This is a genomic window from Psychrobacter vallis, assembly GCF_904846715.1.
Lineage (GTDB): Bacteria > Pseudomonadota > Gammaproteobacteria > Pseudomonadales > Moraxellaceae > Psychrobacter > Psychrobacter vallis.
Genome location: NZ_CAJHBU010000012.1, coordinates 1 through 90,189 on the forward strand (window position 1 = coordinate 1; position 90,189 = coordinate 90,189).

General features: G+C 43.1%; 78 protein-coding genes and 1 pseudogene. 49 read left to right on the plus strand and 30 right to left on the minus strand.

Going from position 1 to position 90,189, the window contains the following annotated elements; genetic code table 11:
• The first annotated feature begins 436 nt into the window (after window positions 1–436).
• The 5 genes from JMY02_RS08715 to JMY02_RS08735 all read left to right on the plus strand — a co-directional run bounded on the left by JMY02_RS08715 (window position 437) and on the right by JMY02_RS08735 (window position 5,287).
• The gene (locus JMY02_RS08715; protein WP_201597232.1) at window positions 437–1,498 is read left to right on the plus strand and encodes a TRAP transporter substrate-binding protein; all 1,062 of its coding nucleotides are present in this window, start codon (window positions 437–439) and stop codon (window positions 1,496–1,498) included.
• 17 nt (window positions 1,499–1,515) lie between these two features.
• The gene (locus tag JMY02_RS08720; protein WP_201597234.1) at window positions 1,516–2,043 is read left to right on the plus strand and encodes a TRAP transporter small permease; all 528 of its coding nucleotides are present in this window, start codon (window positions 1,516–1,518) and stop codon (window positions 2,041–2,043) included.
• A complete protein-coding gene (locus tag JMY02_RS08725) occupies window positions 2,040–3,329 on the plus strand; it encodes a TRAP transporter large permease (RefSeq protein WP_201597250.1) in 1,290 nt (429 codons plus the stop codon). The genes JMY02_RS08720 and JMY02_RS08725 overlap by 4 nt, the downstream gene beginning before the upstream one ends.
• A gap of 259 nt (window positions 3,330–3,588) precedes the next feature.
• A complete protein-coding gene (locus JMY02_RS08730) occupies window positions 3,589–4,641 on the plus strand; it encodes a 5'-nucleotidase (RefSeq protein WP_201597252.1) in 1,053 nt (350 codons plus the stop codon).
• Window positions 4,642–4,681: 40 nt separating this feature from the next.
• Window positions 4,682–5,287, plus strand: coding sequence for a rhomboid family intramembrane serine protease (locus JMY02_RS08735; protein ID WP_201597257.1), 606 nt, complete (start codon window positions 4,682–4,684; stop codon window positions 5,285–5,287).
• Window positions 5,288–5,373: 86 nt separating this feature from the next.
• Here the strand turns inward: JMY02_RS08735 and JMY02_RS08740 are convergent, their stop codons facing one another.
• The 3 genes from JMY02_RS08740 to JMY02_RS08750 form a co-directional block, all read right to left on the minus strand.
• A complete protein-coding gene (locus JMY02_RS08740) occupies window positions 5,374–5,916 on the minus strand; it encodes a hypothetical protein (RefSeq protein ID WP_201597258.1) in 543 nt (180 codons plus the stop codon).
• A 143-nt stretch (window positions 5,917–6,059) separates the two neighbouring features.
• Window positions 6,060–7,928: a sodium:solute symporter family protein gene (locus tag JMY02_RS08745; protein ID WP_021814234.1), complete on the minus strand. Its 1,869-nt coding sequence runs from the start codon at window positions 7,926–7,928 to the stop codon at window positions 6,060–6,062.
• Window positions 7,929–7,932: 4 nt separating this feature from the next.
• A complete protein-coding gene (locus JMY02_RS08750) occupies window positions 7,933–8,193 on the minus strand; it encodes a DUF4212 domain-containing protein (protein WP_021814233.1) in 261 nt (86 codons plus the stop codon).
• A gap of 1,182 nt (window positions 8,194–9,375) precedes the next feature.
• Here JMY02_RS08750 and JMY02_RS08755 point away from each other — a divergent pair.
• A pseudogene (locus tag JMY02_RS08755) lies at window positions 9,376–10,171 on the plus strand (alanine/glycine:cation symporter family protein).
• Between the two features lie 107 nt (window positions 10,172–10,278).
• On the opposite strand, the gene JMY02_RS08760 reads toward JMY02_RS08755, so the two are convergent.
• Window positions 10,279–12,138, minus strand: coding sequence for an electron transfer flavoprotein-ubiquinone oxidoreductase (locus JMY02_RS08760; protein WP_406947751.1), 1,860 nt, complete (start codon window positions 12,136–12,138; stop codon window positions 10,279–10,281).
• A gap of 405 nt (window positions 12,139–12,543) precedes the next feature.
• On the opposite strand from JMY02_RS08760, the gene JMY02_RS08765 reads away from it, so the two are divergent.
• From JMY02_RS08765 to JMY02_RS08780, 4 genes are all read left to right on the plus strand, one after another.
• The gene (locus JMY02_RS08765) at window positions 12,544–13,266 is read left to right on the plus strand and encodes a DUF1285 domain-containing protein (RefSeq protein ID WP_201597383.1); all 723 of its coding nucleotides are present in this window, start codon (window positions 12,544–12,546) and stop codon (window positions 13,264–13,266) included.
• Window positions 13,267–13,540: 274 nt separating this feature from the next.
• On the plus strand, window positions 13,541–14,554 hold the full coding sequence (gene murI, locus JMY02_RS08770) for a glutamate racemase (protein WP_201597259.1): 1,014 nt from the start codon (window positions 13,541–13,543) through the stop codon (window positions 14,552–14,554).
• Window positions 14,555–14,719: 165 nt separating this feature from the next.
• Window positions 14,720–15,730, plus strand: coding sequence for a DUF4062 domain-containing protein (locus JMY02_RS08775; RefSeq protein WP_201597260.1), 1,011 nt, complete (start codon window positions 14,720–14,722; stop codon window positions 15,728–15,730).
• A gap of 222 nt (window positions 15,731–15,952) precedes the next feature.
• Window positions 15,953–16,252 carry a hypothetical protein gene (locus JMY02_RS08780; protein WP_201597261.1) on the plus strand — a complete coding sequence of 100 codons (300 nt, stop codon included), beginning with the start codon at window positions 15,953–15,955 and terminating at the stop codon, window positions 16,250–16,252.
• 236 nt (window positions 16,253–16,488) lie between these two features.
• On the opposite strand, the gene JMY02_RS08785 is transcribed toward JMY02_RS08780, so the two are convergent.
• The 3 genes from JMY02_RS08785 to msrA all read right to left on the minus strand — a co-directional run bounded on the left by JMY02_RS08785 (window position 16,489) and on the right by msrA (window position 19,656).
• A complete protein-coding gene (locus JMY02_RS08785; RefSeq protein WP_265087964.1) occupies window positions 16,489–17,910 on the minus strand; it encodes a lytic murein transglycosylase in 1,422 nt (473 codons plus the stop codon).
• 256 nt (window positions 17,911–18,166) lie between these two features.
• On the minus strand, window positions 18,167–18,826 hold the full coding sequence (gene tmpT, locus JMY02_RS08790; protein WP_201597265.1) for a thiopurine S-methyltransferase: 660 nt from the start codon (window positions 18,824–18,826) through the stop codon (window positions 18,167–18,169).
• Window positions 18,827–19,134: 308 nt separating this feature from the next.
• The gene (gene msrA, locus JMY02_RS08795) at window positions 19,135–19,656 is read right to left on the minus strand and encodes a peptide-methionine (S)-S-oxide reductase MsrA (RefSeq protein WP_201597267.1); all 522 of its coding nucleotides are present in this window, start codon (window positions 19,654–19,656) and stop codon (window positions 19,135–19,137) included.
• Window positions 19,657–19,846: 190 nt separating this feature from the next.
• On the opposite strand from msrA, the gene cmoA reads away from it, so the two are divergent.
• The 3 genes from cmoA to JMY02_RS08810 all read left to right on the plus strand — a co-directional run bounded on the left by cmoA (window position 19,847) and on the right by JMY02_RS08810 (window position 22,948).
• The gene (cmoA, locus tag JMY02_RS08800; RefSeq protein WP_201597275.1) at window positions 19,847–20,644 is read left to right on the plus strand and encodes a carboxy-S-adenosyl-L-methionine synthase CmoA; all 798 of its coding nucleotides are present in this window, start codon (window positions 19,847–19,849) and stop codon (window positions 20,642–20,644) included.
• A 62-nt stretch (window positions 20,645–20,706) separates the two neighbouring features.
• A complete protein-coding gene (gene cmoB / locus JMY02_RS08805) occupies window positions 20,707–21,771 on the plus strand; it encodes a tRNA 5-methoxyuridine(34)/uridine 5-oxyacetic acid(34) synthase CmoB (RefSeq protein WP_201597277.1) in 1,065 nt (354 codons plus the stop codon).
• A gap of 37 nt (window positions 21,772–21,808) precedes the next feature.
• Window positions 21,809–22,948: a DUF1176 domain-containing protein gene (locus tag JMY02_RS08810; protein ID WP_201597279.1), complete on the plus strand. Its 1,140-nt coding sequence runs from the start codon at window positions 21,809–21,811 to the stop codon at window positions 22,946–22,948.
• A gap of 164 nt (window positions 22,949–23,112) precedes the next feature.
• Here JMY02_RS08810 and JMY02_RS08815 read toward each other — a convergent pair whose 3' ends face one another.
• Window positions 23,113–23,331 (minus strand): DUF2788 domain-containing protein, encoded by a 219-nt coding sequence (locus JMY02_RS08815; protein ID WP_021814220.1) that lies wholly within the window; start codon window positions 23,329–23,331, stop codon window positions 23,113–23,115.
• A gap of 358 nt (window positions 23,332–23,689) precedes the next feature.
• On the opposite strand from JMY02_RS08815, the gene argS reads away from it, so the two are divergent.
• The 3 genes from argS to JMY02_RS08830 all read left to right on the plus strand — a co-directional run bounded on the left by argS (window position 23,690) and on the right by JMY02_RS08830 (window position 27,834).
• On the plus strand, window positions 23,690–25,519 hold the full coding sequence (argS, locus tag JMY02_RS08820; protein WP_201597280.1) for an arginine--tRNA ligase: 1,830 nt from the start codon (window positions 23,690–23,692) through the stop codon (window positions 25,517–25,519).
• An 84-nt stretch (window positions 25,520–25,603) separates the two neighbouring features.
• Complete coding sequence (locus JMY02_RS08825; protein WP_201597282.1) at window positions 25,604–26,419, plus strand: SPOR domain-containing protein; 816 nt, start codon at window positions 25,604–25,606, stop codon at window positions 26,417–26,419.
• 320 nt (window positions 26,420–26,739) lie between these two features.
• Window positions 26,740–27,834 (plus strand): PTS transporter subunit IIC, encoded by a 1,095-nt coding sequence (locus JMY02_RS08830; protein ID WP_227678457.1) that lies wholly within the window; start codon window positions 26,740–26,742, stop codon window positions 27,832–27,834.
• Window positions 27,835–27,979: 145 nt separating this feature from the next.
• Here JMY02_RS08830 and JMY02_RS08835 read toward each other — a convergent pair whose 3' ends face one another.
• The 5 genes from JMY02_RS08835 to rdgB form a co-directional block, all read right to left on the minus strand.
• Complete coding sequence (locus JMY02_RS08835; protein WP_227678458.1) at window positions 27,980–29,005, minus strand: SDR family NAD(P)-dependent oxidoreductase; 1,026 nt, start codon at window positions 29,003–29,005, stop codon at window positions 27,980–27,982.
• A gap of 262 nt (window positions 29,006–29,267) precedes the next feature.
• Window positions 29,268–30,542, minus strand: a complete 1,275-nt coding sequence (gene clpX / locus JMY02_RS08840) for an ATP-dependent protease ATP-binding subunit ClpX (RefSeq protein ID WP_131657657.1) — start codon at window positions 30,540–30,542, stop codon at window positions 29,268–29,270.
• Window positions 30,543–30,651: 109 nt separating this feature from the next.
• Entirely contained in the window at window positions 30,652–31,284 is a 633-nt protein-coding gene (clpP, locus tag JMY02_RS08845) for an ATP-dependent Clp endopeptidase proteolytic subunit ClpP (RefSeq protein ID WP_455233770.1), read from the minus strand.
• 461 nt (window positions 31,285–31,745) lie between these two features.
• Window positions 31,746–33,089 carry a trigger factor gene (gene tig, locus JMY02_RS08850; protein ID WP_201597286.1) on the minus strand — a complete coding sequence of 448 codons (1,344 nt, stop codon included), beginning with the start codon at window positions 33,087–33,089 and terminating at the stop codon, window positions 31,746–31,748.
• A 604-nt stretch (window positions 33,090–33,693) separates the two neighbouring features.
• Window positions 33,694–34,338 carry an RdgB/HAM1 family non-canonical purine NTP pyrophosphatase gene (gene rdgB, locus JMY02_RS08855; protein ID WP_201597296.1) on the minus strand — a complete coding sequence of 215 codons (645 nt, stop codon included), beginning with the start codon at window positions 34,336–34,338 and terminating at the stop codon, window positions 33,694–33,696.
• A 507-nt stretch (window positions 34,339–34,845) separates the two neighbouring features.
• Between rdgB and JMY02_RS08860 the strand changes: the two genes are divergently transcribed.
• Together JMY02_RS08860 and JMY02_RS08865 are read left to right on the plus strand one after the other, a co-directional pair.
• Entirely contained in the window at window positions 34,846–35,475 is a 630-nt protein-coding gene (locus JMY02_RS08860) for a superoxide dismutase (protein ID WP_201597298.1), read from the plus strand.
• Window positions 35,476–35,743: 268 nt separating this feature from the next.
• Complete coding sequence (locus JMY02_RS08865) at window positions 35,744–36,148, plus strand: hypothetical protein (RefSeq protein WP_201597300.1); 405 nt, start codon at window positions 35,744–35,746, stop codon at window positions 36,146–36,148.
• Window positions 36,149–36,371: 223 nt separating this feature from the next.
• On the opposite strand, the gene JMY02_RS08870 is transcribed toward JMY02_RS08865, so the two are convergent.
• The 3 genes from JMY02_RS08870 to JMY02_RS08880 all read right to left on the minus strand — a co-directional run bounded on the left by JMY02_RS08870 (window position 36,372) and on the right by JMY02_RS08880 (window position 39,539).
• Window positions 36,372–37,391 (minus strand): hypothetical protein, encoded by a 1,020-nt coding sequence (locus JMY02_RS08870; protein WP_201597302.1) that lies wholly within the window; start codon window positions 37,389–37,391, stop codon window positions 36,372–36,374.
• 135 nt (window positions 37,392–37,526) lie between these two features.
• Window positions 37,527–38,702, minus strand: coding sequence for a metal-dependent hydrolase (locus JMY02_RS08875; protein ID WP_201597304.1), 1,176 nt, complete (start codon window positions 38,700–38,702; stop codon window positions 37,527–37,529).
• Window positions 38,703–38,852: 150 nt separating this feature from the next.
• Entirely contained in the window at window positions 38,853–39,539 is a 687-nt protein-coding gene (locus JMY02_RS08880) for a TetR/AcrR family transcriptional regulator (RefSeq protein WP_201597306.1), read from the minus strand.
• Window positions 39,540–39,597: 58 nt separating this feature from the next.
• Between JMY02_RS08880 and JMY02_RS08885 the strand changes: the two genes are divergently transcribed.
• Together JMY02_RS08885 and JMY02_RS08890 are read left to right on the plus strand one after the other, a co-directional pair.
• Window positions 39,598–40,077 (plus strand): nuclear transport factor 2 family protein, encoded by a 480-nt coding sequence (locus tag JMY02_RS08885; RefSeq protein WP_201597308.1) that lies wholly within the window; start codon window positions 39,598–39,600, stop codon window positions 40,075–40,077.
• On the plus strand, window positions 40,070–40,900 hold the full coding sequence (locus JMY02_RS08890; protein ID WP_201597310.1) for an NmrA family NAD(P)-binding protein: 831 nt from the start codon (window positions 40,070–40,072) through the stop codon (window positions 40,898–40,900). The genes JMY02_RS08885 and JMY02_RS08890 overlap by 8 nt, the downstream gene beginning before the upstream one ends.
• Before the next feature lie 259 nt (window positions 40,901–41,159).
• Here the strand turns inward: JMY02_RS08890 and JMY02_RS08895 are convergent, their stop codons facing one another.
• Window positions 41,160–41,978, minus strand: coding sequence for a DUF72 domain-containing protein (locus JMY02_RS08895; RefSeq protein WP_201597311.1), 819 nt, complete (start codon window positions 41,976–41,978; stop codon window positions 41,160–41,162).
• A gap of 69 nt (window positions 41,979–42,047) precedes the next feature.
• Window positions 42,048–43,121 carry a polyprenyl synthetase family protein gene (locus JMY02_RS08900; protein ID WP_201597312.1) on the minus strand — a complete coding sequence of 358 codons (1,074 nt, stop codon included), beginning with the start codon at window positions 43,119–43,121 and terminating at the stop codon, window positions 42,048–42,050.
• 766 nt (window positions 43,122–43,887) lie between these two features.
• On the opposite strand from JMY02_RS08900, the gene fadB reads away from it, so the two are divergent.
• The 9 genes from fadB to JMY02_RS08945 all read left to right on the plus strand — a co-directional run bounded on the left by fadB (window position 43,888) and on the right by JMY02_RS08945 (window position 52,523).
• Window positions 43,888–46,047, plus strand: a complete 2,160-nt coding sequence (gene fadB / locus JMY02_RS08905) for a fatty acid oxidation complex subunit alpha FadB (RefSeq protein WP_201597315.1) — start codon at window positions 43,888–43,890, stop codon at window positions 46,045–46,047.
• A 231-nt stretch (window positions 46,048–46,278) separates the two neighbouring features.
• Entirely contained in the window at window positions 46,279–47,451 is a 1,173-nt protein-coding gene (gene fadA, locus JMY02_RS08910; protein WP_201597317.1) for an acetyl-CoA C-acyltransferase FadA, read from the plus strand.
• A 187-nt stretch (window positions 47,452–47,638) separates the two neighbouring features.
• Window positions 47,639–48,517 carry a hypothetical protein gene (locus tag JMY02_RS08915; protein WP_201597319.1) on the plus strand — a complete coding sequence of 293 codons (879 nt, stop codon included), beginning with the start codon at window positions 47,639–47,641 and terminating at the stop codon, window positions 48,515–48,517.
• Between the two features lie 75 nt (window positions 48,518–48,592).
• Window positions 48,593–49,600 (plus strand): hypothetical protein, encoded by a 1,008-nt coding sequence (locus JMY02_RS08920; protein ID WP_201597321.1) that lies wholly within the window; start codon window positions 48,593–48,595, stop codon window positions 49,598–49,600.
• Window positions 49,601–49,746: 146 nt separating this feature from the next.
• Window positions 49,747–50,007, plus strand: a complete 261-nt coding sequence (locus tag JMY02_RS13790) for a rhomboid family intramembrane serine protease (RefSeq protein WP_227678460.1) — start codon at window positions 49,747–49,749, stop codon at window positions 50,005–50,007.
• Between the two features lie 2 nt (window positions 50,008–50,009).
• Complete coding sequence (locus tag JMY02_RS08930) at window positions 50,010–50,288, plus strand: hypothetical protein (RefSeq protein WP_201597327.1); 279 nt, start codon at window positions 50,010–50,012, stop codon at window positions 50,286–50,288.
• A gap of 203 nt (window positions 50,289–50,491) precedes the next feature.
• The gene (locus JMY02_RS08935; protein ID WP_201597332.1) at window positions 50,492–51,067 is read left to right on the plus strand and encodes an isochorismatase family protein; all 576 of its coding nucleotides are present in this window, start codon (window positions 50,492–50,494) and stop codon (window positions 51,065–51,067) included.
• 114 nt (window positions 51,068–51,181) lie between these two features.
• Window positions 51,182–51,811, plus strand: coding sequence for an HD domain-containing protein (locus JMY02_RS08940; RefSeq protein ID WP_201597335.1), 630 nt, complete (start codon window positions 51,182–51,184; stop codon window positions 51,809–51,811).
• Window positions 51,812–51,917: 106 nt separating this feature from the next.
• Complete coding sequence (locus JMY02_RS08945; RefSeq protein ID WP_201597337.1) at window positions 51,918–52,523, plus strand: DUF1287 domain-containing protein; 606 nt, start codon at window positions 51,918–51,920, stop codon at window positions 52,521–52,523.
• A gap of 99 nt (window positions 52,524–52,622) precedes the next feature.
• On the opposite strand, the gene asd is transcribed toward JMY02_RS08945, so the two are convergent.
• The gene (asd, locus tag JMY02_RS08950; RefSeq protein ID WP_201597338.1) at window positions 52,623–53,459 is read right to left on the minus strand and encodes an archaetidylserine decarboxylase; all 837 of its coding nucleotides are present in this window, start codon (window positions 53,457–53,459) and stop codon (window positions 52,623–52,625) included.
• Between the two features lie 139 nt (window positions 53,460–53,598).
• Here asd and dtd point away from each other — a divergent pair, with 139 nt between their 5' ends.
• The 3 genes from dtd (at window position 53,599) to phoR (ending at window position 56,297) form a co-directional block, all read left to right on the plus strand.
• Entirely contained in the window at window positions 53,599–54,054 is a 456-nt protein-coding gene (dtd, locus tag JMY02_RS08955) for a D-aminoacyl-tRNA deacylase (RefSeq protein ID WP_201597339.1), read from the plus strand.
• A gap of 223 nt (window positions 54,055–54,277) precedes the next feature.
• Window positions 54,278–54,982: a phosphate regulon transcriptional regulator PhoB gene (gene phoB, locus JMY02_RS08960; protein ID WP_021814191.1), complete on the plus strand. Its 705-nt coding sequence runs from the start codon at window positions 54,278–54,280 to the stop codon at window positions 54,980–54,982.
• Between the two features lie 223 nt (window positions 54,983–55,205).
• On the plus strand, window positions 55,206–56,297 hold the full coding sequence (phoR, locus tag JMY02_RS08965; protein WP_227678459.1) for a phosphate regulon sensor histidine kinase PhoR: 1,092 nt from the start codon (window positions 55,206–55,208) through the stop codon (window positions 56,295–56,297).
• Window positions 56,298–56,450: 153 nt separating this feature from the next.
• Here phoR and JMY02_RS08970 read toward each other — a convergent pair whose 3' ends face one another.
• Window positions 56,451–57,041 (minus strand): M23 family metallopeptidase, encoded by a 591-nt coding sequence (locus JMY02_RS08970; protein ID WP_201597340.1) that lies wholly within the window; start codon window positions 57,039–57,041, stop codon window positions 56,451–56,453.
• Window positions 57,042–57,342: 301 nt separating this feature from the next.
• Here JMY02_RS08970 and JMY02_RS08975 point away from each other — a divergent pair, with 301 nt between their 5' ends.
• On the plus strand, window positions 57,343–58,038 hold the full coding sequence (locus JMY02_RS08975; protein WP_201597341.1) for a putative quorum-sensing-regulated virulence factor: 696 nt from the start codon (window positions 57,343–57,345) through the stop codon (window positions 58,036–58,038).
• Window positions 58,039–58,074: 36 nt separating this feature from the next.
• Here JMY02_RS08975 and JMY02_RS08980 read toward each other — a convergent pair whose 3' ends face one another.
• On the minus strand, window positions 58,075–58,917 hold the full coding sequence (locus JMY02_RS08980) for an alpha/beta hydrolase family protein (RefSeq protein ID WP_227678461.1): 843 nt from the start codon (window positions 58,915–58,917) through the stop codon (window positions 58,075–58,077).
• Window positions 58,918–59,509: 592 nt separating this feature from the next.
• Here JMY02_RS08980 and JMY02_RS08985 point away from each other — a divergent pair.
• Window positions 59,510–60,193 carry an LOG family protein gene (locus JMY02_RS08985; protein ID WP_201597343.1) on the plus strand — a complete coding sequence of 228 codons (684 nt, stop codon included), beginning with the start codon at window positions 59,510–59,512 and terminating at the stop codon, window positions 60,191–60,193.
• A 152-nt stretch (window positions 60,194–60,345) separates the two neighbouring features.
• Here JMY02_RS08985 and JMY02_RS08990 read toward each other — a convergent pair whose 3' ends face one another.
• Window positions 60,346–61,911: an FAD-dependent oxidoreductase gene (locus JMY02_RS08990; RefSeq protein WP_201597344.1), complete on the minus strand. Its 1,566-nt coding sequence runs from the start codon at window positions 61,909–61,911 to the stop codon at window positions 60,346–60,348.
• A gap of 343 nt (window positions 61,912–62,254) precedes the next feature.
• A complete protein-coding gene (locus tag JMY02_RS08995; protein WP_201597346.1) occupies window positions 62,255–62,860 on the minus strand; it encodes a YceI family protein in 606 nt (201 codons plus the stop codon).
• Window positions 62,861–63,405: 545 nt separating this feature from the next.
• Here JMY02_RS08995 and JMY02_RS09000 point away from each other — a divergent pair.
• Complete coding sequence (locus JMY02_RS09000; protein ID WP_021814183.1) at window positions 63,406–63,684, plus strand: type B 50S ribosomal protein L31; 279 nt, start codon at window positions 63,406–63,408, stop codon at window positions 63,682–63,684.
• Between the two features lie 272 nt (window positions 63,685–63,956).
• Here JMY02_RS09000 and JMY02_RS09005 read toward each other — a convergent pair whose 3' ends face one another.
• The 3 genes from JMY02_RS09005 to JMY02_RS09015 form a co-directional block, all read right to left on the minus strand.
• On the minus strand, window positions 63,957–64,790 hold the full coding sequence (locus JMY02_RS09005; protein WP_201597348.1) for an SGNH/GDSL hydrolase family protein: 834 nt from the start codon (window positions 64,788–64,790) through the stop codon (window positions 63,957–63,959).
• Between the two features lie 4 nt (window positions 64,791–64,794).
• On the minus strand, window positions 64,795–66,192 hold the full coding sequence (locus tag JMY02_RS09010) for a nicotinate phosphoribosyltransferase (protein ID WP_201597349.1): 1,398 nt from the start codon (window positions 66,190–66,192) through the stop codon (window positions 64,795–64,797).
• 174 nt (window positions 66,193–66,366) lie between these two features.
• Window positions 66,367–67,434 carry a bifunctional nicotinamide-nucleotide adenylyltransferase/Nudix hydroxylase gene (locus tag JMY02_RS09015; RefSeq protein WP_201597350.1) on the minus strand — a complete coding sequence of 356 codons (1,068 nt, stop codon included), beginning with the start codon at window positions 67,432–67,434 and terminating at the stop codon, window positions 66,367–66,369.
• A 577-nt stretch (window positions 67,435–68,011) separates the two neighbouring features.
• Between JMY02_RS09015 and nfuA the strand changes: the two genes are divergently transcribed.
• Entirely contained in the window at window positions 68,012–68,695 is a 684-nt protein-coding gene (gene nfuA / locus JMY02_RS09020; protein ID WP_201597353.1) for a Fe-S biogenesis protein NfuA, read from the plus strand.
• 177 nt (window positions 68,696–68,872) lie between these two features.
• The gene (locus JMY02_RS09025; protein ID WP_201597354.1) at window positions 68,873–70,183 is read left to right on the plus strand and encodes an O-acetylhomoserine aminocarboxypropyltransferase/cysteine synthase family protein; all 1,311 of its coding nucleotides are present in this window, start codon (window positions 68,873–68,875) and stop codon (window positions 70,181–70,183) included.
• Window positions 70,184–70,327: 144 nt separating this feature from the next.
• Here the strand turns inward: JMY02_RS09025 and JMY02_RS09030 are convergent, their stop codons facing one another.
• The gene (locus JMY02_RS09030; protein ID WP_201597356.1) at window positions 70,328–71,347 is read right to left on the minus strand and encodes an adenosine kinase; all 1,020 of its coding nucleotides are present in this window, start codon (window positions 71,345–71,347) and stop codon (window positions 70,328–70,330) included.
• A gap of 50 nt (window positions 71,348–71,397) precedes the next feature.
• Entirely contained in the window at window positions 71,398–72,345 is a 948-nt protein-coding gene (gene rsmI, locus JMY02_RS09035; protein ID WP_201597358.1) for a 16S rRNA (cytidine(1402)-2'-O)-methyltransferase, read from the minus strand.
• A 124-nt stretch (window positions 72,346–72,469) separates the two neighbouring features.
• On the opposite strand from rsmI, the gene JMY02_RS09040 reads away from it, so the two are divergent.
• The 8 genes from JMY02_RS09040 (at window position 72,470) to hisC (ending at window position 81,086) form a co-directional block, all read left to right on the plus strand.
• Complete coding sequence (locus tag JMY02_RS09040; protein WP_201597359.1) at window positions 72,470–72,967, plus strand: YraN family protein; 498 nt, start codon at window positions 72,470–72,472, stop codon at window positions 72,965–72,967.
• Window positions 72,968–73,260: 293 nt separating this feature from the next.
• Complete coding sequence (locus JMY02_RS09045; RefSeq protein WP_201597360.1) at window positions 73,261–74,073, plus strand: BON domain-containing protein; 813 nt, start codon at window positions 73,261–73,263, stop codon at window positions 74,071–74,073.
• Between the two features lie 464 nt (window positions 74,074–74,537).
• Window positions 74,538–75,482 (plus strand): alpha/beta hydrolase, encoded by a 945-nt coding sequence (locus tag JMY02_RS09050; RefSeq protein ID WP_201597361.1) that lies wholly within the window; start codon window positions 74,538–74,540, stop codon window positions 75,480–75,482.
• 198 nt (window positions 75,483–75,680) lie between these two features.
• Window positions 75,681–75,926 (plus strand): BolA/IbaG family iron-sulfur metabolism protein, encoded by a 246-nt coding sequence (locus tag JMY02_RS09055; protein WP_025652491.1) that lies wholly within the window; start codon window positions 75,681–75,683, stop codon window positions 75,924–75,926.
• Between the two features lie 106 nt (window positions 75,927–76,032).
• Window positions 76,033–77,301, plus strand: coding sequence for a UDP-N-acetylglucosamine 1-carboxyvinyltransferase (gene murA / locus JMY02_RS09060; RefSeq protein WP_201597363.1), 1,269 nt, complete (start codon window positions 76,033–76,035; stop codon window positions 77,299–77,301).
• Window positions 77,302–77,444: 143 nt separating this feature from the next.
• On the plus strand, window positions 77,445–78,140 hold the full coding sequence (hisG, locus tag JMY02_RS09065; RefSeq protein ID WP_201597370.1) for an ATP phosphoribosyltransferase: 696 nt from the start codon (window positions 77,445–77,447) through the stop codon (window positions 78,138–78,140).
• A gap of 429 nt (window positions 78,141–78,569) precedes the next feature.
• Window positions 78,570–79,865, plus strand: a complete 1,296-nt coding sequence (gene hisD / locus JMY02_RS09070; RefSeq protein ID WP_201597372.1) for a histidinol dehydrogenase — start codon at window positions 78,570–78,572, stop codon at window positions 79,863–79,865.
• 87 nt (window positions 79,866–79,952) lie between these two features.
• Entirely contained in the window at window positions 79,953–81,086 is a 1,134-nt protein-coding gene (hisC, locus tag JMY02_RS09075; RefSeq protein ID WP_201597374.1) for a histidinol-phosphate transaminase, read from the plus strand.
• A gap of 117 nt (window positions 81,087–81,203) precedes the next feature.
• Here the strand turns inward: hisC and JMY02_RS09080 are convergent, their stop codons facing one another.
• Both JMY02_RS09080 and JMY02_RS09085 read right to left on the minus strand, forming a co-directional pair.
• A complete protein-coding gene (locus tag JMY02_RS09080) occupies window positions 81,204–82,949 on the minus strand; it encodes an anthranilate synthase component I family protein (RefSeq protein ID WP_201597375.1) in 1,746 nt (581 codons plus the stop codon).
• 3 nt (window positions 82,950–82,952) lie between these two features.
• Window positions 82,953–84,188 (minus strand): beta-ketoacyl-ACP synthase II, encoded by a 1,236-nt coding sequence (locus JMY02_RS09085; protein WP_201597377.1) that lies wholly within the window; start codon window positions 84,186–84,188, stop codon window positions 82,953–82,955.
• Between the two features lie 533 nt (window positions 84,189–84,721).
• Between JMY02_RS09085 and JMY02_RS09090 the strand changes: the two genes are divergently transcribed.
• From JMY02_RS09090 to fusA, 4 genes are all read left to right on the plus strand, one after another.
• Window positions 84,722–85,918, plus strand: coding sequence for an EcsC family protein (locus JMY02_RS09090; protein ID WP_201597379.1), 1,197 nt, complete (start codon window positions 84,722–84,724; stop codon window positions 85,916–85,918).
• Between the two features lie 453 nt (window positions 85,919–86,371).
• The gene (gene rpsL, locus JMY02_RS09095) at window positions 86,372–86,746 is read left to right on the plus strand and encodes a 30S ribosomal protein S12 (RefSeq protein WP_011281154.1); all 375 of its coding nucleotides are present in this window, start codon (window positions 86,372–86,374) and stop codon (window positions 86,744–86,746) included.
• Between the two features lie 221 nt (window positions 86,747–86,967).
• A complete protein-coding gene (gene rpsG / locus JMY02_RS09100; protein ID WP_021814163.1) occupies window positions 86,968–87,441 on the plus strand; it encodes a 30S ribosomal protein S7 in 474 nt (157 codons plus the stop codon).
• A gap of 342 nt (window positions 87,442–87,783) precedes the next feature.
• The gene (fusA, locus tag JMY02_RS09105; RefSeq protein WP_201597381.1) at window positions 87,784–89,910 is read left to right on the plus strand and encodes an elongation factor G; all 2,127 of its coding nucleotides are present in this window, start codon (window positions 87,784–87,786) and stop codon (window positions 89,908–89,910) included.
• The last annotated feature ends 279 nt before the right edge of the window (window positions 89,911–90,189 follow it).

Sequence of the window (90,189 nt, forward strand, 5' to 3'; positions counted from 1 at the left end):
AGTGAAACATCGTAGCGCCAATGGTAGTGTGGATTCGTCCATGTGAGAGTAGGTCATCGTCAGCTCTCTATTCTAAAAAGAGTCACCCTTAATTGGGTGGCTCTTTTTTTTATCTTTTATTCCTACTGATCTACGCAGCAAATCCTTTCGATAGGAGTTCGTTTTTTGAAACAACCCTCCTCTCTATCAGTTTTAAAATGGTGTATGAGTCTTAAGATATCAGAGACCTTTTTTCAATCCAATCGATAAATTGCCAATTCTATCTATTAAAATGATTTGACTTATATCATTATAAGTGATAATTTTGAACAGTATTTTCATTATAAGGATATAAAAAATACAGCCAATCTGAGTACATCACTTAGTTTGTATCAGGATCAAACTCCCATTTATAAAGTTTTACTCTTACTCTCATAATTATCAAAAGGAATTGATAATGAAGCTAGCTCCTATTTTTTCAATTGGTGCCTTAGCAGCTGTCAGTCTATTCGGCTGCTCTAACCAATCTGATAACACTACAGATGGCTCTTCAGCCACTTCACAAGAAACGACTGTCTTGCGTTTTTCTCATTTTTGGCCAGCCACTTCATCTATTAGCACAGAGGTTTTTGAGCCTTGGGCCAAGCAAATAGAAACCGATTCTAATGGTCGTCTAAAAGTAGAGTTGTATCCATCAGCGGGTCTTGCCAAAGCTGACGTTACATATGAATCTGCTGCGAAAGGGACGATAGATATTGGCTCACAAGCTCATGGCTATACCAATGGCCGTTTTCCTTTAACTCAAATTACTGAGCTGCCAGGCTTATCCAACTCAGCCACTCAAATGGGCTGTATGCTACAAACTCTTTATAATGATGGCACTCTTGCTAGCGAATATGAAGACTCACATTTACTGTTTATGTATGGCGCAGGACCTGGCTCACTTCATACTACTGATAAATTGATACGCACACCTGAAGATATGAAAGGTATGCGTATCCGTCGTCCTTCTGCGGTTGCTGGTGATATCATTGAAAGTGCTGGCGCATCACCTGTTGGATTACCTGCTAATGATATGTATACCTCTTTACAGCGTGGTGTCGTTGATGGGCTAAGCTTCCCTTGGGAAGCGGTAACTGCCTTTAAAATTGACGAGATTACTAAGTATCACACCAATATTCCTTTTTATAGTTCAGCCTTGATGGTCACTATGAATAAAGACAAATACGAAAACTTACCTGATGATTTAAAGCAAGTTTTAGATAAGAATTCAGGGATGACGCTTGCCAACAAGGTCGGTGAAGTATTTGACAAACATGACCAAATGGCCATACAAGCAGCCAAAGATAAAGGTGATGAAATTATCGAAATTCCTGACCCGCTTAATGATCCTGATTGGAAAGGTCCACTGGAGAAGGGCACGCAAAAATATCTAAGTGACGTTAACGCTTTGGGTTTAGATGCTAATGGTGTCTATGAAAAAGCGAAAGCTGCTAGTGCCGCCTGCAAAGTGGTATAACTCATTGGAGGTGTTACGTGGCATTTTTAATCAAAATTAGTACTTTCATTTCTAGATTATGCCAGTTTTTTGGTGGTATCAGTCTTATTATTATTGTGCTGACGACCATGTTGGATGTCACTGCTCGTTATGTTTTTAAGCTTAGCGGTGGGGAGTTTGGGTTTACCGTCAAAGGCAGTGTAGAGATAGTTTCTTATTTTATGCTATTTGCTTTGCTTGCCGCCTTTGCCGCCTTCGTCGAACGCTCACAAATCATCGTAGACGTCTTCACTCAGAAAATGCCCCAGTCTATCAAAGGCTACTTAATGGGCATTTTTATGATGGGCTTCTTCTTTATTGGCATCGTCTTTGCTTGGGGTCTCTATGAGAGTGCCATTGATGCCATAGAGTACGGTAAGGTCACTCAAGACCTAAGAGTTTCGATGATGCCTATCTATGCGTTTAGTGCATTTCTAAGCCTCCTACTCGCCATTCGCTCACTGATCGAATCTATCAATATCTTTAAAACGGGCGAGTTTTTTGACGCCGAGGAGACAGGCGCATGAGTCCAGAAATTATTGGAGCCATTGGTTTAATCGTCATGATTCTGCTTGTTGTCCTGCGAGTGCCAGTAGCACTGGCAATGCTAGGTGTGGGTCTTGTCGGTTTTGGGGCAGTGACTGCACCAAGTGGTGCACTGCAAATGCTTAAAGACATTCCGGTGGATGTTTTAGCCAAATATGATTTTAGTGCGATTCCTTTATTTATTTTGATGGGAGTCTTTGCGACCCATTCAGGCATGGCAGGCAAATTGTTTGAAGCCACTCGTACCATTTTTGGTGGGGTAAGGGGCAGCCTCGGTATAGCCGGTATTGGATCATCTGGTATTTTTGCTTCTATCTCTGGATCTTCATTAGCCACTGCTTCTACTATGACGAAAGTTGCACTGCCGCAAATGGAAAAGTACGGTTATCAGCCAGGTTTTGCTTGCGGCATCTTAGCAGCGGGCGGTACTTTGGGTATTATGATTCCGCCCAGTATTGCTTTGCTGGTCTATGCCATTTTAACTCAGCAGTCCGTCGGTGATATGTTTATCGCTGGTTTCTTACCGGGTATCTTAGGCATGGTGATGTATTCCATCACGGTCATGATTATGGTGCGCTGGAAGCCGCATTTAGCGCGCCGTGGTGAGCCTACTTCTTGGAAAGAAAAGATATTATCATTAACTGGACTGATACCTTTTAGCTTTATTTTCATCATTATTATTGCCGGTATTTTCTTTGGATTATTTACGCCAACAGAAGGCGCAGCAGTGGGGGCGTTTGTCTCTTGGGCGTATGCATTTGCCAAAGGTATGCGATTAAAAGGTCTTAAGCAGTCATTGATTGAAACGCTTGCCTTATCAGCGGTGGTATTCTTTATGCTGCTGGGCGCAGAGGCGCTGGGTTACTTTATCTCGGTATCGCGCTTGTCTTATTCGCTCGCGTCTTGGATCGGTGGATTGGCCGTGAGTCCGATGATTGTACTCATTTGTATTCTGATCATGTACTTTTTGCTAGGGCTGTTTATGGATGCTTTGGCAATGTTGGTCATTACCATCCCAGTGGTTTATCCTATTATTGTTGCTTTAGGGTTTGACCCTGTTTGGTTTGGTATCATTGCGGTGTTGACGGTGGAGCTTGGTTTGATCACACCGCCGATGGGTATGAATATCTTTGTGATTAAAGCGATGGCACCACATATAAAGCTTAGCGATATGTTTCGTGGGGTTGCGCCTTTTATCGTCTCTGATGTCATTCGCTTGGTGATTTTGGTGGCATTTCCAGCGATATCATTAGTATTATTGACCTAGGCATTGTCGATAAAAAATAGTCTGAAGGTTAGCCCTATCACAGTTTTATAATGTATTCACATTTAGAAGCCATATTGTGGTCACTGCAATATGGCTTTTTTGTGTTTCTTGGGCGGGTATTTTGAGTAGGCTATTTACAAGTCTATTTTGCACTTATCGCACACTGCCCAGCGATAACTTTTCTTAGCATTATAAAGGCTTATGAATGTAGTAAACTGGTTGATATTTCCGTATAGATTATTTTATAAGTAGAGAGAGTATGGCAGTCGATTTTAGTAACACGCTAATAGTCGCGATTTCTGCAACGGCGCTTTTTGATTTAACAGAGTCAGAAAATTACTTATTGCAGCTATTAGAGGAGCGACCTACAAGCGCTATCAAAGAATTCCGTGACTATATGACCGAGCGTGAAAACGACCCTTTAAATATTGGTGCAGGCTACCCTTTGATAAAAGCGCTGCTCAATCTAAACGATTACTGTCATAGAGATGGCACGCCAAACTTAGATATTGAAGCACCATTGGTGGAAGTCGTTATCGTCTCAAAAAGCAGTCCAGATACAGGTATCCAAGTACTTAACGCGATTCTTGAACACAAGCTTAATATTTCACGATCAGCATTTATTTCAGGTAGTCTTGTTGCTCCTTACATTAAAGATTTCAATGTTGATTTGTTTTTAACCACTAACCGTGATGACGCGCAGCAAGTTGCCGATGCTAATATTTGTGCTTGTGCCATACTCGATGCGACGCCTGTAAACACGTATGAGTTAGATACCAATCAGCTACGCATTGCTTTTGATGGAGATGCGGTATTATTTGATGATTCAGGCGAGCTACTTTATAAGCAAAAAGGTCTGCGCGCCTTTCACGATCGTGAAATACAGATGCGAGACTTACCAATTGAAAAAGGTCCTTATGCGGAATTGTTGATTAAGCTATCAAATTTACAAGAGCGTTTGCCAGCGGGTCTTAAATACTCTCCAATAAAAATTGCATTGGTCACGGCTCGCAATGCGCCTGCTGATTTGCGTGCTATCAAGACGCTACGAGAGTGGGGTGTCAATGTCGATATGGCGTTTTTCTTAGGCGGTCTAGAAAAAACAGCGGTGCTTAGAACGTTTGCGCCTCATATCTTTTTTGATGATTCAATCAAACATATTGATGCGGCACGACGTTTTATTCCTACAGCTTTAGTACCTTATCACTCGACGTCGTTACTACATGGCGACAGTTATTTAACGACTGATAAAGACGCGACCTTGTTGGCTTTTACACCGGTAGAGCGCCCGCTTTTTGCTGTGAATCATTAGGGCATACCTAAAGAAATTAATCAAAAGGACAAAATGCTATATGAATTGGCAGCAGTTGCTTAGCTTGATTGTGATGCGAATAAAACAGGTTATCGGCTTATATGCTTTTGTATTGATACCGATGTGGGGCATGTTTTTTTTGAATAAAGTCGCCTTATTTGGACTGTGGAATATTTTTGGGATTGTTCCGCGTGCCTTAGATGTGGGCAGTATGATAGGAGTGTTTGCTTCATGGACGATGCATGGCAACTTTTCACATTTGCTTGGCAACACTGTGACGTTGTTACAAATTTTATTTTTGTTTGGCTTGTTTGAAAAAAATGCTTATCGTACGGTATTGAAACTGGTTGTCGCCTCTGGATTGGTCACTTGGATCATTGGTTCGCCACTTTCTATTCATATTGGTGCATCAGGACTGTGTTTTGCGATGTTCGGTTATATGATAGGTGGTGCAATATTTGCGCGGCGTTGGGGGTATCTTGTGGCCTGTATTGTGATGGGTACTGGCTATTGGCTGACTATCAAGCAAGGATTGATGCCGCAACAAGGTATCTCATTTGCGGCGCATTTTGGTGGTTTATGCGCCGGACTGTTGTTAGGGGCTAACTCAAAGCACACTTATTCGGCAGTTTCTCAGCGCTATTAAATGTCTAAAGAGTTTTGAATATCATTGAAACTTTTCTTATGGTTATTTCTCAAGATCAGGTCACTGTCATAGTGACAGTACCGCTATTATTTATCAGTACAAATGCTGATAAATAATGGATCATCCGTTGCCAAATCTCGCCATGCTGTTGTCTGCTGGACATGTTCGTCGATTGTAATATTGCTGTCTTTTTCTGGTATCACGTAATCTGCACGTGCAGGGGTATTACAGTCTATGACTTGTGGTATTTTCTGTATACTTCTGCGTCTCTCAAATAAGTACAGATTGACCAAGTGTATATTTGGATTGTCCACTTGTACGCTAGCATTGCCAATATCGGCAGCTATAAAGCGTAATATTTGTGGTTTGACATACGACCATGGACGAAACCATTCGGTACTCTCTGCTGTTTTGACCACTTGCACGCCTTTAGGTAGCTTACTCACTTGCTGGTCATACCAGTTGTATTCTTGATGTATTTGAAAAGCAAAAATGCCAATAGCAGCAAAGAGAGGAATCAGCCATTTTGGCGCACGTTTTCCAGCCAGCTTACTGAGGTGAGTTATGACCAGTGCCAATCCAGCCATGCCAAATGCGGCAGCGATGGTAGCGATAAACTCAAAAAGCATAAAATTTTCCTTAATGCGTTAAATATATTTATTACAAAAATTTAAAAACTTTTGTAATAAATAGGCGATAAAAAAATCACTCACAAGCAGCTACTGCCTGTGAGTGATATATGGTAACTGAAGATATATCATCATGCGTGAGCTTAGTGGTCGACTGCACCGCCCGCGCCACGTGGAGAGCGGACGCTTTCCACCAATTCTTGAATGTGTAATGGTGGTGGCGCAGTAGCATAAGATACAGCAAACGCTACGATAAAGTTAAGTAAAGCACCAACCGCACCAAATGATAAAGGTGAAATACCAAACAACCAGTACTCTTCAGTATCAGGGAAGTTAGCAGTACCGCTAATGAAGAACCAGCCTTTGAAGATAAAGATATAAACTAAGATACTAATCAAGCCTGTCAACATACCTGCAATCGCGCCAAGGTTGTTAATACGCTTAGAGAAAATACCCATCATCAGTGCAGGGAAGAGCGACGCACCAGCAATACCGAAAGCCAATGCCACCACCTGTGCGGCAAATCCTGGTGGATTAATACCTAAGTAGGTAGCTACCACAATCGCCACACCCATAGTGATACGTGCGTATTTTAACTCATCCTTATCACTGATGTTTGGATTCAAGTTTCTTTTGATCAAGTCATGACTGATTGCTGATGAAATAGCCAGTAATAGACCAGCTGCCGTTGATAGTGCAGCCGCCAAACCACCTGCGGCAATTAGACCAATGACCCATGGTGGAAGATTGGCAATTTCTGGGTTAGCCAATACTAAGATATCAGCATTCACGTCAAGCTCATTACCTGCCCAGCCTGCAGCAGCAAAACGACCATCAACTTCTGTATCATGTTTGATTCGAGCTGCTTCAACAGCCGCGGTTGCTGCAGCAACATCGCCACCGTCAGTTTGTGCGGTATTAAGTGCTAGCTGAGCGGTACCAAGTCCACTATCGTTATATAACTGAATACGACCATCATTATTCAGATCGTTATACTTGATAAGACCTGTATCTTCCCATGTTCTCATCCAGTCTGGACGTTGATCGTATTCTAAAGGCGCTTCTGCAACACCTTGTGGATAGACGGTATCGATTAGGTTTAGACGTGCCATCGCACCTACTGCTGGAGCAGTAAAGTATAGTAGCGAGATAAACACTAACGTCCAACCCGCTGTCCAGCGAGCATCAGCTACTTTAGGTACGGTGAAGAAGCGAATGATAACGTGTGGTAGGCCTGCTGTACCGATCATGAGTGATAAGGTAAATAGCACCATGTTCAGTTTGTTAGGGACATCAGCAGTATAAGAAGCAAAGCCTAAGTCGGTCACGACTTGGTTAAGCTTAGTCAAGATGGGCACACCTGATTCTATATGATTTGAAAACAAGCCCAAACCTGGAATTGGATTGCCTGTTAATTCAAGTGAAATAAATACAGCAGGGATCGTGTAGGCAATCATTAGAACCACATACTGTGCAACCTGTGTGTAAGTGATCCCTTTCATACCACCAAGTACGGCGTAGAAGAATACAACGATAGCCGCAATAATCAGACCAGTCGTATTTTCAACTTCTAAGAAGCGTGAGAAAGCAACGCCAGCACCCGTCATCTGTCCAATAACATACGTCGTTGAGGCGATAATCAAACAGACGACTGCGATCATAGCAGCGGTCTTAGAATAAAAGCGATCGCCAATAAAGTCAGGAACGGTAAACTTACCAAACTTACGTAAGTAAGGGGCGAGCAGCATTGCCAATAGAACATAACCACCGGTCCAGCCCATCAGATAAGTCGATGCACCATAACCACTAGCAGCAATCAGACCTGCCATTGAGATAAAAGAAGCTGCACTCATCCAGTCAGCAGCAGTGGCCATGCCGTTTACGACAGGGTGTACACCGCCGCCTGCAACATAAAACTCACTAGTCGTACCAGCGCGTGCCCAAATCGCAATACCGAAGTATAATGCGAAAGATAGACCCACAAAAATAATATTAATCGCAAATTGACTCATAGGGCTATTCCTCGTCTACGCCATATTGTTTATCTAACTTATTCATACGCCAAGCGTAAAAGAAAATTAAGATGATAAATATCCCAATAGACCCCTGTTGAGCGAACCAGAAGCCTAAGTCGGTACCGCCGATTTTGATACCAGCGATGAGTGGCCGTAATAAGATGGCAAAGCCATATGAACACAGTGCCCAGATAACTAGGCTACCGATAATAAGACGGATATTGGCACGCCAATAGCCGGATGGATCGTTGTGGTTTTCCATAGGACAACTCCTTTTGTCTTACCTAAAATCTTATTGTTGATTTAATCCTATCACATCATAAATAGTCTAGCATTTACCGATTGCAAAAATACGGTATCTAGTGCAAAAACGTTGCTTCATAGACTGCTAATGTAATTGATTCAAACGCACTAATACCAACAATAACATGAGAGAGGCTTTGGCTATTTTTTATCACTTATATACGGTCATAAAAAATAGATATGTACTGCTTTATAAATTGACAGAGATAAACAGCGAGATCATTCATGTGTAACAATATATGACATTATCAAGAGCATAAAATCACCAAAAATATAGAGTTACTAAAAATATAAGATCACTAAGCGCATTGATCTAAAAGTAACAACGAAATTATTCAGTATTGTATGGGTCGCTTTGATTAAGAGTATCGCAAAGGATAGGATTTTTTGAGGAAGAAAGAAGGTGGGGTGAGACGGTCCGCTGTCTTTTTTGCAATCTTGTCTTCCTGACAAGCTTCTTAAAGTTTCTAATAAGCTAACTATTCATGCGAATTATTAAGTATCGACTCTATATAAAATTTTCTATACTAAATAGAAGCTATTAATACTAACCAAAGGCAACTATAGATAGTATCTATATTTTCCAGAAAATGCCATCAGTAATATTATGGCAAACATCATATTGGTGGTTAACGTTACTGAAACAGTACGATAACGGTGTAATTTATGCTGCTAAATTGTTACTCACACACATAGTATAGGATATTAACTGCCATTAACATTTATTTTATAAATAATCGTTATAAACTAATAGGTAAATGTGATATAGCAAACGGCTGAATATCTATAGAATGCACATGATATTTTGATGTCGCGACTTTAAAACAAGGCTGCTTAAGGGTCATGTTGGTTGCAAACGATATCAATACGATATGCAAGTGAGAGATATAAAGTATGAATGAGAAATCTTTATGAGCGAAGGGATAGCAGGTTGGTTTAATAACATCGTAAACTACGGTGTAAGTATTATTTAGGGCAATAATGATTGGTTGATTGCTAGTAACCCTTGGTATGGACTCCTAATGTTCGTATTGATAGGTGCTGGTATTTATTTTACGGTAGCCACACGTTTTATTCAGTTTCGCCATTTCGGCCATATGTGGAAATTGTTGCGCGTATTGCGGGTAAGATCGTACCCGTTATGGCGATTCTCTATATCCTATTGGCATTGTTTATTATCGTCACTAACTTTAGCCAATTCCCAGCAGCGACTGTCTTAATTGTTAAGTCAGCGTTTGGCTTTGAGCAAGCAGCAGGCGGGGTCATTGGTTATGGTATTGCGCAAGCGATGATAAAAGGTATCAAGCATGGTTTGTTTTCAAACTAAGCAGGTATGGGTTCAGCGCCTAATACGGCGGCAACGGCGAAGAGTCAGCCCGACCATCCAGCGGTGCAAGGGTTTATGCAAATGCTGGGTGTATTTTTAGATACTTTGGTTATCTGTACGGCAACCGCCTCAATCATTATATTATCGGGTGTGGTTGACCCGAATGTTGAGCAAGAAGGAATTCAGCTGACTCAGTTGGCACTGTCGCAGTATGTGGGTGACTTGGGTGTTATCTTCGTAGCGATTGCTATTTTCTTCTTTTCTTTCACCTCTATTATTGCTAACTACAGTTATGGCGAGTCAAATCTTGAATTTATCTCTGGTGCGAAAAACGCCAAAGTCATGATCATGATATTCCGCTTTATGGTGCTTGGCATGGTTTTTGTTGGTGCGGTTGCCAGCAATATGGAACTTCGCTGACTTATCAATGGGTCTAATGGCCTTGGTCAACTTATTCGCTATCTTATTGCTCTCGCCAGTGGCATTGAGAATATTGCGTGACTATGAACGTCAAGTCAAAGAAGGCAAAACGGGCGAACAAATCAAATTTGATCCCGATAATTTTGTGAAGCTGCGAGATGAAGCCAATCGTGATGCGTGGACGGATTGATTCTATAGTCGTTAAATATATGAAACAAAAAACCGCCCTTATTTAAAGGGCGGTTTTTTATTGGTGTGTTGATAATTTATTAGAACCAACATCATCACAAGGATGGTTTACATATTTGGATAGTTTGGACCACCGCCGCCTTCTGGCGTCACCCAAGTGATATTTTGAGAAGGATCTTTGATATCACAAGTTTTGCAATGCACACAGTTTTGTGCATTAATGACAAATTTGGCACCTTGAGCATCTTTTACGACTTCGTATACTCCAGCTGGGCAGTATAAGCGTGCAGGCTCAGCATACAAGGGCAAATTGATCGAAACAGGAACGGTTGGGTCGGTCAATTTCAAATGTACCGGCTGATCTTCCGCATGGTTGGTATTAGAGACAAATACCGATGAGAGCTTGTCAAATATCAGTTTGCCATCAGGCTTTGGATAAGTGGGCTGATAAGCATGATTGGCACGCTCTAGCTGATCATAGTCCGGAAGATTGTCATGCAACGTAAATGGCATCTTACCTTTCAATAAGTTATGCTCGATAAAGGTAAATGCACCGCCCATAAACAGACCCATACGGTGTATCGCTGGTGAGAAGTTGCGCGACTCGTAATTGTCTTGATAGAGCCATGATTCTTTATACATAGTGCTATAAGCAACGACTTCGTCGTGCTGACGATTGGCTTGTAAGGCCTCAAAGATAGCTTCGGCGGCTAGCATACCTGACTTCATCGAGGTATGTGTGCCTTTGATTTTGGCAGGGTTTAAGAATCCAGCATCATCACCGACCAATACGCCACCTGGGAAGGTGAATTTCGGTAGTGAATTCAAACCACCTTTAGTCAAGGCCCGCGCGCCGTAAGAAATACGCTTACCGCCCTCTAAGACATTTTTAATAACGGGATGGGTTTTTAGGCGCTGCATCTCATCAAATGGTGACATATATGGGTTGTGGTAAGACAAGTCAGCCACCAAACCAAAGCTTACTTGGTTGTTTTCATCAAAGTATAACCACCAGCCGCCAGTAGAGCCAGTTTCAGTCAAAGGCCAGCCAAGACCATGCATCACCACGCCTTGCTCGTGTTTTTCTGGATTGACTTCCCACAGCTCTTTTAAGCCAATACCGTAATGCTGAGGATCAGAGTCTTTATCCAGACCAAAGCGGCTGATTAAGCGTTTGCCTAAATGACCACGGCTGCCCTCGGCAAAAATGGTGTATTTGGCAAGTAGCTCGTAACCTGGCTCAAAGCTTGATTTGGCCTCGCCATTAGCAGCCACACCCATATCGCCAGTCAAAATACCTCTCACAGAACCGTCATCGTTGTATAAGATGTCAGCCGCAGGGAAGCCTGGGAACATCATGACTTCTAGCTCTTCTGCCTGTACTGCCAACCAACGAACCACATTCCCCAATGAGACAATATAATTACCATTATTATGCATGGGCGCTGGAATCAAAGGGTCAGGTACTTTAGTAGAGCGGGTGGCAGAGTTTAAGTAGTAAAAGCGGTCTTCGATTGCTGGCACGTTGAGCGGTGCGCCTTTGTCTTTCCAGTCCGGTATCAGCTCGTTCAAAGCACGCGGCTCGATGACTGCACCAGATAAAGTATGGGCGCCAAATTCAGAACCTTTTTCGACCACACAAACCATAAACTCATCGTTGCCTGCTTCGAGAGCAAGCTGACGCAAACGGATAGCCGCAGACAGTCCTGCAGGGCCACCGCCGACGATGATAACATCAAATTCCATTGATTCACGTTCGATTTCAGGCTCTGCCGCGATAGGCTCAGGTTCTGGGTCAGCGACGGTATCAGTCGTTGATATCTCTTCAGTCACCGCTTCAGCTGACTCTGCTTTATTTAGGGCAGCTGACTCTGCTTTATTTAGGGCAGCTGTCTCTGTCGCTACTGATGTGTCAGTGTGCACAGTGTCACCATCGATAACTGGCGTTTGATTGTCTTGCTCTTGCATACCTACTCCTAAACTTTTAGTGGCTTATCTCAGGGCATCATTAGCTTAACAATTGAATAATAGATTTGCGGCGCTAACTTTACTCAGACATATGGCTGCCCGATAGAAACTGTCTTTGCGGCATCAATGGGCCATGTTATTGTTGAAACCCATTCTCTAAAGGCATCAACACATCACGTAAAATGTGTTGTTAATACAACACCCACTTGACCAATTCAATAAAAAATCGTTACTCATTATAAAAGAAAAGCCCTATAAACACGATACGCATTTATGGGTATCAGTGTTAAGGTAAGTTCAAGGTAATGAGGGGATTGACATGATATGACCTTATCATACCCGAAACTAAAATTTATAGTAATAATAGATTTTCCAAACTTTGAATACTAGGTGAAGGATTACATGATGAACAACAATACCAGTAACGTGACTGAAAATGTCGAAAATGCTGCCAAACCCTCAAACGACATGCCGTCCAACCTAAACAATATGGATGCTCTTAGCCAATATCTAAAGGCTGCTGCGGGGACGCGTGAAGGTCGCGCTATACCGCCACTAGAAAAATGGCACCCTGAAGATGTTGCAGATATGGATCTAATCATAAAGGCCAATGGTGAGTGGTGGCACGAAGGCGGACAAATGACTAGGCAGTCACTGGTTGATTTATTTGCCACTGTTTTATGGAAAGAAGAAAATCTAGGTGTTACTGAGTATTTTTTGAAAACCCCTGTCCAAAAAATTCGTATCCAAGTTGAAGACGTTCCTTTATTAATCAATGATGTCGGTATTGTGCATGAAGACAATATGAGCTGGTTAGAATTTACAACGACGACTGGCGATGTGGTACGTTTAGATAATGAGCATCCTATTACCTTAAAGGCGTACAAGCCTAAAGTTGATAGTAGTGACTCTGATAGTAGCGAAGATAATAAAGGTCATCAAGGAGTCGGCATCGAGGGTCAGGTACGTCCTTATATGCCAGTGAGAAATGGTTTGACGGCGCTTATCGGGCGCAATACTTTTTATCATTTGACCGAGATTGGGCAATTGACAGAGCAAAATGGCGAGACAATATTGACGTTACAGAGTGGCGAACAGTCTTATCGGTTATCGATGCCAGCCAGTTAGATATTAGCGATGACAATTTACTCATTGCAATTCATTTGTTAGTTATTATAATTTTCATCAATCAAATAATTTGATAGCTATTGTCAACGCATTGGTAAATGGGTACGGCGTTACTCTCGCTTAATGTACTGAGTGGACTATTTGCGGACGCCTATCTTGCAGCTATTTTAAACTGCTTCGACTGTTATAGGCTCCATCAGATTCAATTTTATATGTGATTTAATAAAAAGTATGAAGATGACGATATGTATACAACAATGACGGTAGAACATTAATGGGTATTGCCACAGGTAATCTCATCAACGGGGTCAAAGTCCGAACAGATGCTTCTCATATCGGCGCTTTTGACAATACAGCTATTATCAAAAGTGATGTCAATAAAAAAGCGGACAATACCGTTATTAGTCATAAAGACCGTCGCGCTCCAATAGGGTTGTTTGACTCGGGTATTGGTGGCTTATCTGTGTATTTACATTTGGCGCAGCAGCTCCCTGCTGAGCGTTATGTCTATTATGCCGATACGTTAAATGTACCCTATGGCAGCCGTGACAGTGCCGATATCGAAACCCTAACCTTAACAGCTGTAGAATGGCTGTGTGAGCAGGGCTGTAAGCTTATCGTCATTGCTTGCAATAGTGCTTCAGCTTATGCGCTTGAGGCCGCAAGGCGTCGTTATCCGCAAGTACCTATTGTTGGTTTAGTCCCAGCTTTGAAGCCCGCCATATTAGCCAGCAAAAGTGGTCGCGTGGCAGTATTGGCAACCAAGGCAACCTTGAATGGTACATTGCTAAATAATGTTATTAATAACTTTGCGAAACCTAACAGTACGATAGTCACTAAATATTTTGACCCACAATTAGTGACTTGGGTTGAAGCAGGTATGCCAGAACAAGACACTACCGCTCTGTACTTGCGCCAGCAGCTACAATCCTTTGCCAATGATGGTATTGACCAGTTGGTGCTAGGTTGTACACACTATCCATTTTTCAAAGCATTTTTATTAGATGAGATTGCCCAGCAGCAGCTATCTATGCAAGTGGTGGATTCTGGACAAGCCATTGCTGAGCGAGTCAAACAGCTATTGGTGACAAACCAGCTGTCGGCATTTTTTGATGATGGCAAAGGCAATAGTGGTGCAGATAATAGACGTTCAGAGATCGCTAGTGAAACCAATGTTGGCATTCGACCACCGTTGACTTTTTATGCCACTAAATATGATGAAAAATTGGGCATTTTGATAGAGCGCTTGCTTGGCAAAGAGACTATATTAAAATATTACACCAAGTAGCCGCAAAAAATGTTGTTGATATTAAATGCCACAATTATAGTATGGAATTTTTTAAATAAATTGAGCGTATTTTTGTGAGATTGTGCTAGGCTGTGCCAAACAAAATATTTGTGCTATGTCTCATATTACATTTTTTTATGTTATGCCTGAAAATTAGAGGTAATTGTGCCAAACTGCCGTTATCATATTCATGTCATATGCGCCGACAACGATCAATTGCTGGTTTTAGATAGCCTAGCAATGTTTTTTCAGAGCCGTGCTTTCTTGACTTATGATGTATCAAGTAAATTGCCTAAAGCGTCCTTATATGGTCGCCAATGCATTGACTCCTGTGATTATGCATTGATGATCATCGGCGACAGTTACGGTGCGGTACAAAAAACAGGCGTGAGTCAAATGCACTTAAGTTATTTGAACGCCAAAGCCAAGCTCAAACCTTTAGTGATTTTAGTCAAAAATCATCGCAAAGATACGGATACCAGTCGGCAATTACAAGATTTTATCAAGTCAGTCATTAGACAAGACAACCAAATATATTATTACGATACAGAAGATGATATTGAGCAGCTGCTGGTGCAAGCTTACTATAAAATTTCGAATGATCATGAAGTGGCTGGTGGTTGGATAAGAGCCAGCGAAGAAATGATTAAATTCAGTAAGCAAACAGTGGCAGAAAGATTTACGGATCTTTTATCCAACCATAACATGGTGGAAAAAGACAGCGATGAGGCCACGGAAGCAGGTTCTGTGGCTGATGGTGTCAGTAGCACCATAGTGTTACCAGAAACCTTTAATATTCAATACAGCGCCCAAGCTTATGAAGGTGGCAACTTAACAGATGTTACTAGAGTCATGACATTGACATGGCGAGAGATATTGGTCGCATTAGTAAAAATTCCGACGACCTTTTCCAGTTATGGGTTGCAAAACACCATCAATCGTTTGATAGCAGTAAAAGCTGATAAAGACATCAAACAAGACATGCCAAATGTTCATGCTGTCTCACGCTGCCAAATTTTTCAAGATGACTTAAATAATCTGCAACGTCAGCTGGTGGCCGCAAAATGGATACAGTTAACAACCTATGGTGCTTATGGTACGCGAGTGTCACAAGAGCTATGGAAATTGACTCTCTATGCAAAAAGCCTAGTAGATAGTGAGGATGCCGAAACCTAATAGTCAGTACGCTAATTAGTCCCACATAAAATAAATATAGGGATTATTCTACGCTTTATGACTACGTTTTGTAATACAAAGCATACGCGTCAATGGTTGCGAATGGGCTTTGGACTGGTGATAATAAGATTAATCAGCTATTGATATCGAATACCTTATTTATATTAAGATTAAAAACATACAGAACGCATAACGATGTTGAGCAATTAAGGAGAGTATATAATGAGTAACGCAAAAAGTGATGCCTTGAAAAAAGAACTTGATGGCTTAGAGAAGTCTATGCATGATGCCGATCAGTTCCATACCTTGGAAGAGCAGGTAGCAGACATGAAGCGCCGCGGTATCGATCCTAGCCAAGCATATAAAGAGCTGGATAGAAAAGCAGAAGATGCGGACTGGGGTGATGCCACTTGGAAAGAGAATGGTAAGTGGGAACCAAAAACTTCTGCGGATTTAGACGACAAAGCACGTGAAAACTGGGATGGCGACAATGGTAAACCAAATCCACCGCCTATCGTTTAAGTTTTTCTTAAGATATAAAGTATAAAAAAGCCACGCTATGATTAGCGTGGCTTTTTGCTTAAGTGAGCATAATTTAATTTATCAATATCATACAGTCAATATTAGATAAAGTGGATACACGGTATTATGATGCGCGACTGGTACAAATTTTTCTTGCTTGCTGTGCCTTCGCAGCTCGATGCTACAAAAAATTCATCCCAGTCTCACTGATCCTTTCCTATATCGACCTGACTATATTACGAACCTTCATCAATACGAACAAGCTTCACAACGCCATCAGCACCTGTGATACGGCGATAGCGCGTATTGCCAGCGCTTGATGGTTGAGCCGATGGTTGTGTTGAGTAAGTATTAGGATTGCTCGTTTGTTGTTGAATCAGTTGTCCCATACGATCTGCAGAAGCAGGATTCAAAGGTTGGCCGTTTGAAGGTTGGCCAAATTGTGGGTTGCTTGGAGCTGTGTTACCAACGATGGCGCGGTGGAACTTCTGTCCTGCGCGGCCATCAGCTGGGAAAATACCACGACTAGACTGATATTGCTGAATCGCTGTGCGCGTATTGTCGCCGATGATTCCATCAACGCCGCCGATATCATAGCCTGCATTTAATAGTGCTTGCTGTATGTCTTTGGCTTGCTGACGGCTGATACCAGGATCATCTGTTGGCCATGCAGTGACAAAGTCAGTTTTGCTGCTGTCTTCGCGGGTTATCAAATCGGATAGGTGCGCGATTGCCAAGGCATAGTTTTCTGAAGCGTTGTACGAATAAAACGTGTCAAAGTTTTTACCGACCAAAAATGCAGGGCCTTCCATACCAGCGGGTAGCAATAGACCTGCGCTACTCAAGTCGCTAGGTAGCGTACTACCGTTGGCAAGCGTCAGACCTTGATTGCGCCAATGACTGATAGACTTTTTGTCTTTACGATTAGATGCTGCCCAAAACCCATTGGGTAACTTGACCTCATAACCCCAAGGCTCGCCCGTACGATAGCCACGTTTGTCTAAAAAGTTCGCTGTAGATGCCAGTGCATCGGGGACGTTATTGACCAGATCACGACGACCATCGCCATCAAAATCAACGGCCAATTCTAAAAAAGTGCTCGGCATAAATTGTGTTTGCCCAAAAGCACCTGCCCATGAACCCGTCATGTCATTTGGCGCAATATCACCATTTTGCACGATTTTTAGCGCATTGGCGTACTCACCTTGGAAGTAGCTTTGACGACGATCAAAGCATGATAGCGTCGCTAAAGACTCAAATAAGGGTTTTTTGCCCAAAGTTTGCCCGAAGTTAGATTCGACGCCCCATACACCCAAGACATGCTCGGCTTTTACCCCATAACGCGATTCGATTTGGCGTAGCGTGTCGCGCCATTGGCGTTTGGCTTGAATACCATCTTCGACACGCTCTTTGTCTACGAGTACTGATAAATAATCCCAAACATCTTTTTGAAACTCTGGCTGATAATTGAGTGACTGAATGACGCTAGGGTCAGGCTGGCTAGGACGATAGTTGTTGAAGGTAGAATTGTTGACCCCGCTGAATTTACTTGAGTTTTGCAGTCTATCCAAACATTGCTGAAACTCGCTATTTGATAAATTGGGTGCTTCGGGACGAGCAGCTTGGGCAGTGCTGGCAAAGCTTAGGCCAACTGCCATACTAAGAAGCGACAAAGTAGAAAGGGGAGTCAAACGCATGAAAATATCCTATAAGCATCGAAATTGTGAGTAAAAGTAAAAAGCAATTAAAAGCAGTATCGACTTAGAGTAACCAATCTCAATAATAAAGAAAAGGTGTCGAAGCACTCAGTTACTATAAGCTGACGTTAGCGTGAGATTAGGAGAGGGTTTTGGAAAAGATGACAGTGTCACAAGCCCCAAATTCTTAAAAATCCTCTAGCAGTAAACCATCTACCTATGACTTATTCAACAACCAAACCTGCTCCGTGACTTTTATGTCAGGTGCTGACCCGATAGAGGCGGGTTCATTTGCTAGCTCGGTGATTTGATAATGGTTGCCATAATATTGCTGTATTTGTTCACCGTTGACAGAGAATGGTGGCCCCTCTTTTTTGCTTTGGTCATAACGTAATGTGATTAAGAGTTGTGGTACATTGCCGCTGATTTTACGTATCTGTGCGCTATAGTCGCAACGCATGTCAGCTGGCAGGGCAATTAACGCGGCTTTATCATAGATGGCGTCAACATGGCCGATATCTGTAGAGGTTAACGCAAAAATATCCGCAACCCATATCTTTAATTTTTTATCCAAAAGCTGTCCTTGATAGCAGGTAATAGCTGGTTTTTTTGTATGTTGAGACACGGTAGGCTGAATATTTTGTTCAGCAAAGAATGCTTGCGCGGCAGATTCGACCAATTCAATTCCCACCACCTCATAGCCTTGTGCTGCCAGCCAAACCATGTCAATCGATTTACCGCATAACGGTACAAAAATGCGACTGCCAGCTAGTAAGTTTAGTTCTGTCCAATACTTTATTAATAATGGATTGACCTCGGATTGATTGAAGCCGATGCGCTTTTCTTGCCAGCGTTTTTGCCAAAATTCAGGATTCATAACAGAGACCTCTATTTGTAGGCATTAAAATTGTGGGTGATTGTTTTATTTTAAATTCACGTTCATATAGTTGATACCAAATAAAATGGATACACGACATTATAATGTGAGACTGAGATAAGTTTTTTGTAGCCTCTGTCGGCGTAGGCACAGCAAGCAAAAAAATTTATCTCAGTCTCGTTGATTCTTTTTTATATTAACCTGCCTATAACGTCTTATTTGATAATGTTTAACACAATAAAAAGCCAAACGCCTATTGTATAAGCGTTTGGCTAATATCGAGTATGATTTTTTACTCAATCAATTGCTTAGCTCACCATGTACTTACTAAACTCTTTACGCAATTTAGCCAGTTTTGGCGGTATGGCAAAGTTGCAATATGCCTGTCCTGGGTTTCTATTAAAGAAGTCTTGATGCGTGTCTTCAGCTTGATAAAACTCAACCGCTGGATGCACTTCTGTGACGACACCGACGCCCATATCACGCAATTTATTGATCGTACGATCGACCGTTGGCTTCTGATCTTCGTCCGTATAAAACACGACGCTACGATATTGGCTACCAACGTCATTACCTTGACGATCCATCGTGGTGGGATCATGCGTTGCAAAGAAGACATCGAGTATCACTTCTAATGGTACGACCGATTCATCAAATGTCACTTTAATCACTTCAACGTGTCCTGTGTCACCACCGCATACTGCCTGATAATTGGCAGATACCGCATCGCCGCCCATATAGCCGGATACGACAGATTGAACGCCTTTCACTGACAAAAATACCGATTCGGTGCACCAAAAACAGCCACCGCCTAATATAATGGTTTGCATAATTTTTCCTATTATTATAAATATGAGCTAAGGTCTTTATTTGGTTACAATGTTGTCGTTTTTCAATACGTCATTACGCTTAGCTCTACCCATTCAGCTTAGCAGGGCATCTACTAGCGCTAAGTAACAAACAGTAATGTTATAATGGGCTTTTGCTACCTACTTCTGAATCTGTATTTTACCATCAAAAATGAGTCGCACCATGAGCCAGTCCCATCAGTCTACAGACGCTGCTATCAAGCATGACACCCTATTTACCACACCGCTCGATAAAGCGGCGCGTTTTTCCTTTGATGAGCAAGTGGTGGCGTGTTTTCCTGATATGATTCGCCGCAGCGTCCCCGGTTATGGTCAAGTATTGGCCATGCTGCCTATCTTTGCCCGTCGTCACTGTAAGTATCGCCAGCAGGATGATAATGGTCAGCGCGTCAGTCGCATTTATGATTTGGGCTGCTCGCTTGGTGCCGCCAGTATGACGCTGGCGGGCGAGTTCGACCCGCAAGACTTACAGATTAAAGCCATCGATATCTCACCCGCAATGACCACCGAAGCGACGACTTTATTGAGTGATCATTATCCTGAGCACGATATCGAAGTGATTACTGCTGATATTCGTGATGTTGAGCTTGAACCGTGCGATATGGTGATTTTAAACTTAACGTTACAGTTTTTGCCAGCAGCCGATAGAGTTGCAGTATTAGAGAAAATTTATGCCGCATTAAGTGAAGGTGGCATACTAGTATTAACTGAAAAGACGCACGCTTTTGATGAACAATACGATGCGTGGTTGGTCGAACGTTATTATGACTTCAAACGCGCCAACGGCTATACCGAAATGGAAATCAGTGGCAAACGCAATGCTCTAGAAAACGTCCTTATTACCGATACTCTAGATGAGCACCATGCGCGGCTAGATCACGTAGGATTTGAACGTCATCTGACGTGGTTTCAGTTTTTAAACTTTGTTTCTATTGTGGCGTTTAAATAGCGCTGAAAATTTTTTAAGGTTACATTTCCTTCTATTTTTTATCGACAGGGTAATCTGCTTTTATGCTTAACGACACAATCACTCACGCCGAACGCGAACTGTATTTAACTCTACTAGAACTGGCTCAGCAGTATCCAAGCGCTTACGAATGGCTCACGCAACTACCCACGTGGCTAAATGATATCAAGGATAAAGCCAATTATGCACATGCGCCTGCTTACCAAGCATCGGTAGCACGTTTACCAACATTAGCCGTCGATAATGTTGATTTGGACAGTGATATATTGACGATTAACGCGAGACTTAATCAGTCTCAGCATAAACAAACTACAGCGTTATTAAAGCAAATGATGCCGTGGCGCAAAGGGCCTTTTCAGATTGGTGGTCAAGTCGATAGTGGTCAGGATGAAGGGCAACAAGCTGCGCCAATTTTCATCGATACTGAATGGCACAGTGATTGGAAGTGGCAACGAGTCGCGCCGCATTTAGGGAATTTAAAAGGTCGACGTGTATTGGATGTCGGTGGCGGCTCTGGTTATCATGGTTGGCGGATGGCTGGCGCTGGAGCGGATACAGTGATTATCATTGATCCGTCTTGCTTGTTTTATCATCAGTTTATGGCGATTCGTCATTTTGTTGGTAGCGCCGATGCTCATGAGACAGGTCGTTATCGTACCCATTATATTCCCGTACCACTTGAAGCGTTGCCAGAGCATAGCCAGTTGTTTGATACCGTATTTAGCATGGGCGTGCTCTATCATCGTCTGTCGCCTTTTGAGCACTTACAACAGCTCAAAGGGCAATTGGTCAAAGGCGGTGAGTTGGTACTTGAGACGTTGGTCATTGAAGGCGATGCCAATACGGTACTGGTGCCACATGACCGTTATGCCCAAATGAATAACGTGTATTTCTTACCCTCAGTCGCCACATTAATCGGCTGGCTAGAAAAAATTGGTTTTACTGAAGTACGCTGTGTCGATGTTGCGGTGACATCGACAGATGAGCAGCGTAAAACGGAATGGATGACGTATCATTCGTTAACAGATTTTTTAGATCCCAATGATTCAACAAAGACCATTGAAGGCTATCCTGCACCGATGCGTGCGACCTTGATTGCCAAAAAGTAGCGCACACTTACTGTATCTACTATAAGGAAAATGGACCGTGAAAAAACTAACGATTTTACTCAGTGCTATGATGGGTATTCTGCCATTGACGTCCATATCAGCTCATGCTGCTTATGGTACGCCATTTGAAGGGTGGGGTTTTGTGCAGGATGACTGGCAACTGGTCTGTGATAACACATTGACTTGCCGAGCAGCGGGTTATGCAGAGGAGAGTATGTTGGATACGCCTGCCTCAATTTTACTCACAGTATTGCCAAAAGTAGCCCTGCCAACGGCACAGGTTCAATTTATGTCACAATTTTCAGAGGATAGCGTTGATAATGCTCAGCTTTGGTTAAATGACAAAAACTATGGGACTTTGCAGCTAGTTGGAAAAGATTCTCAAATATATGATCTATCCGCCAAGCAAACCCAGCAGCTTCTCAGTCATTCGCGTCAAAATACTAAAATAGAGATCAGAGCGGACGGTGATCGGTGGACAATCAGTGATAAAGGCATGAGTGCCGTGCTGCTCAAGCTTGATGACGTGCAAGGAAGAGTAGGGACACCAATAGCGCTGGTGAGTAAAACCAATCCCAATCGGCAGACTCCTAAAGCCGCCAAAGCAAAACCTGTCATTAAAAAAGCGCTCTCATATTCTGACGATAATAAACAGCAGCTAGACCCTGCAAAGCTAGTGTATTTTCAAAAAAATATAAATAAGTGGATTGATATTAATGCTAAGCAATTGGTAGGATCTGGAAATGAGATGGGGGATTGTGAGCTGGTTAGTCCAAAAACCGAAGCGTATCAACAAATACAAGAATATGGCGCTGATAGGTTGGATTGGACGTTTACACCTGTAGACGCCAAGCATACGCTGGCTAGCCATGTGTGCTGGCAAGGAGCGTACAACGAGGGCTACGGTTATTGGCTTATCAATCATGACAAACCCAGTAAACCAAAACTGATCACTACCTCAGGCAATGAATATTCTGATGGCGAGATTTGGGCCACTCATAAAGATAGAGGGATAGGTGATTGCTGGAATAGACAGGTATGGGTTTGGAATGGCAAAACCTTCGCTCAATCTGAAGATTCTAGTACTGGTATGTGCCGAGGCTTTGCAGGTGGTGCATGGGATTTGCCAACTTACGTCAGTGAAGTAATAGAAAATAATAGCAAAGCTAATAAATAATGTTTTGATAAAAAATTGCACAGATAACGACAATCTAGAGATATCATCAATAGCGTCATCATTATCAGTAAGGTTATTAGGGGTGTCATCAATTAGCACATTGATACATTTTAAGCCTCATAATCTAATCTATGACACGCCATAGTGATGAGATCTAATATGCCTCAAATAAACCATCTTTGAAAGGCTACTTCTAGCAGTAGCTTGAGTAAAAAACCGACAAAGCCTGCGCCCAACGCTAAAAAAATCCAAAACGTACCAGCGCGCCCAGCTTCGGACTTTTTAGAAATATCCCAAACAATAAAAAATAAGAACGCGATGAATATGGGTAATAAAACGTATAGTCCCCAGCTGGTGACCGTACTGGCAGCAATAGCAAACATGGCATAATCCTATGAAGTAGTAACGCCTTTGATGACTTAGACGAGTCATACAAACTGCCATTATAACGCGGAATTAGGCGCGTAGAAACGACTGTCCAGTATCAGCCAACAGTAACACTACAATCATCACGGCTGACTTGTAGTTGTTGACTAAGCCATAACCGTAAGATTTTAGTGCTAATTTTGGTGCAAATGGTGCAATAAAGCGCAAAGATTGTTATATTTACAGGTTACTTAACTTTTTATATTATTTATCCCCTGCAATGTCGGTCGCTATTATAATAGGCAGTTATCGACTGCTCGCATTTGCCACATTTTGCGCCGTTCTTGTTGTTTATTTAACAGAGTTCAAAACCCTATGTCACAAGCCCAAATTGATACCCTTACCTCACTATTTAACGATGCCATTCAGGCCCTACAAGCCGATGGTACTTTACCAAGTGATTGGCAAAATAACAGCCAAATCACCCGTACCAAAGACATCAGTCATGGTGATTTCGCCTGCAATATCGCGCTTACTGCGGCAAAAGCGGCCAAAGTCAATCCACGCCAGCTTGCCGAACAAATCGTCAATGCGCTTCCTGAGAATCAAGATATTCGTCAAGTAGAAATCGCAGGCCCAGGTTTTATTAATGTGTTTTTAAATGCCGAAGCCAAGTTTGCGGTATTAGACGATATCTTTACCTTACAAGATCGCTTTGGTTTGAGCGATCAGTTTGACGGTCAAAAGGTACAAGTTGAGTTTGTTTCGGCTAACCCAACGTCTAGCCTCCACGTCGGTCATGGACGCGGTGCCGCATTCGGTATGAGTGTCTCAAACCTGCTAGAAGCGATTGGCTATGATGTTACGCGTGAGTATTACGTCAACGACGCGGGTCGTCAAATGGATATCCTAGCGACCAGCACCTATTTGCGTTATTTAGAATTAAATGGCGAGCAAATAATTTTTCCGGTCAACGGTTATCAGGGCGACTATGTCAGTGATATCGCTCAAACGCTAAAAGCACAACATGGGGACAGCTATGTACACAATTTTGCAGAGATTGCCAAAAGTGTACCAGCAGACGCTCAGTTTGAGATCAATGCTGATGGCGAAAAAGTACTGCTATCAGGTGATAAAGAAGCGCATATCGATGGTCTGATTGCCAACAGTAAAGCGTTACTGGGTGATGGTTATGCGCTGTTTTTGAATGCAGCATTGACTAGTATTTTGGCCGATATCAAAGATGACTTAAATGACTTTGGTGTTAGCTACGAGTGTTGGTTTAGCGAAAGGTCTATCGATAGCGAGATTGAGCCTGTTCTGCAAATACTGGATGACAAAGGCTATTTGTACGAAAAAGATGGCAATATTTGGTTTAAGTCGACCGATTTTGGTGATGAAAAAGACCGTGTGGTACGCCGTGCCAATGGTCAATCGACGTATTTTGCCTCTGACATTGCTTATCACAAAAACAAGTTCGATCGCGGCTTTGATAAAGTCATTAACGTTTGGGGTGCTGACCACCATGGTTATGTGCCACGAGTAAAAGCCGCACTATTAGCCCTTGGTATTGATGCTGAACGTCTGGATGTGGTACTTGTACAGTTTGTGGCATTATGGCGCGGTAGTGAAAAGGTGCAAATGTCATCACGTTCTGGTCAGTTTGTCACGTTACGCGAGCTGCGTGCTGAAGTCGGCAACGATGCGGCACGTTTTTACTACGTGGCGCGTAAGCCTGAAGTACATATTGATTTTGATTTGGAGCTTGCCAAGTCACAGAGCAAAGACAACCAAGTGTACTATATTCAGTATGCCCATGCGCGTGTATGCCGAGTGTTAGAAAAACTGGCAACTTACGATTTGACAGTAGATGATACCGTTGGTTTGGCACATCAAGATTTGTTAAGTGCGCCGAATGAAGATGAGCTGATTAAGCTGTTGGCAGGGTATCCTGCAACATTGTTACGGTCAGCGACAGGCTATGAGCCGCATGTACTAACCAACTATCTAAAAGAATTGGCGGCGCTATTTCATGGTTGGTATGATAGCAATCGTATTTTGCCAGTGAGCTTGACCTCAGGCGAGACAACGAGTCAAGCAGAGATGGATTTGATGCAAGCACGTCTGCGCTTATCCAAAGCCGTAAGACAGGTATTGGCCAATGGCCTCAGTTTATTAGGGTTGTCTGCACCGTCTAGCATGTAGTATCTTTCTAACATGTAGAATAAGCATAGACGACCGATAGTAATAATTTGATGATAGTTAGATTCAGTAGGGAGAACCAGATCCATGTTAGCCAAAAAACCTAAAGGCGCGACCGAAAAGCGCAAAACAAGTAGCGTATCAGGCTTATTATGGATGTTTGTCGGGGCAGTATTGACCCTTATGATAGGCGTGTTTCTATACCTGTCTCCATTATTTGATTTCAGTCCTGCCGAGAGAACGGCTGGCAATGATCCTGATCGTCAAGTGCAACCTCGGGTTGATACTGATACCGACAATAATGATTATGAGTTCTATGATATTTTGCCCAATCAAGAGATGGCAACCATTCCTGAAGAAGATACTGCTGAGACAGATAGTAATCGCATAGAAGATATTGCAGCTTTTGAGCCAGATATTATTGTGACTCAACCTGATGGCACTTCAGACAGTCGTAACGATGATACTGGTAATTTTGGCATCGCTGAAAGTACAACGATTGAGCCTAGCCGTGGCAACAATGCGGCAACCAGCAACAGTGGCGATGATATCGTTATCGTTGAGGAAGAGGCAACCTATGATGGGTCATCACCTGCTAGTAATAATTCTGCGAACCGTACAAATAATGGGGGAGCAGGGACTGCGAGCATTCAAGCAGCCAAACCTGCTACCTATATCTTGCAGATTAATAGTTTCGGTGATGCTGATGAAGCAGATCGCCGCCGTGCGCAAGTGCTGATGGCTGGTGTTGATGCCAGAGTGGTCAAAAATACGACGGGTAATGGCTTGCCGATCTATCAAGTGATCTCACGTCCGATGAATAACCGTCAAGCAGTAACCACTGCACAGCAGCGTCTACAAAACAATGGTATCGATTCTATTATCGTTGAACAGCGTCGTTAGATTTGACCTTCGTGCTAGCTTACTTAGTTATTTATTAATGATAAAAAAAGCGTCGCAATGACGTTTTTTTTATCTTTGAGTTTTCGGGCGTGTCCTCAATCTGAGCGATAGCGACTAAATGGGTTAAAAATGGCTAAATATTCGCCAAACTGCGTCAAATAGCTGGTTAATATCCCGATATTATCAGCGCTATTTTCCTTGTTTGGCTTCAATTTATCTTATTTTTATAACCATTTTCAAAATGAGGACACGCCCTAGTAAAACTGTGTTATCCCATTGGTTTGTTATATCTTATTAAAACCTTCACAAAGAGTATGGCTATGGCAGTATCTGACTCAGCAACACCGCCTACTAGCTACATGAAAGCATTTTTTCAAAAGTATTTTATCGATGCGTTTACTGGCATGGCTTTAGGGCTATTTGTCACGTTGATTGCTGGTCTGATTATCTCGCAGATCGGTGGTTGGTTAGGCCTGCCAGCATTGGTGGCAGTTGGCAAGCTGGCCTCAGTAATGATGGGTGCGGGTATCGGAGTGGGTATTGCTTATTACCTAAAAGCACCGACGCTGGTCATGCTCAGTTGCCTCGTGGCAGGTATGCTTGGTGCGCATTCTGAAGCATTGATGGCAGGGACGCTGTTTATGCCGCAAGAGGGTGGGCCTGCGACATTTGTTGCGTTGCCTGGTAATCCGATCGGAGCATATTTGACCGCTGTGTTTGCTTATCGCGCAGGTACTTGGATCGCTGGCAAGACGAAACTTGATATTTTATTAGTGCCCTTATTGGTTTGTGCGGTTGCACTATTGGTCTGTGCGCTGCTCAATCCACCTATCGTCGCTGCGGTCGCTGCTATTGGCCAAGGTATTCAGGCAGCCACTGAGTTACAGCCCTTATTGATGGGAATCGTGATTGCGGTTGTGGTTGGGATTTTGTTGACGCTACCGACATCGAGTGCCGCTATTTGTATCGCTATTGGGCTTGGCGGTGTGGCGGGCGGAGCGGCAGTCGTCGGTTGTGCGGCACACATGATTGGCTTTGCGGTTGCCAGTTTTAAGGACAATGGCGTGAGTGGTGTGATATCACAAGGTCTCGGCACCAGCATGCTACAAATTCCTAATGTGCTCAAAAAGCCTTTAGTCATGTTACCGGCAGTTATTGCCAGTGCCATCGTTGGGCCTATTGCGACGGTAGGGTTTGGTTTGGCTTGTACGGCGACAGGTGCTGGTATGGGTACCGCTGGATTGGTTGGTGTCTTTGGCGTCATTGAAGCGTCGCAAGGAATCATGAGCACGACAGAACTGTGGGTTGCTATCGTTTTATTGATGTTTGTATTGCCCGCAATAATCGCGGGTTTGGTTGCTTATATAATGCGCCGCATGGGCTGGCTGGTCGCTGGTGATATGAAGCTGCCTTGATGGTTTGATATCAGTTTTAAACGTACTATCGACGGCCTTATAAATATTATTTGTTAAAAAAGCCCAGCTACAATCATAGCTGGGCTTTTTATATGTGAATTATCTAGTCTTGACGGCAATAGAAAGTAGTCATAAAACTAATAAGTTATGCAGCTGACTTTGATTTTTTATGACGACGTGGTTTTAGTTTGCGTGATAATTGATTGATGCCATTCAGCACCTGACTATAATTCGATGGAAAGACACGCTGAATCGCATCAACCATTTTGGCATCATTACCAATCAAACAACGTTGCTGATCGTTCGCCGCGGCATGTAAAATAACCCAAGCGGCTTCGCTGGCATCGAATTTCAACAGCTTGTTAAAGCTTCTAATTGCTTTGTCACCAGTATGCATACCAACATCACTGACGCTGTCATTACCACGAGCACTATTGGCAATATTGGTTTTGATACCACCTGGATGAATGCAGGTGGCTGACACACCGCAGTTTTGAATGTTGAGCTCTTGACGCAAGCTTTCTGTGAAGCCACGTACGGCAAATTTACTGGCATTGTAAGCAGAGTATGAAGGCTGAGCGGTCAAACCAAATAAGCTTGAAATATTCACAATGTGACCATGCTCTACAAACTGGCGCGTTTGGTTGTCGCTTCTACCTTCCTTATTATGAGCCATTTCGCTTTGTTTAACACTATTTTTGATCAAGGGTAAAAATGCCTTTGTACCATAAACCACGCCCCAAAAATTGATATCCATTACCCATTCAAGCTCCTCAATACTCGCGCCCTCTATCGTCGAAGAAAATGCCACACCAGCGTTGTTAAAGATAAAGTTCACTTTACCGTGATCGCTCATCACATTATCGGCCCACGCTTGCATGGCTGTATTGTCAGAGACATTCAGTACGGTCGTTTTGACTTTAACATCGTAACCGACCAGCATCTCTTTGGTTTGTGCCAGCTGCTCCGCATTGATATCTGATAAGGCGACATGGCAGCCCATTTTTGCTAAATGAAGCGCTAGCTCGCGTCCCATACCAGAACCTGCACCAGTGATGGCAGCAACATGGTCCCGATAATAAGGCGCGATATCATTATCCTGACTATTTAGTATGGTAAAGGGCAGACATTGACGTAATGAGGACGCCATAGCGGCGAGATTATTGAGCATAATAAACAGTCCTTTGTTTAATAAATGACAGGTGATAGAGAGATTAGTAATACGGACATGCAAATAAAAATGAGGTAATTAAAATAGGTACATCTACCTTATCATGATTCATATGACTGACAGATGGCAATTAATAAACGCAGCTGTCATTTAAATCGCTGATTAGAAGCGACTAAACAGACAAAAAAAGCGTCTGAGCATAATTTGCCAGACGCTTTTTTAATTAATAGCCAATAACTGACTAATTTATCTCAATGATAAATTAAGCAATTTTTGGGATTTTGCCTTCATTAATCACTTCTACATCAACTAAGACGGTTTTGGCATCTTTCATAGAAGGCAACTCGTACATGGTTTCAAGTAAGGCGTTCTCAACGATAGAGCGCAAACCACGCGCACCTGTTTTGCGTTCCATGGCTTTTTTAGCAATCGCATCAAGTGCTTCTTGGGTGAAGCTGATTTCAGCACCTTCCATGTCAAACAAGTATTTGTACTGTTTAACCAGTGCGTTTTTAGGCTCAGTAAGAATCTGTACTAAGGCTTCTTCATCAAGCTCTTGTAGCGCAGCCAGCACAGGCAAACGACCGATCAATTCAGGAATTAGACCAAATTTGATTAAATCTTCTGGCTCAACTTGTTGTAGCAAATCTGAGCTACGACGGCTGTCATCTTTTGAGCTGACATCAGCATTAAAGCCAATACCGCCTTTTTCCGTACGTTGCTGAATCACTTTATCCAGACCCGCAAACGCGCCGCCCACGATGATTAGGATGTTGCTGGTATCAACTTGGATCAGCTCTTGCTGTGGATGCTTACGACCACCATGCGGTGGAATAGCCGCAACCGTACCTTCGATAAGTTTTAGCAACGCTTGCTGTACGCCTTCGCCTGATACGTCACGCGTGATAGAAGGATTGTCGCCTTTTTTGCTGATTTTATCGATTTCATCGATATAAATGATGCCTTGCTCAGCTTTGCTAACATCATAATCGGAGGCTTGTAATAGCTTTTGTACAATGTTTTCAACGTCTTCGCCAACATAACCTGCTTCGGTTAAAGTGGTAGCATCTGCCATGGCAAACGGTACATCGAGTAGGCGTGCTAAAGTTTGCGCAAGTAATGTCTTACCAGAACCAGTTGGGCCAATCAGCAAGATATTACTTTTGGCCAGCTCTACCATCGCATCATCAGCGCCAATTTTGGCTTTTTTGCTGTCACGAGCTAACGTTTGGCTCACTTTAAGACGTTTATAATGGTTATAAACGGCAACAGCGAGGGCTTTTTTGGCAGCGTCTTGACCGATGACGTATTCATCAAGCTTGGCACGCAATTCTTTTGGCGTTGGTAGCTTTTTATTGACCCATGAAGTATCAATCTCGCTATCGTCATCACCGTCTTCTGCACTGTCTGCGATTAGGTCTGTACATAGCTCAATACATTCATTACAGATATTGGCATCGTCAGCGGCGATCAGTTGTTGTACATCGCTTTTGGCTTTGCCGCAAAACGAACAATGCGGGGTGTTATCTTCTGCCATAAAAGGCGCTCCTAAAATTTAAAACGTATCAATATTTTGATTGTGTGCATCAATGCCAAAGCAAATAGAGCTAAGGCATTTCATGCTTATCAAAGCTGCTATGTCGTAATTATAATGAGTCAGGGCGACGCTTTAATACTTCATCAACCAGACCGTATTCTTTTGCTTCGTCGGCATCCAACCAATAATCACGCTCGACATCTTTTTCGATTTTTTCTACTGGCTGACCAGTACGCTCAGCTAAGATCTGATTTAAGCGCGCACGGGTTTTTAGAATTTCGCGAGCATTGATTTCGATGTCTGTCGCTTGACCTTGTGCACCGCCTGATGGCTGGTGAATCATCACACGAGCGTTGGCTAGCGCATAACGCTTGCCTTTTTGACCAGCAGCCAACAAGAATGAACCCATGCTATACGCACCGCCCATACAGATGGTCGACACTTCAGGCTTGATGAAGTTCATGGTATCAAAAATAGCCAAACCAGCGCTCACAGAACCGCCTGGCGAGTTGATATATAAATGAATGTCTTTATCAGGGTTTTCAGCTTCCAAGAATAGCAGCTGGGCGACGATTAAGTTGGCCATGTGGTCTTCGACTTGACCGGTCAAAAAGATAACGCGCTCACGCAATAGGCGTGAAAAAATATCAAACGAGCGTTCACCGCGTGCTGATTGTTCGACAACCATAGGCACTAGTGCTGCTTGTGTGCTTTGCACTTCGTTATGTGCACTCATCAGCATATCAAAATGTGGGTTGGCAGTGATGCGATCATAATCTGTCATAAAAATGTCCTGTTTATAAGTACATAAAATAAAGGGGTAAAGGGTAGCGAACGCTTGAGCTTTTATGGATGTTTATCATTATAGCTATTGCCGCTTGTTGATAACACGAACTAGAATCAATAGTATGATCTAGATGCCGCTAAAAATAATTGAGCTAATGGTAACTTTTTTATTGGGGAAATAGTAACTTTTTCATATGAAAAATGACTTTCTATTAATACTCTAAGTGACTTCCTATTAATAAGGTGTCTGTCTACGTTTATCAAGGGTATTGCCCATAAACTATTTATAAAGGTATATAAACCCCCAATAAAAATGCCCTAACGACATGTTAGGGCATTTTGACAGTCATATTAGCAATGAACCCCAATTACAGGCACATTACCAATTTACATCTTGCTAAGCTACTTTTTGCTTAATTACATTGCTTGCTGCTGTTGTTGCTGAGCAGCTAGCAAGTCTTGGTAGCTCACTTCTTTGTCAGTGACTTTACCTTGCTCGATCAGATAATCAACTACTTGATCTTCTAGTACCACAGACTCAATGTTAGCGCGCTGCTGCTTGTCAGTCGTGTAGTACTCGATCACTTCCGCTGGATCTTCGTAGTTTTCTGCCGCTTCTTTGATGAAAGTCTCAACACGTTCTTGATCTACTTCTAAGCCTTTGGTATCGATAACACGAGCAACGATGATGCCAAGACGGGCCGCACGTAGCGCTTGCTCTTCAAATAGCTCATTTGGCAGCATGTCTTTGTCGAAGCTATCAGCGTTAGCGCCGAACTGCTGAGAAAAACGTTGCATCATCATGTTGCGCTGACGCTCGATTTCTTGCTCTAGCATAGCGTTTGGTACGTCAAACTCGTTCTTTTCTAGCAACGCATCAAAAGTCGCTTGCTTCACTTGGCTACGCGCAGCGTTTTTGATTTCGCGTTCCATGTTTTTACGTACGTCGTCTTTCAACTTCTCAACGCCGCCTTCTTTTACGCCAAACAGCTCAAGGAACGCATCGTCGATTTCAGGTAGCTTAGACTTTTCAACCAATTTTACGTTGATTTTGAACTGAGCTTCTTTACCCGCTAAGTTTTCAGCTTGGTAATCTTCTGGGAAAGTCACGTCGATGGTTTTTTCTTCGCCAGCTTTCATGCCTTTGATACCAGCTTCAAAGCCAGGAATCATTTGGTTGCTACCGATAACCAATTTGAAGTCTTCAGCAGAGCCGCCTTCAAATTTTTCGCCGTCGATTGAGCCTTCAAAGTCAAAGGTCACTTGGTTGTCTTTGGCTGCCATGCCTTTTTTCTCAACGAACTCTTCACGTTGCTTTTGAAGGTTTTCGATCATGGTGTCAACGTCTTCTTCGCTCACTTTAGCAGTGTGACGCTCAACTTCGATTTCATCGATACCTTGTACGTCTACTTCTGGGAAGATTTCGACAGTGGCTTGATAGACCAAGAAATCATCTTCAAGTTTTACATCATCGATGTTAGGCATACCAACGGCGCGGATGTCTTCAGATTTGATCGCTTCAAAAACGGTATCACGGATCACATCGTTGATCACTTCTTGCTGAATGCCAGCACCATACTGTGAACGGATATGTGACATAGGGACGTTACCTTTACGGAAACCGTCAATCTTGGCAGTTTTCGCAACTTGGCGAATACGACCTTCGACTTTGTTTTGAATTTTTTCAACGGGTACTTTAACCGTTAGCTGGGTTTCTTTATTAGATAGCTTGTTGGTTGTGACTTGTAAATCTGTAGCCATGTTAATTACACCTTTAGGATTAAGTAGTACGTTTGATTAATGAAATAGTACTTAGGGTTAAATGGTAATAGACAAACCGTGCCTCGACATATGGGCGTGTACGACGGGTTGCCGTTGGAATAAATAGGGGATAGTGATAGTCCGCAATGCTAACGTCAGTACTAAGACGACAATGTCAAAATGCTGATATTATAAAAGACCATCAAATATCAATAATAAACCGTAAATGGCCTGCATACTAACGTCTTTTGGTGACTTATACAGACAAATCACGGCTTCCAGCAAAATTTTAAAAGTAGAACAGTATAATCTATCTGTTTATTAAAGTAAAAATTATCTGTTTTTTGGCAGACTTTTTGGCTTTTATAGTATGTTCTGACGGACACAGCGTACCGCTTGTGTGTAAAACACCTGTATGTGGGACAGCTATAGTTGATACTAAATAAAACGGATATCGGACGTTATAATGCGAGACTGGTACAAATTTTTCTGGCTGGCTGTTCGCAAGCGTGACAGATGCTGCAAAAAATTCATACCAGTCTCGCTGTACCTCTTTTATGTACATCTGATTATAAGCTTTAGGGGTCATTTACAAAGGTAACTACTATAAAGGTAGCTGTGCCAATAATTGCTGAATCGCCTGCCCACGATGGCTGATACGATTTTTGTCAGTAGCGCTCAAGCTGGCTGCCGTGGCTTGTAGATCTGGTAACCAAAACAGCGGGTCGTAACCGAAACCGCCCTCACCGCGCGGTGCTTCTAAAATCTCACCATGCCACAGACCTTGAGCGATAATCGGTAGCGGATCATCCGCATGACGAACCATGGCTAGGACACAAACGAACAACCCTTGAATAGGTTGCTCACCGCGAATCGCCTGCAAGTCAGTGACAAGCTTGGCGTTGTTCTTGCCATCGTTGCCGTGTTCGCCTGCATAGCGAGCAGAGTAGATACCGGGTGCATTACCTAATACTGGTACACACAATCCTGAGTCATCAGCAATGGCAGGCAATCCGCTGATACGGCTGGCATGTCGTGCTTTGATAATGGCGTTTTCGACAAAGCTTAATCCGTCCTCAACCGCATCGTCGATACTCAGCTGACCTTGCGGGATGATGGTTACATTCAAATCCGCCTCAGCAAACAACCTGTTGAACTCAGCCAGCTTGCCTTTATTATTGCTGGCGAGTACCCACTGGTTATCGGATGTCGATTGAGTAGAGGGCGAAGAGGTACTGGTAGCGCTCATAATATCATTCCGTCATACGAGTGGTGATGGTTTGGGTAGTTTGTTGCTAGCTTTTGATAGTGGTAGTGGTGTTTATAGGGATCAATTTCAATATCCCTACAGCAATGACTGTTTATAGCTTTAAGATCACTGTCGCTATCAATAGATAAACCACCAGTTGCTATACAGATAGTATGGGTTATAACATTTGGTAACTGATATTTCTGGTTGCTTTTGCTATAATAGGCGACAAGCTACAGTGAATTATATCTTATGGCTTGTGAATATTAAGTTAATAAAAACACATAAAGTCAAACACTTGGCTTTTGGGCAAAAAATAATAGCTCAGTCAATTTTGGATTCATAATAATACGTGATATTGTGTTAAGCAATAAAGTGTATGAAGCGATAACATTCAGTTCGAACAATAAACTCAGCCAATTTAGGTTGCTATTTTGTAGAATAAAAACAGTGTAAAATTTCAGTTTCTACAACTCAACGGCCAAAAACAGCAAGGATAAAATAATTATGTCACATATTACTTTACCAGACCTACCATATGCAAAAGACGCACTAGAGCCACATATCAGTGCCGAGACACTAGAGTATCATCATGACAAGCATCACAATGCATACGTGACTAAGCTCAACGAATTGCTACCAGGTTCTGGTCTAGAAGATAAAACGTTACCAGAAATCATCAAAGCAACCGCTAAAGATGATAGCAAGCAAGGCATGTTTAACCAAGCAGCCCAAGTATGGAACCATACGTTCTATTGGAACTGTATGACCCCAACCAATGGCGGCGGCGAACCTACTGGTGATTTAAAAGCGAAAATTGAAGAAGATTTCGGTAGCTATGACAAATTCCGTGAAGAGTTCAAAAACGCAGCATTGACTCAGTTTGGTTCAGGTTGGGCATGGCTAGTCGCTGACAAAATTGGTGGCAAACTGTCTATCGCTAAAACAGCAAACGCTGATACACCATTGGCACATGACCAAGTAGCGGTATTGACTTGTGACGTATGGGAACATGCGTACTATGTTGATTATCGTAACCGTCGTCCTGATTATGTTGATACGTTCCTAGACAAGCTTGTGAACTGGGACTACGCAAATGCAAAGTATAAAGGTCAAGACGCTGGCGTTGAAGAGTAATCTTTAACTAAGCATTTGATTTGAAAAAAGGACACCGCGAGGTGTCCTTTTTTTGGTGTGCGTTTTAATAATAAAAAATGAATGGGGTATGAAAATACCACGGTAAGATAGCCTTGCTTCATAACTACTCTGTGGGCTGGAACTTTAATGAGCATTTTCATGGCAAAGGTTACGCCAGTGAGAGCACTAATGATTTTATAGATAAAAACGGTCTTGATGTCGCTATAATACAGGCGACGCAAATATAAAATGCAGACAGGGGAATAGAGTGAATAAAGCACGCATTGCAGTACTGACCACATTGACATTATCGGTGCTGAACCTGTGCTTTATGATACTTAGTGTATTGACTAGGACGCGATTATTTCTGGATTATCCATCGATGGTCATCACTTTATTCACGGTGTTTTTGATTACTCTTGGGGTACTCAGCATCTGGCATCTGTTCGCTGGGCTAGACGGTCAGGTGATGAGCGGAAAAGTACTCTTACTGCTCGCGGTGGAGTATTTTGTGGTGTATGTGGCGGGCATTGCCAATATCTTTCCGCGCTCGGTCGCGCCAATGGGGCAGACACTGTTTGCCATGGAGATGCTTGGCGCTGGGCTGGCGGTATTGCTGTTTGTTAGCGCAAGTAGGTATATCAAGACTGCGCCCACGCACACTTCTACGTAAGTAGTTATACAGTAATTGCGGTGGCAAGGTAACGGTGTACTGTTGATTCATATCCTGACTATGTTGATACGTTCATAGAGAGGTTAGTGAGTTGGAACTAGGCAAACGCAAAATATAAAGGTCAAGATGTTGGCGTTGAAGTGTAATTTTTAATTAGGTATTTGATTGATAAAAAAGGATGCCGCGAGGTGTCCTTTTTTTGTTTAGTAAAGTGGTTTTTACACTATCTATCTAAAGCCTTTTCATCTAACTTTCTCAATACAAATCGACCTTGTTCTGCTACGTTAGCGGATTTATCGGCTGCAAATTTTTCTGCAAGATTTCTAGCGGGGATACCTAAGCTTTCAATATTTCTAATAAGAAATTCGGCAGAAACTTGTCTGACAATAGCAGATCGGTCAACAGCTGATCTATTTAATAATTCAAGAAAAGGTATTTGCACGTCAATTTTTCTTTCAGCAATAATTGGTATTAATTTTTTTTCACCATAGTATTTATCAATCCATTGCCACTCCCTACCTTTAACCCACGTCATACGACCTTCAAATAAGCTGCGATACGCTTTGGCTCTCACATAAGGTTGGACAGCATTACTAGCAATCTCATTAAGATAATTATCGAGAATACCAGTACGACCAATTTGTGAAAGCAATGAAGGCATTGGTCCTGATGTAGAGGATATCAGGCGAGATTTAAGTAATAAGGCCATTTCTTCAGAAATAACCATATCTAAAAATAAGTGCTTATCTATTTCTTCCATTTTCCCCCACGAATGCCAATTAATCAGAAGCATACACAAGACTTCAGTCACGTATTCAGGTTCCGTACTTTTAAGCAGCGAAGGAAGTACTTCTCTTGCAGCTGTGCGAACTTGCGGTACCCAATCATTCAATCTGCGGACAGCTAGAGCAAGGGAAAAAGCATTTGGTGCACCATCTTTTGATAGCGCGCGTAGACTCTTTTCTCGTTTATATCCATCCGCATTGACAATATCTAGCCAAGTCAATTTTGGAGCAGGTTTAAACCAACGCGCCCATTTTGACTGTGCAGTAAGGTACAGATTACTATCAAGTTCACTACGAATGAGGCGCTCCCAATAGCCTAATTTTACCAACTTAAGATTTGAGGTAACTTGGACAAGCGAGGGCATGTCTCCTCTATAATCATTACTAGAATCTATTGAGCGAGTAAATGCTTCGATAGCTAATACAATGTCATTCTTTGTTTTTCGATAATCTTTCATAGTGAATTACTCTTTTAGCTACAATACTTCAAACCCAAACTTACCCAACGCCTCTCTCAACATCGCAATATTATAATAAGCATGCGCATCAACAGTGTTTTAAATATTGAATGTATGGCGTTACCGATTATAGCTTTATTTAATAACTTTCCAGCCATTATCTCCATCCACCATCGTCTCATCAAATACCCGTTTAAAACCTTGCTGAATCAGCTCAAAACGTGATGGCATAGGCTCGTTGTCTGCTTCAACGACAGGTGCTTCTATCGGTGTGATGGCTTGCCATTGCGTACTTTGACTGGCTTTATCAGCTAATACAAAACTAAAAAATGCGGTATCGCCCGCCATCATTCGTAAGTCATCAACAACGAGTTGCGTGGTTTGCTCGTTATTTCGAGCAGAGTCTTGATTAGCGTCGCCATTAGGCTTTTGCGTTCTATATCCTGTCCAATCACCGGAGAACCAATCGAGTCTTGAAGCATAAGGCTGGCTAGATTGTGGCAAACTTGCGTTAAGTGCCTTTGAATCGTTATATTGAGTTAAGTAGCGATATTCGGGAAGGCGCTTATCTAACGTGCTACCTCTTAGCTCAATAAGCTGATGCTGATTATCTTCTGCGAGCGTCCGCCACATCAGAATAGTAGGAAGCACCGGCATGGTTTTGATACGGACGATATTGTCTATACCAGCAGCTGCTAAAGTTTGCTCGGCTTGACTTTGCGCGTAGTATTTCAATCCTACTGACAGTAATAGATAGCTACTACTAACGATGAGCATCCATATGGCAAAGCGTTGGCAGTTGGCAAAGAGTCCTCGTTTAAATAGGGATAAATTGCGACCTTTTATTAGTCCCACAATCATAGCGATAAGCAAGGGTATAGTATAAAGCGGGTCGATGATAAACCTTGAGGCGATGCTGATAGGCGTAATTTGTAATGACTCTTGTAATGGCCAAAATAGCTGCGTACCGTATACGGTAAAGCTGTCTAATATCGGATGCGTCGTCAGTGCCAATGTCATGGCAAATGCTAAGCGCCTAAAAGAATAAGGCAGCGGCATATTACGCCATTGATGATAGCGACTTATTAGCCATGCACCGCCTAAGCCTAATGCAGTTAATACAAACAGTGAATGGCTAAAGCCCCGATGATAGGTCATGTTGCTGACTGGATCACCATAATGTAAAAGCACATCTAAATCAGGGATAGTGCCAAGTATTGCCCCATACAGATAAGCTTTGCGGCCTTGATATTTACCAAGTATTGCCCCTTGGACGCTAGCACCTAAGACGATTTGACTGAGTGAATCCATAGCGCTCTTATTAATTTAAGGGATTAGGTTTAGATTGATTATAGTATGTTGAAGTTATGGGTAATTAATGCTGCTCGCAGTATCGAAATATTATAAAAGGCATGCGCATTGGGGGTATTCTAAATAAATTTAACCATTAAAAAAATCAAATTAACAACGAGCCATCGCTTCAATGGCTTTTGCCACATCATTCAAGTAATCTTCGTTGACACGTTGCCCTGTCACTAACATACGCCAGTAAATTAAACCTGCTACGGCGTCACTCAACAGCTCAATATTGGCATCTGCTGGTATCTCTCCTCTTGCGATGGCACGAGTAAAAATTTTCTCAGCATGCCCGCGACGTTGCTGTTGTAAACGTCCGCGGATGGCATCAGTCAAATCGCTTGAGCGCCGCATCTCAGCATGCAAATCTGGTAAAATTCGACCGATAAGAGGATGACGTAATAACCGTCTTAATGTCAATAATGTCTCGTAGATATCACCATATAGTGAGCCGGTATCAGGCTCCACGATAAGCTCGATACCGATAGTCTCCATTCGCTCAACGACCATTGCAAACTTAGAAGGCCAGCGCCGATATAGCGCCGCTTTTCCGACCCCAGCACGTTTGGCAACCTTTTCAAGGCGCAATGAACCATATCCGTTAATAGCCCATTCAGTAAACAGCGCCTGAGTGAGCGCCTCAGTAACGGCAGGTTGCATCACTGCCGCTCCTGACGGCGCACGTTTTTTTGTACGGCTTTCTGTCAGACTATTTGATTTAACATTATTGCTATCAGAGGATTCATTCGAATCTTTTACAGAATCAGCTTGAAAATGCTTGTAATTTGTCAAAAGAAGGTTATCCTATATGGATGGAACGATATAGTTCCGTCCTAAATGAGGTGAGATCATGAAAACAGGTAATGAACAAAATAACAATCTAGTTCCTGCATTCTCAACTATGATTGCTCAAGCGCTAGGTTCATCCTTAACCATTACTACCGACAGTTTTGTAGAGATGTTCGCAGAAGACGGTGTCATGGAGTTTCCCTTTGCTCCACCAAGTATACCTGATGTTTTAGAAGGCAGAAGTGCGATTGCCAATCATCTTAAATGGCTACCTGGGTTACTCACTATTGATTCATTCAGCGAGCCGCAGGTACATCGAAGTGAAGATGGCAAAACGGTTGTTCTTGAATTTGATTGTATTGGTAAAGCCACAGCAACAGGCAAGCCTTATAACCAAAGCTATGTATCAATTATCACCATGCACAATGGCAGAATACAACGCTACCGTGACTATTGGAATCCGCTAGTCACACTATCCATTATGGATAATGATACAGCGACTGCTGCTTCTGATACAAAACGGGAGCGTACTCATGCGTGATACTATTTTAGTCACTGGTGGTACTGGAAAGACGGGTCGCCGCATTGTTCAGCAACTCGAAGCTCGTGGCATCCCTGTCAAAGCGGCATCACGCACCGCTAATGCTTCTAACCGTGTAAGATTTGATTGGTACGATACGACCAGTTTTGCAGCAGCACTAGAGGATGTCAGAAGTGTGTATTTGGTTGCGCCTGCTGATACGGCCGAGTCTCTAGATGCCATGCGTCCATTTCTTGAACAGGCTGTTACCGCAGGCGTAGAGCGCTTTGTATTACTTAGCTCATCTTCACTTGAGCAGGGCGGCGCGTTGATGGGGAAGGTACATGAATGGCTCGCGCAGCAATCGGTGCCCTATACTGTACTGCGTCCTAGTTGGTTTATGCAGAACTTCTCTGAATCTCAGCACCTTATGGGTATTTGTCGTGCGGATATGATTCGTTCGGCGACAGGTGATGGAAAGGCTGGATTTATAGATGCCGAAGATATCGCCGCCGTCGCAGTAGAGGCACTAATTGATCCGACCTTTTCACACACTGAGTTGATACTCACAGGCTCTGCAGCTATTAGTTATGATGAAGTCGCTCAGATTATCGGTGGTGCCGTTGGTCGTCCTATCTCACACAATCGATTAGATGCTAATGAGTTGGGTAAAATGTTCCGTGAAATGGGCGTAGCTGCTGACTTTGCTGACGTCCTTGTTCAGATGGATATTGCGATTAGCGAAGGCGTAGAAAACCGTACTACTGATAACGTGCATATGGTGGCGGGTAGCTTTGAGGCGTTTGCTCAACGCGAAGCACTGGTATGGAAAGTTGCTTCTTAACACAGTCAATCTATTTCAAAAAAATTAGCGTTCTGCTGGAACAAATTTTTCAAAACCTCTATTACACGTGCGAAACTTCAATGAGAAAAATTCATACCAGTAGGACAGCATGTCCGTGTGTCTCACTTTTATTTAGGATTGATTATGACCAATAAGATCAGCCATTTTAGTTAAAACTAATAAGTGCTTTCTAGTGCTCTGAAAATAAGGGAGTTGAATATAATGAATAATAAGCTGTATGAAAAACCATTATCCAGAGCTACAACACTTCAAACCCAAACTTACTCAACGCTTCTCGCAGCATCGCAATATTATAATACGCATGCGCATTGACGGTGTTTTGAAAAAAGACATAGAGCGTATCAAAATGCTGACGCTGATTGGCAATCGCTTGTGCCCAGTCCTGCATCTCCGCTTCGCTATAGCGATAATCATGACGGTCAGCCGCACTCATCGCATCCCACCAGTTTAGATTATTACCATGCATGCGTAGATAACCTATACGTTCGGTAAATATCAATCTTGACGGTGGCAGTCCGCTGACTTTGGGGTAATCAACGCTACACCAAATCAAACCTTGCTTGACAAAGCTATCGACGACTTGCGGTGTATGCCAGCCGTTATGGCGAAACTCAACGGCGAGTGGATAGTCTGTAAACCAGCTGACCAGATTGGCAAGGTAGAGACGATGCTCACGAGTACGATCGAAGCCATGCGGGAATTGTAGTAATAATGGCGCTAAAGCATTCGCTTCGATAAGTGGCGTGAGAGCAGTAAGAAAAGCCTGTGCATGTTCGGCAGTGCCTTTTCGCGCATGAGTGAAGTCTTGATGGAGTTTGACGGCAAATTTTAACTGACTATCAGTTTGCACATAGGCTTTATCAACCATACCCGCAAAGGCTTTTTGCCCGATGGGCGCATAGAAAGTACTATTGATTTCGACTGCGCCATATTGCTTGGCATACTCACGCAAAAAGTCCGTTTTTTTGGTACCAGTGGGATACAGCGTACCGAGCAAATCGGTATCGCTATAGCCGCCAGTGCCAAGATAAATACGCGGGGTAGGGTTACTGTCCATCTTCACCACTCATTGCCTTTTGGGGTAATAAAATTTGCTGAGTTTTTCATTCAGATACTATTCGCTAAACTATTTTTTACGCGACCAAAGCCACTCAATTAAAGCCAATAGCGCATCATTATTTTTGCCGATGTTGTCTTGATTGTCGCTGAGCTCTCGACTGATGGCTGCACGTCCATCATCAAACAGCGATTGCGCATAGCTGGTTGCATCATCGACACCCATCAATTTTACATAAGTGGATTTGTCGAGTTTTTCATCGCTACCTGCAGGTTTGCCAAGCATATCGGTGCTGGTGGTCACATCCAAGATATCATCTTGTACTTGAAAGGCGAGACCAATATGCTGCGCGCATTCTTGCAACGCCATGCGCTGCGGGGCAGTCGCGCCCGCACAAATACCGCCCATGAGCATGGCCGCCTCAATCAACGCGCCCGTTTTATCACGGTGGATGGCTTCTAAATTCTCTTGAGAGATGTCCGTACTGGCTTCTGCATTGAGATCAAGCATTTGACCAGCCACCATACGCCGTGCACGCGGGGCAAATATCGCTAATAGCTGGCTTGCGATATTCGCATCGAAGTGCGCAAATGTGGGCATCTCTGCGGTCAACACCTCAAACGCTAACGTCTGCAACACATCTCCTGCCAGCAGCGCTGCCGCTTCATCAAAGGCGATATGACACGTTGGCTGACCACGGCGTAGCTCGTCGTCATCCATACACGGCAGGTCATCATGGACCAACGAATAAGTATGCAGCAGCTCCACCGCCAACGCCGCCCGTCGCGACATATCATAATCGGAGTCATTTTCTAACAGCGTTTCCAAATCTTTATCTTGCTTGGTCTCTTTATCAGGGCTTTTATAGGCATCGTTAGCGGTTTCATTAGTATTACTATGATTGACACTGGCAAAGGTACTAGCAACCAATAGTGGGCGTACCAATTTGCCGTGACCCGTCATCACATAAAGACAGGCATCGACCAGTGGGCTTGGTAGCTCGGCATAAGCAAATAGTACCTCGATATCGTGAGCCAATTGCGTACGCACAGCACCATGAAATTGCTCAGTGTTTTGAAAAGAGACAGAGTTAAAAGGTATAAAGCCAAAAGAGGTCGCGCTAGGAGTAGGGGAAACAGTCATAATCCAACCATTTATCAGGGACACAGTAAAGTTATCAGGGATACGGTAAAGTTATCAGGGATACGGTAAAAACGGTATTAGTGTAGCATGATAGGTCATATCGCTTGTGTGAGACACCGTATCAATTGATTGTTTTTTGCATATTGCTGGCACGCCTTACCTAAAAATAGCTAAGTACCACTGAAATAAGACCATAAGTTCTCGTTACGTATTGGCGGTTTTACTCACTGGTTGAATATGTTGTGATAAAGGCGCAAGCTAAGTGAGCGGCATGAATGGAATGACATCAACTGTTTAGCCTCTTTTATATGGCAGGCATCGAAGACAAATAAGATAAATGCCTATCAGTGATTTAAGAGTGACTTGCGAGTATGGCATTAGCTTGTGACAGCTAGGGGTATAATCCCCTACACTAATTGACGTGATAACGGTCTGATGGTGACCTTGCTGGGTTTTACTCAGGATGATGAATCATTCATGTTCAGTGTTGGGCCATGTCTTAGTCGTTATTTTTAACATCAGTATTTTTAGCAGTAGCATATAAATAAAGCGCCGTATGATTTTGTGGGAAAACTTTAAAATAAGTACATAGCAGTGTGTACAAGATCATGAGCGCTGGATAATAAAGACATCTTCACTCGTGTGCTGGCTAGTTGGTCTTTACAACGAAGCGGGCACACAAGTGCTATTACCCATTTTACTAACAGTAACTGGCTATTTATTTTACTCTAAAACGTAGCTTTCGTTATATAGAAAGGAGTTTCAAATGGTATACCAAGGAAATCGCATCACGGTGACAATGCTAGAGGATGGCATCGCCAACATGCAGTACAACGCCGAAAATGAGAGCGTGAATAAGTTTGATGCCGAAACCAACAAACAGTTTGGTGAAGCCGTCAGCGCGTTGGAAAAAGCTGACGACGTAAAAGGTCTTATCGTCACCTCAGCCAAAAGCGTGTTTATCGCTGGTGCTGATATCACAGAGTTTGTGGGTTCTTTCAAAAAATCAGAAAGCGAGATCAAAGATTGGGTCATTCATGTCAATGACGCTTTCAATCGTTTTGAAGACCTGCCATTCCCAAAAGTTGCTGCCATTAATGGTGCGGCAATGGGCGGCGGCTGTGAGATGACATTGGTGTGTGAATACCGTGTCATGAGTGACAAAGCGATTATCGGTCTGCCAGAAACTCAGCTAGGTATCTTCCCAGGGTTTGGTGGTACGGTGCGTAGTACTCGTATCATTGGTATCGATAACGCGCTTGAGCTTATCGCTACTGGCACACCAAAAAAACCGCTTGATGCACTAAAGCTTGGTTTGGTTGATGCAACCGTACCTGCTGATGACTTGCAAGATGCGGCGATTGATTTGGTCAAAAAATGTATCTCAGGTGAGCTTGATTGGAAAGCGAAACGCGAAGAAAAATTGGTTCCAGTGAAGCTAAACCAGCTTGAGCAAGCCATGGCATTCAACAGTGCCAAAGGTATGATCTTTGCCAAAGCCAACCCTAAGCAGTACCCAGCACCAGCACTCGCTATCGAAGCCATCGAAAAACACGTCAATTTACCACGTGACAAAGCGATTGAAGTCGAAGCCGCAGGTTTTGCTAAAGCCGCTAAAACCCCGCAAGCAGAAAGCTTGGTTGGTCTGTTCTTAAACGATCAGCTGGTCAAAAAACTGGCCAAAAAACACAGCAAGCTTGCACATGACATCAATGAAGCGGCAGTACTAGGCGCGGGTATCATGGGCGGCGGTATCGCTTATCAGGCAGCCAGCAAAGGCTTGCCAATTATCATGAAAGACATTAAGTCTGAGCAATTAGATCTTGGTATGGGCGAAGCCAGTAAATTGCTTGGCAAAATGGTGGATCGTGGCAAGATGACCCCAACGCAAATGGGTGAAACATTAAGCCGTATCCGTCCTACTTTGAATTATGGTGACTTTAGCGAGACTGATATTGTTATCGAAGCCGTCGTAGAAAATCCAAACGTAAAGCGTGCGGTATTAAAAGAAGTAGAAGGCTTGGTAAAAGACGATTGTATCCTAGCGTCAAACACCTCAACCATCTCTATCACCTTCTTAGCAGAAGCGCTTGAGCGTCCAGAAAACTTCGTTGGTATGCATTTCTTTAACCCAGTACACCGCATGCCATTGGTAGAAGTGATCCGTGGTGAGAAATCCTCTGAAGAAGCCATCGCGACGACTGTTGCGCTCGCCTCTAAAATGGGTAAAGTGCCTGTTGTAGTTAACGACTGCCCAGGTTTCTTGGTCAACCGTGTGTTGTTCCCATACTTTGGTGCTTTTGACTTGTTACTTAAGCAAGGCGCTGACTTTGCTCATGTCGACAAAGTCATGGAAAAATTCGGCTGGCCAATGGGTCCTGCTTACTTAATCGACGTCGTCGGTCTAGATACCGGCGTCCATGGCGCAGAAGTCATGGCGGATGGTTTCCCTGATCGCATGAAGCCTGACTACAAAGGTGCCATTCAGCATCTGTATGAAAACAATCGCCTAGGTCAAAAGAACGGCGTTGGTTTCTATAAGTATGAAATGGACAAGCGTGGTAAGCCAAAGAAAGTGGCCGATGAAGCCACTTATGAGCTGCTAAAAACCACCACAGACAGCGATACACAAACCTTTGATGAACAAGCCATCATCGACCGTACCATGCTGGCTTTCTGTAATGAAACTGTACGCTGCCTAGAAGACAACATCGTGAGCACGCCAAGCGAGGCCGACATGGCAATGATTATGGGCGTAGGTTTCCCGCCATTCCGCGGTGGTCCTTGCCGTTATATCGACCAAATGGGTCTAGATAACTATTTGGCATTGTGTGAAAAATACGCACATCTTGGCAAAGCCTATGAAGCGCCACAAAAAATTCGCGATATGGCAGCCGCAGGCGAGACTTTTTACTCAGTCGCTTAATGAACATACCGTATTAGGATAAGTGTGGTACGTCTGCCAAAAGAGAGATAGCAATGGATTTATGAATACTCTTTAATGACAGACGTACTGTTTTAGCTGGTTCACCGTAGCTCTGATAAATGATATTAAGCATCAATTCGTATTGCGCATTATGCCTTACGTAAGATAAATAAATCATAGAGATGAAGTGAACTGCCTACACTGACAATAAAAATTGAAAAGGAAGATAGTATGACAACTTTAAGTCCAAATGATGTGGTCATCGTAGATGGCGTGCGCTCGGCAATGGGCAAAACCAAAAATGGTATGTTCCGTCATGTACGTGCTGACAATATATCTGCTGAACTGGTACGTGCATTGGTAGAACGTAACGACTTTGATACCAATGACGTTGAAGATATTATCTGGGGCTGTGTCAACCAGACGCTAGAGCAAGGCTTGAACATCGGTCGCAACATCGGTTTGCTTGCTGGTATTCCAAAAACCGCTGGTGGCCAAACGGTCAACCGTCTGTGTGGTTCTTCTATGCAGGCGCTACACACCGCTGCTGCCCAAATCATGACCAACCAAGGTGATGTCTTCATCATCGGCGGTGTCGAGCACATGGGTCACGTCGGCATGATGCACGGTGTTGATTTGAACCCTGCGGCTTCTAAGCATTATGCAAAAGCCTCAAACATGATGGGTTTGACTGCTGAGATGCTAGGCCGTATGAATAACATCACGCGCGAAGAGCAAGATGCTTTTGGTCTTGAGTCACATCGCCGTGCATGGGCTGCGACTACCGAAGGTCGTTTTGACAATGAAATCATCGGTATCGAAGGTCATGATGCGGCTGGTCGCTTGCAACTGTGCACCGTTGATGAAGTGATTCGTCCAGATGCGACGATGGAGCAAATGCGCAATCTACGTCCAGCGTTTGATCCAAAAGGCGGTACGGTGACTGCGGCAACCTCATCTGCACTATCTGATGGTGCGGCAGCCATGCTAGTCATGAGCGCGCAAAAAGCCAAAGACTTAGGTCTAAAGCCACGTGCTCGTATCCGTAGTATGGCTGTTGCTGGTTGTGACGCCGCTATCATGGGCTACGGTCCTGTACCTGCCACACAAAAAGCCCTAAAACGTGCTGGCATGAGCATCACTGATATGCAAACCATCGAGCTAAACGAAGCGTTTGCCGCTCAAGGATTATCAGTACTAAAAGCTCTGAACTTGACTGATAAGCAAGACATCGTAAACATCAACGGTGGCGCGATTGCACTAGGCCATCCACTAGGATGTTCAGGTGCTCGTATCACAGTGACCTTGCTAAATGCAATGGAGCAGTCAGATACTGAAATCGGTCTAGCGACGATGTGTATCGGTCTTGGCCAAGGTATCGCGACTATTATTGAGCGTGTGTAATTTTTAAAAAGCTGATATTTGTTTATTAATTTAACTTTTATCTTGTACAATGGACGCCTCTAACGCTATGTTAGGGGCGTTTTTTTGTGCTTATAAAGAATGAAACCTTACCAGTAGTAAGTGCCAACGGAAGAAAGGCATTCTTAGGCAATGAGATTAATAAGGGTTAGGTTGATGATGGTAAATTATGTTAGATAAAGCGCTCATTACCATAAAGCTCAAGCTAATATTTTTACCATTTTTAGGGTTGAGCCTTTTAACAGCCGTAGTTTATGCTGTCGTACGTTGGACTTTTGACATTCATTTAGATATATGGCCGTTTAACGACACTATTTGGGACCTCATTATTCCAACAATATTGAGTGTCATGGTGGTATTGATTGGTATGCGTAAAAGGGTTAGGTTATTACGTTTTAAGCTGTTTGAAGAAAAAAGTTTTAATGTATGTTCCTTCGTAATGATAATGTCTTTATTTCCAGCTTTATCTGTCAGTCAAGCTTATCTGTCTAAAGCCTCGTATCATGTGATCGATATAAACAACGTTGACGAGGTTCGGCAGTATCCAAAACAAAAATACTTTCGAATAGCTGATTTTGATATCAATAAACCAGCGGCTGAAGTACATATGACTACTGAGCTGAGTGGAAAATATCAGAGTCATATTTTGGCTTATTTATATGTTGCTACACCTTTTGTGAATGCTAAAAATATTTGGTTAGCAAAAAGCTTTCGCATAGAGATTGACAATAATATTACTGAAGCAGCTAAAAGGCGGCAGCTCAACAGATTTATTGAAGAGTCAGAACATGAATACAAAGTTTTTGATGCCTCATCTATCGCTTACTTTGAATATATAAAAAATTCAGACGTAAAGAGGGGTTATTTACAAGCTACTAAGTTATTACCACAACCACACGAGAGCGAAGCTTATATGCTTCTTGGCAAACAAGGTACGCTTTCAGAAGATGCCAACGCCGAGTTGCTGAAATTCATTAGGTTTTTTTTAATTGGTATGGCTATTTGTTTAGCAATGATTTTGCGGGTTGAAGTTGATAAAAAGCCTTGAAGAGCATGAAGAAAAAATCATATTGAGCATTACATATTTAGGGCGTTATTTAATCTAAACGAGTGGTAATGGTACATGCGAGATAACGATAAGCCAAGTCAGTATAGATATAAGAATAAAAACAGAAATAGAAACAGAATAAGTAAAAAAGATAGGCATAAGGGAGCACAAAATTTAAGTGTACAAGATGCAATCAAAATAAAACTCAAGCAGGTGTTTTTTCCTTATTTAGGTTTGAGCATTCAGACTATTCTGCTTTTTGGTGCTTTCCGCTGGGTATTTGATATTTATTTAGACGTTCTACCTTTAAAGGAAGGCTACTGGGATTTTGGTATTCCTTGTTTTTTATCAATCTTGGTCGTTAGTATTTGGATGTGGCCGAGGTACGAGCTTTTGACCTTAAAGTGGGTTAAGCGTAGTAGTTCAGGCTATTTTTTTATAACTATGGTTTTAGCATTAGTGATACCGCTTGTTCTAAGCCAAAAATATTTGTCTAAAGCTGCTTACGAGGTTATTGAAATAAACAACCTGAATGATATTCGTCACTATCCAAAGCAAAAGTATTTCAGAGTAGATGATTTTGAACCACTAAAATTAGAGCAGGTTTCTTATATAGAAACACAAGTAGTCAGTGGACGATATTTTGACTCAACATTGCATATTGATTATTACATTGCCACGCCATTTATAGCCGCTGAGAATATTTGGCTAGGTTCTTTATACCGTACAAGCTACGATAATCGTGTAGACCAAAGTATTAAAGACAGTCAATATGCAGCGTTTATCAATGACTCGCGCCATAAGTACGAAGCCAAAGACTTCTCTAATATCAGATACTTTAAGAAACTTAAATTATCAAATAGCAGAAATGCTTACTTACACACGATTTCTACGGCTAATAGGCAATCTAATTTGCCACCTTTGATATTAAAACCTGAAACAGGATTGCTTGCTGACAGCTTAGATCGTGATTTCGTCTGGGGGTTTGGTTCATTTATGATTGGTATGGGAGTGTGCTTATTGCTTATTCTTGCAGCAGATATTGATAACCAAGAAAAGAAGGGCACACGAAAACACATATAAATACAAAAGCATGTAAAAAAACGAGATCCAGTGAAGGATGGGTCAAAAAGTATAGGGGCTCTTTTTAGAAGTAATAAAAACAACCTGCAACGTTAGTATTGATGCTGACTTGTATAGGTGCCTTTATACTAACCATATTCATGGATATGGATATCATAACTCTTTTATCCAGGCAGATAGATAAGGTAGGTGGGTTGACTACGGACGCGCTGCAAGCTGGTAAGTATTTACGTGTAGCCACATCGATTTTTGTACACGCAGGGATTATGCATTTAGCAATGAGTCTGGGAATGCTGTTTGCGGTAGGTTCTATTTTGGAAAAAGTCTTAGGTCCTATACGTTTTACGATTGCCTTTTTATGTGTGGAATCTTTTCTAATATTTCAGGTATTTTCTATTATGATATGAACATGTCGGGTGCTTGGGGCGCTATATTTAGCTTGTTTGGTATTGCGATGATGTTGACTATGTATAAGATCTTTAATAAAAAATATAGAGAAATATATGGTGCTACCGTGGGTGTAATACTGACTATTGTGTTATCTAGTATGTTTGTTGAGTTCATAAACACGCTCAGTTACATGGAGTATTATCTTTCAACTTTATGTTTTGGTGTTGTTTCTGGTGTGGTAATGGTTATGACTCAAAAACAGTCTTTATTACAAAATGCTAGGCGCCATAATATATAGTTATTGGCTATCCTTCATTAAGAACCTATATCAAGTAGTATTAATCAAGCGTGGATAATAGTTATTAATCATTATTAAAAATTATCTCCATTGACGCATCCAGCAAACTATGACTAAATAAGAGTAAGCTGAGCCAAGACACTATTGATGATAACTCTAAAGTAGTTTTTAATAATAAATATCAGCCGTACAAGGAGTGTACTATGTCTACTATGATTACCGATCGCACCTATCGAATCGCTCGCGAAAACACGCAAGCGATGATTATCGATGTACAAGAGCGCCTAACGCCGCACATCTATGACCACGAAAATATCATCAAAAAAACCGTGATGCTTATTAAAGGTTTACAAGCGCTTGATATCCCCATCATGCTCAATGAGCAGTATAAAAAAGGATTGGGCGATACGTTGCCCGAGATACGTGATGTACTAACAGGTGATAATGCAAAAAGCTTTGAAAAAGTCACGTTTAGTGCCTGCGATAATAATGATACATGGCACCATTTAGCACAGCAAAATCGTAGCACTATTTTATTATTGGGGGTCGAAGCACACGTTTGCGTGCTACAAACGGCGCTTGATTTGCTTGATAATGGGATGCAGCCCGTCATTATTGGTGATGCGGTTGGTTCGCGTTTTCCCTATGATAAAAAACAAGCCATTCGCCGTATTCGCCGTGCAGGCGGAGTCATTACGACCGTAGAAACCATTTTGTTTGAATTGTGCCGCAGCAGCGAAGACCCAGCTTTTAAAACCATTAGTAATTTAATAAAATAGCGGGTTTAGCCCATTTCAGTAGATTTAAATGAGATAGCGCTTGGTAAGATAAGCGCTATTTTGCGTTTGGCCACAAAAGTAAGAGTTAAAACTATCAAAGAATCAGAGAGAAATATGTCTTTAAACACGCCTATGTCATTAACGAATCCAAAAGCCGCTTCAACTATCGACATAGATGATGTCACTCATTTCTTACTGGAATTAGATGCCCTAAAACGTGTGAATCGCCGTAGTTACGTGACAAATACCACTCGACAAGAAAACTCTGCCGAACATTCTTGGCATTTAGCGATGGCGTGCTGGTCAATCGCTGAGTTGTTTGATCTGGACGTCAATCACGAAAAATTGCTTAAGATGGCGCTGGTACATGATTTGGGCGAAATTGATGCGGGTGATACTTTTTTATATGCCAATACACGCCGTGATGCACACGTTGAAGAGCGCGCTGGCATCACTAGATTGCAACGCGAGCGGGGCAATGGCATTGGTGATTTGAGTGAGATTTGGGAGGCACAGGAGACAGGTATCAGCAAAGAGGCTCAGCTTCTTAGGGTCGTTGATCGCTTGTTGCCATTTTTGCTAAATCTAAATACCCATGGAAAAACGTGGATTGAGCTTGGTGTCACACGTACGCAAGTCGCGGGTGCTCATACCTTTATTAAAGACAGCTTTCCTCCTATTCATGATTGGTTATCGAAAAATATTGAATATGCCACCGAGCGAGGGTGGTTGGTTGATGCTTAAATACAGCCATCATTTTGCTGTTTAAATATTTATATTTTTCAACTAGTAGAGCATTCATACCCTAGCTAAATGCACGGTTAAGTATATTACATAGAGAGGTCGTCAAATGAGAGTCATTGGCATTTATAAGGTTTTCGCTAAATCGCTCGTCTTTATTAGCATCCTAAGTTTGGCGCAACTAACGCAGGCTGCCGAGCCTATTAGCAATGGTGATAAATTGGCAGGCGATGCCAAAAAACAAATCGGTATTACCACCAGCTATGACCCTGCTTACCGCAAGTTGGATTTTCCGCGTGGCGATGTACCGATAGAAACAGGCGTCTGTACCGATGTCATTATTCGCGCTTATCGCTTGCAAAATATAGATCTACAGCAATTAGTTAACCATGATATGAAGTCAAATTGGTCGGCTTATCCAAAGAATTGGGGGCTGAAATCAACCGATGAGAATATCGATCATCGCCGAGTGCCCAATCTTGAAGTGTTTTTTGCGCGTCACGGAAAGACATTATCGACGACTGATAAAGACAGTTTTCAAGCAGGAGATGTGGTGACGTGGCGATTACCGAATGGCAATCTGCCGCACACGGGCATCGTCTCCGATAAAGTCTCTGCGGATGGTACACCGCTGATCATTCACAATATCGGACGCGGCACGCAAGAAGAAAATATCTTATTTGCTTATCCTATTCTCAAGCACTTCCGTTATTAACTACTATGTTGCGATAAAACAGTTACCCACACTAAAAAGCTCAGTTAAGCATAAATTAGGATGCTGAACTGAGCTTTTTTGAGTTGTTAAATCGCTCGTCTATTGAGTGTTAGCAACACCCAATAGTTGTCCCATCTGTACCACACTATTGGCTTTCATGCTGTCTTGCCAATCCGCTTTTGCTGCTTTTGGCAGCACGATGATGGCGGTCGAACCTAAATAAAAACGTCCAAGCTCATCACCTGCTGCAAAGTCCATATCATGATCGGCTTCTTGTATGTCATCGGTACGAGTGATCTTACCAGTCGCTACGGTTTCGATGCCAGCGACAATCATAGCGCCAACCATCACCACGGCAGCTTTACCATATTTGGTATCAAACATACACACCAAACGCTCGTTACGGGCAAATAGGTCAGGTACATTGGCAGCAGTGGTATTATTGACCGAAAACAGCGTACCCGGTACGTAGCGTGTCTTGGTCAACGTACCCGCAAATGGCATGTGGACGCGATGATAATTGCTTGGTGCCAGATAAACAGTGGCAAAACTGCCATCGGCAAAATAGCTACCATCTTCGCTATCGGCGAGCAGTTGCCCGACATCATAGTGACGACCTTTGGCCTGTAGCAATTTATGATCTTCGATTTGTCCGAGCTGAGAGATGATACCGTCAGCAGGACTAACGATGCCGTTGACGGTGGCATCGATCGGGCGAGCGTCTTCTTTTAGCTCACGTGTAAAAAAGTCATTGAAACTCTCATACGCATTCAGACTCTGGCGCTCATACTCATCGAGACTGACGTTGTAGGCTTTGGCAAAGCCACGGATAAATGCCCGTTTGACATATGGATGACGGCTGGCAGCCAAACGCCCAGCGACTTTACTCAGTTGCTGCTGCGGGACAAGCTGTTGTAAGGTGGTGAATAAATTCATAGTAAGGCGACCAAAATAGAGTGTGAGGTAATAATTAATGGGCAAGTAAATGGCGGTATTTTATCATGGACAGCGTATCATTGTATGAGCATAATCTGTAAGCCATTCCATTTATAAATAAAAATAAAGAGGGCCGTAAATGAAAGCACTTGTACAACGGGTAGACCACGCTAAGGTCATTGTCGATGATCATTGTGTTGGTGCAATCGAACAGGGTTTGTTGGCTTATATTGGCTTGGGACATGAGGACAGCTTGCAGAGTGCACAGCGGATGATCGATAAAATTCTCACTTATCGTATCTTTAACAATGATGATGATCCTGCCAAATACGGTAAACTGGATAAAAATGTGCAACAAGTCGGTGGTGGGTTATTATTGGTATCACAGTTTACCTTAATGGCAAAAACGGACAAAGGGCGTCGTCCTGATTTTGGTGGAGCGATGGCACCTGACGCGGCAAAAACATTGTTTGCGCAATTGGTTGCTTATGCTCAGACGCAATATCCTAATGTTGCCACTGGTCAATTTGGTGCTGATATGCAAGTTGAGAGTATCAATGATGGACCACTGAACTTTTTATTAGAAGTGGATTAAACGATTGAGTAAGTTGTCAGCTACAGTCGATTCAATCTAAAAATCATACCAGTAGTACGTTACTATAAGTGTGTCTTTCTTATCTTGAGCTGACTATATTCATCGCTTAAAAGCCCAATGTCATCGAGTTGTCATAATTAATTTGTTTAATAGAGAGAAGTTGGCGAGCATTTATCGCCTTTTTTACATGCTAAACTTTGTCCTCTAACACTGAGAATGCCGTATGTACAATGAGCAAATTTTGATTGTTGAAGATGAACCCGCCATTCGTGAAATGATCGTAATGACCCTAGAGATGGCAGGGTTTGATAGCTTGCAGGCAGCTGATGTGTCAGAAGCGCATCAACAAGTAGTCGATCACAGGCCAGCACTGATTTTGTTGGATTGGATGCTACCGGGGGATAAAAGCGGCATTGATTTTTGTCGTATGCTAAAAAACGATGATTTGCTCTCTGAGATACCAGTCATTATGCTGACCGCCAAAAGCGAAGAAGACAGCAAGGTTCACGGTCTCGATGCTGGGGCGGATGATTATATGACCAAGCCATTTTCGACGCGTGAGTTGATTTCAAGAATCAAAGCGGTGCTGCGCCGTAGTAGTGCGCTCAGTAACGATAAATCGATCGAAATAGGCAATTTAAGTTTAGATCCAAAAAGCCAACGCGTGATGGCTGCTGGTAAAGTTATTGAGGTTGGGCCTACTGAGTATCGCTTATTGGCATTTTTTATGAGCCATCCAGAGCGTGCTTATACACGGACACAATTGCTGGATCAAGTATGGGGTGGCAATGTGTATATTGAAGACAGAACCATTGATGTCCATATCAAACGTTTACGTACATTACTGCGCCCACATAACTGTGATACGTTGATACAAACGGTACGCGGTACTGGTTATCGATTTTCTAGCCTCATTGAACCCATGTAGTTTATGATACAGTCGATATCAAATAAAATGGATACTCAATATTATGACGTGAGACTGGGATAATTTTTTGTGCTTGCTGTGCCTACGCCGACAGAGGCTAAAAAAATTTATCCCAGTCTCTTTTTTTTATTGAACCGACTATAGTAACTTATTATAAGTAATTCACAATCAGAAGTGTCATCGTAATCTAACGTAACACAGCGAGTAGTGGTAAGGAGGATAGATGAGCAGCATCACGTCGATGGAAAATGAGCCGCAGAATCAGTTAGAGCCAATCGCCCAACAAAATACAACGGATCAACTCAAAAAAATCAGAAGCGCCTTAGGGGCATTACGAGATGCAGTGATTTTGCTTAACGAACATGACAGTTTGGAATGGTGGAATCAATCTGCTCAAGAGTTATTGTCATTACAATCAGACGATAAAGGCAAAAGTATTTTTGATTTTATTCGTGTGCCTGAGTTTCGTCAATATTATCAAGCGACTACAGCATCTAATGAGAGTGTGCATATAGAGTCATGGCAAGACCCTAAGCGTTATCTGAAATGCGAACTCACACCTTTCGGCGATGAGAAGCTGCTGATTATTTATGATGTGACGCGCTTGCAGCATTTAGAGGAGATGCGTCGTGACTTTGTAGCGAATGTCTCGCATGAATTGCGTACACCATTGACCGTAATGATGGGTTATCTCGAAAATTTCTCAGATCAACCAGATATGCCACCGCATTGGCGACGCGGTTTTGAGCTGATGACTCAGCAAACTGCCCGTATGAATAGGATTGTGAATGACTTATTGCTGTTGTCTCGCATTGAAATCGAAGAGACTCATGAACTTAATTATATCGATATGACCCGCTTGCTTACCAATGTTTATGACGATGCGCAGGCTTACAATCAAGCATATGGTCATACCATTCATTTGCAGATAGATACCTATGATGGGCTGTATGGTTCAGAGATGTATCTAAATAGTGCGTTGTCCAATCTGGTCATTAATGCCATTAAATACACACCAAAAGGTGGCAATATTGCTATCAGCTGGACAAAGACTGCTGATGGCTGTCGCTTTGCCGTCGAGGACAATGGTATTGGGATTGCGCCGGAGCATATCACACGTTTGACTGAACGTTTTTATCGCGTTGATAAAGGTCGTAGCCGTGCCACCGGTGGAACTGGGCTGGGACTAGCAATTGTAAAGCACGTCTTATATCAACATGACGCCAATTTGCAAATTGAGTCAGTAGAAGGAGTCGGATCGACTTTTAGTATGGTGTTTCCAGCAGCTTACGTTCGCTCTGCGTCCACCGATTAATATTAAAATTTCTTGCTAATTTTTATAAACTATAGTTGATAATAAATAGAATTGATACAAGATATCATGATGCTAGACTGGGATAAATTTTTCTGGCTTGCTGTGCCTTCGCAGCTCGATGCTACAAAAAATTTATCCTAGTCTCTACCAACTTCAGTCTTTTTGCAAAAGCGGATATGGGTTAACGGCGCTGCCATTGATATAAATGCCATAATGGACATGAGGCGGTGTGCCTTTGGCGTTGCCGCTATCACCAACATAACCAATGATGTCACCAGCATTTACCCAGTCATTGGGCGCGATGTCAGCATAGTCTTCTAAATGGGCATAGTAATGCCCTGCACCCCCTGGTCCTACTACCACGACCACGCGACCACCCAAATTATTTTCCCCAACTTTACTGACGATGCCTTGCGTTGTTGCTTGAATCGGTGTGCCTCGCGGGGCAAAGATATCAATCCCTTCATGTGAGCGTCCTTGACTACGCGCGGCGCCCCAAGTATCGGTCAGTCGCTGTTCGGGCAGCGGATTGGGTAAGCTGTTTTCTGTGGGTAGTTCTTGTTGCATTAGGCTGAGCTGTTGCCATTTCGCTACCACAAATGACTGTGTCTGGTGACTAATGCTTGGGAGTAGTTTATCGAGTACAAACAATAATGCTAACAGCACAGTAGCCCTAATCAACACCTTTAGCACGCGGCTTAAAAGCGCAGGTTTTTGTTGCTTGTTTTCATCGTTTGGTAGCATTAAAATCTCTTATCTTTTTTAGATCGTTTCAACTGCTAGTATATTGGTTTTATTGGTTTACGTTTGTATAGCATTGTTATATAACAAGTTTGTCCCCATCAATGGCGTGCTTGCTCTATAGTCCATACTAAATAAAATGGATACACGATATCATGACGCAGGATTGGTATAAATTTTTATGGCTTGCTGTGCGGTTGCTGCCAGAGGCTACAAAAAATTTATACCAGTCTGGCTGCATTTTTTTATATCAACTTGACTATAAGATACCACGACTGTTATCTAGACTTATGGATCATGCCTTATGACTGATTTTGATACTGCCCTGATTATCGACACCGAAACCGATCAAGGTCATGATCCACGGCCTATCCAAGTCGCGACTATCAATGTCGCTACGGGCTATGAGTGGATGAAGTACTTTAATAGTGGTCGTCCAATATCACCAGTTGTCATCAAGGTGCATGGCATTACTGATGAAGATGTCGCTGGTCTTGAGCGTTTTGAGTTGGAACAATTTGAATTACCCGAGTATTTAATTGGTCATAATGTCCGCTTCGATTGGCGTGTGATTGGCAGTCCTTCTACCAAGCTAATTTGTACGGTGAGGCTGGCGCGCGCCGCCTTTCCAGAGTGGCGTGCTTATGGTCAGTCCAAGTGTATCGAGCAGCTATTGGGCAACGGTGAGGCGAGCAAGATGACGGTTGCGGCTCATGACGCGTTGGGTGATGCTCGTATGTGTTATTTACTGTATCGGGCGTGCTGTGAGCGTTTAGAGATTGCACCGACCGATTTTGTGGCGGCACATGCCATCTCTAATACTGCCAATCCTGTGAGTAAGATGCCTTTTGGCAAGCATAAGGGTAAGGCAATCAAAGACGTACCTATCAGCTATGTGAAATGGATGCTTGGTAACATCCATAACATGCAGCCGTCGCTTTATTCTGCATTGACCAAACGGGTTAAGGCAGAAGAGGCGACAGAGCATATCAAGGAATAACTCGACTCATCGAGGTTTGATATAAGTTTAAAATTATTATTGCTTATTTAACCAATCCACCGCCATTTGCCATAACTGGGGCGCTTTGGCATGGGTTCTGCTACTAAAGTAACGCATGTGACCGATATGGTGCAGTCCGAAATCCTTGGGTTCTAAAAAGCGCTTTTCGACTGGCATTTTTGTAAATACGCGTATCATATCGTCCATGTTTTTACTATTGGCGATATCATCATCGCTAAAGCCGAGCCACAATGCGGGCATGTTTATCTCATCATAAAAATGCGTGTGTATACTTTTTCCAAAGGCTGTCTTGATATAGCCTGCGCCATTGCACCACTCACGCCACTGCTTCGCAACACCGCGCGGCAGCGGTTCACCCATACCAATTTTATCCGAAGGCGTGTAACCTAATGCTAAGTTAGTGACAGGAATAAAGGCATCCATAAAGCTCATCGCTTTGAGCTTATAAGGCAATTCCATGTTTTTGATACGGCCTGAGGAACAAGCCACATTAAATACAGAGGCAATGACCTTGTGATTCGGCATCAAACCAATCAGTTGACCGCCTGCGCTATGACCGATTAGGTGGTAAGTGGCATCGGCAAACTCATCTTGCAACGCATCGAGCACAGCTGGCATATCATGACGACCCCAGCTGATTAAAGACGCGTCACATTTCGCCAAATGGGTCGACAGTGATTCGCCAATCCCTTCATTGTCAAAGGTCAGCACACCAAAGCCATGACTGGCTAAGTGCGTCGCAAAATTATGGTAAAACTGTCGTTTGATGCCCGTTGCTGGGGCTATCATGATGGCTTTTTTTACCGCTTCTTTAGGTCGATGCACAGTCGCGGCTAATGGCTGGTTACGGTCGGTCATTATACTCAGTAAGTAGGTGTCGATATCCGTCTGGGGCTTGATGGTAGCGTCAATAATATCGCTGCGTTGCGCTACAGAAGAAGGCGTTTTATGATTATCCATGGTTTTACCTTAATAGTTTTTATCGTTTTTAATAGAAAAAATACTGGTTTATTTGACATTATTTATCAAGGCTGAACGTTAAAAGAGCCGTTATTGCGTAGTGGTAAATCGTTGCTACCACGTGATGCCATTGCTTATGTTAAGATAAATGCTGCTAAGCGCGGCGAACAAGAATGACTTCCAAGTTCTATCTAGAGCGTGTCCTCAATCTGAACGAGGATGCCTAAATGGCTTAAAAATGGCTAAATATTCGCCAAACTGTGTCAAATAGCTGGTTAATATCCCGATATTATCAGCACTATTTTCCTTGTTTGGCTTCAATTTATCTCATTTTTATAACCATTTTCAAAATGAGGACACGCCCTAGTTTGTCTGATAAGATTGTCTACAAAGATTTGAATAGATATTTTTTGACACTTAATCTCCACTCAGAAACGCGTACCAATAAGCGCACTCAATACAATAATTGATATAAAATTAAGGACGCTATATGCAAATGAAAATTAATAATGACACCTATGAAGTTATTACTAGCCAAGATATGACCAATATCGAAAATGCAGTCGATAAATCAACATTGATGATGCCATTGGTTGCGGTTTACTGTGGCTCACGTCTGGGTAACAGTGACGTATATGAACAAGCGGCCCGCGAGCTGGGTCTCGCTCTGGCGGAGAATGGCTTGGGACTGGTATATGGTGGCGCGAGTATCGGGCTGATGGGTGCTGTCGCAGATGAGGTTATTAAAGGCGGTGCGCAAGCGGTGGGAGTGATTCCAACCTTTATGCTAAAGCATGAGATTGCTCATGAACAGCTGACTCGTTTGCATTTGACCGATACCATGCACACACGCAAAACAGTGATGGCAGAGTATGCTGATGCCTTCATCACTCTACCGGGTGGCCTCGGAACATTAGAAGAAATCATGGAAATTGCCACATGGCGTCAGTTGTATCAACATGAAAAGCCGATGATTATTCTTAATATCAATGGCTTCTATGATCGTATGATTGAGCATTTAAAATATACTGCTGATCAGGGCTTTATGAAGCAAGAAGACCTTGAGCGTTTGGTGGTTTGTAATACGATTGGTGAAGCCATTGACTTGTTAAAAACCGTAGTGACCATCGACGATACAGTCGATACTGAAAAAATGGTAGGTAGCGAAAGCTAAGATTTAGAGGCTGTAGTGCTTGTATGTTTTTCCTTGCGGCTTTAATTTTGCAAATGGTATGATTTTTCATTTTATGTAAAAGAAAAAGGCGTCGATAACCAATCATTGGTTACCGACGCCTTTTTTTCTTCTTTTAATCCCACTATAAAAAACTATGCTTCATCTGGTGACAGGTCATCTAAGGTTTTTTCACGGATACCGTGATTCACATCCGCCATCGCCAGCGGAAATCCACGTTCTTCAGCCAGTACACGCGCAACTTCATCAATGATTAAACTGTCATTGTGCACTAAGTAAGGCCATTCATGGGCATAACGATTACGATTTGCTGGCGTGTCATTATCAATCAAGCCAAGCGTAGTCAACTCATCCACAATTTGATCAGCAGCAATCAATGTTGATGACGCTTTTACGTTCTCAGCGCGGGCATAGCGTATATTAGAATAAAGGCTCACATCAGCGACTCGCAATGTATCGTCTTGGCCTGGAATTTGTTGGCCACCATACAATGCGTTACCAACTGTGCGCGCACTATGAAATGTCGGTACAAACTCCGCTACATAGTCAATCGCTTGCTGACTACGCGCTTGGAGCGGTGCTTTATCCCAGCCATCTTCAATATAATGCACGTATTGCGGAGGCAGCTTAGGTTGGGCACTGTCTTTGCTAGAAGCGACCAATCCGTCATCGAATAATGTGATAAATTTACTCATACCATGTATTTGAAAGTAGCCACCAGGATAGGGTGTGAGCTGTGCCATGCCCTCTGGTGTGCCGCGACTGCCATAAACGATAATCTCTGGTATTTGGCCACCCGCATTGTCCCAATGAGTGATATAGGAGGATTTAAACTCAACCATGCGCGTGACTTTTACACCAACCATATCGTCGATTACGCCAGTACGGAAACCGCAAGCATTGATTAAATAATCGACTTCGATAGACTCAGGTTCTGCATGCGTTGCTTGCTGGCTGAATGTTTGTTGATAGTCGATGCGCCACTTAGTAACATGGTGGTCAGCGTTTGAGCAGTTTTCACAATCCACAGGCATGACTTGTTTCACTTGAGTATCGGTAAAGACATGTGCGTGCTCATAACCTTCTAGTGCCAACTGCGCAGAGGCGGCCAGACGAAAGATATTCCAACCATACTCTTGTACGACAATCAGCGGAAATTTGACTTTATTTAAGTCTAGATACTTAGCAACCGGTATCATCCACTCGTCAACGGTGCTCGGCACAGCGACTTGGTGGCGCTCAGACAGCTCAATCAATTGCTCATGACTGTATAACTGATAATAATCTTCAGGATCGCCCAAAACTTTATTATTGGCATCTTGAGCAATAAGGTCACGATAAGCTTCTGTCAAGATATCAAGGCGCGGTAGTAAGTCTTCGGGCAAGCCTTCATCGCGAGTCGGAACAGCAAATACGGTTGGGCGTACATCGATGGTATAAGGATAAAGACGTAAAATATCGATGCATTGTTTGAGAAGCGCGACGCAATCTTCATCGGGGATTTCACGGTATAAATTGCCACCTGCATGCAAATGACACATAGGCGGGCCATCTATCAGCGATTTATTTTTTTCAAATAAGTAAGTATCCAGCCCGAGCGCCGCTAAGCGAATTGCAATGGTTGCTCCGGCCGTACCACCACCGAGAATACCAACACGTTTGGTGGAATGAACATGATTTTTAGTAAGAGAGTGAGTCATTGTCGTCATTGTATCCCTAGTAGTATCCATAGCTAGTAGCATCCACAGCAGGTCATGCTTGGCGTATATATTAAATATATTATCACTGTTGATATGCGTGCAAAGGCAGTCAAGTTCAATGTTTATATTAAGTCGCGATGGTCATTTTTTATTGTGTAGTATTTCTTAATTTCTTTAGCGACATTGTACGAAAAACTACAACTGATATGAGGGCAAATACGTAAGTGGGTACATGATTTTTGTCAACGAATAGCCGAGAACAATTAGAAAAGCAGCCACATATAATGGCTGCCTTTTGAAGACTTAGAGAAGTCGATAATGCTGCTTGACCTAAACGTTAGGTTTATTTCGCTTTTTTCTCTACCAATTCACCATCGATTTGGATAGGAACGTTGGTCGTGATGCCATCAGCAAAAGTGGTCATACCATAGGCGGCGCGATCAATGTTACCAGTGGCACGGAAACCAACAACAGGTTCTTTCGTAAGCGGGCTATTCGCAATTTTATTCAACGTTACATCAAGCGTTAGTGGTTTGGTTTGACCAAGCATCGTAAAATCACCCGTTACTTTGGCTTGTTGCGGATTCATAAAAGTGACTTGGGTAGATTTAAACGTCATGGTTGGATATTTTGCAACATTAAAGAAATCATCTTTCTTTAAATGCTCATCACGCGCATCCCAATTGGTATCGATACTGTCAGTTGCAATCGTAAAGTTCATATTGGTTTTGCTTGGGGCTTTGATATCGTAATTAACCATGCCTTTGACATCATTAAAATGCCCCATAGTGGTTGAAAACCCCAAATGGTTAACAGAAAATCCGACACGAGTATGTGAGTCATCTAATTGCCATTGGCTTGGCAGGGCAGCGCTTGCCATAGTAGTGACAGCCAGTGCTGAACTGATTAGTAATGTTTTTGCGGTGTTTTTCATGACAGTATTTATCATTGAATTGTCCTTAGTTGGGGTTTGTTAAGTAAAGGGTGTTTATTGCTGGTCAGCAGTTGTAAAGTATGTGTCATTATAAGTCGGTACAATTAAAAACAAACCATTTAAAAAGGCTGTTTAAAAATCACAGATTAGAAACTATAAATATTAATGATACATAAATATTAATAATGCAATTTTCTAATTGTTAATGAAAGCTACAGTAACAGATTTTATTGATAATTTCAGCTAAATGATTATGGTACTAATGTAACGTATTTTTCTCACCGCAATAAGCGTCTTGTTGACCACTTATCACACATAGGTAGGATAACTGCTACTTGCATCAAACACCAAAAACCGTTAGAATCGCGGTTTGATTTTCCCGCTGGGGAAAGGCTAAGCGAGCAGAAGAATGGTGTTGGGTGCTGGAATAAGCCAGTGACACAGTTGCCATACTTGTAAATGTCCTTAGTGCCTCAGTTACGTATGTCATTGCTCGTTTAACCTCTCTTAAAGAGTTGGTTTAAACGCGTTATCCATACATCGGACCTAGAGAGTTTATTATGCGTAAAGATATCCATCCTAATTACCAAGACGTTTTATTCCATGACACGAACGCTGACGTGTTCTTTTTAACCCGTTCAACGGTTAAAACCAAAGCCACTCGTGAATATGAAGGTACAGAATACCCATACTACCCACTTGATATCTCAAGTGCGTCGCATCCATTCTATACTGGCGAGCAGCGTAAAACATCTACCGAAGGTCGTGTTGCTAGCTTCAACAAACGCTTTGGTGCATTCGGCGGCCGTAGCAAGAAAGCCGCTGATTCTGCTGAATAATTTGCACTTATGGTGTAAAAATATTTTGCTAAGCAATAAAAAACCGCTGATGATTCAGCGGTTTTTTATTGCGTTGCTATAGTTGATTCTAAATAAAACAGATACCTTATATTACAACGCTGAACTGGTATAAATTTTTCTGGCTTGCTGTGCCTACGCAGACAGAGGCTGCGAAAAATTCATACCAGTCCTGCTGACTCGTTTTTATACTGAAATCACTGTGAAAGCAAATATTGCCAGACTACCAGCTAGTATATCAAGATGAAGAAGTCTTAAACAGACGCAGAATTATCAAGTAACTGTGTGATACGTTCGGCCAGTTGCTGCGCCCAATAACCATACATTAGGCTGCTTGGGTGAAATCCGTCACTGGCAAACATCACTGCGATATCAATGGGCATGCCGTTCGCATGCTCTTCTATCATCCGTGGGAAATCAGTGGCCATATAGTTGACGCCATCATGAGCATCACAAACTTGTTGCAGTATTCCATCAAGACTGGACGCTTTAGCACCAACAAAGTTATTTAGTGGCGCTGGTATCGCTGGCATTTGCGCCATCGGCGGTAGGCTAAAAAAAATCAACTCTTGAGCGCCAAATTTACGCTGAGCAATTGCAATGATGTCTTCAATTTGCTGTTGCCATTTATTCACAGACACGTTAGCGGTAGTGTCATTAACACCGACACTCAGCACCATCACATCTACAGGCTGAGTAGGAGCGGGTAAGACGTACAATCGACGCAAAATATCAAAACTGGTATGTCCTGTCGTCGCCTGCAATGACCAGTTCAGCGTATTAAACATTAAGTTGATCGTGGGATGTTGTTCCAAAACTGGAATCAGCCTACCGACCAGCGCTTCTTGCTGTGTTTGACTACCGACACCAGCTGCTGCCGAATCACCAACGATCATGAGACTAAGTGTTTGCTTGGATTCATCTGTTAATGTGTCAGTAGACTGGTTCAGTTGAACAAGCCCATGCCTGTCGCCATTTGGTTCAGGAAGACGCACGGTGTCACGCTTGATTTTGCGTCCTTGATAAAGATAAACGGGAGCGAGCAGCATGTCTCTTGCGACGGTCGCGACTTTATTGCTATTTATCATATTGCTACCATCCCGCACGCTCCCGAATAGTCGTGAGACTGTCTTCAATTAATAATTCACCATCAACATAGACATCGCGTAATAGGTTGCTTGTATTGGCAGATAGCTCATCTGCTTTGATGGTTTTTATGGAGCCGTGGCTGTCTTCGATCAAAGCCAAGCGTCCTTTTTTTGAGCGTTTAGAGCGGCTAGTCACAGGGTCTTTATAGATATCCTTCCATGTACCGTCAATAGAGATGGCACTGGCTTTCATGGCCCAGCTCATCGTGTCGCGATTGACTTGTTGTAATAGTCCACCGCCCATACCAAAAGTGACATTGTCTGCGCTAAAGCCTGCTTTCATCACCACGTCAATGATCTTGCCCAAGGTTTGTGGACTGATGCCGTCACCTTGAATGATACGCACATAATCAGGCAGGACTTTGTAGCCTTTGCTATTGATGGTCGTTCCAAACTTGACTGCCAAACGCTCTATAGCCTCACGAACCACTTTAGCAGGTTCGCCACTATCCGGCCGGATGACTAAGGTGCCGCCCATATTTTTCACATCGTCTTTTAACGTACCGCCCCAAATATTGTCAATGGCATTCCACAAATCATAGCTATCAGACACAACCGAAAAGCTTTGTCCTGCACCGCCAAACTGCTCAATCATATTGGCAAAGGCGGCAGTCTCACCATCCCGGCCCCATGCTGTCATGGTGCTGTGCTCAGCCGCAGGGATAGAAAACGCGGGCATGTCACTGCCCATTTGATACCAACGACTGGCAGCAACCAAGGCTGTCATCGAGTCAGTACCAGCAAAGTTCACCAAATGTGCCAAACTGCCGAGTGCGACCGACTCCTGACTAGAGGCGCCGCGTGAGCCAAAGTCATGCAAGCGAAAGGTGAGCGAGTCTGTGTTGTCCGCTGATTTTTCTAGCGCTTGACGAATAATGCCTTTGCAATAATGCGAGACACTAGCGACGGTGGAAGGATACCAAATCGCCCGCAATAGTGCCGTCTCGATATAACTGGGTAGCCAATAAAACTCAGGATCGGTGTTGATGATTTGGCAGACCACATTAGATACTGGCACGATGCTGCCTTCAGGCACGGCTTCGATACGTAGTGGCAGGTAGCCATCGTGCTTGTCGACCAAACGCTCCCAACCAGCACGATTAAAGGTTAAGCCATGTGCTTGAATAACCATTTCGGCTTCATCAATGTCTTGATGGGTGATAGGGGTGCTTAGGTATTCTTTGATAAAGGCCTGTAAGCCAAAGAACACCACATCATAGTCACCCTTACGTGCTTCGATGTAGCTTGACAGGTACTCACTACCGCTTGGATATTGCACCCAATGTGAGGTTTTATAACTGTCACTATTCAAAATTAAATTGTTTAAATTACTGGTGTACATCACAGAACTCCTCTGCTTTGAGATGCCGCAGCTTGTATTAATGACAAGGTCAACTGCGGCTAGATAACCATTACCGTCTATCGGCGCTGGCGTGAAAACTATAAGATAAATGATATAGACCGTCGTTGGTGACTTATTTATGAATAGTGTACTAAATAGCCAACGAAAAAAATGCTACAACCCAACCATCTTAGTGATAATGGCATAATGATCTTCAAACATCATTTTGGCATCGAGCTCTGCTAAAGGTAGCCAAAATGCCTTTGTCGCATCGTCGCCGCCTTTGACTTTTGGCAATCCTTTTGGGTCATTTTTGAGCTGGAAATAAAACGCTTGCGTAATTGTACGCCCACGCGCTGAGCGATAGGGGTCATCGAAAGTATGCTGACTATGGCAAGAGCCACGGAGAACCGGTTCTGGTACTTTAAGACGCGTCTCTTCGCGTAGCTCACGGATACAAGCGTCGAATAATGTCTCTTTCGGATTCAAAAACCCACCCGGCAACGCCCATAGTCCACGTCCTGGCATACTGCGGCGCTCAACCAAGAGAATATGTCCTGACTGCACGATTAAAGCATCGGCCGTCATAAAGGTAGGTGGATAGGGCGCAGATTCCCATTGTCTTTTGTATTTATCAATAAAATCGGCTTCTTCATGTAACTCTTGATAGTCGTCAGTTTTTTTGAAGTCGTCGAGCACACTACGTGTTGATTCAGGCGTGCGCTCAGGCGTTGGCGTGGCGCCCATCAGATAGCTGTCACGGATAGGGGTGGCTGATAAATTGTGGTAATTGGGCACAGAAACCGACGCCCAGTTGGGAAATAGCGATAGATAATACGATGAGCTGTCTTTTGAATGACCAATCAAACCAATGTCAGTCTGCAAGTCGCCTGTGACAGATTTTACGCCAGCTTGTACATATTGTAGCCAGCGCGTGTCGTTATAAAGCGCGTCATCCAGTCCGACGCAATGAATGCGTGTGGCGTCTGCTTCTGAGTATGAACCCTTAATCATTGCAGCACGTTCAGCTACGCTAAATGGATTGCGTAAACTACGCGGTAGGTTGGCAGAACCAATGAGCATAATCACGTCATCTGAGCGTTTTAACGCCTCATCGATGACCGCTTTATGTCCTCGATGGAACGGCTGAAAACGCCCGATAAAAACCAAATAACGATAGTGTGTATTATTTTGCTGATCGGGATTTTGCTTATCTGAATTTTGCTCTGCTGGTCCACTCATATACGCCGTTTTCCTACTGCTTATTTTTATCAGTTAAAAAGAGTAATGTTGCTAATACTGACACAGGCCATCACTGGCTGACAAGTGTAAAGATGTTTAGAGAAAAAATAAGCACATAAAAATGACGATTTCAATTCTGGCATCAGACAATTTATTTGGTAAATCAGGTTACTTTGTGTCTTAGCAATATGAAACGCTTGATAACGCCAGCCACTGTCTTTATATAGAGAGTAATGTAATAGAGAGCGACTGTCCCCACTATCGATCAAATCATCGTTATGGTTGGTACAATCGCATGAAATTAGTAATGCCATTAAAAAAATCGATAACAGTCATTTGCCCATACGATGATGCAAATCACAGTAGCGCGGTCGGAATTACAGCTTAAGTCAGGTATAATAGCGATTATAACTGCCGCAAATTTTATAGACATGGTGGTCAGTGTCATACAATAATAAATTTCAATCATTGATGTCTGCCTGTCTTATATAATCCGTAAAAATTTTTAAAAATTCAAATTCACGACACAGCAGCCATAATAGATATCGCATTTGTGTCATAACGCATAGGAAACATTATGAGTGAGCAAAACCAAGCTGATAACCAACTAGACCAGTCTACCGACTACGAATCAGCACTAGATACTGAGCAAGTTGAAACGAAAAGTAATATCACTATTACCGAATCAGCCCAAGGGTATTTGGCAGATTTGTTGTCTAAACAAGATACCGATGGTATCGGTGTGCGTATCTTCGTTGAGCATCCTGGTACCCCGCGTGCAGAATGTTGTATGGCTTATAATCAGCCAGGTGAAGAGGACAGCGCGGACTTAAAGTTCAGCTATGACAATTTTTCTGCTTTTATTGAGGCGGCATCAGTCCCTTATCTAGAAGACGCAGTGATTGACTATAATAAAGACCGTTTTGGTGGTCAGCTGACTTTCCGCGCGCCAAATTCCAAAGTGCCCAAAGTGGGCGCGGATGCCAGCATCGAGGAGCGCATCAACTATGTATTGCAGTCAGAAATTAACCCCGGTCTGGCAGCGCATGGTGGTGACGTACAGTTGCTTGAACTGCTTGATGAAGAGGGCGTTGGTCTCACTGCTGTCTTGAAGTTCGGTGGTGGTTGCCAAGGGTGTTCAGCCGTCGATATGACCTTGCGTCAAGGCGTTGAAGTGCAGCTCAAGCAGCAAATACCAGAGCTGACGCAAGTGATTGATGAGACGGATCACACGCGCACAGAAAATGCTTACTACAAATAAAAACGTCAGTAAAAATCAAAGATTTGAGTAAACGCTCAAAAGTTATTTAATTAAAAAGCCGAGTTCTAATGAACTTGGCTTTTTTTATTGCTATGATTTGGCAGATAGCTTTTTGAAATGATTTTTACACGCTAACTTTTTAACCAATTATTTTTAATTAATACAAAGGAATGTACGATGAGTGAAGAACAAACAGCCCAGAAACCACAGACTCCCCAACGTCTCGAAACCTTGGCGATTCATGCCGGTTATACTGTTGAGCCAACGACTAAAGCGGTGGCAGTGCCTATTTACCACACCAGCTCGTATGCGTTTGATAACACCCAACACGGTGCTGACTTATTTGATCTAAAGGTGACGGGCAATATTTATACCCGTATCATGAACCCGACCAACGCTGTGTTAGAGGAACGTGTGGCAGCGCTTGAAGGCGGTATTGGTGCGCTGGCTGTGGCATCAGGCATGGCAGCCATTACTTATGCCATTCAAACCATTTGTGAAGCTGGCGATAATATTGTCGCGGTCTCAACGCTGTACGGCGGTACTTATAATTTGTTCGCTCATGCATTGCCGCGTCAAGGCATCGAAGTACGATTCTTTGACCATAAAACCCCTGAAGCGATTCGTGATTTAATCGATGATAAAACCAAGATGGTCTTTGCAGAAAGCATTGGTAATCCGCTCGGTAATATCGTGGATATCCAAGCACTCAGTGATATAGCTCATGAATACGGTGTTCCAGTGGTGATCGATAGTACGGTTGCGACGCCTGCGCTATGTCGCCCGTTTGAGTTTGGCGCTGATATCGTCATTCATTCCTTGACCAAATACATGAGTGGTACAGGGACATCAATTGGCGGTGCGATTGTCGATAGTGGTAAGTTCCCATGGGGTGATTATCCGGAGCGTTTCCCGTTATTGAACACCCCTGATGCCAGCTATCATGGGGTGAATTTTGTCAAAGATGTGGGCGCGCCCGCCTTTATCGCCCGTGCTCGTGTGGCTCCGCTACGTAACACTGGGGCGGCACTCAGTCCGCTAAATGCGTTTGGTATTTTGCAAGGTATGGAGACGTTAAGCCTGCGTATGGAGCGCCATGTACAAAACGCCCAAGCAGTAGCAGAATATCTACGTGACCACGATAAAGTTGCGTGGGTGAAATATGCGGGTTTACCAGATCATCCTGAACATGCGCTTGCTAAGAAATATATGAAGGGCACACCATCGGCTATTTTGACTTTTGGTGTAAAAGGTGGTCTCGAAGCAGGCGCGCGCTTTATCGATGCGTTGCAACTGATTACGCGTTTGGTGAATATCGGTGATGCCAAGTCTTTGGCTTGTCATCCGGCGACAACGACGCACCGCCAGTTGAATGAACAAGAGCTTGAAAAGGCAGGGGTGAGTACGGATATGGTGCGTTTGTCTATTGGTATTGAACATATCGAAGACATCAAAGCCGATCTGGCACAAGCGTTGGCTTCTGCTTAATAGCAAAATTTTTTATTGAGCCAATTAGTTGACTCAGTGAAGAATAAGTAAAAAGCCCATATCGATTGATACGGGCTTTTTTATGAAGCAACAAAAAAAATGATGTTAGTGATTGCGTTTCTTTTATTTAGAACCAACTATAGGTCAAGCAGATAGCACACGGCGAGCGATATCTTTATAGTCTTGTGAGGCCAAGCGCGGGCCAAACTGTTGGATAACTTTTGCGGATACTTCGCTGGCAAGACGACCGCATTCTAGTAAGCTGTATTGTTGAGACAGCGCATATAAGAACGTACCAGCATAGTTATCGCCCGCACCATTAGTATCAATGACATTGGCAACCGCTGGTGTCGCCACGTCATAAATCTCAATTTCTGACGTATTATCAGACTTATGGGCAATGATTGCGCCATTGGCACCATCTGTGACTACGGCTGTTTGGCAGTAGTCAAGTAGCGCGCGTGCTGCTGCTTTCACTTGTTTTTTATCGGTGAATAACTTAGCTTCTTCACTATTACAAAATATCACAGCGACTGTATTGCCAAGCATATTGAGCAGACCGTCTTTGGCAAATTTCACTACGGCGGGATCGGCAAAGCTTACCGCAATTTTTGCCCCATGGATGCCCGCTTGTTGGCGTAATTGGGTCATCGCTGGTTGAATGCTCTCAGACATAGCCAAATACCCTTCTATGTATAGCCAGTCTGCCTGCGCCAGTGCCTCAAAATTGACATTATCGGCAGTGATGTCGCTTGAAGTACCAAGATAAGTTTGCATGGTACGCTCGCCGTCTTCGGTCACTGCGACCACACAAGAACCCGTGACACCGCCTGTATGGATGGATTTGTCTGAGGTGGCAACGCCTGCTTCATGCAAGTCCTTTAGGTAAAATGCACCTTGATTGTCGTCCCCAACGCGGCAGGCATAAAAAGGCTTGCCGCCTAGACTGGCAAACGCGTACATCGTATTGGCGGCTGAGCCCCCGCCAGCTTGTTTTGATGGCTCGATCTCAGCAAGCTTGAAATAAGCGAGCAGTTGTTGTTGCTCTTCGATATCTGCCAGTGTCATATTGCCTTTGGTCAGGTCTGTCTCTTCTAATGCGGCATCCGATAGCACGTATTCGTGGTCAACTAAGGCATTCCCTATGGCCATTACATCGTACATTACACCCTTCTCCTCAATGAGTTTATAACTATGATTTTTTTTCGTTGAAATTATTCAGCCTGTAATTCAAGCAAGCGTTGATAAAGCGCATTCTTTTTTACACCTGTAATGTCAGCGGCCAATGCAGCCGCTTTTTTAACTGATAAATCCTCTAACAAGCGCTGCAATAATTTATCATGCGTGCTGATGTCATCGGGGTCTTGTGCCACATTGACGCCAGCGACCACGACTACGATCTCGCCGCGCTGCTGATTGTCGTCGGCTTTTACAAATTCTACCAAATTACCAAGGGTGCTCTTGTGTACGGTCTCAAATGTTTTGGTCAATTCACGACAAAAAGTCACTTCGCGCTCAGCCCCGAATGTCGCGGCCATGTCTTCTAAGCTCGCAATAATACGATGCGGTGCTTCATAAAATATCAGCGTTTCGGTACGTGAGTGTAAAGCGCTCAGTTGTTTTTGACGACCATGTGTTTTTGCTGGCAAAAAACCAATAAAGCTAAAGCGATCTGACGGTAAGCCCGCGACTGACAAGGCAGCAATCGCAGCAGACGCACCAACAATGGGTGATACTGTCACTTTTGCGGCATGAGCCGCTTGCACCAATTGATAACCCGGATCACTGACCAGCGGTGTCCCTGCATCACTAATCAAGGCGACCGAGTGACCTTGCTGAATCATCTCAATGATTTTGGGTGTTTGTACCGCGCTATTGTGTTCATGATACGCCCAAAGCTTATTATGACCTTTTTGTTTTGGGGCAGTATCGGACTCATTTTTAGTTTCAGGATGAGCAGTATCTTTTGTGTCGTCCGTTTTATCGCCTTTGGTATCAATGCCAAAATATGACAGTAGCTTACCTGAGGTGCGGGTATCTTCGCAGGCAATGATGGCAACCTGCTTTAATACATCGATTGCATGCGGTGTCATGTCATTCAGATTACCAATCGGCGTGGCAACGATATATAGACAAGCTGGCATCGCGGTAGGGGTAGACATGAAAACCTCGAATCGTTAAAAATGATAAAGCACCGGTAACCATAAGGTCAGCATCTGTTATCTGTCTCAGACAAATAATGCATGATAGTGTATGGATAAATGGCGCAAAAGTGGTTAGTTTAGCATGTTGTGCTATGATAATTCTGAAATGTTAATCAGATCCATTGACCTCATGGCAAACCATAAACCGCTCCATAAAACCTTAACCCTGACTTCACCAACACAGCGCCAAGGCAGTCTGTTCGAGCAGCAGGCGTGTGAATTTTTACAAATGCAAGGGCTGCGCTTGCTTGCACAAAACTGGCAGCAACCAAAAATTGGTGAGTTAGACTTGGTCATGCTGGAAAAAGGACAAGCATGGTCAACGCTGGTATTCATTGAAGTACGCCAGCGTAAGCGTTCAGGTTTTGGCGATGCCGCGCTCAGTGTCACACCCAGTAAACAACGTAAAGTGATTAAAACCGCCAAATATTTTTTACAATACCACCCTGAGTACGCGCATTATGACTGCCGATTTGATGTCATTGTCTATGATACAACGGGTAAAATACCGCTCAAAGGACAACGGATAGACAACCAACCAGAATGGCTGCAAGGTGCCTTTATAGCGAATGCTTGGTAATAGGGTAGGATATGGTAATAGCATATAGAAATACTCTTATCGATGGGTTAAATAGAGTTGGACAATCAATGACCGTTACCAAAAACCTAACCGCTATCCATAAAAATTCAGTAAAGTAGCTGAATTAAGTCTTCTCAGTTTGATTGAACTGATACTAACTCCAAAAATCAGAGTAGTACGGAAAACGAGTGCAAGGGCTACGTGTTGTAGGCTAAACGAGTTTGACGCAGCTAATCGTATTTTTTGGGTTTGGTATTATATCATCGTCACAACCATGCTCTAAGAGGTAAATCATGACACGGATGCATTTGCGCACTGCTATTTTTGGTTCATCACATCGTACCGCAATCGGCGCGGTGCTGATGGCTGGGATTATTAGTACAGGCTGCACCACCAATTATTTGACCAATAGCACTGAGGGAACTTATGGTGTGCCAATGACCGAGCGCACCATTCCGCAGCGTCTGCTTGATCGCAGTATCGAACACACGGCCAAAATCAATGTTTACGGTTTAAGAGAAGATCTGCAGCAAACCAGTCGTATGGGCGTTGATAGCTTCAATAGTGAAGTGTTATTGACAGGTGAAGTACCGACTGAGGCAATCAAAGCAGAAGTAGAGAAAGTCGTCAGCTCTATGCCAGATGTGCGCCGTGTCTATAACGAGCTGGACGTCAGTGCTTCAAAAGGCTATAGCTCAACCGTCCATGACGGCTATATCACCTCAAAACTACTGGCAAAAATAGCCACAAGTGATGGCGTTAAAGCGTCACAAATCAAAGCGGTGACCAATAATGGAGTGGTTTATATCATGGGACGCATGACGCCCACTCAGCAGAGTCATTTAGTTGATATCGCCAATAGTACCGTCGGTGTGACAGAGTTGGTATTACTGACGACGGTCGTCGATGATAGAGGTGTGAAAATAAATGAAGACGATATTATGTACGAGAATAATTTGGCCAATCCTGCGGCAGCACCCGTTGTAGATAGTGCCGCAACCGCAGAAGCGGCAAGTACGGCGACACCGATTATAGTGACAGAGGAAGGTGCCACCGTCGACCAACCGTCATCAAGCCCATATATCGAGCTTTATCAGAATCAGTAAAAACGCTCTAGTAGCGTTTGCCTATTAATAGAATAGTCTTTATTAATCGTCCTAATTATAGTCAGCTCAATATAAAAAAGAATCAGCGAGACTGGGATGATTTTTTTGTAGCCTCTGTCTGCAAAGGCACAGCAAGCAAGAAAAATTTGTGCCAGTCTCGCGCCATAATATCGTGTATCCATGTTATTTGGTATCGACTATGGAGCAATCATGATTGTTTCAGAGTACGATTTAAACGTCTATGTAAACCGTTTATGCTAGTCACCTTATGTTTAGGATAGCTAATATTGTAGATTGTTAAATGACAATAAACCTAAACAGTGATAACAGTAAAAGCACGAAAAATATTCAGTCAGAACGTAATATATGAAGCGTGAAAGTAGATAAGGCCGCGTCAACAGTACCGCAAATGGTCATCATTCTACTTACCAATCATTGACTGACATATAATAGGAATACTGGCTATGAAGGGTTCAAGTAAAGGCACAGCAAAAACCAAAGCACATACATTGACAGGGGTAGGCGTTACGGCCGCATTAGCGATAGGCGGCATTGCGCTGGCCACGCAGCAAGCACAAGCGTTATCAGCGCTGGCTATCGTCAATGGCATCACCGCAAATGGTGGTGTTGGTGTGAGCAAAGACATTTTATATGGCAATGAACCCTCACAAGATTTAGATATTTACTATCCAAAACCTTTAGCGCAAGCCATGAAAACCCAAAGTGTGGTAGAGACGACGTATCCTATGGTGGTATTTGTCCATGGCGGCTCATGGGAAAGTGGTAACAAAGAAGAATATGCGTTTGTTGGACAAAGTTTGGCGCAAGCAGGCTATGTCACGGCCGTAATCAATTACCGTAAAGCGCCTGAGCACGTATACCCTGATTATGTAAAAGACGCGGCGCAAGCGATAGCATGGAGTTATGATAATGCCAAAAGCTTTCACGCTGATCCTGAGCGTTTAGCCGTCATAGGACATTCTGCTGGCGCGTTCAATGCTGTTGCTGCAGTCGCTAACGAGGACTTTTTAGCGCCCTATGGTATTCAACCAAAAGATCTTGCTGCGGTTATTGGTATTGCTGGGCCTTACAGCTATGATTTCCGTCAATTTAGTAGTGCGACAGCGTTTGGTGCCGACGCGACTCCCGATACGGTTATGCCAGATCGCCAAATCAAAGGTGCACAGCCACCTTACTTATTATTGACCGCCGAAAAAGACAAGGTGGTTCATGCCACCAATAGTATTAAAATGACCAACGCGCTACAAAAAGCGGGTGTCATTGTTGAAATTGGGGAAATAAAAGGTGCGAGTCATGCTACCAGTATTGGCGCAATAGCGACGCCACTACGCTGGGTTAATGATGTTCGCGCCCAAGTATTAACCTATTTAGACAAAACGCTAAAATAATCCATACGGTCGTGTAGCTACTTTATAGTCAGTTCAGCATTAGAATATATCTATTTTATTTAGAGTCGACTATGCGCTATTACTTCTACTTCCAAGCAGTTGCGTAAGACAGTACTGTAAGATGCGCAAACTCTTGTTATAATATTGGCACTTTAAATTTCCACCCCACTTTACTGTAAGGCAGAATATTCTATGAGCATGAACGCTGATGATCTGATCGCATTTTTACAAACTCATTTCCCAGATGCTTTTATTCAAGCTGCCAATCAAGGCAATAAGTTTGATGTACGCGTGGTCGATGCTAGCTTTGAAGGCAAACGTGCCGTTCAGCGCCAGCAAGCGATCTATGCACTCGTCAATGATAAGATTGCGAGTGGCGATATTCATGCGCTCAATATTCAAGCATTAACGCCTGCTGAGTGGGATGTTCAATCAAAAGGCTAACTCATTATTTATAGGATTAAACTTCATAAAATAGATTGCTTAGACGATCAGTTTTAGAGGGTTTGGTTTTCATTGTTTTTATACTTATCGCTAGGTTGTCATGTTTATGGATCAATTTTTAATCACCGGTAGTAGTCGTATCGCAGGGGAAGTTACTATTTCTGGCGCTAAAAATGCCGCTTTGCCGTTATTGGCAGCCATGATATTGGCTGAAACTCCAACGACATTGCATAATGTGCCGTCATTACAAGATGTACGGACATTGATTGAATTGATCGGCGGCATGGGTATCCATATCCAAAAACAAGACGATACGGTTACTTGTGATACCAAAAACATCGATAATTTTTATGCGCCGTATGATTTGGTAAAAACCATGCGCGCATCGATTTTGGTGTTGGGGCCATTGTTGGCACGTTTTGGTGAGGCAGAAGTGTCATTGCCGGGCGGCTGTGCGATTGGTTCGCGTCCGGTTGATCAGCATCTTAAAGCGTTTGAAGCAATGGGCGCTGAGATTAGCGTCGAAAATGGCTATGTAAAAGCGCGAGCACCAAAAGGTGGCAGATTGCTTGGGTGCCATTTCTCATTTGATATGATTACTGTTGGCGGTACTGAAAACGTCATCATGGCAGCAGCGCTTGCCAAAGGTACGACGGTCTTGGGCAACTGTGCGTTAGAGCCAGAAGTCGTCGATTTGGCCAATATGTTGGTTGCCATGGGCGCTAAAATTAGCGGCATCGGTACAGCAACCATGACCATCGAAGGCGTTGAGCGTCTGCATGGCTGTGAGTATTCGGTGGTAGCGGATCGCATCGAGACAGGTTCATATCTTGCTGGCGCATTGATGACGCGCGGTGATGTATTAACCAAAAAAACCACGGCGTCTTTATTACATCCTGTACTTGAAAAATTTGAAGCCATGGGTGCAATTATTACTACGGGCGATGATTGGATTCGGGCGCAGATGAAAGGGCGTCCAAAGCCAGTTGATATTCGCACTCAGCCACATCCCGGCTTTCCAACAGATATGCAAGCTCAGCTTATGGCGATTTGTTGCTTAGCCGATGGCACCAGCACTATTATCGAAAATATCTTCGAAAATCGCTACATGCATGTTCCTGAACTGAATCGCTTGGGTGCTTCTATTCAAGTAGATGGTCATACAGCGGTGGTCAAAGGTGTCGAAAAATTCACTGCCGCTCCTGTAATGGCAACGGATTTGCGAGCATCTATGTCATTGGTAATGGCTGCAGCGACTGCTGAAGGTGATAGCTTAATTGATCGTATCTATCATATTGATCGTGGTTACGAAGATGTCGAAAATAAACTACGCGCCCTTGGCGTTACTATCGAGCGTATCAATACCAACGACTGATATGAATAGTCTTATCAAGTGAAATTTGATAGGCGAATTATTGATAGTAGTTGCATTGTAAAATTAATTAAAAGTTTGGCGTTATAAAATTAAAAAAATCCTCTCTAGTGAGGATGCCCACTGTATATGGACATGATGTCATTATGACTGAAGCAACCAAACCAATACCCGCCAGCGGTTTATTGAACGAAGTAAATAATGAGTTCTCAGGCTTAACGCTGGCCTTATCAAAGGGTCGTATTTTAGAAGAGACTATGCCATTGCTACGCGCAGCTGGTGTCGACTTACTAGAAGATCCTGAAGCGTCGCGCAAACTTATTTTTCCAACCTCAAATCCCAATGTGCGTGTATTGATTTTGCGTGCCAGCGATGTACCAACCTATGTAGAGCATGGTGCTGCTGATTTTGGGGTGGCGGGTAAGGATGTCTTGCTCGAGCATGGCGCCAATCATGTTTATGAGTTACTTGATTTGCAGATTGCTCAGTGTAAGTTGATGACTGCTGGTGTCAAAGGTGCGCCACTACCTAATCGTCGTTTGCGTATCGCCACCAAATATGTCAATGTTGCCCGGGCTTATTTTGCTAGCCAAGGTCAACAAGTAGATGTCATCAAGCTTTACGGCTCCATGGAGCTTGCACCATTGGTTGGCTTGGGTGATTTAATCGTCGATGTGGTCGATACTGGCAACACCTTGCGCGCCAATGGCCTTGAAGCACGCGACCATATCTGTGACGTCTCCTCACGTCTGATCGTTAATCAAGTTAGTTATAAGCGCAAATTTGCTTTACTTGAACCGATTTTGGACAGCTTCAAAAACAGTATCGCTAGCGCTTCATGAGTCAGCGGTAATCATTGATAATACAAAGCTTCGTTATACAAATTTTCAAACCAGTTTGGCGTTCTATGATAGATATAGCGTGCTAAACTGGTTTTGTTGTCTTTGTACCAAACCCAAAAAATACGAGTAACCGGATTAAGCGCTTAGCCTACCATGCGTGGTACTTGTGCTCACTTTTCTTACTACTCTGATCTTTGGGATTGGTATTACTTGCCAGAAAACAAAAGCCCAGTATAATCTAAGTGATATGCCAGTATAATTAAGTGAAAAGATAATAAATACGCTGATATATCATTGATCCACTTTAAAAAGGTTACTGTTCTGCTGGTGTGAATTTTATACAGCCGCTATATAAACTATAGCTTGTAGCAATTTTTTATTTTTTACATTCTTATAACCGTGTTCTATGTTTAACCACAGGATTCAGTCATGCGCCAATTAAGTACTCAAGATGCCGATTTTGACAGTCAATTGACCCAATTGCTTGCTTTTGAAACCGTCAATGATGCCGATTTATTAAAGACCGTTGACGATATCATTGCGCAAGTGCGTCATGATGGTGATAGCGCGGTACTGGCGTTGACCAAGCAGTTTGATCAGCATCCAGCATCGACGATACAAGAGCTAGAGCTTTCTCAAGAATCACTTGCTGAAGCGTTTGCCAATCTTGATGATAAAATAAAAACAGCATTGACCACAGCAGCAACGCGTGTGCAGACTTTTCATGAACGCCAAGTACAGGAGACGTGGCAGTATGAAGATGAGCTAGGCAATCGCTTGGGTCAAAAAGTCACGCCACTGGATCGCGTGGGTATTTATGTGCCGGGCGGCCTTGCCTCGTATCCTTCTTCTGTGTTGATGAATGCCATTCCAGCCAAAGTGGCTGGCGTCGCTGAGGTCATTATGGTCGTGCCAGCCCCAAATGGCGTACTAAATCCTTTGGTATTGGCAGCGGCGCATTTGGCGCAAGTTGATCGCGTTTTTACCATTGGCGGGGCACAGGCTGTGGCAGCACTGGCTTATGGGACGGAAACGATTCCAGCAGTAGACAAGATCACAGGACCCGGTAATAAATACGTCGCGGCGGCCAAACGTGCAGTATTTGGCCAAGTCGGTATTGATATGATTGCTGGCCCCTCTGAAGTGTTGGTCTACGCAGAAGGCGAGGCGCAAGACCGCGCTGACTGGTTAGCGATGGATTTATTGTCACAAGCAGAGCACGACCGTATCGCGCAGGCCATCTTTGTCACGACAAGTAGAGAGCAATTAGAAGCAGTTGCTACTGAGATAGAAAAAGCATTGGCAGAATTGCCAAAAGCTGATATCGCTCGTGATTCGCTAAAAAACCGTGGTGCGCTTATTTTAGTGAAAGACAGAGCAGAAGGCATGGCACTAATCAACCGAATTGCGCCTGAGCATTTAGAGTTATCCGTTGATGACCCTGATGTGCTTCTTGCGGATATTCGTCACGCTGGCGCTATCTTTATGGGTCGTCATACACCAGAGGCGATTGGCGACTACTGTGCAGGGCCGAATCATGTACTACCGACATCCGGTACTGCCCGTTTTTCTTCGCCGCTAGGGGTTTATGACTTCCAGAAGAAATCATCCATTATTTATTGTAGTGAAGCTGGCAGTAAGCCGTTGGCAGAAACGGCAGATATTTTAGCGCAACGTGAGGATCTAGAAGCCCATGCGCGTTCGGCTCGTTACCGTTATCAGTAATATGTTTTGGTACTTTTAAAAACCACCTTAAAAATTACTTTTGGAATTTATTGTTAATAGCCCTTATTGCTAATAGTAGGATAATTTATGAGTGAGTTAAAGACAGACACCAGACTTTGGTCATCCAAAGCACGCAATTTATCACCTTATATCCCAGGTGAGCAGCCGCAACATGACAATTTATGCAAATTAAATACCAACGAAAATCCATTTCCGCCCTCACCAAAAGTAGGAGAAGCAATCGCTAAAGTTTTGGAGCAGCAGGCGGATGAACTGCGTTTGTATCCAGCGCCTGAGTCTGATGATTTGCGTGCCGCATTGGCACAACTGTATGATCTCGATATCAATCAAGTATTCGTGGGTAATGGCTCGGATGAAGTGTTGGCACTGGTGTTCGCAAGCTTCTTTATGAAAGAGCGACCGATATTAGCACCTGATATTAGCTATAGCTTTTATCCAGTATATGCGCAGACATTTGGTGTAGAGCTGGTACAAATCGCATTAGAAGAAGATTTCAGTATCGACCCCGATGCATATCGCCAGCCTTGTAGTGGTATCATTATTGCTAATCCCAATGCACCAACAGGCTTATTATTATCGCTTGCCGATATTCGTAAACTGGCTAGTGAGCATTCGAACGCAGTGGTTGTGATTGATGAGGCTTATATCGATTTTGCGCAGATAAAAGATGGCGAGTCAGATGCTCAGGTCTCAGCAGTGAGCTTAATCAATGACTGCGATAATATTCTAGTGACGCAGACCTTTTCAAAATCACGTTCACTTGCTGGATTGCGTGTCGGTATGGCTTTTGGCAACCCGTCATTGATTGAAGCACTAACGCGTATGAAAAACAGTTTTAACAGCTACCCATTGGATAAGTTAGCGCAAGCGGGTGCGACTGCCAGTGTGTTAGATACCGATTATTTTGAGCAAACCCGTCAGCAGGTCATCGACTTACGCACATCATTGACGGCAGAATTGACTGCACTAGGCTATAAAGTATTGCCATCGCATGCCAACTTTGTGTTTGTCCGTCCTAAAGATGGCAATGCGAGTGCGGTCGCCACTACATTGCGTGAGCAGGGTATTATCGTTCGGCATTTTGATAAGCCACGCATTGCAGATTACCTACGTATTACGGTTGGTACGGCAGAGCAGAATCAGCGTTTGATTGATGCTTTAAAAGAGCTACATATAGATACTGGCGTTACAGCTGGTTAATGACTTGATTGCTATGTCTATATCGATTGATGTTACCAATGAGTGTTAAAGACAAGCCTGCTAACGTAATGTTGAGCAGGCTTTATTTTTGATTATTTCTTAAGACAATACTTAATTTTATTTGCTCAGATTATCTTGGGCAAGTACTGATAGCAGATTACCCACTTTATCTAAGCACTCCTGATGTTCAGCATCGCAATCAGAAGCGATAGTAATACCGCCGCCAGCCCATAAATTGATGTATCTTTCTTTATCTAATTCATTGTCTGGTGAGATACTGGCTTGCAGTGTGCGAATCAGCACATTCCATTGACCACTACCATCAAAATTCATATAACCCATGGTGCCGCAGTAAGCACCGCGCGGGGCTGTTTCTAATTCAGAAATAATTTCAACTGCCCGCTTTTTGGGCGTGCCAGTGATGGAGCCGGCAGGTAGACTGCCAAATAATACCGTCAGTGGATGGGTATCGGCCTTTAGCTCAGCGCTGATGGTGCTGACCATATGATGAACATTGCTAAAACTTTCGATCGCAAATAATTTTGGTACTTTCACGCTACCTATCTTTGCATATTTACCCAAATCATTGCGCAGTAAATCCACGATCATGACGTTTTCGGCACGATCTTTTTCGCTGTTAATGAGTTGTTGTTTATACAACTCATCTTTCTCATCAGTGTTGCCACGAGGCATAGTACCTTTGATAGGTTTGGTGAGAATATGATGCTTGCCGTTGTTATGATTTTTGGTAAAAGTAAAAAATAGCTCAGGTGAGCAGCTTAACAATTCAAAATGGCTTTGTTGTTCAGTCATTTTATTTGGTTTAGTAGTACAGTCTTGCCTATTGGCATGGGTTTTATCGCCCATATATTTGGTGCTCAAATACCCTGCAAATGGCGCATGGGTATTACGATGCAGACTGGGTAAGTAATCAATGAGGGTGGAGAGGGGTTCATCACGTTTGTCTTGATGAGAAAGACAGCCATACCATTCTTGAGTCAGATTGATTTGATAGCAATCACCTTGCTCTAAATAGTTTTGGGTTTGATTAAAGGCGTGCTGGTAATGATGCTTATGCCATCGTGCTGTTAGCATTAAAGGAGTCGGCTTTAATAATGTTTCAAACTCCGCCTGATTAAGATGTTTATCAGACAATTTTTTATCTAAAGCATCTAAATAGGAGGTTAGCGCTGCGACGAATTCGTTCTTTTTCTTATTATCACTCTCACCGAAATAATTATGGGTTTCGTTCACAGTTAATGTCCAAGCAGAGTCACTATATTCATCAATTGGTGTCAGATAAATATCATATTGTCCCAATACGGCACAAGGCTGCGCTGCCAGTTTAATATCAGCAGTTGGACTTAGGTCACGCGCGGCCATGTCATAACCGATAAAACCTATTAGCCCATGATGGTAGCTTGGTTTGTTATTTGCTTTACTCGATGATTTTGAATCATTGCTATGATTGTCATAGGTTTGACTATAAGTAATTAACTCGTGCTGCCATACAGCATAGCTCATATGGGTTGTTGTGATGGCGTTGTGCTTAGGATTATGAGAAAGATAAGCATCACGGCAATGTTTGATGACTTTATAAGGCGTTGATGATTCATTAGACAGTGTGTGATGGGTAGGATAAACCGACCAGCTGGTTTTAGGCAGCAAACCAATCACTGGTCTGCCATCATTATTGAGCCAAACCAGTTGCCAGTTCGCCTCAGTATCTTGCGCTGCTAGATGCTTTTGTAATTGCGGCATCAATGCTGCCGCAGGCAAGTCACCAAAACGCCAGCTAGACTTAGTAGCTGGCGAGATGGCAGAAGCTGTTTGCTCCGTTGTATTATGATGTGCTGCAAGCATATGCTAAACGTCAAATTTTTTGATAATTAGGGTAGCGTTAGTACCACCAAAGCCAAAGCTATTGCTCATTAGCGTTTCAAGCTTGGCTTCACGCATTTGAGTGACGATATCAAAGCCTTCAGCGGCAGGATCTAATTCTTCAACATTAATACTTGGGGCAATAAAACCTTCTTTTAGCATCAATAAGCAATAAATGAGCTCTTGCGCACCGACCGCACCCAAGCTATGGCCTGTCATAGATTTGGTCGAGCTGATAGCGGGTACTTTACTGACATCATCACCAAAAACTTTGGCAATGGCTTTAAGCTCAGTCATATCACCGAGTGGCGTGCTCGTACCGTGGCTATTGATGTAATCGACAGATTGTAGACCCGCTTCAGCCAATGCTTGTTGCATACAACGTACAGCACCTTCACCACTTGGAGCGACCATTTCTGCGCCATCAGAGCTGGCACCATAACCGACGATTTCGGCTAAAATATTGGCGCCACGTGCTTGGGCATGCTCTAAACTTTCAACGACAACCATAGCACCGCCAGCGGCAATCACAAAACCGTCACGATTCTTGTCATAAGCTCTTGATGCCCGTGTTGGCGTGTCATTATATTGAGTGCTAACCGCACCCATGGCATCAAACATGCAAGACTGCGTCCAATGCTCGGATTCACTACCGCCAGCCAGCACCACGTCGGCTTTGCCTAGCTGAATCAGCTCAGCGGCATGACCGATACAATGGGTTGACGTTGCGCAGGCAGAAGCGAGAGAGTAAGAAACCCCTTGGATTTTTAGACCTGTTGCCAGTGCTGCTGATACCGAGCTGCCCATGGTTTTTGGCACAGCCATAGCGCCGACACCGCGAAGGCCTTTTTCGCGCATAGCGTCCACAGCATTAACGATATTTTCTGTCGATGCACCGCCCGAGCTCGCTACTAAGCCCACACGTGGATTACTATTAATAGTCTCAAGGGATAAACCTGAGTGCTCAATCGCGTTCAATGCGCTAACATAAGCATAGAGACTGGCATCACTAAAAAACCGCTTCAATTTACGATCGATACCGCTGGTATCAAGCATTGATTGATCGATACTGCCACTAACATGTGACTTAAACTCATGCTCAGCATAAGAGTCATTGAACGTAATACCAGACTTTCCTTCTTTAAGAGCAGTAGTGACCGTGGCTAAATCATGTCCGATACAAGAGACAATCCCTGCTCCAGTGATAACGACGCGACGCATATTCTATTCCTTATGAGTAACGATTTGCAGCTATTGACATGCAATAATCGTTGTAAATCTATATATGAGGTTTAACTATTAATTAATTTGAGCATTATAGTGAAAAAATAGTCTATGTAGATAACGATAGCATGAATTAAAGTAACTACAGTATATTAAAGACGATATCAATTCAGTGTACAATTATGCTCTAACTTACGGCACATGATAACGTATCAAGCATTGAAAATCTTTGGACAAGTGTAAAATAATGGCGAGATAGCCTCTATGGCTACAAGGTAATGAGAAAGTGAGTGGCTATGAAGCCCTTTTATTCAAGCAGTTGCTTTGCTATTTATGAAAAACAATGTGGGTGAACTAAAGGCTATGGTTAAGTTAGACAAAAATTAAGTTATACTTTTAGATACAAAATTTGTGATAGCAATAACATTGTTCGCACTGACATCAACCACAGTGGTTCGCTAGAATGACACAGTCAGTATTTTTATATAATAAAACAAAATTAAACTTCTTCTTTATTAAAGGATATTCCGATGGCGAAGCGTAGCACTCTCTCTAAAAGCATCAATACTGTAGGATCTTTTACGCGTAATAACTTAGAGCGTATGGGCGCTTTGATCGATGGTATGAATGCTAAAACCAGCAAGCCGCGTCAATATAAAGCGGTTAATTTGGGCGATGAAGACTATCAGCAAGATTTATTTCGGGAGCAAACGTTGAAGGCGACTCAGCAGTTGCTGGGGCCACGTTTTGCAACTTATGGTAAATATGCCAAAAAAGTGGTACCAAACAGTTTTTTTCAATCGACAGTCGATGGGGCTTTCGCTCAAGTAGCCAAACTTGCGTCTAATTGGAGTCAAATTGATTTGCCTAATGAGCATCGGTTTGCCAGTGTCGCAAGCTTAGATGATGAAGAGCGTTATGCATTAGCCACCGATATCGCCAATCAAAACCGCGCATTGGCGACGATGGGTGGCTTGACTGGTCTAGCTGGGCTTCCGGGTATGTTGGCTGATACATTGTGGCTATTGTTGGTATCGTTACGAACTATTTATCAGTTGGGTGCTGTATATAACAAGCCACTGACAGGTAAACAAGGTATCAAAATGGCTTATGAGTTGCTCTCAAATGCTGACCTAAGCAAAATGCAAGAGAAGCAAGCCTTACTTGCGGGTATTGGTATTGGCAAAGGTCTACTCGATAATGCTCAAAGCAACGGTTTACATAGTGAGCTTAAAAACTTAGGCCTGAAAAATAAAAACGTTAATTTTTATGCTGAGCAAATTGATAGTATTGCCAGTCAAGTTGGCATCGATTTGGATCAAATCAATTTGTCATGGGTGCGTCGTTTCTTACCAGCCACCGCCGTCATCATTGGTATGCGCTATAACAGCCAATTGATTGATGAGGTTATTGGTGTGGCTCAAGCAACTTTTGCGCCAGATGCAAAACTTGCTAACCGCGCTATCACAGATGATAGTAGTAATGAAGCAGCGGTTAAAAAATCTACTGACAGCAATGAGCAAGAAGACAGCAGTGAGCAAGAAGACAGTAAAAAGCAAGAAGACAGTAAAAAGCAAGAAAGCACTGAAAGCGACGACACACAAACAAAAGACAAAACGAAAAAAGCTGTTGATAAGGAAAATGACAAACAGAAAGATAACGTTGATGAATCATCCGATGACACATCAGGTCAGGTAGATAAAGTCACCGACAAGTCAAGCAAGTAAACAGAATCTGCACGTCTATTTTTATATGGTCTTCTTTTAACCAAACTAGCAAAGTTGGAATCAGCTAGTTAACTGTCTCTAATATTGGCGATACTATCTTATCTCTCTTGAAATATAAGATAGTATCGCCATCTAGTGCTCGCAGATTGCTATTTTTTAATACTCAATGCCTTACCTAAATCGCAAATGAACCTGCTTTTAATACCATATTCCATAACCCGTTTTTAAAGTTATTATCTAATTAAAAACAGAGAAAATGGTATCGAAATAGGTTGACTGCATATCTAACAAATATTGTAAAGCTCGACTACTCATAAGTGGTTGAAATAGCTGCAACAACTCTTTATAATACACTGTCCTAAAAATGGGTGCGCCAAAATCTGTCACTAACGTCAGATAGATGGTGTAATACTCCATTTTTTTGTTTTATACCAAACGGGAGAAGGATGCCTTATGGCAACAACTAACCAATTGATTCGTAAAGGCCGCAAAACCATCAAGGAAAAGTCAAAAGTTCCTGCGTTGGAAGCGTGCCCACAGCGTCGCGGTGTATGTACTCGTGTATATACTACCACGCCAAAAAAACCTAACTCAGCCATGCGTAAAGTATGTCGTGTACGTTTGACTTCAGGCTATGAAGTATCAAGCTACATCGGCGGCGAAGGTCATAACCTACAAGAGCACAGTGTTGTTCTTATCCGCGGTGGTCGTGTAAAAGATCTACCAGGTGTACGTTATCACACGGTTCGCGGTGCACTAGATTGCGCAGGCGTTAAAGACCGTAAGCAAGGTCGCTCTAAGTACGGTGCTAAGAAGCCTAAAGTTTAATAGCTAAACGTTATTAACTAAAGTTTTTTGCACTATCCAATAACTGTGCATGGGTTTGGTGTCAGCGGTAATATGATTGGTATACAAGTAATTTTATATCGATCAGCTACTTTTAAAACATACCACCATGCAGTAAGGCTAACTGACAACTCGTAACTATGTCTTATAGACAAGTGTGATGTTGTGAATGTTAGACACTCCTGAAGATAAGGAAATTTATTATGCCAAGACGTCGCGTCGTTGCTACCCGTGAGATCCTACCGGATCCTAAGTTTGGTAGCCAAACTGTTGCAAAATTCATCAACCATGTAATGAGTCATGGTAAAAAATCTACTGCTGAGCGTATCGTTTACGGTGCACTTGAAACAGTAAGTGAAAAGCGCAAGATCGAAGATCCAGTATCTTTTTTCGAAGAAGTGCTTGAAAATGTACGCCCAATGGTAGAAGTAAAAGCTCGTCGCGTCGGCGGTGCAACCTATCAAGTACCAATGGAAGTACGCCCCTCCCGTCGTACTGCATTGGCTATGCGTTGGTTAGCTGAAGCGGCTGCTAAGCGTTCTGAAAAATCAATGGCTTTGCGTTTAGCAGGCGAATTGAATGATGCTGCTGATGGCAAAGGCGCTGCTATGAAAAAGCGTGACGAAGTTCATCGCATGGCAGACGCTAACAAAGCATTCTCTCATTACCGTTTTTAAGCTACTGTTGAATAGTAGCTTTAGATTATTGGCTCACGTCAACTAATCTTAGATTGTTATTGATTCTATTGATTACCGCCATCATTAATCATGTTGTTAGTAGGGTTTATCCACTAGCATCTGAGATGGCGGATATCTATCTAGATGCCTTTCTGAAAATATATTTTTTAGCATAGAGCGTCCCAAATTTGATACCGCACTATTCTTAGTATTTGCTCTTTTTTTGTCCATTTTAGGCTCAATAATCAGTAAGTAATATTACGAAGCTGACAGCTTTGTCATAGAGTATGAGGTAGAGACACAATACATTATTATATACACGACTTTTCCTAGGAAAACACTATGGCTCGTAAAACTCCCCTAAACCGCTATCGCAATATTGGTATCTCAGCGCATATCGATGCTGGTAAGACAACCACTACTGAGCGTGTTTTATTCTATACCGGTGTTAGTCACAAAATTGGCGAAGTACATGATGGCGCAGCTACCATGGACTGGATGGAACAAGAACAAGAGCGCGGCATTACTATTACTTCAGCGGCAACAACTTGTTTTTGGTCAGGTATGGGAAAACAGTTTGACGAACACCGCATCAATATTATTGACACCCCTGGTCACGTTGATTTCACGATCGAAGTTGAACGTTCTATGCGTGTACTTGATGGCGCTTGCATGGTTTACTGTGCAGTAGGCGGTGTTCAGCCACAGTCTGAGACTGTATGGCGTCAGGCGAATAAATATAAGGTGCCACGTCTTGCATTTGTAAATAAAATGGATCGTGTTGGTGCTGATTTTTATCGCGTTATTGAGCAAATTAAAACTCGTCTTGGTGGTAAGCCAGTACCATTGGTTATCCCAATTGGCAAAGAAGATGACTTTGAAGGTGTTGTTGATCTAGTAACCATGAAAGCTATTTATTGGGATGAAGCGTCTCAAGGCATGGAATATGATGAACGTGACATCCCAACTGAACTACAAGAAAAAGCGGAAGAGTATCGCGAATATCTTGTAGAAAGTGCGGCTGAAGCAAACGAAGAGCTCATGAATGAGTATCTTGAGAATGGCGAATTGTCTGTAGAACAGATCCATGGTGCTATCCGTCAATTGACTATTGATAATGAAATTATTCCGCTACTTTGTGGTACTGCCTTTAAAAACAAGGGTGTACAAAAGATGCTGGATGCAGTTATTCAGTATCTTCCAGCGCCAATGGATGTACCTGCTATTAAAGGTATCCTTGATGACAAAGATGAAACTGAAGGCACCCGTGAAGCGTCAGATGAAGCACCATTTTCAGCTTTAGCGTTCAAAATTATGAATGACAAGTTCGTTGGTAACTTAACCTTCGTTCGTGTTTATTCAGGTGTTCTAAAGCAAGGTAGCAGCGTTTATAACCCAGTTAAAATGAAGCGTGAGCGTGTTGGCCGTATTGTACAGATGATGGCGAACTCTCAAGAAGAGCTTGCAGAAATTCGTACTGGTGATATCGCAGCATTAGTTGGCATGAAAGATGTAACGACTGGTGATACGCTATGTGACGAAAGCAATGTTATCACGCTTGAGCGCATGGAATTCCCAGATCCAGTTATCAGCCTAGCGGTTGAACCTAAGACCAAAGCTGACCAAGAAAGAATGTCAATTGCTTTAGGTCGTTTGGCAAAAGAAGATCCGTCATTCCGTGTACATACCGATGAAGAATCTGGTCAGACAATCATCAGCGGCATGGGTGAATTGCATTTAGAAATTCTAGTTGACCGTATGAAGCGTGAGTTTAACGTTGAAGCCAACATCGGTGCGCCGCAGGTTGCTTATCGTGAAACAATCCGTAGCACTGTTGAGCAAGAAGGCAAATTTGTACGTCAAACTGGTGGCCGTGGTAAATTTGGTCACGTTTGGTTACGCCTTGAGCCGCTTGATCCAGCAGGCGATGTTGAATACGAATTTGCTGAAGAAGTTGTTGGTGGTACTGTACCTAAAGAATTCCATGGTGCGGTCGACAAAGGTATTCAAGAGCGCATGAAAAATGGCGTACTTGCTGGCTATCCTGTTGTTGGCGTTAAAGCGACACTTTATGATGGTTCTTACCATGACGTCGACTCTGATGAGCTATCATTTAAGATGGCAGGCTCTATGGCCTTCAGAAAAGGCTTCTTAGCAGCTGATCCAGCACTACTTGAACCAATCATGAAAGTCGAAGTGGAAACACCTGAAGATTACATGGGCGATATCATGGGCGATCTTAACCGTCGTCGTGGTTTGGTACAGGGTATGGAAGACTTACCTGGTGGCACTAAGCAGATCCGTGCTGAAGTACCGTTATCAGAAATGTTTGGTTATGCCACGCAAATGCGCTCAATGTCACAAGGCCGTGCTACTTATTCAATGGAATTCCAGAAATATGCGGAAATTCCAAAATCAGTTGCTGCTGAAATCATCTCTAAATTTAATTCTAAAGATGATGACGAATAAATAAAAATCTATTAAATATGACAATATAGGACGTGTTTCTATGTTGTCAGTATAGAATGCACCAATAACTTGTTAAAAGACTTGTTATTGGTCGCGATTTTCTTATAATATCTGCACATTACTATGTGCACAATTTTAACACTTATCTTAAGTGGTCAAGATTGTCTTAGTTATCGTATTGATACGAACCAAGCATTTGACCCCAAAAAAAGAGGAAATACCCATGGCAAAGGCCAAGTTTGAACGCAAAAAGCCACACGTCAACGTCGGCACCATCGG

Excerpts from the sequence above, each read along its gene's own strand:
- JMY02_RS08715 (WP_201597232.1), top strand. The coding sequence starts at position 437 with ATGAAGCTAGCTCCTATTTTTTCAATTGGTGCCTTAGCAGCTGTCAGT.
- JMY02_RS08725 (WP_201597250.1), top strand. The coding sequence starts at position 2,040 with ATGAGTCCAGAAATTATTGGAGCCATTGGTTTAATCGTCATGATTCTG.
- JMY02_RS08730 (WP_201597252.1), top strand. The coding sequence starts at position 3,589 with ATGGCAGTCGATTTTAGTAACACGCTAATAGTCGCGATTTCTGCAACG.
- JMY02_RS08735 (WP_201597257.1), top strand. The coding sequence starts at position 4,682 with ATGAATTGGCAGCAGTTGCTTAGCTTGATTGTGATGCGAATAAAACAG.
- JMY02_RS08740 (WP_201597258.1), bottom strand. The coding sequence starts at position 5,916 with ATGCTTTTTGAGTTTATCGCTACCATCGCTGCCGCATTTGGCATGGCT.
- JMY02_RS08745 (WP_021814234.1), bottom strand. The coding sequence starts at position 7,928 with ATGAGTCAATTTGCGATTAATATTATTTTTGTGGGTCTATCTTTCGCA.
- JMY02_RS08750 (WP_021814233.1), bottom strand. The coding sequence starts at position 8,193 with ATGGAAAACCACAACGATCCATCCGGCTATTGGCGTGCCAATATCCGT.
- JMY02_RS08760 (WP_406947751.1), bottom strand. The coding sequence starts at position 12,138 with ATGCAAGAGCAAGACAATCAAACGCCAGTTATCGATGGTGACACTGTG.
- JMY02_RS08765 (WP_201597383.1), top strand. The coding sequence starts at position 12,544 with ATGAACAACAATACCAGTAACGTGACTGAAAATGTCGAAAATGCTGCC.
- murI (WP_201597259.1), top strand. The coding sequence starts at position 13,541 with ATGGGTATTGCCACAGGTAATCTCATCAACGGGGTCAAAGTCCGAACA.
- JMY02_RS08780 (WP_201597261.1), top strand. The coding sequence starts at position 15,953 with ATGAGTAACGCAAAAAGTGATGCCTTGAAAAAAGAACTTGATGGCTTA.
- JMY02_RS08785 (WP_265087964.1), bottom strand. The coding sequence starts at position 17,910 with ATGGCAGTTGGCCTAAGCTTTGCCAGCACTGCCCAAGCTGCTCGTCCC.
- tmpT (WP_201597265.1), bottom strand. The coding sequence starts at position 18,826 with ATGAATCCTGAATTTTGGCAAAAACGCTGGCAAGAAAAGCGCATCGGC.
- msrA (WP_201597267.1), bottom strand. The coding sequence starts at position 19,656 with ATGCAAACCATTATATTAGGCGGTGGCTGTTTTTGGTGCACCGAATCG.
- cmoA (WP_201597275.1), top strand. The coding sequence starts at position 19,847 with ATGAGTCGCACCATGAGCCAGTCCCATCAGTCTACAGACGCTGCTATC.
- cmoB (WP_201597277.1), top strand. The coding sequence starts at position 20,707 with ATGCTTAACGACACAATCACTCACGCCGAACGCGAACTGTATTTAACT.
- JMY02_RS08815 (WP_021814220.1), bottom strand. The coding sequence starts at position 23,331 with ATGTTTGCTATTGCTGCCAGTACGGTCACCAGCTGGGGACTATACGTT.
- argS (WP_201597280.1), top strand. The coding sequence starts at position 23,690 with ATGTCACAAGCCCAAATTGATACCCTTACCTCACTATTTAACGATGCC.
- JMY02_RS08825 (WP_201597282.1), top strand. The coding sequence starts at position 25,604 with ATGTTAGCCAAAAAACCTAAAGGCGCGACCGAAAAGCGCAAAACAAGT.
- JMY02_RS08830 (WP_227678457.1), top strand. The coding sequence starts at position 26,740 with ATGGCAGTATCTGACTCAGCAACACCGCCTACTAGCTACATGAAAGCA.
- JMY02_RS08835 (WP_227678458.1), bottom strand. The coding sequence starts at position 29,005 with ATGCTCAATAATCTCGCCGCTATGGCGTCCTCATTACGTCAATGTCTG.
- clpX (WP_131657657.1), bottom strand. The coding sequence starts at position 30,542 with ATGGCAGAAGATAACACCCCGCATTGTTCGTTTTGCGGCAAAGCCAAA.
- clpP (WP_455233770.1), bottom strand. The coding sequence starts at position 31,284 with ATGCTGATGAGTGCACATAACGAAGTGCAAAGCACACAAGCAGCACTA.
- tig (WP_201597286.1), bottom strand. The coding sequence starts at position 33,089 with ATGGCTACAGATTTACAAGTCACAACCAACAAGCTATCTAATAAAGAA.
- rdgB (WP_201597296.1), bottom strand. The coding sequence starts at position 34,338 with ATGAGCGCTACCAGTACCTCTTCGCCCTCTACTCAATCGACATCCGAT.
- JMY02_RS08860 (WP_201597298.1), top strand. The coding sequence starts at position 34,846 with ATGTCACATATTACTTTACCAGACCTACCATATGCAAAAGACGCACTA.
- JMY02_RS08870 (WP_201597302.1), bottom strand. The coding sequence starts at position 37,391 with ATGAAAGATTATCGAAAAACAAAGAATGACATTGTATTAGCTATCGAA.
- JMY02_RS08875 (WP_201597304.1), bottom strand. The coding sequence starts at position 38,702 with ATGGATTCACTCAGTCAAATCGTCTTAGGTGCTAGCGTCCAAGGGGCA.
- JMY02_RS08885 (WP_201597308.1), top strand. The coding sequence starts at position 39,598 with ATGAAAACAGGTAATGAACAAAATAACAATCTAGTTCCTGCATTCTCA.
- JMY02_RS08890 (WP_201597310.1), top strand. The coding sequence starts at position 40,070 with ATGCGTGATACTATTTTAGTCACTGGTGGTACTGGAAAGACGGGTCGC.
- JMY02_RS08895 (WP_201597311.1), bottom strand. The coding sequence starts at position 41,978 with ATGGACAGTAACCCTACCCCGCGTATTTATCTTGGCACTGGCGGCTAT.
- JMY02_RS08900 (WP_201597312.1), bottom strand. The coding sequence starts at position 43,121 with ATGACTGTTTCCCCTACTCCTAGCGCGACCTCTTTTGGCTTTATACCT.
- fadB (WP_201597315.1), top strand. The coding sequence starts at position 43,888 with ATGGTATACCAAGGAAATCGCATCACGGTGACAATGCTAGAGGATGGC.
- fadA (WP_201597317.1), top strand. The coding sequence starts at position 46,279 with ATGACAACTTTAAGTCCAAATGATGTGGTCATCGTAGATGGCGTGCGC.
- JMY02_RS08915 (WP_201597319.1), top strand. The coding sequence starts at position 47,639 with ATGTTAGATAAAGCGCTCATTACCATAAAGCTCAAGCTAATATTTTTA.
- JMY02_RS08920 (WP_201597321.1), top strand. The coding sequence starts at position 48,593 with ATGCGAGATAACGATAAGCCAAGTCAGTATAGATATAAGAATAAAAAC.
- JMY02_RS13790 (WP_227678460.1), top strand. The coding sequence starts at position 49,747 with ATGGATATCATAACTCTTTTATCCAGGCAGATAGATAAGGTAGGTGGG.
- JMY02_RS08930 (WP_201597327.1), top strand. The coding sequence starts at position 50,010 with ATGTCGGGTGCTTGGGGCGCTATATTTAGCTTGTTTGGTATTGCGATG.
- JMY02_RS08935 (WP_201597332.1), top strand. The coding sequence starts at position 50,492 with ATGTCTACTATGATTACCGATCGCACCTATCGAATCGCTCGCGAAAAC.
- JMY02_RS08940 (WP_201597335.1), top strand. The coding sequence starts at position 51,182 with ATGTCTTTAAACACGCCTATGTCATTAACGAATCCAAAAGCCGCTTCA.
- JMY02_RS08945 (WP_201597337.1), top strand. The coding sequence starts at position 51,918 with ATGAGAGTCATTGGCATTTATAAGGTTTTCGCTAAATCGCTCGTCTTT.
- asd (WP_201597338.1), bottom strand. The coding sequence starts at position 53,459 with ATGAATTTATTCACCACCTTACAACAGCTTGTCCCGCAGCAGCAACTG.
- dtd (WP_201597339.1), top strand. The coding sequence starts at position 53,599 with ATGAAAGCACTTGTACAACGGGTAGACCACGCTAAGGTCATTGTCGAT.
- phoB (WP_021814191.1), top strand. The coding sequence starts at position 54,278 with ATGTACAATGAGCAAATTTTGATTGTTGAAGATGAACCCGCCATTCGT.
- phoR (WP_227678459.1), top strand. The coding sequence starts at position 55,206 with ATGAGCAGCATCACGTCGATGGAAAATGAGCCGCAGAATCAGTTAGAG.
- JMY02_RS08970 (WP_201597340.1), bottom strand. The coding sequence starts at position 57,041 with ATGCTACCAAACGATGAAAACAAGCAACAAAAACCTGCGCTTTTAAGC.
- JMY02_RS08975 (WP_201597341.1), top strand. The coding sequence starts at position 57,343 with ATGACTGATTTTGATACTGCCCTGATTATCGACACCGAAACCGATCAA.
- JMY02_RS08980 (WP_227678461.1), bottom strand. The coding sequence starts at position 58,917 with ATGACCGACCGTAACCAGCCATTAGCCGCGACTGTGCATCGACCTAAA.
- JMY02_RS08985 (WP_201597343.1), top strand. The coding sequence starts at position 59,510 with ATGCAAATGAAAATTAATAATGACACCTATGAAGTTATTACTAGCCAA.
- JMY02_RS08990 (WP_201597344.1), bottom strand. The coding sequence starts at position 61,911 with ATGACTCACTCTCTTACTAAAAATCATGTTCATTCCACCAAACGTGTT.
- JMY02_RS08995 (WP_201597346.1), bottom strand. The coding sequence starts at position 62,860 with ATGATAAATACTGTCATGAAAAACACCGCAAAAACATTACTAATCAGT.
- JMY02_RS09000 (WP_021814183.1), top strand. The coding sequence starts at position 63,406 with ATGCGTAAAGATATCCATCCTAATTACCAAGACGTTTTATTCCATGAC.
- JMY02_RS09005 (WP_201597348.1), bottom strand. The coding sequence starts at position 64,790 with ATGATAAATAGCAATAAAGTCGCGACCGTCGCAAGAGACATGCTGCTC.
- JMY02_RS09010 (WP_201597349.1), bottom strand. The coding sequence starts at position 66,192 with ATGTACACCAGTAATTTAAACAATTTAATTTTGAATAGTGACAGTTAT.
- JMY02_RS09015 (WP_201597350.1), bottom strand. The coding sequence starts at position 67,434 with ATGAGTGGACCAGCAGAGCAAAATTCAGATAAGCAAAATCCCGATCAG.
- nfuA (WP_201597353.1), top strand. The coding sequence starts at position 68,012 with ATGAGTGAGCAAAACCAAGCTGATAACCAACTAGACCAGTCTACCGAC.
- JMY02_RS09025 (WP_201597354.1), top strand. The coding sequence starts at position 68,873 with ATGAGTGAAGAACAAACAGCCCAGAAACCACAGACTCCCCAACGTCTC.
- JMY02_RS09030 (WP_201597356.1), bottom strand. The coding sequence starts at position 71,347 with ATGTACGATGTAATGGCCATAGGGAATGCCTTAGTTGACCACGAATAC.
- rsmI (WP_201597358.1), bottom strand. The coding sequence starts at position 72,345 with ATGTCTACCCCTACCGCGATGCCAGCTTGTCTATATATCGTTGCCACG.
- JMY02_RS09040 (WP_201597359.1), top strand. The coding sequence starts at position 72,470 with ATGTTGTGCTATGATAATTCTGAAATGTTAATCAGATCCATTGACCTC.
- JMY02_RS09045 (WP_201597360.1), top strand. The coding sequence starts at position 73,261 with ATGACACGGATGCATTTGCGCACTGCTATTTTTGGTTCATCACATCGT.
- JMY02_RS09050 (WP_201597361.1), top strand. The coding sequence starts at position 74,538 with ATGAAGGGTTCAAGTAAAGGCACAGCAAAAACCAAAGCACATACATTG.
- JMY02_RS09055 (WP_025652491.1), top strand. The coding sequence starts at position 75,681 with ATGAACGCTGATGATCTGATCGCATTTTTACAAACTCATTTCCCAGAT.
- murA (WP_201597363.1), top strand. The coding sequence starts at position 76,033 with ATGGATCAATTTTTAATCACCGGTAGTAGTCGTATCGCAGGGGAAGTT.
- hisG (WP_201597370.1), top strand. The coding sequence starts at position 77,445 with ATGACTGAAGCAACCAAACCAATACCCGCCAGCGGTTTATTGAACGAA.
- hisD (WP_201597372.1), top strand. The coding sequence starts at position 78,570 with ATGCGCCAATTAAGTACTCAAGATGCCGATTTTGACAGTCAATTGACC.
- hisC (WP_201597374.1), top strand. The coding sequence starts at position 79,953 with ATGAGTGAGTTAAAGACAGACACCAGACTTTGGTCATCCAAAGCACGC.
- JMY02_RS09080 (WP_201597375.1), bottom strand. The coding sequence starts at position 82,949 with ATGCTTGCAGCACATCATAATACAACGGAGCAAACAGCTTCTGCCATC.
- JMY02_RS09085 (WP_201597377.1), bottom strand. The coding sequence starts at position 84,188 with ATGCGTCGCGTCGTTATCACTGGAGCAGGGATTGTCTCTTGTATCGGA.
- JMY02_RS09090 (WP_201597379.1), top strand. The coding sequence starts at position 84,722 with ATGGCGAAGCGTAGCACTCTCTCTAAAAGCATCAATACTGTAGGATCT.
- rpsL (WP_011281154.1), top strand. The coding sequence starts at position 86,372 with ATGGCAACAACTAACCAATTGATTCGTAAAGGCCGCAAAACCATCAAG.
- rpsG (WP_021814163.1), top strand. The coding sequence starts at position 86,968 with ATGCCAAGACGTCGCGTCGTTGCTACCCGTGAGATCCTACCGGATCCT.
- fusA (WP_201597381.1), top strand. The coding sequence starts at position 87,784 with ATGGCTCGTAAAACTCCCCTAAACCGCTATCGCAATATTGGTATCTCA.